At 68.0% G+C, this 105,494-nt stretch carries 65 protein-coding genes, 1 tRNA gene, 1 other RNA gene and 2 pseudogenes (1 of these 69 cut by a window edge); 28 read left to right on the forward strand and 41 right to left on the reverse strand.

All coding sequences use genetic code 11. The features are described 5' to 3' along the window. From H289_RS0111870 to H289_RS0111885, 4 genes are all read right to left on the reverse strand, one after another. On the reverse strand, window positions 1–129 hold the 5' portion of the coding sequence (locus H289_RS0111870) for a DUF4185 domain-containing protein (RefSeq protein ID WP_051128476.1). Its footprint begins 942 nt before the window's first position; the window shows 129 of its 1,071 coding nt (coding positions 1–129); its start codon is at window positions 127–129; its stop codon lies beyond the left edge, outside the window. A gap of 50 nt (window positions 130–179) precedes the next feature. Continuing rightward, window positions 180–1,217 carry an aspartate-semialdehyde dehydrogenase gene (locus H289_RS0111875; RefSeq protein ID WP_020101017.1) on the reverse strand — a complete coding sequence of 346 codons (1,038 nt, stop codon included), beginning with the start codon at window positions 1,215–1,217 and terminating at the stop codon, window positions 180–182. A gap of 2 nt (window positions 1,218–1,219) precedes the next feature. Beyond that, on the reverse strand, window positions 1,220–2,485 hold the full coding sequence (locus tag H289_RS0111880) for an aspartate kinase (protein ID WP_020101018.1): 1,266 nt from the start codon (window positions 2,483–2,485) through the stop codon (window positions 1,220–1,222). Window positions 2,486–2,626: 141 nt separating this feature from the next. Then, window positions 2,627–3,127, reverse strand: coding sequence for a hypothetical protein (locus H289_RS0111885; RefSeq protein WP_196810020.1), 501 nt, complete (start codon window positions 3,125–3,127; stop codon window positions 2,627–2,629). Between the two features lie 252 nt (window positions 3,128–3,379). Here H289_RS0111885 and leuA point away from each other — a divergent pair, with 252 nt between their 5' ends. Beyond that, window positions 3,380–5,203: a 2-isopropylmalate synthase gene (gene leuA, locus H289_RS0111890; RefSeq protein WP_020101020.1), complete on the forward strand. Its 1,824-nt coding sequence runs from the start codon at window positions 3,380–3,382 to the stop codon at window positions 5,201–5,203. A 10-nt stretch (window positions 5,204–5,213) separates the two neighbouring features. Here the strand turns inward: leuA and H289_RS31810 are convergent, their stop codons facing one another. Beyond that, on the reverse strand, window positions 5,214–5,867 hold the full coding sequence (locus tag H289_RS31810; RefSeq protein ID WP_081633381.1) for a TetR/AcrR family transcriptional regulator: 654 nt from the start codon (window positions 5,865–5,867) through the stop codon (window positions 5,214–5,216). 138 nt (window positions 5,868–6,005) lie between these two features. On the opposite strand from H289_RS31810, the gene H289_RS0111900 reads away from it, so the two are divergent. The 5 genes from H289_RS0111900 to H289_RS0111920 all read left to right on the forward strand — a co-directional run bounded on the left by H289_RS0111900 (window position 6,006) and on the right by H289_RS0111920 (window position 11,220). After that, entirely contained in the window at window positions 6,006–7,841 is a 1,836-nt protein-coding gene (locus H289_RS0111900; protein WP_029105120.1) for a hypothetical protein, read from the forward strand. Continuing rightward, on the forward strand, window positions 7,838–8,011 hold the full coding sequence (locus H289_RS33395) for a hypothetical protein (protein WP_020101023.1): 174 nt from the start codon (window positions 7,838–7,840) through the stop codon (window positions 8,009–8,011). The genes H289_RS0111900 and H289_RS33395 overlap by 4 nt, the downstream gene beginning before the upstream one ends. Then, the gene (locus tag H289_RS0111910) at window positions 8,008–8,421 is read left to right on the forward strand and encodes a hypothetical protein (protein WP_020101024.1); all 414 of its coding nucleotides are present in this window, start codon (window positions 8,008–8,010) and stop codon (window positions 8,419–8,421) included. Before H289_RS33395 ends, H289_RS0111910 begins: the two co-directional genes overlap by 4 nt. Continuing rightward, window positions 8,418–9,698 (forward strand): hypothetical protein, encoded by a 1,281-nt coding sequence (locus tag H289_RS0111915; RefSeq protein WP_029105121.1) that lies wholly within the window; start codon window positions 8,418–8,420, stop codon window positions 9,696–9,698. Before H289_RS0111910 ends, H289_RS0111915 begins: the two co-directional genes overlap by 4 nt. 70 nt (window positions 9,699–9,768) lie before the next feature. Then, on the forward strand, window positions 9,769–11,220 hold the full coding sequence (locus H289_RS0111920; protein ID WP_029105122.1) for a carotenoid oxygenase family protein: 1,452 nt from the start codon (window positions 9,769–9,771) through the stop codon (window positions 11,218–11,220). Window positions 11,221–11,329: 109 nt separating this feature from the next. On the opposite strand, the gene H289_RS0111925 is transcribed toward H289_RS0111920, so the two are convergent. After that, window positions 11,330–12,730, reverse strand: coding sequence for an HNH endonuclease signature motif containing protein (locus H289_RS0111925; protein ID WP_020101027.1), 1,401 nt, complete (start codon window positions 12,728–12,730; stop codon window positions 11,330–11,332). Between the two features lie 129 nt (window positions 12,731–12,859). After that, window positions 12,860–13,858, reverse strand: coding sequence for a DEDDh family exonuclease (locus H289_RS0111930; RefSeq protein WP_020101028.1), 999 nt, complete (start codon window positions 13,856–13,858; stop codon window positions 12,860–12,862). A 113-nt stretch (window positions 13,859–13,971) separates the two neighbouring features. Here H289_RS0111930 and H289_RS0111935 point away from each other — a divergent pair, with 113 nt between their 5' ends. The 5 genes from H289_RS0111935 (at window position 13,972) to H289_RS32370 (ending at window position 27,286) form a co-directional block, all read left to right on the forward strand. Continuing rightward, window positions 13,972–15,051 carry an SDR family oxidoreductase gene (locus H289_RS0111935; RefSeq protein WP_231387994.1) on the forward strand — a complete coding sequence of 360 codons (1,080 nt, stop codon included), beginning with the start codon at window positions 13,972–13,974 and terminating at the stop codon, window positions 15,049–15,051. A gap of 55 nt (window positions 15,052–15,106) precedes the next feature. After that, window positions 15,107–16,333, forward strand: coding sequence for a Mur ligase family protein (locus tag H289_RS0111940; RefSeq protein ID WP_020101030.1), 1,227 nt, complete (start codon window positions 15,107–15,109; stop codon window positions 16,331–16,333). Continuing rightward, window positions 16,330–17,040 carry a type 1 glutamine amidotransferase gene (locus H289_RS0111945; protein WP_020101031.1) on the forward strand — a complete coding sequence of 237 codons (711 nt, stop codon included), beginning with the start codon at window positions 16,330–16,332 and terminating at the stop codon, window positions 17,038–17,040. The genes H289_RS0111940 and H289_RS0111945 overlap by 4 nt, the downstream gene beginning before the upstream one ends. Before the next feature lie 455 nt (window positions 17,041–17,495). After that, entirely contained in the window at window positions 17,496–18,026 is a 531-nt protein-coding gene (locus H289_RS30365) for a chorismate--pyruvate lyase family protein (RefSeq protein ID WP_020101033.1), read from the forward strand. Then, window positions 18,023–27,286, forward strand: a complete 9,264-nt coding sequence (locus H289_RS32370; RefSeq protein WP_081633382.1) for a type I polyketide synthase — start codon at window positions 18,023–18,025, stop codon at window positions 27,284–27,286. The genes H289_RS30365 and H289_RS32370 overlap by 4 nt, the downstream gene beginning before the upstream one ends. On the opposite strand, the gene H289_RS0111965 is transcribed toward H289_RS32370, so the two are convergent. From H289_RS0111965 to H289_RS0111985, 5 genes are read right to left on the reverse strand one after another with little or no spacing between them, the layout of a single operon-like run. Beyond that, on the reverse strand, window positions 27,280–28,191 hold the full coding sequence (locus H289_RS0111965; RefSeq protein WP_029105125.1) for a metal-dependent hydrolase: 912 nt from the start codon (window positions 28,189–28,191) through the stop codon (window positions 27,280–27,282). The genes H289_RS32370 and H289_RS0111965 overlap by 7 nt on opposite strands. 34 nt (window positions 28,192–28,225) lie before the next feature. Then, the gene (locus H289_RS0111970; RefSeq protein ID WP_029105126.1) at window positions 28,226–28,966 is read right to left on the reverse strand and encodes a GAP family protein; all 741 of its coding nucleotides are present in this window, start codon (window positions 28,964–28,966) and stop codon (window positions 28,226–28,228) included. Window positions 28,967–28,996: 30 nt separating this feature from the next. Then, on the reverse strand, window positions 28,997–30,880 hold the full coding sequence (locus H289_RS0111975; RefSeq protein ID WP_020101037.1) for a propionyl-CoA synthetase: 1,884 nt from the start codon (window positions 30,878–30,880) through the stop codon (window positions 28,997–28,999). Beyond that, window positions 30,877–32,202, reverse strand: a complete 1,326-nt coding sequence (locus H289_RS0111980; RefSeq protein WP_020101038.1) for an aspartate aminotransferase family protein — start codon at window positions 32,200–32,202, stop codon at window positions 30,877–30,879. Before H289_RS0111980 ends, H289_RS0111975 begins: the two co-directional genes overlap by 4 nt. 51 nt (window positions 32,203–32,253) lie before the next feature. Continuing rightward, complete coding sequence (locus H289_RS0111985) at window positions 32,254–33,717, reverse strand: APC family permease (RefSeq protein WP_231387999.1); 1,464 nt, start codon at window positions 33,715–33,717, stop codon at window positions 32,254–32,256. 459 nt (window positions 33,718–34,176) lie between these two features. On the opposite strand from H289_RS0111985, the gene H289_RS0111990 reads away from it, so the two are divergent. From H289_RS0111990 to H289_RS0112000, 3 genes are read left to right on the forward strand one after another with little or no spacing between them, the layout of a single operon-like run. Next, a complete protein-coding gene (locus H289_RS0111990) occupies window positions 34,177–35,193 on the forward strand; it encodes a phosphotransferase enzyme family protein (RefSeq protein ID WP_020101040.1) in 1,017 nt (338 codons plus the stop codon). Between the two features lie 15 nt (window positions 35,194–35,208). After that, window positions 35,209–35,985, forward strand: a complete 777-nt coding sequence (gene fabG, locus H289_RS0111995; RefSeq protein WP_020101041.1) for a 3-oxoacyl-ACP reductase FabG — start codon at window positions 35,209–35,211, stop codon at window positions 35,983–35,985. A 24-nt stretch (window positions 35,986–36,009) separates the two neighbouring features. After that, a complete protein-coding gene (locus H289_RS0112000; RefSeq protein WP_036420472.1) occupies window positions 36,010–36,795 on the forward strand; it encodes a GntR family transcriptional regulator in 786 nt (261 codons plus the stop codon). A 51-nt stretch (window positions 36,796–36,846) separates the two neighbouring features. On the opposite strand, the gene H289_RS0112005 is transcribed toward H289_RS0112000, so the two are convergent. From H289_RS0112005 to H289_RS0112045, 9 genes are all read right to left on the reverse strand, one after another. Next, window positions 36,847–38,172 (reverse strand): 9-bladed beta-propeller domain-containing protein, encoded by a 1,326-nt coding sequence (locus H289_RS0112005; RefSeq protein ID WP_155944108.1) that lies wholly within the window; start codon window positions 38,170–38,172, stop codon window positions 36,847–36,849. 32 nt (window positions 38,173–38,204) lie between these two features. Then, a complete protein-coding gene (locus tag H289_RS32970) occupies window positions 38,205–38,960 on the reverse strand; it encodes a hypothetical protein (RefSeq protein WP_141772188.1) in 756 nt (251 codons plus the stop codon). 468 nt (window positions 38,961–39,428) lie between these two features. Then, window positions 39,429–40,139, reverse strand: a complete 711-nt coding sequence (locus H289_RS0112015; RefSeq protein WP_020101045.1) for an MBL fold metallo-hydrolase — start codon at window positions 40,137–40,139, stop codon at window positions 39,429–39,431. A gap of 9 nt (window positions 40,140–40,148) precedes the next feature. After that, window positions 40,149–43,118, reverse strand: a complete 2,970-nt coding sequence (locus H289_RS30380) for an MMPL/RND family transporter (RefSeq protein ID WP_231387995.1) — start codon at window positions 43,116–43,118, stop codon at window positions 40,149–40,151. Next, complete coding sequence (locus H289_RS0112025) at window positions 43,115–74,053, reverse strand: non-ribosomal peptide synthase/polyketide synthase (protein WP_020101047.1); 30,939 nt, start codon at window positions 74,051–74,053, stop codon at window positions 43,115–43,117. Before H289_RS0112025 ends, H289_RS30380 begins: the two co-directional genes overlap by 4 nt. Before the next feature lie 43 nt (window positions 74,054–74,096). Further along, window positions 74,097–74,321, reverse strand: coding sequence for an MbtH family protein (locus H289_RS0112030; protein WP_020101048.1), 225 nt, complete (start codon window positions 74,319–74,321; stop codon window positions 74,097–74,099). 377 nt (window positions 74,322–74,698) lie between these two features. Further along, window positions 74,699–75,310 carry a recombination mediator RecR gene (gene recR, locus H289_RS0112035; RefSeq protein ID WP_029105128.1) on the reverse strand — a complete coding sequence of 204 codons (612 nt, stop codon included), beginning with the start codon at window positions 75,308–75,310 and terminating at the stop codon, window positions 74,699–74,701. 1 nt (window position 75,311) lies between these two features. Beyond that, complete coding sequence (locus H289_RS0112040; protein WP_029105129.1) at window positions 75,312–75,644, reverse strand: YbaB/EbfC family nucleoid-associated protein; 333 nt, start codon at window positions 75,642–75,644, stop codon at window positions 75,312–75,314. A gap of 131 nt (window positions 75,645–75,775) precedes the next feature. Next, window positions 75,776–76,213: an SRPBCC family protein gene (locus tag H289_RS0112045; protein WP_020101051.1), complete on the reverse strand. Its 438-nt coding sequence runs from the start codon at window positions 76,211–76,213 to the stop codon at window positions 75,776–75,778. 71 nt (window positions 76,214–76,284) lie between these two features. Between H289_RS0112045 and H289_RS0112050 the strand changes: the two genes are divergently transcribed. Beyond that, the gene (locus H289_RS0112050; protein WP_020101052.1) at window positions 76,285–77,676 is read left to right on the forward strand and encodes an FAD-binding oxidoreductase; all 1,392 of its coding nucleotides are present in this window, start codon (window positions 76,285–76,287) and stop codon (window positions 77,674–77,676) included. Then, the gene (locus H289_RS0112055) at window positions 77,673–78,977 is read left to right on the forward strand and encodes a class I SAM-dependent methyltransferase (protein WP_020101053.1); all 1,305 of its coding nucleotides are present in this window, start codon (window positions 77,673–77,675) and stop codon (window positions 78,975–78,977) included. Before H289_RS0112050 ends, H289_RS0112055 begins: the two co-directional genes overlap by 4 nt. Here the strand turns inward: H289_RS0112055 and H289_RS0112060 are convergent, their stop codons facing one another. Continuing rightward, the gene (locus tag H289_RS0112060) at window positions 78,978–80,981 is read right to left on the reverse strand and encodes a DNA polymerase III subunits gamma/tau (protein WP_020101054.1); all 2,004 of its coding nucleotides are present in this window, start codon (window positions 80,979–80,981) and stop codon (window positions 78,978–78,980) included. 138 nt (window positions 80,982–81,119) lie between these two features. Here H289_RS0112060 and H289_RS34000 point away from each other — a divergent pair, with 138 nt between their 5' ends. Then, on the forward strand, window positions 81,120–81,398 hold the full coding sequence (locus H289_RS34000; protein WP_020101055.1) for a ribosomal protein L7/L12: 279 nt from the start codon (window positions 81,120–81,122) through the stop codon (window positions 81,396–81,398). Between the two features lie 258 nt (window positions 81,399–81,656). Here H289_RS34000 and H289_RS0112070 read toward each other — a convergent pair whose 3' ends face one another. After that, window positions 81,657–82,940, reverse strand: a complete 1,284-nt coding sequence (locus H289_RS0112070; RefSeq protein ID WP_020101056.1) for an aspartate aminotransferase type Ic — start codon at window positions 82,938–82,940, stop codon at window positions 81,657–81,659. A gap of 28 nt (window positions 82,941–82,968) precedes the next feature. Continuing rightward, an RNA gene (ffs, locus tag H289_RS32375) (signal recognition particle sRNA small type) lies at window positions 82,969–83,065 on the reverse strand. A 68-nt stretch (window positions 83,066–83,133) separates the two neighbouring features. Between ffs and H289_RS0112075 the strand changes: the two genes are divergently transcribed. The 4 genes from H289_RS0112075 (at window position 83,134) to H289_RS0112090 (ending at window position 85,662) form a co-directional block, all read left to right on the forward strand. Next, a tRNA-Ser gene (locus H289_RS0112075) sits at window positions 83,134–83,219 on the forward strand. Window positions 83,220–83,299: 80 nt separating this feature from the next. Continuing rightward, a complete protein-coding gene (gene lucA / locus H289_RS0112080) occupies window positions 83,300–84,094 on the forward strand; it encodes a lipid uptake coordinator LucA (protein ID WP_020101057.1) in 795 nt (264 codons plus the stop codon). Between the two features lie 45 nt (window positions 84,095–84,139). Further along, window positions 84,140–85,153, forward strand: coding sequence for a S1C family serine protease (locus H289_RS0112085; protein WP_020101058.1), 1,014 nt, complete (start codon window positions 84,140–84,142; stop codon window positions 85,151–85,153). A gap of 245 nt (window positions 85,154–85,398) precedes the next feature. Further along, window positions 85,399–85,662, forward strand: a complete 264-nt coding sequence (locus tag H289_RS0112090; protein ID WP_020101059.1) for a hypothetical protein — start codon at window positions 85,399–85,401, stop codon at window positions 85,660–85,662. A 10-nt stretch (window positions 85,663–85,672) separates the two neighbouring features. Here H289_RS0112090 and H289_RS0112095 read toward each other — a convergent pair whose 3' ends face one another. Next, complete coding sequence (locus H289_RS0112095; RefSeq protein WP_029105130.1) at window positions 85,673–86,893, reverse strand: oxygenase MpaB family protein; 1,221 nt, start codon at window positions 86,891–86,893, stop codon at window positions 85,673–85,675. 146 nt (window positions 86,894–87,039) lie between these two features. Between H289_RS0112095 and H289_RS0112100 the strand changes: the two genes are divergently transcribed. Next, window positions 87,040–87,429: a DUF3887 domain-containing protein gene (locus tag H289_RS0112100; protein ID WP_020101061.1), complete on the forward strand. Its 390-nt coding sequence runs from the start codon at window positions 87,040–87,042 to the stop codon at window positions 87,427–87,429. A gap of 3 nt (window positions 87,430–87,432) precedes the next feature. On the opposite strand, the gene H289_RS0112105 is transcribed toward H289_RS0112100, so the two are convergent. The 5 genes from H289_RS0112105 to H289_RS0112125 are packed head-to-tail and all read right to left on the reverse strand — an operon-like array spanning window position 87,433 to window position 93,359. Continuing rightward, window positions 87,433–88,476, reverse strand: coding sequence for a zinc-binding dehydrogenase (locus H289_RS0112105; RefSeq protein ID WP_020101062.1), 1,044 nt, complete (start codon window positions 88,474–88,476; stop codon window positions 87,433–87,435). Continuing rightward, window positions 88,476–90,062 (reverse strand): dipeptide ABC transporter ATP-binding protein, encoded by a 1,587-nt coding sequence (locus H289_RS0112110; RefSeq protein WP_020101063.1) that lies wholly within the window; start codon window positions 90,060–90,062, stop codon window positions 88,476–88,478. The genes H289_RS0112105 and H289_RS0112110 overlap by 1 nt, the downstream gene beginning before the upstream one ends. Continuing rightward, window positions 90,059–90,898, reverse strand: coding sequence for an ABC transporter permease (locus tag H289_RS0112115; protein WP_020101064.1), 840 nt, complete (start codon window positions 90,896–90,898; stop codon window positions 90,059–90,061). Before H289_RS0112115 ends, H289_RS0112110 begins: the two co-directional genes overlap by 4 nt. Next, complete coding sequence (locus H289_RS0112120; RefSeq protein ID WP_020101065.1) at window positions 90,895–91,845, reverse strand: ABC transporter permease; 951 nt, start codon at window positions 91,843–91,845, stop codon at window positions 90,895–90,897. The genes H289_RS0112115 and H289_RS0112120 overlap by 4 nt, the downstream gene beginning before the upstream one ends. Then, the gene (locus H289_RS0112125; protein WP_029105131.1) at window positions 91,842–93,359 is read right to left on the reverse strand and encodes an ABC transporter substrate-binding protein; all 1,518 of its coding nucleotides are present in this window, start codon (window positions 93,357–93,359) and stop codon (window positions 91,842–91,844) included. The genes H289_RS0112120 and H289_RS0112125 overlap by 4 nt, the downstream gene beginning before the upstream one ends. Before the next feature lie 195 nt (window positions 93,360–93,554). Between H289_RS0112125 and cspE the strand changes: the two genes are divergently transcribed. Then, window positions 93,555–93,758 (forward strand): transcription antiterminator/RNA stability regulator CspE, encoded by a 204-nt coding sequence (cspE, locus tag H289_RS0112130; RefSeq protein ID WP_020101067.1) that lies wholly within the window; start codon window positions 93,555–93,557, stop codon window positions 93,756–93,758. Window positions 93,759–93,917: 159 nt separating this feature from the next. On the opposite strand, the gene H289_RS0112135 is transcribed toward cspE, so the two are convergent. Further along, window positions 93,918–94,598: a GAP family protein gene (locus H289_RS0112135; RefSeq protein ID WP_020101068.1), complete on the reverse strand. Its 681-nt coding sequence runs from the start codon at window positions 94,596–94,598 to the stop codon at window positions 93,918–93,920. 216 nt (window positions 94,599–94,814) lie between these two features. On the opposite strand from H289_RS0112135, the gene H289_RS32975 reads away from it, so the two are divergent. Continuing rightward, a complete protein-coding gene (locus H289_RS32975; RefSeq protein WP_155944109.1) occupies window positions 94,815–94,961 on the forward strand; it encodes a hypothetical protein in 147 nt (48 codons plus the stop codon). Window positions 94,962–94,971: 10 nt separating this feature from the next. Here the strand turns inward: H289_RS32975 and H289_RS33655 are convergent. Then, window positions 94,972–95,061, reverse strand: a pseudogene (locus H289_RS33655) (hypothetical protein); the annotation flags it as partial. 264 nt (window positions 95,062–95,325) lie between these two features. Here H289_RS33655 and H289_RS0112140 point away from each other — a divergent pair. Continuing rightward, the gene (locus tag H289_RS0112140) at window positions 95,326–96,414 is read left to right on the forward strand and encodes a DNA polymerase domain-containing protein (RefSeq protein ID WP_020101069.1); all 1,089 of its coding nucleotides are present in this window, start codon (window positions 95,326–95,328) and stop codon (window positions 96,412–96,414) included. Between the two features lie 762 nt (window positions 96,415–97,176). On the opposite strand, the gene H289_RS33865 is transcribed toward H289_RS0112140, so the two are convergent. Beyond that, the gene (locus H289_RS33865) at window positions 97,177–97,308 is read right to left on the reverse strand and encodes a hypothetical protein (protein ID WP_286133650.1); all 132 of its coding nucleotides are present in this window, start codon (window positions 97,306–97,308) and stop codon (window positions 97,177–97,179) included. 548 nt (window positions 97,309–97,856) lie between these two features. On the opposite strand from H289_RS33865, the gene H289_RS31820 reads away from it, so the two are divergent. Beyond that, window positions 97,857–98,417: a hypothetical protein gene (locus H289_RS31820; RefSeq protein WP_020101070.1), complete on the forward strand. Its 561-nt coding sequence runs from the start codon at window positions 97,857–97,859 to the stop codon at window positions 98,415–98,417. A gap of 8 nt (window positions 98,418–98,425) precedes the next feature. Further along, the gene (locus H289_RS30390) at window positions 98,426–98,737 is read left to right on the forward strand and encodes a hypothetical protein (RefSeq protein ID WP_020101071.1); all 312 of its coding nucleotides are present in this window, start codon (window positions 98,426–98,428) and stop codon (window positions 98,735–98,737) included. A gap of 338 nt (window positions 98,738–99,075) precedes the next feature. On the opposite strand, the gene H289_RS0112160 is transcribed toward H289_RS30390, so the two are convergent. After that, complete coding sequence (locus H289_RS0112160) at window positions 99,076–100,020, reverse strand: alpha/beta hydrolase family protein (protein WP_020101073.1); 945 nt, start codon at window positions 100,018–100,020, stop codon at window positions 99,076–99,078. A 118-nt stretch (window positions 100,021–100,138) separates the two neighbouring features. On the opposite strand from H289_RS0112160, the gene H289_RS0112165 reads away from it, so the two are divergent. Further along, window positions 100,139–100,708, forward strand: a complete 570-nt coding sequence (locus tag H289_RS0112165; protein ID WP_029105133.1) for a TetR/AcrR family transcriptional regulator — start codon at window positions 100,139–100,141, stop codon at window positions 100,706–100,708. A 485-nt stretch (window positions 100,709–101,193) separates the two neighbouring features. On the opposite strand, the gene H289_RS32980 is transcribed toward H289_RS0112165, so the two are convergent. From H289_RS32980 to H289_RS33400, 7 genes and pseudogenes are all read right to left on the reverse strand, one after another. Beyond that, window positions 101,194–101,334 carry a hypothetical protein gene (locus tag H289_RS32980; protein WP_155944111.1) on the reverse strand — a complete coding sequence of 47 codons (141 nt, stop codon included), beginning with the start codon at window positions 101,332–101,334 and terminating at the stop codon, window positions 101,194–101,196. An 82-nt stretch (window positions 101,335–101,416) separates the two neighbouring features. Continuing rightward, the gene (locus tag H289_RS0112180; RefSeq protein ID WP_051128460.1) at window positions 101,417–102,079 is read right to left on the reverse strand and encodes a CAP domain-containing protein; all 663 of its coding nucleotides are present in this window, start codon (window positions 102,077–102,079) and stop codon (window positions 101,417–101,419) included. Between the two features lie 16 nt (window positions 102,080–102,095). Continuing rightward, the gene (locus tag H289_RS0112185; protein ID WP_036420480.1) at window positions 102,096–102,461 is read right to left on the reverse strand and encodes a DUF732 domain-containing protein; all 366 of its coding nucleotides are present in this window, start codon (window positions 102,459–102,461) and stop codon (window positions 102,096–102,098) included. Window positions 102,462–102,466: 5 nt separating this feature from the next. After that, on the reverse strand, window positions 102,467–103,108 hold the full coding sequence (locus tag H289_RS0112190) for a hypothetical protein (RefSeq protein ID WP_020101079.1): 642 nt from the start codon (window positions 103,106–103,108) through the stop codon (window positions 102,467–102,469). Continuing rightward, on the reverse strand, window positions 103,105–103,743 hold the full coding sequence (locus tag H289_RS0112195) for an Rv1363c family protein (RefSeq protein ID WP_020101080.1): 639 nt from the start codon (window positions 103,741–103,743) through the stop codon (window positions 103,105–103,107). The genes H289_RS0112190 and H289_RS0112195 overlap by 4 nt, the downstream gene beginning before the upstream one ends. Next, on the reverse strand, window positions 103,707–105,155 hold the full coding sequence (locus H289_RS0112200) for an MCE family protein (RefSeq protein WP_020101081.1): 1,449 nt from the start codon (window positions 105,153–105,155) through the stop codon (window positions 103,707–103,709). Before H289_RS0112200 ends, H289_RS0112195 begins: the two co-directional genes overlap by 37 nt. Continuing rightward, a pseudogene (locus tag H289_RS33400) lies at window positions 105,156–105,494 on the reverse strand (mammalian cell entry protein); the annotation flags it as partial. It lies immediately after the preceding gene.

A 105,494-nucleotide genomic window follows, 5' to 3' on the forward strand; every position in this document is an offset into this window, starting at 1 on the left:
GTAATCGGCTGTCGGCGTGCCGGTTCCGGCGACCGGACCGATGCGGGTCACCTCACCGACGACGAGCGGTTTGAGCACCGGGGTCGGTACCGGCGCAGGCGGATCGGCCTGCGCCGTCGGCACCCCCATGCCGAACCCGAGCACCAGCGCCGCGACCGACGCTGCCCCCGCCCGCAAGATCAGCGCGCGGCGAGCAGTTCGGCGATCTGAACAGTGTTGAGCGCCGCGCCCTTTCGCAGGTTGTCGCCCGAGACGAACAGTGCGAGGCCACGGCCGTCGGGCACACCCGGGTCCTGGCGGATGCGGCCCACCAGCGAGTCGTCGGCACCGGCGGCGGCCAGCGGCGTCGGCACGTCGACCAGCGAGACGCCGGCGGCAGCGGCCAGCAGCTCACGGGCCCGCTCGACCGAAAGCGGCTGCGCGAACTCGGCATTGATCGACAGCGAGTGCCCGGTGAAGACCGGCACGCGCACGCAGGTGCCGCTCACGGCCAGCTCCGGGATGCCCAGGATCTTGCGGCTCTCGTTGCGAAGCTTCTGGTCCTCGTCGGTCTCACCCGAGCCGTCGTCGACGAGCGAGCCGGCCAGCGGGATGACGTTGAAGGCAATGGGCGCAACGTATTTCACGGGTGCCGGGAACTCCAGCGCCGATCCGTCGTGCACCAGCTGCTCGGCACCGCCGATGACGGCGCGGGCCTGCGAGGCCAGTTCGTCGACGCCGGCGAGTCCGGAACCGGACACGGCCTGGTAGCTCGACACGATGAGGCGGGTCAGTCCGGCCTCTTCGTGCAGCGGCTTGAGGACCGGCATGGCGGCCATGGTGGTGCAGTTCGGGTTGGCGATGATGCCCTTGGCGAGCTGCTTGCCGCGGACGTCGCGGTCGAAGTTGACCTCCGAAACCACCAGCGGCACATCGGGATCCTTGCGCCACGCCGACGAGTTGTCGATCACCGTCACGCCGGCGGCGGCGAAGCGCGGGGCCTGCACGCGCGACATGGTCGCGCCGGCGGAGAACAGGGCGATGTCGAGACCCGACGGGTCGGCGGTCTCGCTGTTCTCGACCTCGATCTCCTGACCGCGGAACGTCAGCTTCTTGCCCTCGGACCGCGCCGACGCGAAGAACCGCACCGAGGTCGCCGGGAAGTCGCGCTCCTCGAGAAGCTTGCGCATGACCTGGCCGACCTGGCCGGTCGCACCCACCACACCGATGTTCACCATGACTAGCGCCCCGTTCCGCCGTAGACCACGGCGGCCTCTTCACTGGCGAAGCCGAAGGCCTCGTGCAGCGCCGCGACAGCCTTGTCCAGCTCGGTGTCCTTGACCAGCACCGAGATTCGAATCTCGGAGGTCGAGATCAGGTCGATGTTGACGCCGACCTCGGCCAGCGTCTCGCAGAACTTGGCGGTGACGCCGGGGTGGCTGCGCATACCGGCGCCGACCAGCGACACCTTGCCGATGTGATCGTCGTAGAGAACCTGCGAGAAACCGATCTCGTCCTTGAGGGACGTCAGCTTCTCGACGGCGCCCGGGCCGTTCTCGCGTGAACAGGTGAAGGTGATGTCGGTCTTGCCGTCCTCCACCTTCGAGATGTTCTGCAGCACCATGTCGATGTTGACGTCGGCGTCGGCGACCGCGCGGAACACCTTGGCGGCGTAGCCTGGAACGTCGGGCACGCCGACGACGGTGACCTTCGCCTCGCTGCGGTCGTGGGCAACTCCGGTGAGGATGGCGTCTTCCATGGGGATGTCCTCGATCGATCCTTTGACAATGGTGCCGGCCTTGTTGGAGTACGAGGACCGGACGTGAATCGGAACGTTGTAGCGGCGGGCGTATTCCACGCAGCGCAGCATCAACACTTTGGCTCCGCAGGCCGCCATCTCCAGCATCTCCTCGAAGGAGACGGTGTCCAGGTGACGGGCATTGGGGACGATGCGCGGATCGGCGGTGAAGATGCCGTCCACGTCGGTGTAAATCTCGCAGACGTCGGCGTTCAGCGCGGCGGCCAGCGCCACGGCGGTGGTGTCCGACCCGCCACGGCCCAGCGTGGTGACGTCCTTGCTGTCCTGGCTGACGCCCTGGAAGCCGGCGACCAGCACGATCAGGCCCTCGTCGAGGGCGTCGCGCAGGCGGCCCGGGGTGACGTCGATGATCTTGGCGTTGCCGTGCGTGCCGGTGGTGATCACGCCGGCCTGCGAGCCGGTGAACGACCGGGCCTGCGCGCCGAGGGACTCGATGGCCATCGCGACGAGGGCGTTCGAGATGCGCTCACCCGCGGTGAGCAGCATGTCCATCTCACGGGCCGGTGGCGCCGGGGATACCTGGCGGGCCAGATCCAGCAGGTCATCGGTGGTGTCGCCCATGGCCGAGACCACGACGACGACGTCGTTGCCGGCCTTCTTGGTTTCGACGATTCGCTCGGCGACTCGACGGATTCGCTCGGCGTCAGACACCGAGGATCCGCCGTACTTCTGGACGACGAGCGCCACTGTTCGCGTTTCCTTCTCTGAATTGGCAGCAAGCATCTGCATCAATGCTGTTCCAAGGATAAGGGAGGGGTGAACCCGTTTTTGTTGCCCGGTCACCTGCCGGACCTGCAAGGCGGGAGACGTTCGTCACTCCCGCCCGGATCAGAAGATGTCGGTGAGCTTCCGCTGTGCCGGGCAGGCGTCGGTCAGCGCCTTCATCTGTTCGGTGATCTGCGCGTTGATCGCCGACAGCTGGTAGGCCTCGGTCGGTGCGGGGGCGCCGGGCGCCCGGCCCTGGGCCGCGATCCGGTAGGCGTCCAGCGCCGAGGTGAACTGCGAGGCCAGCGTCGCCAACTGCACGGCGTTGGCGGCGACCTTGTCGCCGGTCACCTTCTGGGCCCGCTCGGCCATGCCGTCGGCCCAGGCCCGGTAGGCCGTCTCCTCAGCGATGGTCGGGACGCCATTGTTGTTCTTGTCGATCTTCGACTCGATCTGCACGGCCTGTGCCTTGTTGTAGTCGAGCATGTCGCGTACCGGTTTGCACTCCGGCGTCGGCCCGCGGAACTCGGTCTGCCACACCACCAGGCCGATGACGACGGCGAGCGCGACCGCGATGCCGATCTTCCAGCTGCGGTCCAGGCTCAACAACCATCTCGTCAACACGGTCGAACTGTATCGGCACAGCCAGGGCCACGCCCATTACACCTGGCCAGGACGTTGTCACCCGACGGCCCGACCTCGTTTTGGCGATCAACCGGACGGGAGTAAACTCGTTACCGATGTATAGCGCGCGGGTGCTCCTCCTCGGACGCCGCGACGGGGTCTGATCCGACCGGCCTCCCGTCGCGGGGGTTTGAGATGCGCCGGTCCTGACCTTCTTCTAGGTCCCATCAAGACAGACCGGAGCAAAAAACCGTGACCACCTACTCTCCCGATTCTTCTGCCGACTCCTTCTCGTCGGTACGCACCATCACCACCCCGTCCGGCCCGCGCCGCGAGGGCCAGCCGTCCTGGAACACCCAGCGCAATTCCGCGATGCCAGTCAGCCGCTACCGCAGCTTCGCCTTGGAAGTTCCGGGGGGAGAGCCGTCTGCGTCTTTCGACCGCACCTGGCCCGACAAGGTCGCCACCGTCGCACCCGGCTGGTGTGCGGTCGACCTGCGCGACGGCAACCAGGCCCTGATCGACCCGATGAGCCCCGAGCGCAAGCGCCGGATGTTCGACCTGCTGGTCCGCATGGGCTACAAGGAGATCGAGGTCGGCTTCCCGTCGGCCAGCCAGACCGACTTCGACTTCGTCCGCGAGATCATCGAGCAGGGCGCGATCCCCGACGACGTCACCATCCAGGTGCTGACGCAGTGCCGGCCCGAGCTGATCGAGCGCACCTTCGAGGCCTGCAACGGCGCGCCGCGCGTGATCGTGCACTTCTACAACTCGACGTCGATCCTGCAGCGCCGCGTGGTGTTCCGCGCCGACCGCGAGGCCGTCAAGAAGATCGCCACCGACGGCGCCAAGCTGTGCGTCGAAGAGGCCAAGAAGTACCCCGGCACGCTGTGGCGCTTCGAGTACTCGCCCGAGTCCTACACCGGCACCGAGCTGGAGTACGCCGTCGAGGTGTGCAACGCGGTCGCCGAGGTCGTCCAGCCCACGCCGGACTGGCCGCTGATCGTGAACCTGCCGGCGACCGTCGAGATGGCGACGCCGAACGTCTACGCCGACTCGATCGAGTGGATGAACCGGCACCTGGCGCCGCGCGACTCGATCATCCTGAGCCTGCACCCGCACAACGACCGTGGCGAGGGCGTCGCGGCCGCCGAGCTGGGCTACCTGGCCGGCGCCGACCGCATCGAGGGCTGCCTGTTCGGCAACGGTGAGCGCACCGGCAACGTCTGCCTGGTGACACTGGGCCTGAACCTGTTCAGCCGTGGTGTCGATCCGCAGATCGACTTCTCCAACATCGACGAGATCCGTCGCACGGTCGAGTACTGCAACCAGCTGCCCGTCGCCGAGCGCCACCCCTACGGCGGTGACCTGGTCTACACGGCGTTCTCCGGCAGCCACCAGGACGCCATCAACAAGGGCCTGGACCAGATGAAGGTGGACGCAGATGCTGCCGACGCCGACGTCGACGACATCCTGTGGCAGGTGCCGTACCTGCCCATCGACCCTAAGGACGTCGGCCGCACGTACGAGGCCGTCATCCGTGTGAACTCGCAGTCCGGCAAGGGCGGCGTCGCCTACATCATGAAGGCCGATCACGGCCTGGTGCTGCCGCGCCGGCTGCAGATGGAGTTCAGCCAGGCCATCCAGAAGATCACCGACGGCGAAGGCGGCGAGGTCTCCCCGAAGGAGATGTGGGACGTCTTCAACGAGGAGTACCTGTCGCCCATCACCCCGCTGGAGCGCATGCGGCAGCGTGTCGACGCGTCCGAAGAGGACGGCGGCACCGACACCATCACCGCCATCGTCAAGATCGACGGTGAGGAGCGCGAGATCGTCGGCGCCGGTAACGGCCCGCTGGCGGCCTTCACCGACGCACTGGGCGCCGTCGGCTTCCACGTCAACGTCCTGGACTACTCCGAGCACGCCATGTCGGCCGGTGAGGAAGCGCAGGCCGCGGCCTACGTCGAGGCGTCGATCGGCGGCAAGACGGTGTGGGGCGTCGGCATCGCGCCGTCGATCACCACGGCGTCGCTGCGCGCCGTCGTGTCGGCGGTGAACCGGGCCGCGCGCGGCTAGTCGCAGACCGTCAGCTCGGCGCGCCGGGTTCGCCGGACACCCGGAGAACCCGGGCGCACCAGCCGACGGCCTGCTTCGCAAAGTCTTGTGCGCTAACGGTTTTCGACTCGTCGAGCAGCCGCTCGTTGATCAGGGTGGCCACGCCGCCGACGCAGAACAGGGCGGCGTCGAAGCTCTCCTGATCGGCATCGCGGTCGGGCTGCAGCAACGCCAGAATCGCGGCAGCCACCCGGTGTTGTGCGATGCGGATGTGCTCGGAGACCGATTCGATGTGCCGGGCGTCGGTCAGGAAAATCCGGACGGCCAGCGGGTCACTCTCGGCGTGCTCGATGAACCCGGCCAGACCGAGCGTCAGCCGGGTTTGGACGGTGGCCTCTTCGGGCGCACTCCCCCCGGCCAGCATCGCGGCGAAGGGCCCCTCCAGCACGTCGTCGATGACGGCGCCGATCAGCGCACCGAGGCCGGCAAACTGCTCATAGAAGTAGCGGTCGGTGAGTTTGGCGCGGGCCGAGACCGCCCGGACGCTCAGTGCCGACAGCCCGCCTTCACGCCACAACGATTCGGCCGCATCCAGTAGCAACCGCCGTCGATCGGCCCGTCGCTCCTCCGCTGACCTGCCGGAGTACCTGCGCTGCGGCGCGCCGCTCGATCCGTCGTCAGCCATCTGGCGCAACCCCTCCCTCCGACTGCCACATGATGTCAAAATCCGAAGAAGGAAGACGGACACCGGTTTCAAACTCGGTCTTCTGGCAATATTACCGACGAGTAAGGTTCAGGGTTCATCTACATAGTGGGGTGGAACATGGCAGCACAGCTCGCCGAGCAGGTCACGTTGGTGGCCGCCGCCGGAACCGAAGGCGGGGGCGCTGCCCTCGACCAGGTGATCGGGATGTCCGTGGCCACGGGCATCATCACGGCCGGCCTGTTGTGGATCGGTTATCTGCACCGGCAACGCCGCATCACCTGGCTGAAAGACCTGGCCGACAAAGCCGGCCGCAAGATGAACCGACCCAGCTGGGTGGCGCTGCCCTCGCTGCTGTTCATCTCGACGATCATCTGCGCGATGTTCGGCTTCATCTGGGATGTCAGCCTGCACATCGGCAAGGGCCGCGACGCCGGCCCGCTGGCCAACCCGGCCCACTACTTCATCCTCGTCGGCCTGTTCCTGCTGTTCATCGCCGGCTCGCTGTCGATCATCCTGCCGTACGACAAACCCGGTCCGGCCGCCATCAAGATCACCAAAACCTGGTACGCGCCCGTCGGCGGCGTGCTGATGGCCGGTTGCGGCCTGTACGCGCTCATCGGCTTTCCGCTCGACGACATCTGGCACCGGATCTTCGGTCAGGACGTCACGCTCTGGGGCCCAACACATTTGATGCTCATCGGCGGCGCCGGGCTGTCGCTGGTCGCCACGCTGCTCCTCGAGCGCGAGGGTGATATCGCGATGGGCTCCGACGCCCCGGCCGCCCGCAACAAGGTGCTGCCGTACCTGGCCTTCGGCGGTCTGGTGATCGGTCTGTCGGTGTTCCCGGTCGAATACGACTTCGGCGTCGAACAGTTCCGGCTGGTGCTGCATCCCATGCTGATCGCCGCCGCCGCGGCCATGTCGCTGGTGGCAACCCGGCTCACGCTCGGACGGTTCTCCACCTTCGGCGCCATCGCCTTCTCTTGGTTCATCCGGGGCCTGGTCATCCTGGCGGTCGGGCCGATTCTCGGTTCTCCGTACAGCTGGTTCGCGCTCTACCTGGGTTCGGCCGTCGTCGTGGAACTGATCGGGCTGACACCCCTCGTCAACCGTCCGATCCTGTTCGGCGCGGTGGCCGGTCTGGGCGTGGGGACCGTCGGCATGTGGCTGGAATCGTTCTGGGTCGACTCCATGTTCCGCACGCCGTGGCCCAGCAGCATGTGGGGTGAGGCGCTGACGATGTCGACGCCCGTCGCCATCGGTATGGGTATGTGCGGCGCGCTCCTCGCCATCGTGCTGTCCGGTCAGCGCCTGCCCGCGCGGCCGATCGGTATCGGCATCGTGGTCGCCACTGTCGTGGTGATCGGCGCCGCCGTCACCAATGGCCTGAACGTCACGGTCCCGGAGCACGCCCGCGCGCAGATCACCCTCAGCGACGCACCGAGCCCGGCCGGCGAGCGCCTGGTGAACGCCGACATCCAGATCACGCCGGCCAGCCTGGTCAGTGACGACCCGGAGTGGGTGACGCTGATGGCGTGGCAGGGCAAGCTCGCCAATGAGCGCGGCCTGGTCGTCGACCACCTGCAGCAGGTGGGTCCGGGCCACTACCGGTCCACCCGGCCGATCCCCGTCTGGGGCACGTGGAAGACCGTGCTGCGCGTGCAGGACGGCCGGACGATGGCCGCGGTCCCGGTGTATCTGCCGGCCGACCCCGGTATCGGTGCCGAGGAGACGCCCGCGATCTCGACGACCCGCGACTTCATGGAGGAGATCAAGGTCCTGCAGCGCGAACGCAACCTCGACGTGCCGTCGTGGCTGTACCCCGCGGCGTCGCTGATCGTGCTGGTCTGCTCGCTGATCCTGATCGCGTTGCTGAGTTGGGGTGCGGGACGGATCAATTCGCGTGAACAGTTCAGCGCCACCGAGACCAGGGAACCCGTCGGACAGCCGTGACCTATCTCGCCGACCACTCGCTATTGTTGGCACTGCCGGCGTTCGCTCCTGCTTTCGTCGTGGCCGGGGTCGTGGCCTGGGTTGCCATGAAAGACCGGCGCGCCGGCTCCGACGGTGACGAAACCGACTCGGAGACACCAGGTTCAACCGATGAGGACGGTTCCGCGTGACCTTTGTGAAGACCTTCGCCGTGGCCGGCGCTGTCGCCCTGGCGCTTGCCGGCTGCAGTAGCGGCAACGACAAGTCGACCGGCAGCTCACCGAGTGCCACCGCAAGTGCCACACCGCAGTTCACCAACCAGCAGGCCCCGCCGGCACGCGTCTACGTCGACGTGACCATCGCCGGCGGCACCGCCACGCCACTCAACCAGCAGGTGCAGGCCAAGCTCGGCGAGCCGATCATCCTGCGGGTCAACAGTGACGCCGCCGACCAGCTGCACGTGCACTCGAGCCCCGAGCACACCTTCGACATCAAACCGGCGAAGGATCAGCAGTTCCAGTTCACGGTGAGCGTGCCGGGCAAGGTCGATGTCGAGCTGCACCACCTGGACAAGACGGTCGCCACGATCACAGTGCAGTGACCTCTTCGGTCCTCGCGCACGGGCTGGGCGGATCGACTGATCTGCCCATCCCCGTGACGTACGCCCTGATCGGCGCGGCGTGGGCGCTGACCTTCACCTTCGCGGTGGTGGCACTGGCATGGCGCAAGCCGCGGTTCGATCCGGAGGCGCCGGGACGCCCGTTGCCGCGCTGGTTGACGACGGCCGTCGACGCGCCCGCCACGCGCTGGGCGGTCGGGCTGCTCGCCCTGGCGTTCGCGGGATGGGTCGCGGTGGCGTCCGTCGTCGGGCCCACCGGGTCCGGCAACGCGCTGCCGGGTGTGTTCTACGTACTGCTGTGGGTCGGAATCGTCGCGCTCTCAGTGCTTTTCGGCCCGGTGTGGCGGGTGCTGTCGCCGGTGCGGACCATTGCCCGATTGCTGCGGCTGAGCCGGGACGCGTATCCCGTGCGGCTCGGCTACTGGCCGGCGGCGGCCGGGCTGTTCGCGTTCGTCTGGCTCGAGCTGGCCAGCCCTGACCCGGGTTCGGTTGGCGCCGTGCGCATCTGGCTGCTGGTCTACCTCTGCGTGACGCTGGCCGGGGCCGCGATGTGCGGCACCCGCTGGTGCTCGCATGCCGATCCGTTCGAGGTGTACAGCGTCGTGGCATCGCGGTGTGCGCCGTTGCGGCGCAACGCAGATGGGCAGATCGCCGTCGGCAATCCGTTCAATCACCTACCCGCACTGCCGGTCCGGCCGGCCACGGTGACGGTGCTCGCAGTGCTGCTGGGGTCGACGGCCTTCGACAGTTTCTCCGCGACGCCGGCGTGGCGCGGGTTCGTGGAGGCGCACAGCAACGGCACCTGGCAGGCCACAGGACTGAAAACCGTTGGGCTGGCGGTGTTTGTCACGACCGTCGCGCTGTCGTTCAGCCTCGCCGCCCGCGCCACCGGCGGCGTGGACCGTGCGCGGCGCCGGGAGCTGCCCGGTTTGATGGCGCACTCCCTCATCCCGATCGTCATCGGCTATGTGTTCGCGCACTACCTGACCTATCTCGTGGAGAAGGGTCAGCAGACCGTCTTCCAGCTCCTGGGCCTGCACGATGCGCACGTGTACTACGTGCTGTCCATGCATCCGTCGGTGCTGGCCACGACCAAGGTGCTGTTCGTGGTGGCGGGGCACATCGCCGGCGTCGTCGCCGCACACGACTGCGCGCTGCGCATCCTGCCCAAGCGCCATCAGCTCACCGGGCAGCTGGCGATGATGCTGGTGATGGTCGGCTACACGTTCACCGGGTTGTACCTGCTCTTCGGCGGATAACCTCCGAATCCTTGACAGCCGCCGGGGCGCGGCGCAAAACTGAGGACACACGTCCTCAGATGGAGGTTGCATGACAGCCACAGTGCCCGCGGAACCCACGCTCAAGCAGCTGCACGGCCGCGCCTTCGCGTCCCTGTACGACGAGATGGACTATCAGGTCGCCCGCATCGACGGCACTCTGCCGCCCGAGCTGACCGGCACACTGTTCCGCATCGGCCCCGGCAAGTTCGAGGTCGGCGACACCGTGCTCAAGACCATGTTCGACGCCGACGGCATGGTGTCCCGTTTCGTCCTCGACGGACAGTCCGTACGTTTCACCAACCGCTACGTGCGCACCAAGCAGTACCGCGGCGGAGACGTGATGAGCCAGCGCGGCATCACCACCAACGCGCCCACGCTGCGCGGCAATCTGCTGCCGCCGGCCAACACCGGCAACACCAACATGGCCACGATCTGCGGCGAACTCCTGGCCATGTGGGAGGGCGGCCCGCCGTACAAGATCGATCCAGACTCATTGGACACGTTGGGCTACAAGCGCTTTGACGGTGACCGCCTCGGCTATCTCGGTTCCTTCTCCGCCCACCCCAAGTGGGATCCGCACACCGGCGACGTCTACAACTTCGGTCTCGACCTGCTGCCCACACCGCGGCTGCGCTGCTTCAAGGTGGACCGCGCTGGGCGCAGCCACCAGATCAGCTCGCTGAAGTTGTGGGACATGGTGTGGAACCACGACTTCGCACTCACCGAGAACCACATGGTGTTCGTACTGGATCCGTTGCGCCCCAACATCCCAACGCTGTTACGTACCCGATCGCTCGCGAAGGCACTGGAATACCAGACCCGCAACGGGTCGACGCGGTTCGCCCTGGTGCCGCGCGACGGGTCCAAGCCCCGCATCATCGAGCATGAGGCACTGACGCACATCCACGTCACCAACGCCTTCGAGGACGGCTCCGACACCGTGGTGGAGTTCTTCCGCTTCGAGGATTCGGACGTCTTCGGCAAGCTCGGCAAGGCGTGGCAGGACCCGGCCGATCCCACCGATCCCCGTGCGCACCTGACCATCGATGAGTGGCCCCGCGGACACCTGTCGCGGTTCCGGATCAGCAAGTCCGGCCGGATCACCGAGACGGTGCTATCAGCAACGGCACCAATGGAATTCCCGCAGTACGACTGGCGCCGTTCGACGCTGGAACACAACGTCACCTACGCCTGCAAGGCCACCGAGGATGTGGGCCACTACAACGCCGTGACGCGCATCGACCACCGCACCGGCGTGCAGACCACGTTCGATTTCGGTCTGGCTCAGACGGGTGAACCGTTGTTCGTACCCCGCTCCCGCACCGCCGCCGAGGACGACGGCTGGCTACTGGTGCTCAATCACGATCTGCGGAGCCATCGTTCGCAGCTGGTGATCTTCGACGCCCGCACCATCGAGGACGGGCCGCTGGCCACCGCGCATCTCGAACACCATCTGCCGATCGGGTTCCACGGCACGTTCAGTCGGCGTATCGCGGGCTGACCGCCCGCTTTCGGCCCCGGCCCAAGCCCCGGCCCCGGCCCCGGCCCCGGCCCCGGCCCCGGCCAGCCTCGCGCAACGCCGCACCCCGATCGGTGGTAGCGACGGTGGATCAGGCTGTGGGACTGTCTGTTTCACCGTCGGCGTCCTCACCCTCGGTCGGATACAGCGTGGGGTGGTGGTAGTGGTTGGTTCGGGGTTGGCCGACGTCCAGTAGGGGTGGTGGGGTCCAGTGGGTGCGGCCGTTCTTCATGGTGGTGGTCCAGCCGCCGGTGTCGGCGAGGCGGTTGTCGGGTCCGCAGGCCAGGGTGAGGTTGGTGATGTCGGTGGGGCCGTCATCGCGCCAGTTGGTGTTGACGTGATGGGCCTGGGAGCGGGATGCGGGGGCGGTGCAGTTGGGTTTGGTGCAGCCCAGGTCGCGGGCGAACAACGCCAACCGCTGCGCAGTGTTGGCGGTGCGGGCCGCCCGGCCCAGATACAGGGGTTGGCCGGTGTGCTCGTCGAACACCGCCAGGTAGTTGTCCGAGCCCTGGGCGGCCATCCGGATCAGGTCTTTGACCGGGAGCTTGGTACCGGTGTGCGTGAGCGCCATCCCGGCACGTTTTTCCAGGTCGGTGACAGTGCAGGTGCCGACCACCGCGACGGGGAATCCGTTGTGCACCCCGGAGGTCCCGGTGGCCAGCATCATCCGGCCCACGAATTTGAAGGCGTCGTACTGCCGCTGGGCCACAGTTCTTGTGTCGTTGTCGATCTGCTCTTGCGTCGGTGTCCCGGCGAAGCAGGGGTGCGGGTCGGCGGGGTTGCACATGCCCGGGGCGGCGTACTTGTCGAACAACACGTCCCAGTAGGCCCGCCCTTCCGGATCGAGTTGGGCGGTGACGTCGGTACGGCCGTCAGGTCGCTGCTTGCCCATGACGAACGACCGCTTCGGGTCGGGCTCAGTGTCGTCGGGTTCGGGCCCGTCCTGATCGAGCCGGTACAACAAATCCGCCGCGGCTTTGCGCAGGTCTTCGGGGGTCTTGACCCTCGCGTCGGCCACCAGGTCTGTTTCGCACTGGGCCAGGGTGACCGGGTCGGCCGCCCACAACGGGACCTTGCCGAAAAACCAGGTGATCACCGCGACGTGCTCGGCATTGATCGCGCCCTCGGCCAGCGCCGCGGCGACCAGCTCCCACACCGGGCCCAACGCCTCCCCGGTGATGGCCGAGCGCGGGCCCAGGTGATCGCAGTCCCGTACCCGGCGGCGGGCCTCTTCCCGGCTGATGCGGTGCCGGACATGGAGCACCTCGGGCCAGTCTTTGGCCCCGATCTCCTGGGCCGTGGCCTGGGTTTGGGCGGCGGCCAGGATCTGGTGATCGACCGCTTCGGCGGCGCACTTCAACGTTTCGCGGCGGGACTGCAGCTCCAACAGGACTTTGATGGGCAACCCGCTGTAGTCCAGGCCGTTGACCGTGGCGATCGCATCCTCAAGCGCCGCGTAGGCGTTGAGGACGGTAGCGGAGTCGATGGCCATACTCGAACATTAGTTCGAACCCCCGACAAGAAACCGCCGTAGACGTGACGCTAGTTATCTACCGTGACCAGCGCGAACAAAGTGGCCAAAGTTTTTGGCGAGCGCTCTACAGCAATCGGCGAGTGGCCGCTAGAACAACATGAACTGATCGCCGGCCGGGGTCCGGTCGACGAATTCCTCGACATCCGAGCCGCCGACCACATGGCCCAGCAGCGTCATGAATTCGGCATCGGAGACCAGCGGCACGCCGAGCTCTCGAGCCTGGTAGCCCTTGCCCTGGGCCGGCGCCGGTTCGTTGCAGATGACCAGCGAGGTCTGGGCGTCGACGCTGTCGGAGTAGGACAGCCCGACGTGCACGATGCGCTCGATGACTTCTTCGTGCGTACGGACCATCTCGCCCGACAGCGCCACCCGCATGCCCTGCACCAACGGCTGCCCCGGCACGAACCGGCCCGGGTTGGCATAAGTACATGGCAGCCGGGACGCCAGCACCTTCAGCGGCCGGAGTTCGTCGTGCGTGATGGCGCCGCTCGGCCAACGCTTGCGACCCACGTTGCGGATGGGCAGCCAGCGCCGGTGCTCGCGCGCAGCGGCCAGCGCCGGTTTGAGGATCTGGGCCAGCACCATGGCGTCGTCGAGGGCGTCGTGCGGGCGAATCTGCGTCGCGCCGTAGTGCGTCGCCAACGTCTCCAGGCGCAGGTTCTCGGTGCCCAGGTTGAGCCGGCGGGTCAGCTCGACGGTGCACATGACGCTATCGACGGGCAGCACCGCGCCGACGCGCTCGCACTCGGCGGCCAGGAAGGCGTAGTCGAAACCGGCGTTGTGGGCGACCAGGGTGCGGCCGGACAGGACAGCGGCCAGATCGCCGACGACCTCACCGAACGTCGGCTGGCCCGCCAGCATCTCGGAGGTCAGGCCGTGCACGTGCGTGGGGCCGGGATCGACGCCCGGATTGAGCAGGCTGCTGAATGAATGCTCGACGTTGCCGTCGTCTCCGAGGGCTAGCGCCGCAACGCTGATGACGCGGGCATGGCCGGGATCGAAGCCTGACGTCTCGACGTCCACGACAGCCCAACCCGCACCGGCATCGGTGGCCGGTCGGCCCCAGCCGAGGTTGGTTTCGCCCACGTGGCAAGGATGGCACGGACCCCTGACAAGATTCGGCGGACACCACAGCGTGTCGCCGCCCGAATCAAGCGATGACCGCCCTCGGCGGGTTGCTCGACGCTATCGTCTCGGGCATGACCACGATCGACCCCGACGCCCCCGTCCTCGTCACGGGCGCCAGCGGGTATATCGGCAGCTGGATCGTCCGCTACCTGCTCGAAGCGGGGCACACCGTGCACGGCACTGTGCGCAATCCCCAGAAGCCGAAGGGCTTGGAACACCTGCACAAGCTGTCGGCCGATCACCCCGGCAAGCTCAAACTCTTCAAGGCGGACCTGCTCGACACCGGCAGCTTCGACGAGGCGATGGCCGGCTGTGAGCTCGTCATGCACACCGCGTCGCCGTTCCTGCTGCAGGGCGTCACGGACGCGCAGGAGTCGCTCGTGCGCCCCGCGCTGGAAGGCACCCGCAACGTGCTCGATTCGGTGAACCGCACCGAAAGCGTCAAGCGGGTGGTGCTGACCAGCAGCGTGGTGGCGATCTACGGCGACGCCCGCGAATCGCGCGACGTCCCCGGCGGCGTGTTCACCGAGGACCAGTGGAACACCACCAGCAGCGTCGACCACCAGCCGTACTCGTACTCCAAGACCGTGGCCGAGCAGGAGGCCTGGCGGTACCAGAAGGCGCAGGACCGCTGGGACCTGGTCACCATCCATCCGGGCCTGGTGCTCGGGCCGTCCCTGACCAGCGCCAGCGACTCGGCCAGCCTCGCCACCATGAAGCAGTTCGCCGACGGCACCATGCTGACCGGTGCGCCGGAGCTGACCTCGGGCATCGTGGATGTGCGCGACGTCGCCGACGCCCACGTACGCGCCGGCTATACACCCGAGGCGCACGACCGCTACCTCGTCAACGCCGCCTCCCTGAGCCTGCTGGAGATCGGCCAGATCCTCCGTGGCAAGTTCGGCGTGCTGTATCCGTTCCCTTGGCTGAACGTGCCCAAGGTGGCGGTCAAGGCCGTCGCGCCGGTCATCGGGCTGACGCGCGAGTTCGTCGACACCAACGTGGGCTACCCGCTGGTCTTCGACGCGAGCCGCAGCCAGAGCGAACTCGGATTGGTGTATCGGCCCATCGAGCAAACCGTCACCGACCACTTCCAGCAGATGCTCGACGACGGCATCGTGCGCAAGCGGCCGAGCATCCGGCTGCCGTAGTGGGCACCCTCACACGTGTCGTCACATTCGGGACGCCCCTCCTAGACTTCCGGGGATGATCACCGCACGAGGACGCGTCGCGCTGGGCGCGGGCGCCGCCGCCCGCTGGGCGTCGCGTGTGACGGGCCGCGGTGCCGGCGCCATGATCGGCGGGCTCGTCGCCATGAAGCTGGACCCGTCGATCCTGGGACAGCTGGGTTCGGGACGGCGCTCCGTCGTCGTCACCGGGACCAACGGAAAGTCGACGACGACGCGGATGACGGCGGCGGCGCTGGCGACCCTCGGGCCGGTGGCATCCAACAGCGAGGGCGCCAACATGGACGCCGGGCTGATCGCCGCGCTGGCCGGATCGCGCAAGGCGACGCTGGCCGCGCTCGAGGTCGACGAGATGCACGTGCCGCACGTCTCCGACGCGGTGGACCCGTCGGTGATCGTGTTGCTCAACCTGTCCCGCGACCAGCTGGACCGGGTCGGCGAGATCAACCACATCGAGCGGACGCTGCGCACCGGCCTGGCCCGCCACCCCAAGGCCGTCGTCGTGGCCAACTGTGACGACGTTCTGGTGACCTCGGCCGCGTACGACAGCCCCAACGTGGTCTGGGTCGCCGCCGGCGGCGGCTGGTCCAACGACTCGGTGAGCTGTCCGCGCAGCGGCGAGGTGATCGTCCGCGAGAACGGCCACTGGCATTCCACCGGTACCGACTTTTCCCGTCCGACCCCGCAGTGGTGGTACGACGAGACGAATATCTATGGGCCGGACGGCTTTACCGCCCCCATGACGCTGGCCCTGCCCGGCACAGTGAACCGCGGCAACGCGACGCAGGCCGTGGCTGCGGCGGTCGCGCTGGGTGCGTCGCCGGCCGCCGCGGTGGCCGCGGTGTCGACTGTCGACGAGGTCGCCGGCCGCTACCGGACCCTGCACGTCGGCGAGCACACCGTCCGCATGCTGCTGGCCAAGAACCCCGCGGGCTGGCAGGAGGCGCTGTCGATGGTCTCCAGTGATGTTGCGGGAGCAGTCATTTCAGTGAACGGCCAGGTGCCCGACGGCGAGGACCTGTCGTGGCTGTGGGACGTGAACTTCGAACATTTCGTGGACTTCCCGGCGCCCATCGTGTCGGCGGGCGAGCGCGGCACCGATCTCGCGGTGCGTCTCGGCTACGCGGGCGTCGACCACACGCTGGTGCACGACACGTTGGCCGCCATCAAGTCCTGCCCGCCCGGACACGTCGAGGTCATCGCGAACTACACGGCGTTCCTGCAGCTGAACCGGGAGCTGGCATGAGTACGGTGCAGATCGGCCTCGTCCTGCCCGACGTGATGGGCACCTACGGCGACGGCGGCAATGCCGTCGTCCTGCGACAGCGCTTGCAGCTCAGGGGAATTGATGCCGAGATCGTCGAGATCACGCTCAACGACCCGGTGCCGGATTCGATGGACCTCTACACCCTCGGCGGCGCCGAGGACTACGCGCAGCGCCTGGCGACCCGCCACCTGCTGCAGTACCCGGGCCTGCAGCGCGCCGCCGAGCGCGGCGCTCCGGTACTGGCGATCTGCGCCGCCATCCAGGTGCTCGGACACTGGTACGAGACATCGTCGGGTGAGCGCGTCGACGGCGTCGGTCTGCTGGACGTGACGACCTCACCGCAGCCTGAGCGCACCATCGGCGAAGTGGCGTCGGTACCGGTGATCGACGGCCTCACCCAGAAGCTGACCGGCTTCGAAAACCACCGCGGCGGAACCGATCTCGGCCCCCTGGCCAAGCCGTTGGCGCGCGTGGAGAAGGGCGCCGGCAACCGCGCGGGATCCGGCTACGACGGTGTCGTGCAGGGCAGCGTAGTCGCCACCTATCTGCACGGCCCATGCTTGGCCCGCAATCCGGAGCTGGCCGACTACCTGCTGACCCAAGTGGTCGGCGAGCTGCCGCCGCTGGAACTGCCCGAGGTCGACCTGCTCCGCCGCGAGCGTCTCGCTTCGCCCCGCCGGGTTTGACCCCGCCGAATGCGCTTGAGCCCGTTGCTGTGAACTGACTGTCAACGCACACCGACGCGGTTTCACCGTTCGACAACCGGGTAGATACGAGCCACCACTGCCAGCTCGAGAGGTGTGCTCATGTTCGACTTCTTCTGCCCCCGGTGCGGCGACTTCACCTTCGAAACGGTCATCTGCCTACACTGCGACAACTCGACGGCGCAGGAGCACGCCGAAGTAGCGTGAAAGAACTTGCGGTAGTGCAAATTTCACGCAGTGCGCCGCGCCGGCACGGCGGGTCGCTTGATTGGTTAGGCAAACCTTTCTGTATTGCGCAAAGCCATACACCCAGTTCAATTCTCGTGAGTTCGCCATGCACCGCACGCAGTCGTGGTGGATCATGAACCCCACGGTTCGGAGCCTCTCGCGAGCCGGCAGCACGTTGAGTATTGGCGTCTTCGATTAGGAACGGCGATATGTCCGAGTGCTTTCTGGCTGGCGAAGAAATCCACCAGCTCAATCGGGACCTGCGGATACTCATCGCGACAAACGGCACCCTTACGCGGATTCTCGGTGTCGTCACCGGCGAGGAAATCGTAGTGCAGGTCGTCGAGCAGCAGCTGCATCCGCACGGCGGCGTCCAGTCGGAGCAGCTGTCGGGCAGCAGGATTCTGCAACGTCGGGTCCTCCTCAACGGCCAGACCTCGGGCCGCCGATTCGTCGGGGCCGAGTCACTCATCGCCGTCGACCTGCTGCCCCCGACGATCGCGGCCGACCTGACGAGCACGAGTGCACCCATCGGCGAGATCATGGCTGCCAGCCGCCTCGAAACATTCAAGGAGCCGGCCGACATCTGGGTGGCGGAATCGCCTGACTGGCTCGCGGCCGCAACGGATCAGGCCGCGCAAGAGAGGACCGTCAGCCGCCGGTACCGCATCATCCTCGACGGCCAGCCCGTCATCGTCATCACCGAGTACTTCCTCGATTTCGAGACGACGGCCTCATGACGCTGCCCAATGGGAATGTGGCAGCGCTGCTGGCCGAACGCGCATCGGAAGCCGGGTGGCGGGACAGACCCGCCTACCATGCGCCGCACGTTGTCACCCATGGTCAAATCCACGATGGCGCAGCACGTTTGGGTACCGTTCTGCAACGCCGCGGCCTATCCACCGGGGATCGGGTCCTGTTATGCCTGCCCGATTCTCCCGAACTCGTCCAGCTGCTGCTGGCTTGCCTCGGTCGCGGCATCGTCGCGTTCCTGGCCAACCCTGAGCTCAATCGCCGCGACCACAGCTTCGCCGAAACCGACACGGACCCGGCGCTCGTCATCACGTCCAGCGCACTCCTCGACCGGTTTCGGGAGTCAACCGTTGCTGACGCCGCCGAGTTGGTTTCCGAAGCGGCCGATGCCGATCCGGCCGGCTACGAGCCGCTGACCGGCGACCGTCATGCCTACGCCACCTACACCTCCGGTACGACGGGTGCGCCGAAAGCCGCCATCCATCGGCACTCCGACGTATGGGCCTACGTCGAAGCGATGTGCGACCGGGCGTTGCAGCTCACCGCGAACGACGTCGGACTGTGCAGTGCGCCAATGTACTTCGCGTACGGGCTGGGAAACGCGGTCTGGTTCCCCCTCGCGACAGGCAGTTCCGCGGTCATCGTCAAACGACCGGTGACCCCGGAAGCGACGGCCGAGCTGAGCACCACATTCGGCGCATCGGTGCTCTACGGCGTGCCAACGTTTTTCGCGCGCATCGTCGATGCCTGCTCTCCCGAGTCGTTCCGCTCGCTGCGCTGCCTGGTATCAGCCGGCGAAGCTCTGGACGTCCGGCTCGCCGAGCGAATGACGAAGTTCTTCGGCGAAATCCCGATACTGGACGGAATCGGCTCGACCGAGGTGGGGCAGACGTTCGTCTCGAACACCATCGCGGACTGGCGGCCCGGAACCATCGGAAAAGTTCTCCCGCCCTACGAGATTCGTGTCCTTACGGCGGAGGGCACGTCGGCGCTTCCCGGCGCGGTGGGCAACCTCTGGGTCCGGGGTCCGTCGATATCGCCGGGCTACTGGAATCGCCCGGCCGGAACTCTCGTGCGGGATGGCGACTGGCACGACACCCGCGACCGGGTGTCCGTCGACGCCGACGGCTGGGTGACGTACTGCTACCGCGCGGATGACACCGAGATCATCGGTGGCGTCAACGTCAATCCACGGGACATCGAGCGCCTCATCACCCAGGACGACAGGGTCGCCCACGCGGCGGTTGTCGGGGTGCGAGAGTCGCCCGGCGTCTCGGCGCTGCAGGCGTTCCTCGTCCCGGCCGAAAATGCCGTCGTCGACGAATCCGTCTTCCGAGACCTCCACCAGCGCTTGATTTCTCAGCTTTCTGCCGTCCAGGTGCCGCACAGATTCGCCGTCGTCGAGCAGCTCCCCCGCACGTCGACCGGCAAGCTGGTCCGCCCCGCACTTCGCGCCGAAAGCCCCGCGCCGCCGGTCTGGGACTACCCCGCCGCCGAAACACCCTCGGATACACCGTCGCCCGCTCCCGAACGCACACCGAACCATGTGACGCTCAGTGACCGGCTCGCTGCCTTGCAGCAGGAACAGCACCGGCTCGTCGCCGATACGGTGTGCGCCGAGGTCGCGAAGATGCTGGGCCTGACGGACCCGCAATCGCTGAACCGAGAGCTCGCCTTCTCTGAGCTCGGCTTCGATTCGAAGATGACGGTCGAACTCCGCAACCGGCTGACAGCCGTTACAGGACTTCAGCTTTCGGACACCGTGGGCTGGGATTACGGCTCGATCGGACAACTGGCCCGGCATGTGGAAGCCCAACTGTCGTCCGGAAGTGGTCCGACTGCAGCGGCCCCGACAACGGCGGCCGACGAGCCGATCGCCATCGTGGGCATGGGCTGCCGCTTCCCCGGCGGCGTGGATACGCCGCAGGGGCTGTGGGAACTGGTGGCGAACGCGCGGGATGTGGTGTCGGAGTTCCCCACCGATCGGGGGTGGGATGCGAACGGCTTGTTCGACCCCGATCCCGATGCGGCGGGCAAGACCTACACGCGCTGGGGTGGTTTTCTCACCGACGTGGCCGGCTTCGACGCCGGCTTCTTCGGAATCGGCCCCAGTGAGGCACGGGCGATGGATCCGCAACAGCGGTTGCTGCTCGAATGTTCATGGGAAGCCTTGGAGCAGGCCGGAATTGATCCGGCTTCGTTGCACGGCTCCGCCACCGGGGTGTTCACCGGGGTCTTTGCGCAGCGCTACGGCGCCGCGGGAACCGACAGGCTCGAAGGTTACGGGCTCACCGGTTCGGCACTGAGTGTGGCCTCGGGCCGGGTGTCGTACGTGTTGGGGCTGCAGGGGCCCGCGGTGTCGGTGGACACAGCGTGCTCCTCGTCGTTGGTGTCGCTGCACTGGGCTGCGCAGTCGCTGCGGTCGGGCGAATGCGACCTGGCCTTGGCCGGTGGCGTGACGGTGATGACGTCGCCGGAGACCTTCATCGGGTTCAGCAGGCAGCGCGGACTGGCCCCCGATGGCCGGTGCAAGGCGTTCGCGGGGGCCGCGGATGGAACGGCGTGGGGTGAGGGCGCCGGAGTGCTGGCGCTGGAGCGGTTGTCGGATGCCCAGCGGTTGGGACATCCGGTGCTGGCCGTGGTGCGCGGCAGTGCCGTCAACCAGGACGGCGCCTCCAACGGGCTGACCGCACCCAACGGGCCGTCGCAGCAGCGGGTGATCCGGGCCGCCCTGGCCAGCGCGGGGTTGACCGCTGCCGACGTGGATGTCGTGGAGGGTCACGGAACCGGCACCACGTTGGGGGATCCCATTGAGGCGCAGGCACTTCTGGCTGCCTATGGGCAGGACCGGCCGGCGGAGCGGCCGTTGTGGGTGGGCTCGATCAAATCGAACATGGGTCATACCCAGGCCGCCGCCGGCGTGGCCGGGGTGATCAAGATGGTGCAGGCCATGCGCCACGGCGTGATGCCGGCGACGCTGCACGTCGACGTCCCCTCGCCTCGCGTCAACTGGGACGGCGGCGCCGTATCGGTGCTGACCGAGGCCCGGCCTTGGCCACTCGACGGGCGCCCCCGCCGGGCCGGCGTCTCGTCGTTCGGCATCAGCGGCACCAACGCGCACGTGATCTTGGAGCAGGGTCCGACCGCGGAGCCGGAAAGCCCTGAGCCGACGAACCCGAGCGGCCCACTCCCCTGGGTCATTTCGGCCAAATCGGCCGAGGCGCTCAGCGCGCAGGCCGACCGCTTGTCGGCACATCTGCGCGCCCATCCTGAGCTCCAGCCTGTCGACGTGGGGTTCTCGCTGGCCCGACGTTCGACGTTCGAGCATCGCGCGGTGGTACTGGGTGCCGATCGCGCGGCGCTCACGGCGGGGTTGGCCGCGATGGCCGCCGGGGAACCGGATGCGGCAGTCGTGGCGGGCCGCGCCGGCGCGGTGGGTAAGTCGGTGGTCGTGTTTCCGGGGCAGGGCTCGCAGTGCCTCGGCATGGGCCGGCAGCTATATGACCAAATACCGCTGTACGCCAAGACTTTTGACGCCGTGGCCGACGAGCTGGACCGGCATCTGCGGCTGCCGCTACGCGAGGTGCTCTGGGGCTCCGACAGCGGCCTGCTCGACAGCACCGAATTCGCGCAGCCCGCGCTGTTCGCGGTGGAGGTGTCGGTGTTCGCGGTGCTACGGAGCTGGGGCGTCACTCCCGACTTCGTGCTGGGCCATTCGGTCGGCGAGTTCTCGGCGGCGTACGTCGCGGGGGTACTCACGCTGCCCGACGCCGCATTGTTGGTCGCCGCGAGGGGACGCCTGATGCAGGCGCTCCCACCGGGCGGTGCGATGACGGCGGTGAATGCCGGAGAACACACGGTCGCGCCGCTGCTGGCCGACGGCGCGGTCATCGCGGCGATCAATGCGCCTGAATCGGTGGTGATCTCGGGTCCGCAAGGCGCCGTCAACGCGACCGCAGACCGACTGGCCGGGCAAGGCCACCGGGTGCATCCGCTCACGGTTTCGCATGCCTTCCACTCGCCGTTGATGGAACCGATGCTCGACGAGTTCGCGCGCATCGCCGCGCGAGTCGAACCGCGCCGGCCGCAGATTCCGCTGATCTCGAATGTGACGGCCCAATCAGTCGGTGCAGACGGCGATTTCGGCTCGGCTGGGTACTGGGTGGAGCACATTCGGCAGCCGGTGCGTTTCGCCGAGGGCATCCGGAACCTGCAGACCCACGGCGCGACGCACTTCATCGAGGTCGGTCCAGGCAGCGGGCTGACGGCCGCCGTCGAACAGTCGGTGTCACCGGCCGAATCCGTCACGGTGTCGCTGCTCGGCAAGGGCCGGCCAGAGACGACGGCACTGCTGCACGGCGCCGCCCGGTTGTTCACCACCGGCATGCCCATCGCGTGGCCGGCACTGTTCGACGGCTCGGGTGGACGCCGGATCGAGTTGCCCACGTACGCATTTCAGCGGCGTCGCTTCTGGACGATGCCGACCGCAGCCGGGCCCGCCGGCACAGCTGCGCTGGGCCTCGACGCGGCACACCACCCGTTGTTGAGCGCGGTGCTCGAGCGGCCCGATTCTGGCGGGGTGGTCTTGACCGGGCGCTTGTCCTTGGCGAAGCAACCATGGTTGGCCGATCACCTGATCGGCGGCGTGGTGCTGTTCCCTGGCACGGGATTTGTGGAACTGGCCCTCCGGGCCGGCGACGAGGTGGGCTGCGGAACCATCGAAGAGTTGGTGCTGGCTGCGCCCCTCGTCCTGGACGAGGACGCCGCGACGCAACTTCAGGTGGTGGTGAGTGCTGCCACGGAGTCGGGCAGCCGGGCGGTCTCGGTGTACGCACGTCGCGACGAATCCGATGCGGAGTGGTCACTGCACGCCGAGGGCACCCTGACCGCGCGTCCTGTGGAACATTCGGCAGACCTGACAGCGTGGCCGCCGCCCGGTGCTGTCCCCGTGGATGTTTCGGACGGCTACGCGCGGCTCGCCGAGCGCGGCTACGAATATGGGCCGGCGTTCCAGGGCCTCGTCGCGCTCTGGCGGCGCGGCCAGGAGCTCTTCGCCGAGGTCGCCGCACCCGATGAGGCGGGCGTGGTCGACACGATGGGCATCCATCCGGCAGTGCTGGATGCCGTGCTGCATGCCGCGGGACTTGCCATCGACACCGCCCAGAGGATGTTGCCGTTCTGCTGGCGCGGCGTGACGCTGCATTCCGGCGGCGCCGGGCGGGTGCGAGCCCGCATCACCGTACTGGGCGACGACGAACTGTCCGTGGAGGTTGCCGACGATGCCGGTTCGCCGGTGCTGACGGCGCGCTCACTGACCACCCGCCCGATCACCGCCGACCAACTCCCCGCCGCCGCTGACGGACCACTGGAAGTGATCTGGACGCCAATATCGTTGAGCCCCAAGGTCGAACCCACGGATCGTGACCGGGTGGTCGTGTGGGAGTGCCCAGCCGCCGACGACGATGTGGTGGGCTCGGTGCATGCCGCCACCCGTGCCGCACTCGAGGTGCTGCAGGATTGGTTGGCCGACGAGCGGGCAGGCACGTTGGTGGTGTCGACCCGTGGTGCGGTGGGGCCGGCCGGCGAGGATGTCAGCGATCTGGCGGCCGCGGCCGTGTGGGGTCTGGTGCGCTCGGCACAGGCCGAAAACCCCGGCCGGATCATGCTTCTCGACACCGACGGCACGGTGGACCCGACGGAACTGGTCGCCGCCGGCGAACCCCAACTCGTGGTGCGGTCCGGCAAGGTGCACGCCGCCCGATTGGCCGCGGCCCCAGCACTTTTGGCGCCACTGGACGGTGCGTGGCGGTTGACCGTCGGCGGTGACGGCACGTTAGAGAATCTCGCCATCCGGGCCTGCCCCGAGGTGGAAGCCCCGCTGCAACCCGGCCAGGTGCGGGTGGCGGTGGCGGCGGTCGGGATCAACTTCCGCGACGTGATGGCGGCATTGGGCATGTATCCCGGCCAGTCCCCCGTGCTGGGCGCCGAGGGCGCCGGCGTGGTGGTGGAGACCGGTCCGGGCGTCTCGGGCGTCGCGGTTGGCGATGCCGTGATGGGACTGATGGCCGGCACCGGCCCGGTGGCCGTGGTCGATCACCAGCTGCTCACCACGGTGCCGGCGGGCTGGTCACTCGAGGAGGCTGCCGGGGTCTCGGTGGCATTCCTGACGGCGCTGTACGGGTTGGTGGATTTGGCCGGCATCTCTGCCGGGGAATCGGTGCTCGTGCACGCGGGTACCGGCGGGGTTGGCATGGCGGCGGTGCAGCTGGCTCGGCACTTCGGGGCGGACGTCTTCGTCACCGCCAGCCCCGGCAAGTGGAGCACGTTGCGCGCCATGGGTTTTGACGACGATCACATCGGCGATTCCCGGACCCTCGATTTCGAGGAGAAGTTCCTGGCGGTGACCGGGGGCCGCGGCGTCGACATCGTGCTCGACTCGCTGGCCGGTGAATTCGTGGATGCGTCGCTCCGATTGCTGGTCCGCGGTGGACGATTCATCGAGATGGGCAAGACCGACATCCGCGATGCCGAGGCGGTCGCCGCGCAGTATGCCGGTGTCCGGTACCAGGCGTTCGACCTCTCCGAGGTCGAACCGCAACGGATGCAGGCGATGCTGTGCGAACTGACCAAGCTCTTCGAAACGGAGCGGCTGCGACCCCTTCCCGTCACCACCTGGGACGTGCGCTGCGCACCGGAGGCCTACCGGTTCATCAGTCAGGCGCGCCATATCGGCAAGGCGGTGCTGACGATGCCGACGGCGCTGGCCGGCCGGCTCGCCGATGGCACGGTGCTGATCACCGGCGCGACCGGAATGGTCGGCGCGCATCTGGCCCGGCATCTGGTCGGCGCCTACGGCGTCCGGCACCTGGTGCTGGCCAGCCGGCGTGGGGATCGCGCCGAGGGCGCCGCCGCGCTGGCCGCCGAATTGGAAAGTGCCGGCGCGCAGGTGGATTTGGTGGCCTGCGACGTGGCCGATCCAGATGCGGTCGCCGCGATGGTGACGCAGTGCGGCCCAACATTGCGCGGAGTGGTTCACGCCGCGGGCGTCCTCGACGATGCGGTGATCGCCTCGCTGACCCCCGACCGGCTGGATGCGGTGTTGCGAGCCAAGGTGGACGCGGTCTGGAATCTGCACGAGGCCACCCGTCATCTGAATCTGGCGATGTTCGTGTTGTGTTCGTCGATCGCTGCCACGGTGGGCGCACCGGGGCAGGGCAATTACGCCGCCGCGAACGCATTCCTGGACGGCTTTGCCGCCCATCGGAGAGCCCCGGGATTGGCCGGCACGTCGCTCGTGTGGGGAATGTGGGAACAGTCCGGTGGGATGACGGCCCACCTGAGCGACCGCGATCTGGCCCGGATCAGCAATAGCGGGCTGGCGCCGATGACACCCGCACAGGCGCTGCAGCTGTTCGACGACGCGCTGACACACCAGCAACCCGTGATGGTGGCGGCACGCCTGGACCGGGCAGCGCTGAACACCAAGGCCCGCAACGGAACTCTGCCGGCGTTGTTCAGCGGGCTGGTCCGCAGTCCCCGGCGGCGTCTCGCCAACGACGCCGGCGATGCCACCGGGTCGAAGTCAGCGCTGACGCAGCGTCTCAACGGCTTACCGCGCGACGAACAGCGCGCGCTCCTGACCGACATGGTGTGCGCGCAAGCGGCAGCGGTTCTCGGCCACCCCACGCCCGACGACCTCGACCGCGAGGCCACGTTCGAGGACCTGGGCTTCGACTCACTCACCGCCGTCGAACTACGCAACCGCCTCAAGACCGTGACGGGCCTGGCCCTCCCGCCGACCCTGATCTTCGACCATCCCAGCCCCAGCGCCCTCGCCACGCACCTGGCCGGATCGCTCACCGACACCGCTAATCCCGCGGCAGTGACGCACGTCGACGAGCCTGCCGGTCAGCCGGTGGACGACCGGCTCGCCTACCTGGACCAGGCCGCGTTCCTCGCGCTGCGCGCGAGCCACGGCACGGTGCTGCAGATGACCTGGATCTACGACCGGGCCGTCGACGTCGCCGCGTTGCGGCGGTTTCACCACAACCTCGACCATGGGTTGCTGGGGCGCCGGATCGAGCGGGCGGCAGTGCCGTTCGCGCGTGATCGCTGGGTCCGGTCTCCCGCGGCGCCCGACATCGACTTCGCCGCCACGCCACGGCCGCGCGCCGAGGTGAGCGCATGGTCCGACGAACGCGCTAGGCTGCCGCTCGATCCCGAGCGGGGGCCCGGCTGGCACCTCGGGGTCCTCCCGCTCGACGGCGGCGCGACGGCGGTCAGCCTCGTGGCGTCGCATCTGATCGTCGATGCCATCGCCTTCGGGCAGGCGGTCGCCGACGCCGTCGAGGGCAGGGCGCACGATCTCGGTTATCTGCCTCCGGCAGCACGGCCCCGCGGTCGCGCGCTGCGCGACGACCTGCGGCAGACGGTCAAGGACCTGCCCGACATGGCGCACGCCGTGGCCGCCGTGGCGCGGTTGGCCCGGCGCGAAAGCACAGAGCTCCGGCCGCCGACGACGACAACGTCACCAAACAAGGCCGGCAGCGACCAGAAGGTCGACGTGCCCGGCCTCACCGCGCAGATCGACCTGGACGCCTGGGATGCCCGCGCGAAAAGCCTTGGCGGCGGCAGCAACTCGCTCATCGCCGGCATCGCGTGCCGGCTGGCGGTGGCGACCGGGCGCGTTCAGGAGGACGGGACGGTCACCCTGCGCTTCGTGCTGTCGCGGCGGACCGAGGGCGATACCCGCGCCAATGCGCTGACGAGTGCCGACGTCGTGGTCGACCCCACGCACGTGGCGAAGGACCTTGCGGACATCCGCGCCAGGATCACGCGAGCCACCCTCGAGACCATCGAGAACCCTGACGACGAGGCCCTGGCGCCGACGGCCCTGGCGGCGATCACGCCGAAGTGGGCGGTCCGGAAGTTCGGCGCGATGGCAGCAGGCGGCGCCGTCCTGCCCGTCACGTGCTCCAACGTCGGTGACGTGCCGGCGGCGGTGAACCGGCCCGACGGCACCGAGGCCGCCTACCTGTCCATGCGATCGGTCGAGCCCGACATCACGAGGGGCTTGCTCGAGGCCATGGGCGGGCAGATGTTCCTGTCGTCAGGGCGCGCCGGCGGGAAGATGTCGATCAGGATTTCCGCTTATATCCCGGGCCGGCTCAATACCCGGGAAGCGTTGCGCGACAATGTGTCACGAGTCCTCGCCGAATTCGATCTGGATGCGCAGATCGACTACTGACCGCCTGCCGCGGCCTGTTCCCGGGCAGCACGGGCCACCGGCGAGTACTCCAGGTAGTCCAGTGCCATCTGTGTCGACGCTTCCGCGTTCGGGTGATAGCCGGGCCGGATGTAGCGGAACGGCACCGTCACCATGAGCAGCCAGGGACCCGGCACCCGGTACTCCCGTGAGGCGCGCAACCAATCGCGGAACCGCGGCTTGGCGGAAATGGTCGGGTCCGCGTTCATGAGGTACCGCATGCCTCGGTACCACGTGAGCAGGAAGCCGGGCGCGGTGAGCAGCATGGTGACTGCCCGCATGACGTAGTTGCCGCACAGATGCTGGTAGATGTCGAACACCAGCGCGCGGTGTTCGATCTCCTCGGCCCCGTGCCAGCGCAGCAGGTCCAGCATGGTCGGATCGGCGCCGGCGTAGTCGAGGCCGCGGTTCTGGATCGTCCACTGCCCCAGCGCCGCGTTGAACGGTTCCAGGGCGGCGGCCACCGCCAGGCGCTGGTACAGCGCCCACCGCTGCACCACCCGCGGCAATCGCGACTGTTTGGCAGCCGCCTTGTCGCCCACCGCGGGCAGTTCGGTGGACATCGTGCCGGTGAAGGGCGCGGTGTCGATGCCCTGTTCCACCAGATGCTGCAGCACCATCTGGTGCGCCTGGGCGTGCCAGGCCTCCTGCTGCACGAACGGCTTGATGGCGGCTTTCATCTCCGGGTCGTCGACGAGCGGTTCCGCCTCGTTGACGACCTGGATGAACCAGCGCTCACCGGCCGGCAGCATCAGATGCAGCACGTTCAGCATGTGGGTGGAAAACGGATCGCCGGGAACCCAGTGCAGCGGCGTGTCCGACCAGTCGAACCGGACCTTTCGGCGGTGGGTCGGATATCCGTCGTGGTGGACCTCGTGATCAGCCATGCCCACTCTTTTCCCAGTTGGAGGCGGTTCAACCCTACGCCAACAACCCCGCACCCTGCGCGATGAACGCCAGGCCGACGAGCGTCACGATCGCCACCACGATCTGCTGCCGGTAGCCGCCGACCCAGTCGTGCACTTTCCGCAGTGCCGCTTGGGTTTTCGCCGGTGCGACGACATTGCAGAGCAGCACCACCTCGACGACCGCGAGGCTCACCACGATGAACACGAGCGCGACGCCGATCTGCGTACCAATGGCGGCGCCCGACGCCAGGATCGTGGTCAGGGCGAACAGCACCAGCGACGGGTTCGGGCCGGCCCAGAAGCCGATCACCGCCGCGACCCACAGCGCCCCGCCCTCCCAGGCCCGCTGCGCACGCCCCAGCAATCCGCCCCGCGGCGGCGCGTCCGGGTCCCGGTGCAACAACTTCGAGATGGGTGAGACGTCGTCGCCCGGCGTGCGCCGGCGCGTCACCATCCGCACCGCCGTCACCGCCGCGATGACCAGAAGCAGCACGCCAACGGCCACCTGGAGGTGCCGCATCGTCGCGCTCGCGGTGGTCCGCGGATTGGCCAGGTCGTGCACCCACGCCAGGTCGGTGAAGTGCAACGCCAGCAGCGGAAGCATCAGCAGCATGACGCTCGCGGTCACGCAGCCGACCCAGTACACCAGCAGGTTCTGCGCCGGGCGCGGCCGGGAGATCAGCAACAGGTTGACGCCGAGGCGCACCGGATCGAACGCGATCGGCAGTGCCAGCACCGCCACAGAACCCCACATTGCCGCCAACTTACCGGGCGCGGCGCAGTGTCAGCTGGGCCGCAGCACCGGGATGAGCGCGTCGATCACCGAGCTGTCCTCGATGGTGGACGGGACGACGTAGTCGGTGCCTTCGGCGATCTGCCGCATGGTCTTTCGCAGGATCTTCCCCGAGCGGGTCTTGGGCAGCGCGCCCACGACCGTCACGTCACGGAAGGTGGCGACGGCGCCGATCTGGTCGCGCACCATCGCCGCGAGTTCCTGTTGCAGTACCCCGCCGTCGATGTCCGCCCCGGCCTTGAGCACGACATAGCCGCTCGGCCGCTGGCCCTTGAGATCGTCGTGGATGCCGATGACGGCGCACTCCGCGACAGCCCGGTGGCCGGCGATGACGGCTTCGATGCTTCCTGTCGAAAGCCGGTGCCCCGCAACGTTGATGACGTCGTCGGTGCGGCCCAGCACCGTCAGGTAGCCGTCGTCGTCGACGTAGCCGAAGTCACCGGTGAGGTAGTGGCCGGGGAACGCCGACAGGTACGACTGCACGAAGCCCTTGTCGTTCTGCCACAACCCGGCGAGGGTGCCGGGCGGCAGCGGCAGCTTGATGACGATGTTGCCCTCGACGCCGGGCGCGACCGGGTTGCCCGAGGCATCCACGATGCCGACGCGGTAGCCGGGTACCGGCACGGTCGGGGAGCCGGCCTTGATGGGCATGGGTTCGAGCCCGCGGAGGTTCGCGCAGATGGCCCAGCCGGTTTCGGTCTGCCACCAGTGATCGACGACGGGGCAGTGCAGCTTCGCCGAGGCCCACTCGTAGGTGTCGGGGTCCAGGCGCTCCCCGGCGACGAACAGCGTGCGCAGCGTCGAAATGTCATGGCCCGCAAGCATCGACGCTTCGGGATCAGCTTTGCGGATGGCACGCAGCGCGGTCGGCGCGGTGAACAGCGCTTCGACCCGATGCTGTTCGATGACCCGCCAGAAGGCGCCGGCGTCGGGGGTGCCGACGGGCTTGCCTTCGTAGAGCACCGTGGTGGCGCCGGCGATCAGCGGCCCGTACACGATGTACGAACTGCCGACGACCCACCCGATGTCCGAGGCCGTCCACATCACCTGGCCGGCGCTGATGTCGTAGACGTTCTTCATCGACCAGGCCAGCGCGACGGCGTGACCGCCGTTGTCGCGCACGACGCCCTTGGGCCGGCCGGTCGTGCCGGAGGTGTAGAGGATGTACAGCGGGTCGGTGGCAGCCACCGGCACGGGAGCGGCGGGCTCGGCCCCTGCGACCAATGCGTCCCAATCGAGGTAGCCCGGGTAGTCGGCGGCCTCTCCCGCGATCTCGCCGCGGTTCTTGACGATCACGGTGGCCGGCGCCGCGGTGGTCAGCGTCAGCGCCTTGGCGACGACGGGCAGGTACTCGACGGTGCGCCCCGGCTCCAGACCACCCGAGGCGGTCAGCAGCGCTACCGGCTGTGCGTCGTCGATCCGGGCCGCGAGTTCGTTGGCCGCGAACCCGCCGAACACCACCGAGTGGACGGCGCCGATGCGGGCGCAGGCCAGCATGGCGATGACCGCTTCGGGGATCATCGGCATGTAGATCACGACGCGGTCGCCCTTGGTGACGCCTTGTGCGGCAAGCACTCCGGCGAACCGCGCTACGCGGTCGAGTAGTTCGGCGTACGTGAAGGACTGTTGCACGCCGACCATCGCCGAGTCGTAGATCAGCGCGGTGCGGTCGCCGTTACCGGCCTCGACGTGGCGGTCGAGAGCGTTGTAGCAGGTGTTGAGCTGCCCGTCGGGGAACCAGCGGTAGTGCGGTGCCGCGGATTCGTCGAGCGCGCGGGTCGGCGCGACGGTCCAGTCGATGGCCTGCGCGGCCGTCAGCCAGAAGTCGTCGGGCCGCTCGGCGGCGGCCTCGAACGCCTCGCGATATGCGCTCACGCGATCTCCTTGACGACGGCGGAGAACACCGTCATGAACCAGTCGAGGTCCGACATCGAGAACACCAGAGGGGGTCGCACTTTGAGGATGTTGCCATGTCCGCCGCACACAGAGATCAGAACGCGGTTATCCCGCATCATGTCGACGATGCGCTGGGCGGTGCCCCTGTCGTGCTCCTTGGTGTCGGGGTCGGTGACGATCTCGATTCCGGTGTACAGCCCGGTGCCGCGGATGTCGCCGAGGAACGGGTACTCCTTGGCCAGGACGCGCAGTTCGGACCGCCATTGGTCGCCCACGGCCGCGGCGTGTTCGGCGAGCCCGTCGCCCTGGATGACGTCGAGGACGGCCTGCGCGGCGGCCATCGACACCGGGTTACCGCCGAAGGTGTTGAAGTACGGGGTTTCCCGCGCGAAGGCGTCGAGAATCTCCGGGCGGGCGGCCATCGCGGCGACGGGGATGCCGTTGCCCATGGGCTTGCCCATCGTCACCAGGTCGGGCACCACACCGTGCCGTTGGAATCCCCACATCGCCTCGCCGGTCCGCGAGAAGCCCGGCTGCACCTCGTCGGCGATGAACACGCCGCCGGCGCGGTGCACGACCTCGACAGCCGGCCCCAGGACCGACGGATCCACGTAGATGCCGTCGGAGGAGAAGATCGAATCCAGCAGCAGCGCACTGAACTTGTGGCCGTGCCGCTCGAGATCGGCGATCGCGGCGCTGATCTGGTCGGCGAACCAGCGGCCCAGCACCGCCGGATCGATGCGGTACGAGTCCGGTGCCGGCACCGTGCGCACGTTGGCGCCCAGTGGCACCCCGACACCCAGCGACGGTGACATCGCCGAGATCAGCGCACTGTTGCCGTGGTACGCCTCCGCGGTGACGATGACCCCGGTGCCGCCGCTGTACTGCTCGGCGACCCGGACCGCCAGGTCGTTGGCCTCGGATCCCGTGCAGGTGTACATGATCGACGAGATCTCCGCCGGGAACGTGGCCAGCAGTTGCTCGGAGTAATCGAGGATGCCGCCGTGCAGGTAGCGGGTGTGGGTGTTGAGTTCCGACATCTGTCGGGTGACGGCCTCGATGACCCGCGGGTTGCAGTGCCCGACGCTGGCCACGTTGTTGTAGGCGTCGAGGTACTTGTTGCCGTCGGCGTCATAGAGATGGGCGCCCGCGCCTTTGACCAGATGGACGGGCCGGTTGTAGAACAGCCGGTACGACGGACCCAGCGTCGATCGCCGCTTCTCGACCATGGCATCGGTGGTGGGGTCGAGCTCTTCCCCGCCGGTGTAGCTGTTGGAGTCCATGATTGTGGAGAAAGCCATGTTCGTTGTCCTTGCGGTAGAAAGCGATCGGCGCCGGGTCCGGGTTTGTTGTCAGCGTTCTTCGTCGAGCACGACGCGCCCCAATCGGTCGTAGCGCTGCGGGGACTGCGCCCGAAGTACCAGGGCGACAAGGATTCCGGCGATGGCGGTGCCGCCGACCACCCAGGGAATCGACGCGAACACGATGTCGTCCTTGGCCGTACCCGCTGCGAACGAGGCGTTCTTGATCAGCAGGTAGATGACGTACAGCATGCCGATGCCACCGAGCCCGGGAGCCACCAAGGTGCGGAACCAGTGCGCGGTCTCCGGATGCTGCTTGCGCACATGGAAGTACGAGACCACCGAGAACGCCGCCATCGCCTGCACGATCAGAATGGCGGAGGTACCCAGCAGCGCGGCAAGGCCGTAGAGCCCGCTGTAGGGATCGCGACCGGAGAACGCGAACCACAGCACGATCACCAGGGTGATGGCCGTCTGCACGAAGCCCGCGACGTGCGGGGAGCCGTGGATTTGGTGAGTACGGCCAATGGTTTTCGCGGTTCTGGGCAGGATGTCTTCGCGGCCGAGCGCGTAGATGTAGCGGGCAGCGCAGTTGTGGAAGGCCATGCCGCACGCGTAGGAGCCGGTGGTGAGCAGGATCTGGAACATGGTCACGGCCCAGCCGCCGAGGTGCTCGCGCACCGGGGTGAAGAAGATTTCACCGGCGGTGTTCGTATCCTGCGCCAGCGCAATGGATTTGCTGGGTCCCGTGCCCACGATGGCCAGCCACGACACCACGATGTAGAACGCCCCGATGCCGAGCACCGACGACATGATCGCGATCGGGATGATCTTCTTGGGGTTCTTCGACTCTTCGCCGTACATGGCACTGGACTCGAAACCGACCCAGGACCAGAAGGCGAAGAACAAGCCGATTCCGGCGGAGCCGACCACGGCCATGGTGCCCGCGCCGCTGACGTTCGGGACGACGGCGTCGAGCCCCTTGAGCCCGTTGATCGGGTTGAGTGATGACAGCGACCAGCCTTCCGGACCACCGCCGCTGACGACCACCGAACCCGCCATCAGCGTCAACATCACGATCTCGGTGATCAGCAGGCCGCCAAGCACTTTCGCGGCCAGGTTGACATCGAAGTAGGTGAGCACCGCGTTGGCGACGATCATCACGATGGCGAACAGCAACCACGGCAGGTGGACGTTGAACAGTGATGCGAACAAGTCCCGCGAGAAGAACGAGAAGATGCCGACCAGGGATGCCTCGAAAACGACGTATGCCAGGACCGTCAGGAAGCCGGCCGACAGACCGAGCACCCGCCCGAGTCCGTGCGAGATGTAGCCGTAGAACGCCCCGGTGGCGGTGATGTGCTTCGACATCGCCGCATAGCCGACAGCGAAGAGACCGAGCACGATCGTCGCAATCAGGTACCCGGCGGGGGCTGCCGCACCGTTACCGGACCCGACGGCGATCGGGACGTTGCCGACCATCGCGGTGATCGGGGCGGCGGTGGCCACCGCCATGAACAGCACGCCGATCAAGCCGACGGCGTTGGGTTTGAGGCGCTGCACGCCAGGGCCGCCGTCGGGCGGCGCCGATGCCAGCGGGGCGGTTCGTGGGTGGTCGTCGATTTCACTCATGGGTGCTAACCGATCCGATCTGATGGGAGATGAGTCCGGGCCACGCTGGCCGGTTTTGGGTTTATTTGGTCTGCTCCGTCGAGCGGCACTTCAGCTATCCGATGGACCAATGGACCCCCACGCCATCGGCACAGGGCTATTCGTACCAGACCGTCTCATAGCGGTCAATACCCGAACTACCTGCACACTTGCTGTGGAGCCCGCCGAAACGGCGCCATATTTCCGGCCCGTAAAGCCGTCGTTACCAATTTTCGGTTTTGGTTCACTTTCGAGCCAAAGTGCGCTACAACTGACCAGACCAAATAGTGACCGTGCCCACACCGCCAGTTCAGGAGAGCCACAATGAGCGACATGGCCGCCACCGACTACGAACGCTTCGCGCACGCCGCGCTCCCGCACTATGGGCTCGATTCGGCAACCGTGACGCTGCTGAGCTACTCGGAGAACGGCACCTTCCTGGTGGAATCGGGGACCGAACGCCAGGTCCTGCGCGTGCACCGGCCGGGCTACCACTCGCTGGCCGCCATCGAATCCGAACTCGACTGGATGGAGAGTCTGCGTCGCGACTCCGCCATCACGACGCCGCAGGTGATTCCCGCCCCCGACGGGCGGCGTGTGGTGGAGGCCCGCATCGGCGACGAGAGCTGTCTCGTCGACCTGTTCACCTTCGTGGAAGGCACCATCGCCGAGGACGACGCCTCCGACATCAGCTTCAGCGAGTTGGGCGCGATCACCGCGACGCTGCACGAGCACGTCCAGCGCTGGCAGCGTCCGGAGGCCTTCACGCGCTTCCGGTGGGACCTCGACACCATGCTCGGCGCCGCGGGCCGGTGGGGTGACTGGCGTGACGCGCCGGCCCTGTCCGCCGGCGATGCCGCCGTCATCGAAGAGGCCGAGCGCAAGGTCATCGAACGCCTCACCGACTACGGCATGGGCCCCGACCGTTTCGGACTGGTCCACGCCGACCTGCGGATGTCCAACCTGATGGTGCACAAAGGCAAGATCACCGTCATCGACTTCGACGACTGCGGCTGGTCGTGGTACCTCGCCGACCTCGGGGCGGTGGTGTCGTTCGTCGAGGACACCCCGGACGCCGCCCGCATCATCGACGAATGGCTCGCGGGCTACCGCAGCGTCCGCGACATCGCCGCCGCCGATCTCGCCGAAATCCCGACGTTCGTCATGTTGCGCCGCCTGATGCTCACGGCCTGGATCGGCAGCCATCCCGAATCGGAACCGGCACAGCGGCTCGGCCACCGATACGCCTCCGGCACAGCCCAATTGGCGCAGGCCTACCTCACCGATCCATCGTGGTTCCGGGTCGATGTGCCCGCGACCGCTCCCACTCTCTCCCACTGACAGGACACGCGCACCATGTTCGATCTCACCAACAAGAACGTCATCGTCACCGGCGCCACCAAGGGCATCGGCTACGGCATCGCCGCGGTGTTCGCCACCGCAGGCGCCAATGTCGCCGTGGCGGCCCGCTCACTGCACGACCTCGACACCGCCGTCGCCGGCCTCGACGGGCTCGGGTCCGGCAAGGTCATCGGGGTCTCCGTCGACGTCGCCGATCCCCGGTCCTGCCAGGCGATGGCCGAGGCTGCCGTCGACGCCTTCGGCGGTATCGACGTGCTGTGCGCAAACGCCGGCATCTTCCCCGAGGCACCGCTGGCCACCATGACGCCCGACGATCTCGCCACCGTGCTCGACGTCAACGTCAAGGGCACCGTCTACAGCGTGCAAGCCTGTCTCGAGGCGCTCACCCGCAGCGGCGCCGGGCGCGTCATCATCACCTCGTCGATCACCGGTCCGGTGACGGGCTTCCCCGGCTGGTCGCACTACGGCGCGTCCAAGGCCGCACAGCTGGGCTTCATGCGCACCGCCGCAATCGAACTCGCGCCGAAGCACATCACCGTCAACGCCATCCTGCCCGGCAACATCCTCACCGAGGGGCTGCAGGAGATGGGCGAGGACTACATCGCCGGCATGGCCCGCTCCATCCCTGCAGGGACGCTGGGCACTCCGGAAGACATCGGTCACCTCGCCGCGTTCTTGGCCAGCGACGAGGCCCGCTACCTCACGGGCCAGTCGATCGTCGTCGACGGCGGGCAAATCCTGCCGGAATCGCTGGACGCCGTCGCCGGGTGACAACAGGTCGGTACGGTGAACGACATGGACGAGTCCGAAGGTGGCCCGGTAGCCGAGGATGTGCGGCGCCGCATCGTCAGCATGCTCGACGCCGGAACGCTCCGTCCCGGTGACCGTCTCGGTTCCGAACGCGAGATGGCCGAGCAGTTCTCCGTCTCGCGGGCGACGCTGCGCAGCGCCCTGGTGCCGCTGAGCCGTGCCGGCATCCTGGAACGGCGCAGCGGCCGCGCGGGCGGCACGTTCATCAAGACCGTGCTCGTGGAGCGCAACGTCGCCGAGCTGTCGGGCCTGCCGAATCGGCTCAAGCAGGGCGGTCATTCCACGACCCGCAGCCGGGTGTTGTCGACGGCCCTGCGCGGCGCCACGGCCATCGAGGCGCAACGCCTGGGGGTCGAGCCCGGCACCGAACTCGTTGTCGTACAGCGCCTGCGCTACGCCGACGGTTTCCCGCTGTCGGTCGACTGCGCGCATTTCCCCGCCGACCTCGTGCCGGACCTGCTGGAGCAACCGCTCGGCGGGTCGCTCTACGACATCCTGGCGGTCCGCTACGACCTGCGGCCGGTGACGTCGGTCGAGAGCATCGAAGTCGTCAGCGCCAATCCCCGCGAAGCGTCCTGGCTCGAAATCCCCACGCGCACTCCCCTGCTGGCGATGACGCGCGTCGCCTCGGATGCGGGCGGGCGGCCGTTCGAATACTCCGAAGACCTGTTCCGCGCCGACCGGGTCCGGCTCGTCGCCAAGACGTCCGCGCTGGCCGAACGCGAGACCCTCGGCACCGACGGGCGCGTCGAGCTGACCGTCACCGCCTAGCTGTTCCACCGAGCGCGCCGAGAATGCCCAGGGATTTCCACTAGCTCCAGCTCATTTAGGCTGCGGCACAAGTGAAAACAAGTCGTTCGCGCCGCGACCCAGCAGCGTGGTGTTGACCCTCCACACTTCCCGCACAGTCACGTCTGGGGAGCTGGTGCCTGGCATGGCCCACGCGGTTTCACATGTCGCCATATCCATGCCATAGGCGACCGGTGACGGTTCGCCCGTCAGGATGGCGATCGCGCCATCAGAGCCGATGTAGCTGGTGGACAGGCCTTCGGCATCACAGGCCTTTCCCTTGGCGCCCGTTCGCAGGTCGAATTGCTGCCAACTTCGAAGCCGCCTGTCGGAGGCGACGTACAGGGTCGTACCGATGAGCCGTGCGTAGAGCCGTAACGTCGGCTTGGGGATTTCGAGCAGTTGCCGCCCACTCATCGTGACGATTCGAAGCTGCGACTCGTCCTCGACGATCGGCACGTCGGGCGAGGTATTCACAAGGCCTCCGGCCATCTGCGCCGATAACCGGCCGGATTCATCAAGCAGCGCAACGCGTTCCGTGCCGTCTTGATCGTGATAGCTGAACCCGAACCCACCGGCGTAGACGATGGCACCTCCGACTGATGCGTCACGCCCCGCTGAAGGCTTCACCGAGGCGCCGTCGGCAACCGAGAAAACGATGTCCGGCGCCCTGAATACACCTTGCGATGCAAAGTTCATCGGCTGAAGGTCCGAATTGGGTCCCGCAGAATCCCCGAGCAGACCATCGCCAGGGACAAACCATGTGAGCTCGGCATGCGGGCCGACCCCATGAACACCACTGTCCGGCACCGCGGCAACCACGTAGTCACCTACCTGGCTCAAGCGTGGTTCGGGACCTGATCCGTATGCTCGTAATTCTGTCGGGCCGTCGAACATCACGGCCCCAGTCTCGGTGTTGACGACCCACGCCCGCCGCGGCTGTCCCGAAGCCTCCCATACGCACAACACCATCGCCGGCCCATTCACGAAACAGCGAGTACTGGCCGCGCGTGCGTTGGGGCCCAGCCGAACCGGAGCGAACAGCCGGTGACCATCCGCCACGTTGACCCCGACAACTCGCCACCCGTCGCTCGAGGCACCGAGAAAGAATCCACGGTCCCCCACATTGCCGGCCGGATGGATCATCGAATCTGCCGGCAGCCCCAGCTCGGCTGCCGTCACGTGCCAGCCGAACACCGGTTGCTTCCGCATCGACTGAGACAGCAACAACTGTTTGGGCAACCCCAACTGCTCTGCGGTAGCCAACGGTGGCGCAGACTGTGGCCTGCCGTCGACCGGACGCTGGACGACGATCACGGCAGCCACCACCGCAGCAACCAAAGCCAGCGCACCAGCCACCAGCCACCACTTGCGAAGCCCGCCTCGACGGATCATTCGACCGCGAAGTCCTGCGCCCGCAACCGTTCGATCGCCCGGCCATTGGCGAGCTCACCGCGGTTCTCCGGATACAGCCAGTAATGCCGGATAGCCCAGTAGAGCGCAGCTCCATTCGCCTGGTAGGTAGGCAAGCTGTTGATGGTCTGCGTTTCACCATCTCTCATCACCATCACCGCCGGACAGCTCACGGCCTTGCCCTTGGGCGCCTGGTCAATGACATCCACCACGTCATCCCACGCTCCACTGGCGGTCGTGGTTACGGAGTTTGAGACCTCAAACCCTTCCGGCGACAGTTTCAGATATCCCCAACCGTTCGACCTGCCTCGCAGGAGAAGGTAGGCAAACCAACACACCAGTCCGGCAACAATAATGGGGTAATAGATTTGCCTGGCCCCACCGATTCCGATTGCGAGCCGCCCGCTAGGAACGTAGCAAACAAAAGAAATTCCACTAACTATCGCACTGGCAATCGATAGCTCCAGGAACCGGGTCTTTGCGTGTGGCGGACGGAAATATGTGCCGTCGGCTTCACTGGTTGCCTGAGGAGCAACGCGACCCAGCCGAACCTGTAGTGCCAAAACAAGCAGAAACAGGAAACACAGTAGTAGTCCGACAGCGAATACAGAAGTTAGATAATCACGACGGCCAAGTAGATAGAGAACCCAGATGAGGCAAAGTGCAACGAGAACCGCAAAAACCGAGATAGAAAAATTCGCGGCCACTCTTGGATTTTTCCAGTGCTCGGGCATCTTTAATTCTATTTCGGGCAAAATGCACCACCAACCTGATTTCCTATCCACTCCATTCCCTTGCCCCCGCCGAACGCACCCCCGACCGCAAACACTGGCACTGTAAACGCCGCCACCTCGGGCCCAAACGGCGCACCGACTACGGCACCAAGCTTTGCACCGCCCCAGCCTCCGGCGTAATCGCCGCCAACCCCGAAAACCCCAGAGATGCCTGCGACACAGGCCTCATGCGGAGTCGGCGCAGCGGCAAACTTGTACATTGTTGTCAATAGTCCCAGAGCTGGCCCGCCGTATCTGGCAGCCTTACCGATGTCCTTGACGGAGTCCGGGGTCAGCCCCGGCAGGCTGCCGCCTCGGCCCACGTGTGCATCGAGGCCGGTGAGTGCCCCGCCGACCACCGTCGGCGCGTCGCTGGTGAAGAATGGATTGTCGGGCGGCAACGCTGTAGATGGCCTGCTGGCCGCAGATTCACGCGAACAGGTCGACGGCCGCGGCGATGCGTCCGGCGGCATCGCCGATGATCGCCTCGCCGTGGCCGAACCCGGCGATGCGGGCGCCGGTCGCGGCGATGGTGCCCGCGGCCCGGACCGCGGCGGGCCGGTCGGTGTTGAAGACGCCCACCGCCACTTGACCGTTCACCTCGGCGACGGCGTCGCCGGTGAGCACGGCATCGTCGTCCGGCAGGTACAGCGCGATACTGCCCGGGGTGTGCCCCGGTACGGCGATGACGCGGGCGCCGCCACCGAAGTCGAGGACGTCGCCATCGGCCACCGTGCGGTCGACACGGCAGACCGGGCCGTGCGGTGCGGCGTCGAAGTCCGGCCGCAGTGTCCGTTCGGCATCGGTGAGCACCGGTATCGGCCCGTCGGCGGCACCCGTGATGTATGACGAATCACGCTCTCCGGCAATGACTTCGGCACCTGACCAGCCGGCGATCTCGGCGGCGGCGCCGCAGTGGTCCTCGTGAAAGTGCGTCAGCACAATGCGTTTCACGTCGGCGGCCCCGCGGCCCAGCGCGGCGAGGGCGTCGGCGATCAGCGCGGCGCTGTCGGGCCAGCCGGTATCGACGAGCGTCACGCCGTCGGGGTCGAGTCGCAGGTAGCAATTGAGCAGATGTGCACTCTCACCGGGGATCCGCAGTCGGTACAACGAGGGGGTCAGCGCGAGCAGATCGGCCATGTCCCCACGCTAGCTCAGGGCGGGCGCCGGGTTCCGCTTGGTCCGCGACGGCCACCAGTTGTACTTGCCGACCAGCACGGCGAGCGCCGGCACCGTGACGGTGCGGACGATGAGGGTGTCGATCAGCAGGCCCACGCCGATGATGAAGCCGCCCTGCACCATCGAGCCGATGCTGCTGAACAGCATGGCGAACATGGGTGCGGCGAAAATCATTCCGGCAGAGGTGATCACGCTGCCGGTGCTGCGCACGGTGCGGATGACGCCCGAGCGGATGCCGTTCGGGGACTCGTCTCGGATCCGGGAGATCAGCAGCATGTTGTAGTCGGCGCCGACGGCCACCAGCACGATGAAGGCCATGCCCGGGGTGCTCGCCGCCATGGGCTGACCGCCGAGGATCTGCAGCACGATGACGCCGATGCCGAGCGACGACAGGCACGAGAGGATCACGGTGCCAACGAGATACAGCGGCGCGACGACGGCCCGCAGCAGCAGCACCAGAATCAGGAAGACCACGATGACGGTCATCAGCACGATGTACCGCAGGTCCTTGTTGAAGTAGTCGCGCAGTTCCGCGTAGTACGGCGTCATGCCCGACATCGCGATCTTGGCGTCCGCCAGCGACGTATTCGCCTGGGCGCCTTGCGCGGCGGCGAGAATCGCCTTGACCTGATCCATGGCCTTGGTGTCGTACGGGTTGAGCTTGGACTCGACCAGGTACCGCGCCGAATGCCCGTCCGGCGACATGAAAACCCGGGCCAGATCCTTGAATTTGTCGTTGCCCAGGATTTCCGGGGAGATGTAGAAGCCGGCGGCTCCCGGCTCGGACGCGTGCAGTTTCATCGCCAGCAGGAATGCCGACGCGTGCGAAAGACCTTCGCCGAGCTGCTTGGTCTGATCGTCGAGGACGCGCAGCCCTTCGGCGATCTTGCGGCTGCCCTCGGCCAGGGCGTTGGCGCCCTCCTGCAGGGCGGCCATGTTCTGCTTCATGCCGCCCGGGCTGCTGGCGCCGCCACTGCCGCCGGCACCGCCAAGGGAGCGAAGGGCTTTGGCCGCGGAATCCAACGACGGCTGCATCTTGTGCAACCCGTCCGAGAGCCGCTGCAGTTGGTCGCGCTGCCCCGCACAATCCGGATCGGCATCGCAGCCGGGGTTGTCCTTGCGCTGCTGCAGCAGCGCATCGGCCATGGCGACCATGTCCTGGAAGTTCTGGCTGCCCGACCGCGGCGGGATGTTCGGCACGTCACCGGAATTGCGCACGCTGTCCAGCTGCCGCTGCGCGTCCTGGAATTCCTGCGAGCTCTCCAGCTGGTCCTTGATGCTCGCCATGCTCTTGTTCAGGTTGTCGAGCACGCCCATGGTCTTGGTCAGCTGTGTGCGCACGGTGGCCAGGCTGTCGGCGAGCTTGCCCGCGCCGCCGACCAGAGCCTGTCGTTGGTCGACACTGCCGTTGATCTTGTTGGTGGCTTCCGCGAGTTTGTCGCCGATCTCGCCGGCCTGGTAACTCAGCGTCGCCTGTTCCAACGGGGCGCCGGTGGGCCGGGTGACGCCGCGGACGGCGGCGATATCGGGCAGCTGCGCGACGCGCTGCGCCATCTGTTCGAGGTCGGCGAGGCCCTTGGTCGTCCGCAGGTCGTGCGGCGACTGGACGAAAAGGTACTGCGGCGCCGTCACACTCGCCGGGAAGTGCCGCTCGATGGCGGCCATGCCGATATTGCTCTCCGCCGACGCGGGCAGCGCCGTGCGGGCGTCGTAGCTGGTGTGCAGCCAGCCGACGCCGGCGGCGAGCGCGATCAGCACGACGAGGCTGCCGACCAGATGCACCACGGGGCGCCGCACGATGTTGATGCCGGACCGGTGCCAGAAGCGGCTGGTCAATTCCTTGCGAGGCCTGGCCCAGCCGCGCCGCCCGACGAGCGTCAGGATCGCCGGCAACAGCGTGATCGACGACAGGAACGCCACCGCGATCGTGACCGCCAGCGCCGGGCCGGTGGTCGAGAAAACCTTCAGGCTGGTGAAACTCATGCCCAGGAACGTCACCGCGACGGTGGCCGCCGACGCCGCGATCACCTTGCCGATGGCGGTCAGCGCCCGCGCCACGGCCTCATCGGAATCGAGTCCCTGCCTGAGGTATTCGTGGTAGCGGCTGATCAGGAAGACGGCGTAGTCCACGCCGGCGCCGATCATCATGGCGCTCATGAACACGACGGTCTGCTGCGAGATGGGCAGACCCCACGTCGCCAGGGCTGCCACGCCCTGTGTCGCGGCGGCCTGCGACACCGTGATGGTCGCCAGCGGCACCAGGATGGTGACGATATTGCGGTACACCACAAAGAGAATCAGCAGCACCATGACGACCGTGGCGGTCTCGATGACTCGCAGATCACGCAACCCGAGCTGTTCGCGTTCGGCGACGGTGGCCGTCAGGCCCGTCATGTGGTAGTTGAGCGACGAGCCGGCAGTCCCTTGATTCAAGGTGTGGTCAACGATGCCGACGACGCGCTTGTACGCCTCGCTGGACTCTGGCGAGCCCAGCTCACCCCGGATACCGACGGGGATGAACCACGCCTTGTTGTCCTTGCTGGCCAACACTTCTCGCATGGGCGGCTGCGAGATGAAGTCCTGCACCATCACCACGTCGGCGGTGTCGCGGTGCAGGCTGTCGACCAGGGTGCGGTAGACGTCTTCGTCGGCCTTGGTCAGGCCGTTCTCGTCGGTGAGGACCACCAGCGCGATGTTCTGGATCCCGGGTTCATGGAACGCGGACGTCATGTCCCGGGTCGCCGCCATGACCGCGGAGTTGCTCGGCAGCAGCTCCTGGTTCCGGTCGCTCGCCAGCTTCATCAGCGGCGGCACGGCCGCCGACAGCGCCACGACGAGCAGCAGCCAGGCGCCGATCACGGCCCAGGGCCGGCGTAGCACCAATCGCGCCAGCAGCTCGAAAGCCCCGGCGAACACACCTTTGCCCGACCGAGCTATCACGTTGCCTCACCGCTCAGATACCTGCCGTACTCGGCAAGCGCTTCGACGGTCAGCATCTCATGGTGCCCGCGTCGCACCTCGTGCACCGTGACGGTGCCGGCCACATGCGGGCGCCAGCTCTGTGCGAGGAAGGCGCCGCGAGCGTCGTCGCCCCCGGCGGCCGCGATCACCACGACATCTCCGTCGAACCGCCCGGCCTCGTGCTCCCGGTACAGCGCGACGTTGGTGTCGAAGTTGCGCACCAACAGGTCCATCAGGCCGTCGTCTACGATGCCGGCCAGCTGGTCCCGGTCGACCGCCTGGTTCGCGACGCGCAGGCTCGGCTCGGCGTCGAGCAGTACCAACCGAGCGACAGTGGCGCCGCGCCGCTGCAGCTCGACTGCGACAGCATGCGCGACGACACCACCGAACGACCAGCCCAGCAGGTGGTACGGGCCCGACGGCTGTGCGGCCTGAATCCGGTCGGCGTACGTCGCCGCCATGTCGCTCAGCGATCCCGGGGTGTCCGTGGCCGGCTGCTGAATGCCGACGATCGGACCGTCGACGTAGCCGCCGAGCACCTGGTACGGCCAGCTGATGCCGCTGACCGCGTGCAGGCAGAACAGTGGGACGCCCGTACCGGTCCCCAGCACCTGCACCGGTGCGATCTCCGGCCCGGCCGCGCCGTCCTTCGTCAGCCGCTCGGTGAGCGCCTGCACCGTGGGTGCCTCGAACACCGTCGTCACCGACAGCTCGATGCCGAGGTCGGCGCGGACGGCCGCGACGAGGCGCATCGCCGAGATGCTGTCGCCGCCGAGGTCGAAGAACGACTCGTCCACGCCGACCCGCTCGACGCCGAGGACCCGGCCGTAGACGGCGGCCAGCGCGACCTCGGTGGCGGTGCGCGGAGCCAGGTGGGCGCCCGCGCGGTATTCGGGTGCGGGCAGCGCGCGGACATCGAGCTTGCCGTTGGTCGTGACCGGCAGCGCCGGCAGCGCGACGATGGCGGCCGGGACCGCATGGGCCGGCAGCAGGTCGGCGAGCTGAGCGCGCAATGCTGCGGGATCGGCGGTGCCGGTGATGTATCCGACGAGGCGTTTGTCGCCGGCGCGGTCCTCGCGCACGATCACCGCCACCTGGTCCACGCCGTCGAGCGACGCCAAAACCGTTTGCACTTCGCCGAGTTCGATGCGGAAGCCACGAATCTTGACCTGCTCGTCGGCCCGGCCGACGTAATGCAGCCGGCCGTCGTCGTCCCAGCGCACGAGGTCGCCGGTGCGGTACATCCGCTCCCCCACACCGGGGAACGGGCAGGCGACGAACCGGCCGGCGGTCAGCTCCGACCGGCCGGCGTAGCCGACGCTCACGCCGGCACCCGCGACGTACAGCTCACCGACGACGCCCGCCGGAACCGGGCGCAACCAGCCGTCCAGCACGAACAACGCCGTGCCGGGTACCGGCGTGCCGATCGGTACCGAAGCTGCGCCGGCTGTCAGCGGTTCGGTCACCGCCGCGTACACCGTGGTCTCGGTGGGGCCGTAGGCGTTGATCACGGTGTGCCCGCGCGCCGTCCAGCGGTCGACCAGATCGGCCGGGCACGCCTCACCGCCGAGCAGCAAGGCCAGTGGCGCCAGCGTGTCGGGCACCAACGCGCCTGCTGCGGAGGGGGTTTGGGTGAGCACGTTGACCTGTTCGGCCGCGAGCAGACGCTGGAACTCGTCCGGGCTCGTGGTCACCGCCTCCGGCACGATCACCAGTCGACCGCCGTGCAGCAGCGCGGCCCAGATCTCCCATACCGAGAAGTCGAACGCGTACGAATGGCACTGCGTCCACACCGGGTCCGCGGGCAGGCCCGCGAGTCGTACCCCGAACTGCCGCGCCGCGTTGCGGTGCGCCACCGCAACTCCCTTGGGCACGCCGGTGGTACCGGAGGTGTAGATCAGGTAGGCGACGCTGTCGGCATCCGGGTCCGGAAGCCTTGTGGCGGGCCCGTTTTCACTGGCAGAGCCGATGACGACCGGGCCGTCGAACGCGCCGAGGCGGCCGGCCAGGTCCGCGGTGGTGACGGCGACGCTCGGTGCCGCGTCGGACAGCAGGAACGCGAGCCGCTCCGCCGGCAGTGCCGGATCGATCGGCAGATACGCCGCCCCGGTCTTGAGGACCGCGAGGATCGCCACGACCGCGTCGATCGACCGGGGGAACAGCAGTGCCACGGTCTGCCCCGGACCGGCGCCGGCGTCGATCAGCCGGTGCGCCAACCGGTTCGAGGCCGCGTCGAGGTCGCGGTAGGTCAGCGCGCGGTCCGGTCCGGTGAGCGCGACAGCATCCGGGGTGCGGTCGACCTGGGCGGCGAAAAGTGCCGGAATCGATGCGGGTACGTCGGCTGTGGCGGTGCGGTTGCCGATGCGGTCCAGCCGCGAGCGCTCTTCGGCGGCAAGCAGATTCACCGACGCGAGCCGCCCGCTGGGCGCGGTGGTCATCGCGACCAGCACGCGTTCGAACCGCTCGACGAGCCTGTCGATGGCGGCTGCATCGAATACCGCGGTGTCGTACTCGAGGCGCAGGCCGAGTTCTTCGCCCGGCATGGCCTGCACCGTCAACGGATAGTGGTTCTGCTCATGGCTGCTGAACTCGGTGATGGTCAGGTCCCCGGCGCCGCCTGACGCGGCGGCACCCAGCGGGTAGTTCTCATACGCGAACAGCGTGTCGAAAAGCCGGTCCTGACCGGTGATCCGGTGCATCTCGGCGAGTGACAGATGCTGGTGGTCGAGCGTGCGGTTGTGCGCATCCTGCATCTGGTCGAGCAGTTCGGCCACGGTGGTGACCGCGGTCGCGGTGGCGCGTACCGGCACGGTGTTGATCATCAGGCCGACCATCTCGTCCGCCCCGGCCACATCGGTCGGGCGGCCCGACACCGCGGTTCCGAACACCACATCGTGGCGGCCGGTCAGCTGCATGAGCAACTGTGCGTAAGCGGCCTGCAGGACGACGTTGACGGTGGTGTGGCGCGCCCGCGCCAGTTCTGCGACGGCGTGTGTGGTTTCGGCCGACAGCGCCGCGGATTTCACGCCACGGCCACCCGATGCGGACCGTGCTGCGACCAGTGTCGGGGTGTCGACACCGGCCAGCACCTCGGCCCACGCGGTGCGTGCGGCATCGAGGTCCCGATCGGCGAGCCACGTGACGAAGCGGCGGTACGGAACCGGCGCAGGCAGCCGGTAACCGTGATAGCCCGCGAAGATCTCGCGCAGCAGGACCGGCAGTGACCAGCCGTCCATCACGACGTGGTGGTTGGTGAGCACCAACCGGTGCCGGTGTTCGCCGGTGCGGATCAATGCAACCCGGAACAGCGGCTGGTCGCTGAGGTCGCACACCGCGGCACGCTCGGCGGCGCAGATGTGCGTGACCTCGTCGTCGGCTGCGTCCAGCACCCGCCAGGCAACGTCGGGCGCCGCCGGGATGACCTGCACATCGAGTCCGGCGTAGAAACGGGCCGCGATGTTCGGGTGCCGCTGCACCACCGTCTGCACGGCGTCGCGCAGCCGCTCCGCGTCGAGCGGGCCGGCCAGCGTCAGGTCCAGTTGCACCGCATACAGATCGGCGTCGGCGCCCAGCTGTGCGGCGTGGAAGAGCAGACCCTGCTGCAGCGGCGTCACCGGCAGGATGTCAGCGACGGCGTGCGCACGCTCCAGCTCGTCGATCTGCTGCTGGCTCAGCCGGGCCGGTGCGATATCCGACGGCGTCAGACCGCCGCCGCCCGCACGCACCAGGGCGCAGATGCCGGTCAGCGCGTCGAACCACAGGCGGCTGAGCAGCTCGACCTGGTCGCCGTCGAGCGCCGACGGCGCCCAGGTCCAATTGGCATGCAGCTGCGGGCCGGCGTCGGTGTCGACTGTGCCGGCGTTGAGCTCGAGGGTGTGCATCAACGGCATCGGTACCGCGGTCGCCAGACCGGTGACCTCAGCTGCTGCCGCACCGTCCCGACCGACCTGCCACAGTTCGTCGGACAGCTCGGACCCGCCACCGAGGCGGCCCAGGTAGTTGAATCCGATTGCCGGGTCGTCGGTTTCGAGATCGACGTCGTCGTTGAGGTAGCGCAGCAGGCCGTAGGTCAGGCCGTCCGGCAGTGCGCGCAGCTGCTCCTTGGCGTCCTTGAGCACCGCGCCCAGGGCGGCATCACCGGAGGCCACCTGGGTCCAGGAGAGGTCCCCGACCGTGACGGCCACCGGGTACTTGGTGGTGAACCAGCCGACGGTGCGCGACAGATCGACGTTCTCGGTGATCTCGTCTTGCCGGCCGTGGCCTTCCACGTCGATGCCGATGGTGCGGCCACTACCGGTGAATTCGGCTATCGCCAAGGCGAATCCGATCAGCAGGACGTCGTTGATGCCGGCGTGGAACACCGCCGGCGCCTCACGCAGCAGCGTTTGCACGGTGTCGACGTCGTCCAGCGTCACCGAGAGCTGCCCGGCCGTGGCCAAGGTGTCCCGCTCCGGCTGCACGGCGGGCAACAGTGCCGGCGTCGCAGCCGCCTCCCGCCACGCCTCGGCCTGCGCAACCACCTCGGGCGCCGCCGCGTGTTCGACGAGGACCTGCGCCCAGCGCTGGAACGACGTGCCGCTCGCCGGCAGTTCGACGGGCTGCCCCGCGCGGGACTGCAGCCACGCGACGTTCAAGTCCTCCAACAGGATTCGCCACGACACGCCGTCCACCGCGAGGTGGTGGATGATCAGCACGAGCTGACGCGCCGGTGCCACCCACAGTGCGCTGAGCATCACGCCGGCCGCCGGATTCAGCCGCGACCGCGCCGCGATGACCGCGTCTTCGGTCAGCTCGTCAACCGTCTGCAGGCACTCCCTGGCATCGACAGCGCCCGCGTCGGGCACCTGCAGCGACCAGTCGGCGTCGGCCCGCAGCCGTAGCATGGCATGCCGGTCCACCAAGGCCTGCAACAGGATTGCGACGTCGGCCTCGGTGACGCCCGCCGGGGCCTGCACCACCATGGTCTGGTTGAACTGGCCCGTCGGCCCGTCCACGCCCGCCAGCCACCGCATGATCGGTGTGGCGGTCACCGGGCCGACCCCGGCGTCGGCGACATCGGCAGTGTCGCCGACGGTTTCGACCACCAGGGCCAGGCGCGCCACTGTCTGCTCGACGAAGACGTCGCGCGGACGGCAGCTCAGACCGGCCGCCCGTGCCCGGGCCACCACCTGCATCGACATGATGCTGTCGCCGCCCAGTTCGAAGAACGAGTCGTCCACGCCGACCCGGTCGACGCCGAGAACGTCGGCGTAGACCGCGGCCAGCGTCTCCTCGACCGGGGTTCGCGGCGCCCGGTACTGATCGGCGTTGCCGTACGTCGGGGCCGGGAGCGCGCGGCGGTCCAGCTTGCCGTTCGGCGTCAGCGGCAGCGTCGCCATCGCGACCACGGCGGCCGGAACCATGTACGCCGGAAGATGTTTGGCCACCGCGGTCCGCGCCTCGGCCGGGTCGGCGGTGCCGGTGATGTAGCCGACGAGTCGCTTGTCGCCGGGGCGATCCTCGCGCACGATCACCGCGGCCTGGCGGACGCCGTCGAGACCCGCCAACGCCGTTTGCACGTCGCCCAATTCGATGCGGTAGCCGCGAATCTTGACCTGTTCGTCGGCGCGACCCAGGTACTGCAGCTGGCCATCGGCGCCCCACCGGACGAGGTCGCCGGTGCGGTACATGCGTTGCCCCGGGGCGCCGAACGGGCACGCCACGAAGCGCGATGCGGTCAGCCCGCCGCGCCGCACGTATCCGGCCGCGACGCCCGAGCCGGCGACGTACAACTCGCCGACCACGCCGACCGGTACGGGGCGCAGCCGCTCGTCCAGGACGAAGGACGCCGCGCCCGAAACCGGCGTGCCGATCGGTACGACGGGCGAACCCGCGGTGAGCGGTGCGCTGACCGCGGCGTAGATGGTGGCCTCGGTGGGGCCGTAGGCGTTGAGCATGACGCGGCCCGCTCGGGTGCCGTCGGTCGCCCAGCGGTCGACGAGCTCGGGCGGGCAGGCCTCGCCCGCGACCACCAGCGACGTCGACTCCAGCCCCGCCGGCGACAACATCATTGCGGCGGAGGGGGTTTGCGTCAGCATCGTGACGCCTTCGGCGACCAACAGTTCGTGCAGTTCTTCCGGCGATCGGGCCACCGTCTCGGAGACCACGACGAGGCGTCCGCCGTGCAGCAGGGCCCCGAAGATCTCCCACACCGACACGTCGAAGGCCAGCGAGTGCCATTGGCTCCAGACGCGTGCCGTGGGCAGTTGGTCTTTCAGCTCGCCGAGCAGCCCCACCACGTTGCGGTGTGTGATGGCAACACCCTTGGGTACACCGGTGGTGCCCGAGGTGTAGATCAGGTACGCGACGTCGCCCGTGTCCGGCGCCGGAGGCGTTGTGGCGGGCTGGTTTTCGATGTCGGTGTCGGCGACGTCGAGGACCGGCTGGTCGAATCCGGCCAAGCGCTTGACCAGATCGCCGGTGGTGACGGCGGCGACCGGCGCGGCGTCGCCGAGCATGAACTCGATGCGCGCCGACGGCAGTGCGGGGTCGATCGGCAGGTACGCCGCCCCGGCCTTGAGGACCGCGAGGATCGAGACGATCGCGTCGGCCGAGCGGTGGAACAGCAACGCCACCGTCTGTCCCGGACCGGCGCCGAGATCGATCAGCCGGTGCGCCAACCGATTTGCCGCCGAGTCCAGTTCCGCGTAGGTCAGGGTCCGGCCCTGCCAGGTGAGCGCTCCCGCGTCGGGTGTGCGGGCCACCTGGGCGGCGAAAAGCTCGGGGAGGGAGACGGCTGCCCCGGCCGGCGCGGTGAGCACCGCACGGTGCCCGAGCTCGTCGAGGCGGTCCTGTTCGGCGGCGTCGACGAGACTCACCGACGACAGCGCCTGCCGCGGTTCAGCCGTCATCGCCGCCAGCAGCAGTTCCATCCGGTTGACCAGTGCGGCAACAGTTTCCGCGTCGAACACGTCGGTCCGGAATTCCACCTCACCGCCGATGCCGGCGGGTGCACCTGTCGCGGTCCAGCGTTCGGACAGCGAGAAGGTCAGGTCCATGCGGGCGGACTGGGTGCCGAGCGGGATCGACGTGACGTCAACACCCTTCAACCCGGAGCCGGCGGCGGGGTCGGTAAGGCCGGTGAAGTTCTGCCACGACAGCATCACCTGCACCACCGGATGGTGGGTGAGGCTGCGGGCGGGGTTCAGCCGCTCCACCAACAGCTCGAACGGCACGTCCTGGTGCTCGAAGGCCTCCAGGCTGCGGCTGCGGACCTGGTTCAGCAGGTCGGTGAATGTCGGGTCGCCGGTCAGGTCGGCACGCAGCACGAGGGTGTTGACGAAGAAGCCGACGAGATCGTCGAGTGCGGGATCGCGCCGTCCGGCGATCGGGAAGCCCACGGCGACATCGGCATTCGCGCTGACCTTGGCGAGCAGTGCAAGGAGTGCCGCCTGCACGACCATGAAGGTCGTCGCGTTGTGCTCCCGGGCCAGCCGGGCCGCCTGCTCCTGCAACTCGGCGGGCCACTCCACGGCGACCGTGGCGCCGGCCATGTCGGCCACCAGCGGGTACGGCCGGTCGGTGGGCAACTGCACGCGCTCGGGCAGTCCGGCCAGCGCGTCCTCCCAGTACGCCAGCTGCGCCGCCACCCGGCTGCCGCTGTCGTCGAGACGGCCGAATTGTGCGCGCTGCCAGAGCGTGTAGTCGATGTACTGCACCGGCAGCGGTGCCCAGTCGGGCGCCTGTCCGGCGCAGCGGCCGGCGTAGGCCAGTCCCAGGTCGGCGACCAGCGGCCGCAGCGACCAGCCGTCGGCGGCGATGTGATGCACCACGGCGACCAGGACGTGTTCGTCGTCCCCGACACGGAAGAGGCGCGCCCGCAACGGGATATCGATGGCCAGGTCGAAGGTGCTCCGCGCGGTCGCCTCGAGGGCGTCGTGCAGGCGGGTCTCCGACCACTGCGTGGCATCGACGACGTCCCAACCGAAATCGGCACGCGCCGCGGGGACCACGACCTGCTGGGGCGTGCCGTCGGGCGCGGTGAGCAGCGTGCGCAGGCTCTCGTGGCGGCCGACGACGTCGGACAGCGCGGCGCCGAGGGCTTCGACGTCGAGTGGTCCATCGATCCGCAGGGCCGTCGCCATGTTGTAGACCGGCGAGGGTCCCTGCACCTGGTCGACGAGCCACAATCGGTTCTGCGCGAACGACAGCGGCACCACGTCGGGGCGCTCGGCCACAGTCAGCGGTTGCAGACCACGCTCACCCGTGACGATTCGCGGCGCCAGCTGGGCAATGGTGGGCGCCTCGAAGACCGCGCGGACCGGCAGGTCGACGTCCAGTGCGGAGTTGATCGCCGCGACCAGCCGCATCGTCGACAGTGAGTCGCCGCCGAGATCGAAGAACGAGTCGTCGACGCCCACCCGCTCGATGCCGAGCACCTGTGCGTAGACGCCGGCCAGGATCTCCTCGGTGAGGCTGCCCGGCGCCCGGTACACGCCCGCAACGTATTCCGGTTCCGGCAGCGCGCGGGTGTCGAGCTTGCCGTTGACCGTGACGGGAAGTTCCGGCAGGCCGATGACGGCCGCCGGGACCATGTAGCCCGGCAGGCGCTGCGCCAGCGCGGCGCGCACCCCCGCCGGATTCACCGACCCGACGACGTAACCGACCAGGCGCTTGCCGCCGGCCTCGTCCTCGCGGGTGACCACCACCGCCTGCTCGACACCGGCCACCGCCGCCAGGGCAGACCGCACTTCACCCAGTTCGATGCGATGGCCGCGGATCTTGACCTGTTCGTCGGCGCGGCCGAGGTAGCGCAGCTGCCCGTCGGGACCCCAGCTTGCCAGGTCGCCCGTCCGGTACATGCGCGTTCCGGGCGCGCCGAACGGGCACGCCATGAAACGTGTTGCGGTCAAGGCGGATCGGCCCCAGTAGCCGACCCCGACGCCGCGGCCCGCCACATAGAGTTCGCCGATCGCGCCCGGCCGCACCGGCCGCAGCCACTCGTCGAGCACGAACAGCGCGGCACCCGGGACCGGCGAACCGATCGGCGGCGCACCGGATCCCGGCGCCAGCGGCGTGCTCTTGGACACCCACATGGTCGTCTCGGTCGGCCCGTAGACGTTGAGCATGACGCGTCCCGGCGCCCACCGGTCCACCAGTTCCGGCGGGCACGCCTCGGCACCGATCAGCAGGGCCATCGACCCCAGGCCCTGCGGCGACAGCAGACTGACCGCGGACGGGGTCTGTGCGAGCACCGTGACGCCCTCGCGAACGAGCAAGGCGTGGAACTCATCCGGCGAGCGGACCACCGTGTCGGGCACCACCACCAGGCGCCCGCCGTGCAGCAGGGCCGCCCAGATCTCCCACACCGAGAAGTCGAACGAGTACGAGTGGAACTGCGCCCACACCTGCCCGGGTGCCAATTCGACCCCGATGTCCAGCCCCGCGAAGAGCTGCGTGACGTTGCGGTGCGTGACGGCGACGCCCTTGGGCTGCCCGGTGGTTCCGGAGGTGTAGATGATGTGCGCGATGTCGTCAGGGCGCGGTCCCGAAATCACTGTGGCAGTCCCGTTTTCCCGACCGGATACGGCCGCCGCATCCAGCACCGGCGTACCGAGACCTGACATGTCGGCGACCAGTTCGGTGGTCGTGAGCAGCAGCACCGGCGACGCGTCGGCGACCATGAACTCGACGCGTTCCGCGGGCAGTGCGGGGTCGATCGGCAGGTACGCCGCGCCGGTCTTGAGCACCGCGAGGATCGCGATGACCGCGTCGGCCGAGCGGGGGAACATCAGCGCCACGCTCTGTCCCGGGCCCGCGCCGCGGGCCGCCAACGCGCGCGCCAACCGGTCCGCGGTGTCGTTCAGCTCCCGGTACGTCCAGGCCGAGTCCTGGTAGGTCAGGGCCACCGCATCGGGGGTGCGAGCCACCTGCGCGGCGAACAGTTCCGGAACCGTTTGCCCGGCAACGGGTTCGGTCAGGACGGCGCGCCCGCTCCAGCGGTCCACCGTGGCCCGCTCGTCCGGCCCGAGGGCGTCGATCGCCGACAGCGGCCGGCCCGGATCGGCGGCCATGGCCGCCAGCGCGGTCTGCAGCCGCTCGACCATCGCCGCGATGTCGGCCGTATCGAACACCGTCGTGTCGTATTCGACGCGGATGGTCAGCTCGCGGCCCGGCTGCGCCTGCACGGTCAGCGGGTAATGCGTGGATTCGTGGGTGGCGACATCGGTGACGGCCAGCTCGGCATCGCTCGACAGGGCCGCGGTGTCGACGGGGTAGTTCTCGAACGCGAACAGCGTGTCGAACAGCTGGTCCTGACCGGTGATGCGGTGAATGTCATTGAGCGCCAGGTACTGGTGGTCCAGCGTCTCGTTGTATCCGTCCTGCAGCTGATCGAGCAGCTCGGCCGCCGTGGTGGTCGCGGTGAGGTTGGCGCGGACCGGGACGGTGTTGATGAACAGGCCCACCATCGATTCGACGCCGGAGACCTCCGCGGGTCGGCCGGAGACCGTCGTGCCGAACACCACGTCGTGGCTGCCGGTGAGCCAGCACAGGAGCTGGGCGTACGCGGCCTGCAGCACGGTGTTGACGGTGGTGTGCCGGGCCCGCGCCAAATCGGCCACCGCCGTGGCGATTTCCGCCGGGAGCGTGACGGTCTCGACGCCGCGCGGCCCCGATTCCGTGCGGCCGGCGGGGGCGACCAAGGTGGGCGTATCGAGGCCGCGGAGCAGCTCACCCCATGCCGCGGTGGCCGCGCCGTGGTCCCGGTCGGCCAGCCAGCCCACGTAGTTGCGGTACGGCGTGGCCGGCGGGAGCCGGTGACCGTGATAGCCGGCGAAGATCTCCGCCAGCAGGATCGGCATCGACCAGCCGTCGAGCACGATGTGGTGGTTCGTGAGCACGAACCGGTACCGGTCAGGTGCCACCCGGATCAACGCGGCCCGGAAGACCGGCCCTGCACCGAGGTCACATACCGCCGCACGCTCGGTCGCGCGGATGTGTGCCACCTGCGCGTCGCTGTCGAGTTCCAGGTATTGCCAGCCGATTTCGGGCTGGGCCGGGATGACCTGGACCGGCTGGCCGAACCTGGAATGGAAGCCCGCCACCAGATGCGGATGGCGGGCGACCGCGGCACACACGGCGGTGTGCAGCCGGACGGCGTCGAGCCGGCCGGTGACGCCGATGTCGAGCTGTCCGGCGTACAGGTCACCGCCACTCTGGGCGGTGGTTGCGTGGAAGAGCAGGCCCTCCTGCACCGGGGTCAGGGGCAGTACGTCGGCGACGCCGCCGCACCGTTCCAGGTCATCGAGCTGCTGCTGGTTGAGTCGGGCCGGCGCGATGTCGGACGGTGTCAGGCCACCGCCGCCGTCCGAGACGTGGGCGCAGATTCCGGACAGCGCCTCGAACCACAACCGGCTCAGGCGCGTCACCTGTTCCGCGTCGAGTGCCGACGGCGCCCAGGTCCAATTGGCATGCAGCCGTGGACCGTCCGGCGTCTCGGCGGCGCCGGCCCCCAGTTCCAGGGTGTGCATGAGCGGCATGGGGATCGCCATGGCCGCGGTGGACGTGCGGTCCCCGATGCGCCAGAGGTCCTCGGACAGTTCGGCGGTGCCACCCTGGCGCCCGAGGTAGTTGAAGCCGATGGCCGGATCATTGCCGTCCACAACGGGATTCAGGTACCGCAGCAATCCGTAGCTGAGCGGGTCCGGCAGTGCCCGGAGCTGCTCCTTGGCGTCCTTGATGACGGCGCCCAGCGCCGCGTCACCGGCGATCACCTGTGCCCAGCTGATGTCCCCGAGGGTGATCGAAACCGGGGACTTGGTGGTGAACCAGCCGACTGTGCGGGTCAGGTCGATGTCGGAGCCCAGGTCTTCATGACGCCCGTGCCCCTCGACATCGATGCCGATCGTCCCGCCGTGCTCTCCCGCGAATTCCGCCAGCGCCAAGGCGAATCCGATGACCAGGATGTCATTGATCCCGGCGTGGAACGCCGCGGGCACTGCGCTCAGCAGCGTCGTGGTGGTCTCGGCGTCGAGTTCGGCGGCCAGGTGTCCCGCGGCGGCAAAGGTATCGACAGCGGGCTGCACGGCGGGCAACACAGCCGGTGCCTGCGTGATCCGCTGCCAGGCCGCGGCGTGACCGGCGACGTCATCCGTGTGGGCGTGCTCGGCGAGCACCTCCGCCCACCGCCGGAACGAGGTGCCAACCGCCGGCAATGCCACGGGCTGTCCGGCCCGGTGTTGCACCCACGCGATGTTCAGGTCTTCCAACAGGATTCGCCACGACACGGCGTCGACCGCCAGGTGGTGGATGACGATCGCGAGTTGCCGGCTGTCAGCCACCCACAGCGCGCTGAGCATCGCCCCGGCAGCGGGATTGAGCTGCGCGCGCGCCGCGGCCAACGCGTCGTCGGACCAGGTGTCGGCGGTGTGCAGGCAAGCGCGTGCAGCCACGGCGCCGGCCTCGGCGGTGCTCAACCCGCCGTCCTCATCGACACGCATCCGCAGCGTGGCGTGGTGATCGAGCAGGGCCTGCAACAGGATTACCGCGTCCGCCTCGGTGGCGTGCGCCGGGGCCTGCACCACGACGGTCTGATTGAACTGGTCGGTGGGGCCGTCGACGGTGCGCAGCCATTCGATGATCGGGGTGGCCGGTAGCGGCCCGACACCCGAATCGGCTTCCGCGCCGGAGTTTTCGCTCACCTCGACCACCCGGGCCAGCCGGGCGACGGTCTGCTCGACGAACAGGTCCTTGGTCCGGCAGGTCAGGCCTGCCGCCCGCGCGCGGGTCACGACCTGCATCGACGAAATGCTGTCGCCGCCGAGGTCGAAGAACGAGTCGTCCACGCCGACACGCTCGACACCGAGCACCGCGGCGTAGATGCCGGCGAGTATTTCCTCGATCGCGTTGGCGGGCGCACGGTAATCACCCGTGGCGTATTCGGGCGCCGGCAGCGCCCGGACATCGAGTTTGCCGTTGGCGGTCAACGGCAGCTCCGGCACCACGACCACCGCGGCCGGAATCATGTACGCCGGCAACCGGTCTGCCAGCGCGGCGCGAACCGTCTCGGGCTCGGCCGAGCCGGTGAGATAGCCGACGAGTCGCTTGTCCCCCGGGCGGTCTTCGCGGGCGATCACCGCGGCCTGGTCCACACCGTCGACGTCCGCCAGTGCGGCCTGGATATCGCCCAGTTCGATGCGGTAGCCACGGATCTTGACCTGATCGTCGGCCCGGCCCAGGTAATCCAGTTGGCCGTCGGCACGCCACCGCACCAGGTCGCCGGTGCGGTACATGCGGGCCCCGGGCCCACCGAACGGACAGGCGACAAAGCGTCCGGCGGTCAGTCCGCCGCGGCGCAGATAGCCTGCCGCCACGCCGCCGCCGGCGAGGTACAGCTCACCGACGACACCGATCGGAACCGGCCGTAAATGGCTGTCCAGCACGAACGTTGCGCCGTTCGGCACCGGCGAGCCGATCGGCACCGTCGGCTCACCGGGCGTGAGCGGTGCGCTGATCGCGGCATAGATGGTCGCCTCGGTGGGTCCGTAGGCGTTGATCATCACGCGGCCGGCCCAGCGGTCGACCAGATCAGTGGGGCACGCCTCGCCCGCGACCACGAGGGTGACGCCGTCGAGGCCGTCGGCCGAAAGTGCGCCTGCCGCAGACGGAGTCAGGCTCAGTACGCTGACCCGCTCGGCCACCACGAGCGCGTGGAGGTCCTCCGGTGCCCGCGCCACCGACTCCGGCACGACGACCAGCCGGCCGCCGTTCAGCAGCGCACCGAAGATCTCCCACACCGAGACGTCGAAAGCCAGCGAGTGCCACTGGCTCCATACACCGGCGGTCGGCAGGCCCGAGCCTGGTGCGGCGATCAGCTGGGTGACGTTACGGTGCGCGACGGCAACACCTTTGGGGACACCGGTGGTGCCGGAGGTGTAGATCAGGTAGGCGATGTCGTCTGCGGCGGGCCCGGCCAGGGCGGTGTCGGGCTGGGCGGCCCCGGACGGATCGTCCACATCGAGCACCGCGATGTCGAGACCTGAGACCCGGTCCGCCAGGTCGCCTGTGGTGATCACCGCGACCGGCGTCGCGTCCGCGAGCACGAATTCGACGCGCGACGCCGGCAGTGCCGGATCCAGCGGCAGGTACGCCGCGCCGGTCTTGAGTACCGCCAGGATCGCCACGATGGCTTCCGCGGACCGCGGCAGCAGCAGTGAAACCGTCTGTCCCGGACCGGCGCCATGGGTGGCGAGCAGGTGCGCGAACTGGTTGGCCCGTTGATCGAGTTCGCGGTAGGTCAGGGTGTGGCCCGCGCAGCTGAGTGCCTGCGCGTCCGGCGTGCGCGCGACGACCGCGGCGAACAGTTCCGGGATCGACACGTCATGGGCGGGCCGTTCCAGTGCCGCGCGGTTGGCGAGTTCGTCGATGCGCGCGTGCTCGGCGTCGTCGAGCAACCCGACCCTGGACACCGGCGCGGTGGGATCGGCACTGACGGAGGCCAATACGCGCTGTAGCCGCTCGATCAGCGTCTCGATGCTCGCCGCGTCGAAAACGTCGGTGCGATATTCGACGGTCCCCGCGATGCCGGCCGGTGCGCCGTCGTCGGCCCAGCGCTCGCCGAGCGAGAACGTCAGATCCATGCGGGCGGTTTGGGTGTCGACCGGGACCGGCGTCACCTCCAGGTCACCGAGCGTCAGCCCGGCGCCGTGCGCCTGTTGGCCCGGGAGGTTCTGCCACGCCAGCAGCACCTGCACCAGCGGGTGATGCGTCAGGCTCCGCGCCGGGTTGAGCCGCTCGACCAACACCTCGAACGGCACGTCCTGGTTCTCGTAGGCCGCGAGGCTGCGCTGCTGCACCTGCGCCAAGAGGTCGGCGAACGTCGGGTCACCGGACAGGTCGACGCGCAACACCAGGGTGTTGACGAAGAAGCCGACGAGGTCGTCGAGCGCCGGGTCGGTGCGGCCGGCGATCGGGAAGCCCACGGCGACATCGGGGCTCGCGCTGACGGCGGACAGCAGCACGGCCAGGGCCGCCTGCACCACCATGAATCCGGTGGCGTTGTGGTCACGCGCCACCTGCGCGATCTGCTGCTGCAGCTCGGCCGGCCAGTCGATGGCGACGGTCGCGCCGTGCTGATCCGCCACGAGCGGGTACGGCCGGTCGGTCGGCAGTTGCAGCCGCTCGGGCAGCCCCGCCAACGCGTCCTGCCAGTAGTCGAGCTGCGCCGCAATCGGGCTGTCACCGTCGTGCAGATCCCCGAATTGCGCACGTTGCCACAGCGTGTAGTCGACGTACTGCACCGGCAGCTCCGACCACTGCGGTGCCAGTCCGGCGCACCGGCTCGCGTAGGCGACGCCCAGGTCGCGCGCCAGCGGCGTGATGGACCAGCCGTCGGCCGCGATGTGATGCACGGCGGCGACCAGGATGTGCTCGCCGTCGGCAACCCGGAACAGGCTGGCCCGCAAGGGAATCTCGGTGGCGATGTCGAAGGCGTACCGCGCCGCATCGGCTACCGCGGCGTCCAGCCGGCCCGTGGTCCAGCCGGTCGCATCGGTGCTCTCCCAACCGATGTCGGCCTGCGAGGCCGGCAGCACGACCTGCTGCGGTACACCGTCCGGGGCGACGAACACGGTCCGCAGCGCCTCGTGCCGGGCGACGACATCGACCAGCGCGGCGTGCAACGCGTCGGCGTCCAGGTCTCCGGTGAGACGCAGCACCGTGGCGAGGTTGTAGGTCGCGGACGGGCCCTGCAGTTGTTCCAGGAACCACAGGCGATTCTGCGCGAAGGACAACGGGATGACCGCGGGCCGCTCCCCTGCCACCAGCGGGTCCCGCCGCGGGGCGGACGCCCCGACCCGCGGCGCCAGCCCGGCGATCGTGGGCGCCTCGAACACGGTACGCACTGCCAGGTCCGTGTCCAGTGCCGCGTTGATCGCGGCGATCAGGCGCATCGCGGCGATGCTGTCGCCGCCGAGATCGAAGAACGAATCGTCCACGCCGACGCGGCTGTGTCCCAACAGATTCGCGAAGATGCCGGCCAGGATTTCCTCGACGGCGGTTGCCGGCGCCCGGTAGTCGCCCGCCACGTAGTCGGGCGCGGGCAGGGCGCGCGTATCCAGTTTGCCGTTGGCAGTCAACGGCAAACGGTCCAGCGTCATGATCGCCGTCGGCACCATGTAGCCCGGAAGCCGGTGCGCCAGTTCGGCCCGCGCCGCGGCCGGGTCGACCGTGCCGGTCACGTAGCCGACGAGCCGTTTGTCACCCGGCCGGTCCTCACGGGCGATCACGACGGCCTGCTGCACCCCGTCCAGGGCGGCCAAAGCTGTTTGCACGTCGCCGAGTTCGATGCGGTAGCCGCGGATCTTGACCTGTTCGTCAGCGCGGCCCAGATAGGTCAGCTGTCCGTCGGCACCCCAGCGCACCAGGTCGCCGGTGCGGTACATCCGCTGTCCGGGAGCTCCGAACGGGCAGGCCACGAAACGCGATGCACTCAGCCCGGCGCGACCCAGATAGCCGACACCCAGACCGGCACCGGCGACATACAGCTCGCCGATGACCCCGGGCGGCACCGGCCGCAGCGAATCGTCGAGCACGAACAGCGCCGCACCGCCCACCGGCGAACCGATGGGGACGACAGTGGCTTCCGACACCGACTCGGCCGTCAGCGGCGCACTGATCGCGACGCACATCGTCGTCTCGGTCGGCCCGTAGGCGTTGACCATGACGCGACCGCCGGTCGCCCAGTACTGCACCACCTCGGGTGGGCAGGCCTCACCCACCGCGACGAGCGCGGCGTGTTCCAGTCCGGCCGGCGACAATACCGCTGCCGCCGTTGGGGTCTGGGTCAGGACCGTGACGCCTTCGGTCACCAGAGTCTGGTGCAACTCCGCCGACGACCGGGCCACGTCGTCACCGATCACCACGACGCGGCCGCCGCGCAGCAGCGCGCCGAAGATCTCCCACACCGACACGTCGAACGCCAGCGAGTGCGCATGGCTCCACACCCCGGCGGCCGGCAGGCCCGCGTCGAGCGTGCCGAGCAGCTGCGTGACATTGGCGTGCGTCAGCCCGACACCCTTGGGCACGCCGGTGGTGCCGGAGGTGTAGATCAGGTACGCCAGCGCATCCGCATTCGGCGTCGGCAGCGCTGAATCAGCTTGTCCGGCAGCGTCCGCGACCGAGACGACGGCTCCGCTGAAGCCGGACAACAGATCCGGCTCGTGACTGATCGCCGCCACCGGTGCCGCGTCATCGAGGACGAACGCGATGCGCGCCGACGGCCACGTGATGTCGATCGGCAGGTAGGCCGCGCCGGCCTTGAGCACACCCAGCATCGCGACGATGGCATCGGTCGAGCGGGAAAGCAGCAGCGCGACAACCGAACCCGGACCGACGCCGTGGTCGGCCAACAGGTGGGCGACGCGGTTCGACGCCACGTCCAGTTCCGCGTACGTCAGCACTGCGCCCGCGTCGGTGACCGCGACCGCATCGGGCACGGCACGGACGTGGGTGGCGAACAGCTCGGGGATCGAGGGCGGACTCGATGGCCGCGTCAAGACGTCCCGGTGGCCGATGGCCTCGATCCGGTCGCGCTCCTGCGGCGTCAGCAGGTCCACGGTCGACAGCGTTCGGCCGGGATCGGCGGTCATGGCCGCCAAGACGGCCTGCATCCGACGCACCAGTGCTTCGACGCTCGCCGCGTCGAACACGTCGGTGCGGAATTCGACGATGCCGCCGATGCCCGCGGGTTCGCCTGTGGCAGTCCAGCGTTCGGACAGCGAGAACGCCAGGTCCATGCGCGCGGCCTGGGTTTCCACCGGCAACGGCGTGACCGTGAGGTCGCCCAGCGCCAGGCCACCCGCAGTCTCGATGTGCTGCCACGGCAGGTTCTGCCAGCCGAGCATCACCTGCACCAGCGGGTGGTGTGACAGGGAGCGTGCCGGGTTCAGGCGTTCGACCAGTACCTCGAAGGGCACGTCCTGATGTTCGTAGGCCGCCAGGCTGCGGGCCCGTACCTGCGCCAAGAGCTCTGCAACGGTGGGGTTTCCGGCGAGGTCGACGCGCAGCACCAGGGTGTTGACGAAGAAGCCCACGAGGTCGTCGAGGGCAGGGTCGCGCCGCCCGGCGATCGGAAAGCCGATGGCGACATCGGAACTCGCGCTGAGCTTGGCCAGCATGACGGCGAGCGCGGCCTGAACCACCATGAAGCTGGTCGCGTTGTGCTCGCGTGCCACGCGCGCGATCTGCTGCTGCAACTCGGCGGGCCAGTCCACGTCGATCGTCGCGCCCTGGAGATCGGCGACCGCGGGGTACGGCCGGTCGGTCGGCAGGTCGATGCGGTCGGGGATGCCGGCCAGGGCCTCGGTCCAGTAGGTCAGCTGGGCCGAGACCTCGCTGTCGGGTGCGTCGAGTTCGCCGAGTTGCGCACGCTGCCACAAGGTGTAGTCGACGTACTGCACGGCCAGCGGCGTCCAGCCCGGCGCTTGCCCGGCACTGCGGCTGACGTACGCCGTGCCGAGATCGGTGACGAGCGGCTGCAGCGACCAGCCGTCCGCGGCGATGTGATGCACGACTGCCACCAGCAGGTGCTCATCGTCGGCGAGGCGGAACAGACTGGCGCGCACCGGGATTTCGGTGGACAGGTCGAACACGTACTGTGCGGCCGCACGCACCGCGTCGGTGCGCTGCTCGTCGGACCAGGCGCCGGCGTCGACGACGTCCCAGCCGAGTTTCATCTGGTCGGCGGGAACGATCACCTGCCGGGGCGTGCCACCGGTCGCCGTGAACACCGTGCGCAGGCTCTCGTGCCGGCCGACCACGTCGGCCAGCGCCGCTCGCAGCGCCGCGGCATCGAGCCGGCCCTGCAGCCGCAGCATCACCGGCATGTTGTAAAGCGCTGACGCACCCTGCAATTGGTCGACGAACCACAACCGGTTCTGGGCGAACGACAGCGGGATCGTTTCGGGTCGCTCGACCGCGACCAAGGGCGCGCGCCGCGTCGCTCCGTCCCCGATCCGCGCCGCGAGCTGAGCCACCGTGGGCGCCTCGAAGACCACGCGCACCGGCAGCTCGACGTCGAGCGCCGCGTTGATGCCGGCGATCAACCGCATGGTGGACAACGAATCTCCGCCGAGGTCGAAGAACGAATCGTCCACACCGACCCGCTCGACACCGAGAAGTTCCGCGTAGATGGCCGTCAGGGTTTCCTCGACCGGTCCGGAGGGGGCCCGGTACCGCGCGGCGTCCTGGTAGTCCGGTACCGGCAGCGCTCGCGTGTCCAGCTTGCCGTTGACGGTGACCGGAAGTGCCGGCACCGTGATGACGGCGGCCGGCACCATGTAGCCCGGCAGCCGGTGTGCCAGCGCGGTGCGCGCCTCGGCCGGGTCCGCCGGGCCGACGATGTAGCCGACCAGGCGCTTGTCACCGGGCCGGTCCTCGCGCGCGATCACGGCCGCGTGTTCCACGCCCGGCAGCTCGGCCAATGCCGAACGGACGTCACCCAATTCGATGCGGTAGCCGCGCACCTTGACCTGCTCGTCGGCACGCCCGAAGTAGTCCAGCTGCCCGTCGGGGCGCCACGACACCAGGTCGCCGGTGCGGTACATGCGCGTGCCTGGTTCCCCGAACGGGCAGGCCATGAAACGCGTTGCCGTCAAGCCGGACCGGCGCCAGTAGCCGATGCCGACGCCGCGGCCCGCGAGGTACAACTCACCGACGACGCCCGGCGGCACGGGACGCAGCGACTCGTCGAGGACGAAGAACGCCGCGCCCGCCGTGGGCGAGCCGATCGGCGGCGCCCCGGAGCCCGCGGTGAGCGGCAGGCTCTTGCACAGCCACATGGTCGTCTCGGTCGGGCCGTAGACGTTGACCATCGTCCGGCCGGGTGCCCAGCGGTCGACCATCTCGGGCGGGCAGGCCTCGGCACCGATGACCAGGTCGGCCGCGTCCAGCCCGTCGGTGGACAACACCGCTGCCGCCGAGGGGGTTTGGGTGAGGACGGTGACGCGCTCGCGCACCAGCAGGTCGTGGAAGTCGTCGGCAGAGCGCGCCACCGCGTCGGGCACCACCACGAGCCGTCCGCCGTGCAGCAGCGCGCCCCAGATCTCCCACACCGAGAAGTCGAACGCGTAGGAGTGGAACTGCGTCCACACCTGCTCCGGCGAGAGATCGATCCCGATCTCCAGTCCCTGGAACAACTGGACGACGTTGTATTGCGTGACCGCAACGCCTTTGGGTGTCCCGGTGGTGCCCGAGGTGTAGATCAGGTGCGCCACGTCGTCTGGCGCGGGGCCCCGCGGCGGAGTGCTGCGCACGTGAGGAGCAAGAAGGCCGTCAGGCTGCGTCGACGCTGCTGAATCCGCCACGTCGATGACCGTGACGCCGAATCCGTCGAACCGGTCGGCGAACTCGCCGGTCGTCACAACGGCGATCGGCGCGGCGTCACCGAGCATGAACTCGATGCGCGATGCCGGCAGCGCCGAGTCGAACGGGAGGTACGCCGCGCCGGACTTCTGCACCGCGAGAATCGACACGATCGCCTCGGCCGAGCGCGAGAACAACAGGGCGACAATCCGTCCCGGCCCGGCGCCCTGCTCGGTCAGCAGGTTGGCCAGCCGGTTCGACGCCTCGTCGAGTTCCCGGTAGGTCAGCGACCGGTCGCCGCAGACCACGGCGACCGCGTCGGGGGTGCGGGCGACCTGGGCGGCGAACACCTGCGGCACCGTCGTCACCACTGCCGGCCGACCCAGCACGGCGCGGTTGCCCCAGCGGTCCAACCGGGCCTGCTCGACGTCGTCGAGCAGATTCACCGACGACAGCCGCTGCTCCGGATCGGCGCTGAACGCCAACACCATTCGCTCGAATCGGCCGACCAGTGCCTGGATGCTCTCCGTGTCGAAGATGTCGGTGCGGAACTCCACCATCACGTCGAGTCCGTCGGGCTCGCCATCGCCGTCCCAGCGCTCGCCCAGCGAGAACGCCAGATCCATGCGGGCGGTCTGGGTATCGACCGTCAGCGGCGTCACCTGCAGGTCGCCGAGGGCCAGCCCGGCCGCATCGCCGGCCTGCCAGGAGAAGTTCTGCCAGCCCAGCAGCACCTGGACCAGCGGATGGTGGGTGAGGCTGCGGGCGGGATTCAGCCGCTCGACGAGCATCTCGAACGGCACGTCCTGGTGCTCGTACGCCGCCAGGCTCCGCCGGCGGACCTGTGCGAGGAGGTCGACGAACGTGGGGTCGCCGCCCGAGAACTCGCCCAGATCGACGCGCAGCACCAGGGTGTTGACGAAGAAGCCCACCAGATCGTCGAGTGCGGCGTCGCGCCGGCCCGCGATCGGAAAGCCCACCGCCACATCGGAAGTCGAGCTGATCCGCGCCAGCAGTGCGGCGAACGCCGCCTGGATCACCATGAAGCTGGTCGCGTTGTGCTCACGGGCGACGCGACGGATCTGCTGCTGCAGAGCGACCGGCCACTGCACGGTCACACGGGCGCCGTGGTGATCGGCCGTCGGCGGATAGGGCCGGTCGGTGGGCAGGTCGAGGCGCTCCGGCAGTCCGGCCAGGGTGTCCTGCCAGAAGTCGAGCTGTGCGGCGATGGGTCCGTCGGCATCGTCGAGTTCGCCGAATTGCGCACGCTGCCACAACGTGTAGTCGACGTACTGCACCGGCAACGGCGACCAGTCGGGTGCCCGGCCCGCGCACCGGCTGGCATAGGCCAGGCCGAGATCGCGCACGAGCGGGGTGACCGACGAGCCGTCGGCCGCGATGTGGTGCACCACGACGACCAGGATGTGGTTGTCGTCGGTGACGCGGAAGAGCTTGGCGTGGAACGGAATCTGTGCCGACAGGTCGAAGGTGTGCCGAGCTGCCCCACCCACGGCGTCGTCAACTCGATGCGCGGGCCAGCCTGCGGCGTCGATGGTCTCCCACCCGATGTCGGCCCGGTCCGCGGGGACGATCACCTGCTGGGGCGCGCCCTCCGGCGCCACGAACAAGGTCCGCAGGCTTTCGTGGCGGGCTACCACGTCGGCCAGCGCCCGGCCGAGTGCGTCGGTGTCGAGGCGGCCGCGCAGCCGCAGCGCCACGGCCAGGTTGTAGATGGCCGACGGACCCTGCAACTGGTCGAAGAACCACAACCGGTTCTGCGCGAATGACAGCGGGAGTACCTCGGGCCGGTCGCCGGCCTCCAGGGGAGCCAGGCGCGTCGCGTCGCCACCGACGCGCGGTGCCAGCTGCGCCACGGTGGGCGCCTCGAACAGGGCGCGCACCGAAAGGTCCACGGCCAGGCTCGAATTGACCGCACCGATCAGCCGCATCGCGGACAGCGAGTCGCCGCCCAGGTCGAAGAACGAATCGTCCACACCCACGCGCTGTACACCCAGCACCTGGGCGTAGATGTCCGCGAGGATTTCCTCCACCACACCGGCCGGGGCCCGGTAGCCGTCGGTGTCGGTGTACTCGGGCGCCGGCAGCGCCTTGCGGTCGAGCTTGCCCGACGTGGTCAGCGGCATTTCGTCGAGCACCACGATGTGCTGCGGCACCATGTAGTCGGGCAGCCACGCGCTCAGCCGGTTCCGGACAGCGCTGATCTTGGTGCTGCTGTGCGGTTCGTTGGCGTGGACGCCGGTGTGCGCGAGCGGCCGGTAGAGGTCGGTCAGCGGAGTGTCACCCGGGCTGACGAGGATGGCGTCGACGCTGCCGGGAGCCGCACCCCACGTGACGGCGACCTGGTATCCCGCCTGCTCGCCGACGCGGTGCAGTTCTTCCGTTGTCGCCTCGGGGATTTCGGTGTCCGCGGGGTTTCCGGCGAGTTCCTGTTCCAGCCGGACGTCGATCCGCACTCCCGCGCGGGGAATGTCGGTGATGCGGATGGCCTCGGGCCGCAGGTCGGCCAGCCGGTGCTGCAGCCCGGCCAGGTCGGCACAGTCGTTCCACGTCCAGGTCGGGATGTCGGCCACTGACCGGCCGGCCGCGGGCGCCTTGTGGATGGTGACGTCGTACCGGTAGCGGTTGAGTTCGTTGTCCGCGGTACCGCGCTTGATCCGGATGGCCAGTCCGACAGCCGATTCCCGGCGCGCGGCCCAGGTCGTGAAGTACTCGGGTGCCAGGAGCAGCTCGGCTTCACCGAGTACGGCATGCTCGACGCGCTGCCGGAGAACCGCGGCATCGGTGCCGGCGTTCTCGCTGCGGGCCAGCACGATGGCCGTTTGGAAAGTGTGCTGCAGGCTGTGATTACGGATGTCACCGAGGAACAGGGTGCCGCCGGGCGCCAGCAGTTCGACGGCCTTGTCGATGACTTCGGTCAGATACGCCGCATTGGGGAAGTACTGCACCACCGAGTTCACGATGATGGTGTCGAAATGACCGCGAGGCAGGCCGTCTGTGACGTGCGCCGCCCGGGCCATGAACTCGACCCGGTCGCGCCACGGAATCTCCAACTCCCGCAACGACTGTGCCAGCTTGTTCACCGCCGCCGACGACACGTCGGTCGCGACGTACTGCTCGCAGTGCGGCGCGATCTGGGACAGGATCAGGCCGGAGCCGGCGCCGATTTCCAGGACGCGCCGCGGACGCAGTTCCATGATCCGGTCGATCGTGGCGGCCCGCCACTGTTCCATCTCGGCCAGCGGAATCGGCTCGCCGGTGTAGCTGCTGTTCCAGCCCCGGAAGTCCGAACCGAACTCGGGCGCTTCACCTTCCGCGTCGGCGGCGGCGTACAGCTCGTCGTAGATGTCCTGCCACTCCCCGACGATCTCCGCGTCATGCTCGGTGTCGCGGGTGCCGTCGGTGGCGTGTTCGAACGTGATGTAGCCGACCAGTTGGGCACCGCCGGTGCCGTGGTGCACGGTGGCGGCCGCCTGGCTGACCTGGGGGCAGGCCAGCAGCGCGCTCTCGATCTCACCCAGTTCGATGCGCTGGCCGCGCAGCTTGATCTGGGTGTCGGCCCGGCCCAGATAGTCCAGCGTGCCGTCGGCGTTCCAGCGCGCCAGGTCGCCGGTCCGGTACATGCGGCTGCCGGAATCATCGTGTCCACCATGCGGATTGGCGACGAATCGCTCAGCGCTCAGCGTCGGCCGGCCCACATAGCCGAGCGCGATGGCGGGACCGGCCAGGTACAGCTCGCCCGTCACGCCGGGCGGGACGGGGTTGAGCTGCGCGTCGAGCACCAGGGTGCGGGTGCCCACAATGGGCGTGCCGATGTTCACCGGACGGCCCGGCGTCAGCGGGGTGCCGGTGGCCCAGATGGTGGATTCGCTGGGCCCGTATGCGTTGAACATGCGACGGCCGGGCGCCCAGGCCTGCACCAGTTCCTCGGGGCAGGCCTCACCACCGGTGATCAGTGTGGTCAGTCCGTCGAGCCGCGCCCGGTCCAGTGACGCCACCACCGTCGGGGTCAGCAGCGTCGCGCTGACCCGGTGGTGTTGCATCAGGTCGACGAGCGCCTCGCCGGCGTACACGTCCCGCGGCGCCACCACCAACGCGGCCGCCGCGCCGGTCGCCATGAGCATCTCGAACAGCGACGCGTCGAAGGTCGGGGCGGCGACCATCAGCACGCGCGCGTCGGCAGCCAGTCCGTACGAGTCGTGTTGTGCCGCAGCCGCACCCAGCAGTCCGGCGTGGCTGACGGCCACGCCCTTGGGCTCGCCCGTCGAGCCCGAGGTGAAGATGACGTAAGCGGTGTTGTCGACCGTCAGCGGCGCCGAGCGCTCGGCGTCGGTGATCGGTTCGGCGCCGTAACCCGACAGGTCGGCATCCGCCCGGAGTACCGGACGGGAGCCCGCGCCACCGATCTGGTCGGTGTCCCGGGTGAGCACGCACGTGGCGGCAACCGAATCCAGCACCGTGGCAATGCGTTCGACGGGGTGCGTGCGGTCCACCGGTACGTACACGCCACCGGCCTTGAGCACGGCCCACCACGCCACCACCAGTTCGGCGCATCGGTCCATCGCGACACCCACGGCGCGTTCGGGACCGACACCGCCGGCGATCAGCAGGCGCGCCAATCGATTCGAGGTTTCGTCGAGCTCGCGATACGTCAGGCTGCGGGCGCCGTCGATGACGGCGACGGCATCCGGATCGACCGCGACGGCCGCCGCCAACAGTTCGGGGCCGAGCCCGATCGGCGCCCGTACGCCGGCACCTGACCAGCGCCGCAACTCGGCCTGCTCGGCCGCGTCGAGCAGGTTGAGGGACAACAGCTTTCGCGCCGGGTCCGCGGTCATCGCCACCAACAGCCGGCGGAACCTGCCGATCAGCGAGTCGATACCGGCCGCGGTGAACACCTCGGTGTCGTATTCGATGTGCAGTCCGAGCTCATCGCCCGGGAACGCCTCGACGGTCAGCGGGTAGTGGTTGAACTCGCGGTTCGCGAACTCGGCGATGGCGAGGTCGTCGACCCCGACAGACATGCCGGCTTCGACCGGGTAGTTCTCGTACACGAAGAGCGTGTCGAACAGCTGGTCGTGGCCGGCGACGCGGTGAATCTCGCCCAGCGCCAGGTGCTGGTGGTCGAGGGTGTCGTTGTGCGCGGTCTGCAGCTGGTCGAGCAGGCCGGTGACCGTGGTGCCCGCCGTCAGGTTGGCGCGGACCGGCACGGTGTTGATCAGCAGGCCCACCATCGATTCGGTGTCGCCCGCATCGAGCTGGCCGAGCCGGGACCGGGCGGTACCGAACGCCACGTCGTGCCTGCCGGTCAAGGACGTCAGCAGCACGGCCCACGCGCCCTGCAGCACAGTGCTGACGGTGGTCTGGCAGGAGCGCGCAAGCTCACCGAGGGCGCGCGTGGTTTCCGCCGAAACCTGGAATGACGCAAAGCCGCGTTGTCCGCGCCCCAGCCGGTCCTGGAGCCGGTCCTGCGGACCCACCAGGGTCGGCGTCTCGAAACCGGCGAGCACCTCACCCCATGCCGCGCGCGCCGCATCGAGATCGCGGTCGGCGAGCCAGGTGATGAACTTCCGATACGACGCCGCGGGCGGCAACCGGTGCCCGGCATAGCCGGCGAAGATTTCCCGCAACAAGATCGGCAGCGACCAGCCGTCGAGCACGATGTGGTGATTGGTCAGCACGAACCGGTGGCGGTCCGCGGCGATGCGGATCAGCAGGGCCCGGAACGGCGGTTCACCCGCGAGGTCACCGACCGCGATGCGCTCGGCAGCACACAGCCGCTGAATCTCGTCTTCGTCGAGTACGCCCGTCGCAGCGAAATCGACGAATCGCCAGGCGATTTCCGGTTCGGCCAGGATCACCTGCACCGGCTCGTCGAACTGCTGGCAGAACGTGGCCGCCAGGTGGGGGTGCCGGTTGACGGTGCGTTGCACGGCATCGCGGAGCCGCTGCGGGTCCAGGGATCCGGTCAGCGTGAAATCCAGCTGCACCGAGTACATCTCGGCGGCGACGTCGGCGCGCTCATGCGCGGTGCTGCTGTGGAACAGCAACCCCTGCTGCAACGGCGTCAGCGGCAGGATGTCGGCGACCCGGTATTGCTGCTGCAACTGGTCGATCTGCTGCTGCCCCAGTTGCGCCGGCGCGATATCCGACGGCGTCAGGCCGCCGCCACCCGCCCGGACATGTGCGCAGATGCCTGCCAGCGCCTCGAACCACAACCGGCTCAACCGGTTCAGCTGGGCGTCGTCGAGAACCGAAGTCGCCCAGGTCCAGTCGGCTTGCAGTTGCGGTCCGGCGTCGGTGTCGACGGTGCCGGCGTTGAGTTCCACGGTGTGGAACAGCGGCAGCGGGGCTGCGGCGCCGGCCAGGGACAGCTCTTCGCGGCCGAGCCGCCACAGTTCTTCGACGCCGGCGATCTGCGGGAAGCCCAGACGGCCGAGGTAGTTGAACCCGAGGCTCGGCTCCGCGCCGTCCAGATCGATGTTGTCGTTCAGGTACCGCAGCAGCCCGTAGGTCAGGCCCGTCGGCTGTGCGCGCAGCTGTTCCTTGGCCGCCTTGATGACGGCGCCGAGTGCCGCATCGCCCGAGGCGATCTGCGACCAGGTCAGCTCCCCCGTCGCCAGCGAAACCGGGTATTTGGCGGTGAACCAGCCGACGGTCCGCGACAGGTCGACGTCGTCGGCGATGTCCTCGTCGCGCCCGTGGCTTTCGACGTCGATGCCGACGGGAGCGCCGCCGGTGCCCAGGAACTCCGTCACCGCAAGAGCGAACCCGATCAGCAGGATGTCCTGCACGCCGGCGTGGAACGCCGCCGGTACCTCGCCGAGGAGTGCCCTGGTGTGCTCGGCGTCGAGCGTCACCGACAGCCGGCCCGCGGTGACATAGGTGTCGAGGGCAGGGTCCGCGGCCGGCAGCGCCGCGGGTACCGAGGCCGGCTGTTGCCAGGCCGCCGCCTGCGCCCGCACGTCCGGATGGTGTGCGTACTCGGTGAGCAGCGTGGCCCACCGCTGGAACGAGGTGCCCGTCGTCGTCAGCTCGACGGGCTGGCCGGCGCGATGCTGCGCCCACGCGATGTTCAGGTCTTCCAACAGGATTCGCCATGACACGCCGTCAACCGCGAGGTGATGGACGATCAGGACCAGCTGCCGGCTGGGGGCGACCCAGAGGGCGCTGACCACCACTCCGGAGCTCGGGTCGAGCCGGCGCCGCGCCGCGGCCACCGCGGCCTCTGACAGCTCGCCGACCTCGACGACGTAGTCGCGGGCATCGACGGAATCGGCCTCGGGTACCGACAGGGCCCCATCGGCGCCGACCCGCAGCCGCAGCATGGCATGCCGATTCATCAAGGCCTGCAACAACATCACCGCGTCGGCGCCGGTGGCGCCGCGCGGCGCCTGCAACACCAGGGTCTGGTTGAACTCGGCCGCAGCACCGGCCGGCGCATCCAGACTCGAGAACCACCGGATGATCGGAGTGGCCGGCACCGCTCCGATGCCCTCGTCGACGACGTCATCCGCGTCGTCGGTCACGGTCACCGTCTGCGCCAGGCGCGCCACCGTCTGTTCGACGAAGACGTCACGCGGGCGGCAGGCCAGGCCGGCGGCGCGGGCGCGTGCCGCCACCTGCATCGCGAGAATGCTGTCGCCGCCGAGTTCGAAGAACGAGTCGTCGACACTGACGGCCACCGGCTCCAGGCCGAGGATCTCGGCATAGATGGCGGCCAGGATCTCCTCGACGGGGCTGTCCGGCGCGCGGTAGTCGTCGCCCGTGTACTCCGGGGCGGGCAGGCTGCGGGTGTCGAGCTTGCCGCTGGTGGTGAGCGGCAGTTCGGCCAGCGCCACCACCGCGGCGGGAACCAGGTACGCCGGCAGGCGATCCGCGAGCGCGGCCCGCACCTCGACCGGATCGACGGGGCCGGTGACGTAGCCGACGAGGCGCTTGTCGCCGGGGCGATCCTCGCGGACGATCACAGCTGCCTGCACGACGCCGTCGAGTGCGGCCAAAGCTGTTTGGACTTCACCCAATTCGATGCGGTAGCCGCGGATCTTGACCTGGGCGTCGGCGCGTCCCACGTACCGCAGTTGGCCGTCGTCACCCCAGTACACCAGGTCTCCGGTGCGGTACATCCGCTCGCCCGGCTTGCCGAACGGACATGGCACAAAACGTGATCCGGTCAATGCGGTGCGGTGCAGATACCCGACACCCACACCGGCACCGGCGACATACAGTTCACCGACCACGCCGGGCTGCACCGGCCGCATCCAGCCGTCCAGCACGAACAACGCCGTGCCGCTCGGCGGCGCTCCGATGGGTGCCGCGCCGCCACCGGCCGCCAGCGGCGCACTGATCGCCGCATAGATCGTGGTCTCGGTCGGGCCGTAGCCGTTGACCATCGTGCGACCCGGCGCCCACTGCTCGACCACCTCGGCCGGGCACGCCTCGCCGCCCATCACCAGCGCGCACGACTCCAGGCCCGCCATGTCCAACATCCCGATGGCAGAAGGGGTTTGGGTGAGGACGGTGACCTTTTCGGCGATCAGGAAGTCATGGAACTCGGCCGGATCAGCAGACACCGACTCGGGTACCACCACCAGTCGGCCACCGCGCAGCAGCGCGGAGAAGATCTCCCACACCGAGAAATCGAAGGCGTACGAATGCCAATGCGACCAGGCCTGCTCGGACGGCAGGCCGGCATCCTGCGCGGCGATCAGCTGCGTCAGGTTCTGATGGGCAATCGCAACGCCTTTCGGTGTCCCGGTCGTGCCCGAGGTGTAGATGACGTAGGCGACGTCGTCGGGCTCCGGCCCGGCCGTCGCCGGCCAGTCGTCGGGCCCGTCGAACGGCTCCCGCACATCGATGACGACACCGTCGAAACCGTCGAACCGGTCGGCCAAGGCCGTGGTGGTGACGGCCGCGAACGGAGCGGAATCGCTCAGCATGAAGGCGATTCGGGATGCCGGTAGTGCCGGGTCGATCGGCAGGTAGGCCGCACCGGACTTGAGCACACCCAGGATCGTTACGATGGCCTCGGCGGACCGCGGCAGCATCACCGCGACGCGCCGCCCCGGACCCGCACCGCGATCGGCGAGCAGTTGCGCCACCCGGTTCGACGCGCCGTCCAGCTCCCGGTAGGTCAGCGGCCGGCCGTCGCCACTGAGCGCCACCGCCTCCGGCACGCGGGCCACCTGCTCGGCGAAGAGCGCCGGAATCGACAGCGGCCGGGCCGCTTCGGCGGCGAGCGCCGCCCAGTTGCCGAGCTCCGCCAGCCGGTCCTCAGTCGGTGTACCGAGCACCGGCAACGCCGACAACCGTTGGGCCGGGTCCGCCGTCATCGCGGTCAGTACTCGGTCCAGCTGGTCCGCCAGTTCCACGACGTCGAGTTGCCGGGTACCGAACGTCGTGACGGACAGCTCGTCGCCCGTACCCGAGAACGCCAGTCCGGAGCCACGTCCGAGACCCGAGATCAGTTGCGCTGCCGCGGTGGCCTCGCCCAGCGGCACGGTGAATCCCGACGGCAGAAAGTCCACCACGATCCGGTCCGACCCCGGCCCGTGGATCTTGCGTTCCAGGGCCTGGACGGGAAATCGCTGATGACGCACCGCTTCTCGGGTGCGGGTGTGCACGTGTGCACAGAATTCGGCGACCGTGGCGTCGGGGGATACCTGCAGCACCAGGGGCACCACCCCAGCGACCATGCCGGGCAGCGTCTTCGAGACCTGCAGCACGCGCCGGGTCACCGGCAGGTCGAGCACCACCTCGTGCCCCTCGGCGGCCCGGCCACGCAGCACCAGTGCGCACGCGGCGATGAGCACCGTGGACCGGCGCACGTCCCAGGCCGCACACAGTCGTTCGACCTGCGCCAGCAGCGCGGGAGCGAGCTGGATCGGGTCCGACGAGCCGTCCTCGGCGCCGGCGCCGTCATCAGGCGGTAGTTCGCGCGTCGCCGCTGCCGGCAGGTTGGCCGTCCAGTACGCCTCGTCCTCGGCGTAGTCCGCGGAGGCTTCGTACGCCTCCTCGGACTCCAGCAGATCCCGCAGCGAACTGAAGTAGGACGGCTGAATCGATGCGCCCGCAACGGATTCCGAGTAGACGGCGGCGATGCGCTGCAGGACCAGCGCCAGCCCGATGCCGTCGGCGACGATGTGGTGGCAGCAGGCGAAGAAGTAGGACTCGTCGGCGCCGGCTTGGAAGTAGGCGAAGCGCAGCAGTGGACCGTCGAGCGGCATGGGGGTGCGCTGCAGCGCCGAGGCCGTCGCGCGCGCTTCTGCCATCGGCTGGTCGGCCTGAGTCAGATCGTGAAAGGCCACCTCGATGTCGGCGACGTCGAGCAACCGCTGGCGCACCTGGCCATCGGACTCCGCGAACGTCGCCCGCACCGGATCGGCTTCGCCGACGACGTGGCGGATCGACCGCTCGAAGACCTCGAAGTCAACCGGTCCGTCAATCTTCACGAAGATGCCGAGCTGCCACTCCGCAGCCGACTGACCCGTTTCCTGCGCGAGCCAGATGTCCAACTGCCCACGCGTGACAGGCAACGACGAATCGCCGAGATCCATCCCAAACACTGAAATGTCGAACTACCCCTGAACTAACGAACGCTCAGAGTCGCTGGCCAACCGACAGTCGGTCACGCAAGCTCTTGGGCCGGATGTCGGTCCATTCCCGTTCGATGTACTCCAGGCACGAGGCACGGTCGGCTTCGCCGTGCACCACTCGCCAACCCTCGGGAACGTCCGCGAACGTGGGCCACAGGCTGTGCTGCTCCTCGTCGTTGACCAACACAAAAAAGGTGCCATTGTCGTCATCGAACGGGTTGGTGCTCATGGTGCTCCCCAAAAGAATTGACGCTCAAGATAATTGGGTCTTCCGATCCCACGGTTGGCCCGTGGGCGAATGCTACATGCCCACACTGTGTTCCCACACACGTGTTTGCCAACGGAACGCCGCGCGCCACATTCGCGCGATCGGCGCGAAATCCCCAAGGAAACAACAACTTTGGCGAAGTTATTTGCCCGAAGCCGATAGCGGTACGGACTTCCCAGTACACACCCCGCGCGGACCGCGCCGGCTCGTTAGCCAAATCTGACGAAACGGTAATTTTGCAGGAAAAATGGGTGGAGAGGCCAGACCGAATGCGGTTTCGGCGAGGCGAGAGTTAAACCCGCACAGCCGTCTCGCGGATGAGGCCGCCGTGCCGCGCGTCAGACCATGGCGCGACGGCCGGCCAGGGCACGGCCCAGCGTCAGCTCGTCGGCGAACTCGAGGTCGCCACCCATCGGCAGACCGGACGCGATGCGCGTCACCGTCAGCCCCGGGATGTCCCGCAGCATGCGCACCAGGTACGTGGCCGTGGCCTCGCCCTCCGTGTTGGGGTCGGTCGCGATGATCACCTCGACGATGTCCACGCCGTCGACCCGCTGCCCAATCCTGTTGAGCAGCTCGCGAATTCGCAATTGTTCCGGCCCGACGCCGGACAGCGGATCCAGCGCGCCGCCCAGCACGTGGTAGCGCCCGCGGAATTCACGGGTGCGCTCCACCGCCTGGACGTCCTTGGGCTCCTCGACGACACACACCAGGGAGCCGTCGCGGCGCGGGTCGCTGCAGATGCGGCACCGGTCATCATCGGACACGTTGCCGCACACCGCACAGAACTTGACGCCGTCGCGCACCCGGTTCAGCACCGCGGTCAGCCGGTCGATGTCCGGCGGCTCCACCGACAGCAGGTGGAACGCGATGCGCTGGGCACTCTTCGGCCCGATCCCCGGCAGCTTGCCGAGTTCGTCGATCAAATCCTGTACGGGTCCTTCAAACACATCAGAACCCGGGCAGGCCCATGCCCTGCATGCCGCCGGCCAGCGGGCCGAGGCGCTGCTGCGCCATCAGCGTCACCTGCTCGGAGGCGTCGCCCAGGGCACCCACGATGAGGTCCTGCAGCGTCTCGATGTCGTCGGGGTCGACGACCTTCGGGTCGATGGTGAGCGCGGTGATCTCACCGCTGCCCATCATGGTGACCTTGACCAGACCGCCACCGGCCTGACCCGTCACCGACGAGGTGGCCAGGGACTCCTGCGCCGCCATGAGCTGCTGCTGCATCTGCTGCGCCTGAGCGAGCAGCGCGGACATATCGGGCTGGCCACCGGGTTGCATGACGATCCCCTTGGTTTGATTCGCGGCTCAGCCGCGGTGTTTCGATGATCGGGTGTGCGCGCCAGCCTAGTCGCCCGACGAACCACCGGGCGACCGACTGGCCGCGAAAAGAATCTCCGTGCGCCGAAGGACTAGCCTTCGACAACCTTCTTCAGGTTGCCCAGGACCTCGTCCTGGATCTTGCGCAGACCCAGCGGGGCGAAGGTCTTCTCGAAGAAGCCACCGATACCGCCGGCGCCCTGCCACGCGGTCTTGACGGTGACGGTCGAGCCGGTGCCCGCCGGGGCGACGGTCCACGTGGTCACCATCGACGAGTTGGCGTCCTTCTCGATGACGCTCTTGCCGGCGACGTCGACCGTGGCCTTGACCTCACGCGAGCGCTTCTTGGTGGCCTGCAGCTTCCAGGTGGCCACGGTGCCGGCACCCTGTCCACCTTCGAGCACCTGGTAGCCGCTGTAGTTCGACGAGAGGATCTTCGGGCGCACCGTCTGGTAGTCGGCGACTGCCGCCAGCACCTTCTCCGGCTCGGCGAGAATCAACACGGTGCTGGACGCACTGACCTGTCCCATCAGGTAAAACTCCTGTTCATACGGCTTCCCTTGCGGTCGCGAGGACCGCGGTCTCGGTCTAGCGTATATGTGTGACTGCTGTCGCGATCGACGCGACGGCCGCCCACGAGGCGGCCGTGCAGCGTCTCCTGGACAGCTACCGCGCGATCCCACGGGGCACGACGGTGCGGCTGGCGAAGCCGACATCGAACCTTTTCCGGGCGCGTGCGCGCACCAAGACCAAGGGGCTCGACGTCTCGGGGCTGACCGGCGTACTGGCCGTCGACACCGAGACCCGCACCGCGGACGTGCAGGGCATGTGCACCTACGAGACGCTGGTCGCCGCCACGCTGCCGTTCGGCCTGGCACCGCTGGTCGTGCCGCAGCTCAAGACCATCACCCTCGGTGGCGCGGTCACCGGGCTGGGCATCGAGTCGACGTCGTTCCGCAACGGCCTGCCGCACGAGTCCGTACAGGAGCTCGACATTCTCACCGGCGCCGGCGAACTCATCCGGGCATCCCCGCACACCCACTCCGACCTGTTCTACGCATTCCCGAATTCCTATGGGACACTGGGCTATTCGGTACGGCTGCGCATCGAGCTGGAGCCCGTGCGCCCGTTCGTCAAGCTGCGGCACCTGCGGTTTCACCGGGTGGCCGATCTCGTCGACGAGCTGCAGCGCATCCTCGACACCGGCGGCTACGACGGCGTGCCGGTGGACTACCTCGACGGCGTCGTGTTCGGGCCCGACGAGAGCTATCTGTGCCTGGGCATGAAGACCGGGACCGACGGCCCGGTCAGCGATTACACCGGCCGGCAGATCTTCTACCGCTCCATCCAGCACGACTCCGGCGAGCGGCACGACCGGCTCACCACGCAGGACTATCTCTGGCGCTGGGACACCGACTGGTTCTGGTGTTCGGCGGCCTTCGGCGCGCAACGCCCGCTCATCCGGCGGTTGTGGCCCCGCCGGTACCGGCGCAGCAGCGTCTATTGGAAGCTGGTGGGCCTCGACCAGCGCTTCCGCATCGCCGACCGGATCGAGCGCCGCAGCCTCCTGGCCCCGAAACAACCGTTGCGCGAGCGGGTGGTGCAGGACGTCGAGGTGCCGGTCGAGCGCGTCGTCGACTTTCTCGAGTGGTTCCTGGCGCGCGTGCCCATCACCCCGATCTGGTTGTGCCCGTTGCGGTTACGCGGCGACACCCACTGGCCGCTGTATCCGATCCAGCCCCACCGCAACTACGTCAACGTCGGGTTCTGGTCGTCGGTCCCGGCCGGACGGGTGGCCGGCGAGACGAACCGCTTGATCGAGGACAAGGTCGACGAGTGCGGCGGCCACAAATCCCTGTACTCCGAGTCGTTCTACTCGCGCGAGGATTTCGACCGGCGCTACGGCGGCGCCGAATACCAGAAGGTCAAAGACGTTTACGACCCCGAATCGCGGCTACTAGGTCTCTATGCGAAGGCGGTACAACGGCAATGACGACAACTGACGACCGAGGGACGACCGACGGCAAGCTCACCCTGGCCGAGGTCCTGGAGAGCTTCTCGAGCGGTCGGCTGCCCCTCAAATTCGAGGCGTACGACGGCAGTTCGGCCGGCCCCGAAGACGCCGAACTGGGACTGAGCCTGCTCACCCCGCGCGGCACCACCTACCTGGCGACCGCGCCCGGCGACCTGGGTCTGGCGCGCGCCTATGTCGCAGGCGATCTGGCGCCTCTGGGCGTGCATCCGGGCGACCCGTACGAGCTGCTCAAGGCGCTGGCCGACAAAGTCGAGTTCAAGCGTCCGCCGATCCGGGTGCTGGCGAACATCGTGCGGTCCATCGGATTGGAGCACCTGCTGCCGATCGCCCCGCCGCCGCAGGAGGCGTTGCCCAAATGGCGCCGGATGGCGGAAGGGCTGCGGCACAGCCGAATCCGGGACGCCGAGGCCATCCACCACCACTACGACGTGTCGAATGCGTTCTACGAGCGGGTGCTCGGCCCCTCGATGACGTACACCTGCGCCTGCTACCCGAGCCCGGACGCCACGCTCGAGGAAGCCCAGGAGAACAAGTACCGGCTGGTGTTCGACAAGCTGCGGCTGCAGCCCGGAGACCGGCTGCTCGACGTCGGCTGCGGCTGGGGCAGCATGGTCCGCTACGCCGCCCGGCGGGGTGTCCGGGCCACCGGTGTGACGCTGTCTGCGGAGCAGGCCGCCTGGGCGCAGCGCGCCATCGCCGACGAGGGCCTGGCCGACCTCGCGCAGGTCCGGCACGGCGACTATCGCGATGTGCGGGAAGGGAACTTCGACGCGGTGTCCTCGATCGGCCTGACCGAGCACATCGGCGTCGCCAACTACCCGGCGTACTTCCGGTTCCTGCACGACCGGCTGCGCCCCGGCGGGCTCCTGCTCAACCACTGCATCACGCGGCCGCACAACCGTCCCGGGAACATCGGCGGGTTCATCGACCGCTACGTCTTCCCCGACGGCGAGCTGACCGGCTCGGGGCGGATCATCGCCACCGCCCAGGATGTGGGGCTCGAGGTGCTGCACGAGGAGAACCTGCGCCCGCACTACGCCCTGACGCTGCGCGACTGGTGCGCCAACCTGGTGCAGAACTGGGACGACGCGGTCGCCGAGGTCGGCCTGGCCACAGCCAAGGTCTGGGGCATGTACATGGCCGGTTCCCGCGTGGGATTCGAGACCAATGTCGTTCAGCTGCACCAGGTTCTGGCCGTCAAACTCGACGAGCACGGGGCCAACGGCGGGCTGCCGCTGCGTCCGTGGTGGACGCCCTGACTACTCCCCGATGGGCCGGGCGCCCAGCTCGCTCTTGAGCAGTTCCAGCGCCACCTCTTCAGGATCGCGCCGGGGCACGTCCGTACCCCGGTCGTTGGCGGCGTCGGCCAGCATGTCCTCTTCTTCGGCCCGCTCCACAGCGGCTTGCTGCTCGGGCGTCGGAGCCGCGGGGCGCGAAGCTGCCGCCGGAGCGGCACCGGCCGACGCAGCCCCGACCGCCCCCGCAGGTGCGGCACCGGCGTCGCACCGCACCCGCCAGTTCACGCCGAGCGCGTCCTTGAGCGCCTCGCGGATGACGTCGGCGTTGTGCTGCTCGCTGAGGCGTCTCGCCAGCGGCGGGGCCGGGTGCGCCAACACCAGGGTGTCGGCCTCGATACCGCGGACCGTCGCCTCCATGAGCATGGCTTCCAGCGAGCGGCTGCGCATGCGGACCTTCTCGCGCACCGTCGTCCACATGGCCCGCACCGCGGCGGCATCGGGCTCACCGGGTGTCGCGGCGGCCGGCTGCACCGGCGCTGCGGGTGCCGGTGCGGGTGCCGGCGGGGCGACGGGTTCAGGTGATGTTTCACGTTGAACCGGCGCAGGTTCGGGGGCCGGGCGCGGCTCGGGCCGCGATACCGGGGGTGCGGGCGGCGCCGGGGGCGCGGGCTCCGGTTCAGGTGCCGAAACTGATTGCGGTGCTTGGCTTCTCCGCATGAACTGCCGGCCGCCCGCCGCCGAAGACGGGGCAGCCGGAGCCGGCGGTGCCTCCGCGTACGACTCGGCGGCCGGTGCCGTGGCGGGGGCCGGAGCCGCCACCGCGGCGGGACGCGGGGCAGCCACGGTCCCAGCCTCCGAGGCCGGGATCGAGACGTTCATCCGGGTCTCGATGCGCTCGATGCGTTGCAGCAGAGCGGCTTCGGTGTCACTGGCCGACGGCAGCAGCAGCCGGGCGCACACCACTTCGAGCAGCAGCCGCGGTGCCGTCGCGCCGCGCATCTCCCCGAGCCCGGCGTGCATGACCTCGGCATAGCGGGTCAGCGTCGCGGTGCCGATCTGCGCGGCCTGGTCCCGCATGCGCTCCAGGACGTCGTCCGGCGCGTCGACCACACCGCGGGCCGCGGCGTCCGGAACCACTTGCAGGACAATCAGATCCCGGAACCGCTCCAGCAGGTCGGTGCCGAAGCGGCGCGGGTCGTGCCCGGCGTCGATCACCGACTCCACGGCCCCGAACAGCGCCGCGCCGTCGCCGGCGGCCAGCGCGTCGACCGCACGGTCGATCAGCGCGAGGTCGGTCGCGCCCAGCAGCGACAGCGCCCGCTGGTACACGACGCGGTTCTGCTCGGCCCCGGCCAGCAGCTGGTCGAGCACCGACAACGTGTCACGCGGCGAGCCGCCGCCGGCGCGGATGACCAAGGGGTACACCGCGTCGTCGACCTGAACGTCTTCTTGCGCACAGATCTTCTCGAGCAGGCCGCGCATGGTCTTCGGCGGCAGCAGCCGGAACGGGTAGTGATGGGTGCGCGACCGGATGGTCGGCAGCACCTTCTCGGGCTCGGTGGTGGCGAACACGAAGATCAGGTGCTCCGGCGGCTCCTCGACGATCTTGAGCAGCGCGTTGAAACCGGCATTGGTCACCATGTGCGCTTCGTCGATGATGAAGATGCGGTACCGCGACTGCGCCGGCGCGTAGAACGCCCGGTCCCGGAGTTCACGGGTGTCGTCGACACCACCGTGGCTGGCGGCGTCGAGCTCGACGACGTCGATGTTGCCCGGACCGTTCGGCGCCAGCGCCACGCACGAATGGCACTCGCCGCACGGATTGGCCGTCGGCCCCTGCTCGCAGTTCAGTGAGCGGGCCAGGATGCGCGCCGACGACGTCTTGCCACAGCCGCGCGGCCCGGAGAACAGGTAGGCGTGGTTGATGCGGCCCGATTCCAGCGCGTTGCACAGCGGCTCGGTGACATGCTCCTGCCCGACTACCTCAGCGAAACTTGCCGGTCGGTACTTGCGGTAGAGAGCCACGGGAGAAGGCTACCGAGCGGGTCCGACTCGTGCTCTGGTGCCCGTTGACTGCGAATCCACGCAGACCGCTACTCGCACAAATGCGGCGTCAGTTCGTAGTCAACGCAAGAGCCGAGTCAATTCACCACACTGGCACGCATGGGACTGTTCGGACGCTCAGGCGACCTCTCGTACGACGACCTGCTGAACCGGCTCACCGAACTGGAACGCCGGGTGGCCGTTCTGGAACAGGCGGCCTACAGCGGCAACGCCGCGCCGGCGCCCCAGCCGCACCGGCAGTCGTACGGCGGCACCGGCGTCAGCCCTGAAGTCAGGCGACTGGCGGCGGCCGGCCAGAAGATCCAGGCCATCAAGCGTCTGCGCGAGGAAACGGGCCTTGGCCTGAAAGAAGCGAAGGACGTCGTCGACCGGCTGTAGGCCGGCTGCCATTCCGCGAAGCTGACGTGGTGGCGGAAGATCAGGCCGCAGATCGCCGTGCAGTCAGGCTTGGCGTACGCGACCACCACATCTCGATTGACCCTGCTCCTGCGCACCCCGCTACTCGCACAACTGCGCCCTCAGTACAGAGTCAGCGTGGGGACGGCAGTGACACCCGTTGATCCTGACGCCACGGCGCACCGCACTCGCACGAATGCGCCCTGGGTACAGGGTCAACGCAGAGCGCAGGCGGGGACCTCAGTCCTTGAGCAGCACCTCGGTCGCGGCCAGCAGCGCGCACGTCGCCAGGCCGTCGATGGCGAGGCGCAGATCGGGCAGCGGCGGGAAGGAAGGCGCGATCCGGATGTTCTTGTCCTCCGGGTCCTTCTTGTACGGGAACGACGCGCCGGCGGCGGTCACCGCGATGCCGGCGTCCTTTGCCAGCGCCACGGTCCGCTTCGCGGTGCCGGGCCACACGTCCAGGCTGACGAAGTAGCCGCCCTTGGGGTCGGTCCACGACGCGATCTTCGACTCGCTGAGCCGGTCGTCGAGAATCTCGGCGACCGCCGCGAACTTCGGCGCCATCAGCGCCTGGTGCCGCTGCATGTGCAGCCGCACGCCGTCGGCGTCACCGAAGAACCGGAGGTGCCGCAGCTGGTTGACCTTGTCCGGGCCGATGGTCTTCTTCTCGGCGTGCTGCAGGTACCAAGCGATGTTGCCGAGCGAGCCGCCGAAGAAGCTGACGCCGGCCCCGGCGAAGGTGATCTTGGATGTCGAGGCGAACACGTACGGCCGGTTCGGGTTGCCCGCGGTGGCGGCCAGGCCGACGACGTCGACGTTCTGCACCGACTCGTGCGTCAGCGTGTGCACGGCGTAGGCGTTGTCCCAGAACAGCCGGAAATCCGGTGCCGCCGTTTGCATCTGCACGAGGCGCCGGGTGGCCTCCCAGGAGTAGGTGACGCCGGTCGGGTTACCGAAGACCGGCACGCACCACATGCCCTTGATCGCCGGGTCGGCGGCGACGAGTTCCTCGATGAGGTCGACGTCGGGGCCGTCCTCGAGCATCGGGACCGGGATCATCTCGATGCCGAAGCTCTCGGTGATCGCGAAGTGCCGGTCGTACCCGGGCGCCGGGCACAGGAACTTCAGGACGGGTTCTTGCACCCAGGGGCGCGGCGAATCGACACCGCCGTGCAGCAGCGAGAAGACGATGACGTCGTGCATCAGCTCGAGGCTGGCGTTGTTGCCGGCGATCAGGTTCTGCACGGGCAGGCCGAGCAGTTCACCGAAGATGGCCCGCAGCTCGGGCAGGCCGTGCAGACCGCCGTAGTTGCGGGTGTCGGTGCCGTTGCCGTCCAGGTACGAGGCCGGAGTGTCCCCCGGCAGGCTCAGCATGGCGTTCGACAGGTCGAGCTGCTCGGCCGACGGCTTGCCGCGGGTCAGGTCGAGCGTGAGGTTGCGGGCCTGCAGTTCGGCGTAATTGCGCTGTTGCAGATCGTGCTGGGCCTGCAATTCGTCACGGCCGAGGGACAGAAACGACACGGCGCGCCTTTCGCATCAGATCGCGAAAACATAGGGGACCCCGCGCACCCGCCAGAGCCCATTGACCCTTGCTGCCTTCCGGCCCTGGGGGAGTTCACAGGATGGACGCCGCGCGGGGTCCGGCCACGAGTGTAGTACCCACCCAGTGGCACACGAGTAGGGCGTCGGATCTGGGTCGGGTACCCTTGTCGACGGAGGATTCGCCTAGTGGCCTATGGCGCTCGCCTGGAACGCGGGTTGGGTTAACAGCCCTCAGGGGTTCAAATCCCCTATCCTCCGCACTCGGTCCGGGGTGCGACCAGCTGACAAGCAGGTCGCACCCCGGCCCACTATCAGAGCGAAAACCCTCAAGGAGCAGTATGCGGCGGCCGGTAGCGATCATTTGGCACGCGTCGTTCCTCATCCTTGCCGGGCTGCTGTACTTCTTCTTCGCGCTGCCGCGCTGGAATGAGCTGACCGGCGACTGGTCGCACACCCTCGGCACCGCGATGCGCATCGTCTGCGGCCTGATCGTCGCGTTGTCGGCGCTGCCGGTCCTGTTCACCCGCCAGCGCACCGCCCTGCCGGAGTACGGCACCCCGCAGCTGGCGCTGACCCTGCGCACCTGGTCGATCGTCCTGCACATCGCGGCCGGCGTCCTGATCGTCGGCGCCGCGATCAGCGAGATCTGGCTGACCCTGGACCAGGCCGGCACCTGGCTGTTCGGCATCTACGGCGGCGCGGCCGGCCTGGCTCTGCTCGCCGCCCTGGCGTTCTACCTGGCCTTCGTCGCCGAACTGCCGCCCCCGCCGCCGGCCCCCCTGAAGGTCAACGACAGCAAGCGCCGCGGCCGACGCAAGGACGACAAGGCCGCCGATGAGGCCCCGGCCGTCGCCGCTGAAGTCGCCGAAGCCGGCGATGAGAGCGAGACTGAGACCGAAGCCGAGGCCGAGGCCGAAGAAGAGAGCAAGGACAAGGCCGAGACCACCGAAGCCGACGACGCCGGTAACGCCGACGCCGCAGAATCCGATGAAGCGGCCAAGACGTCCGGCGAAGAGACCGCCGACACCAACGAGGACGAGGCGGAAGAAACGGCCACTGACGACGCCCCCGCCGGTAAGCTGCGCAACCGCCGCTCCGGCAAAGGTTCCGGCCTGTTCGGGCGCGGAGCCTAAGGGCCTACTTTCAGGGCCATCACCTCGCAGTCCGGAGGACAGCACATGGGCGGGTTCCGCTTCTGCCGTCGGCTCGGCACCGCGGTCACCGCGGCAGCCGTTGCCGCGGCCACCGTCAGCCTCGCCCCCCTCACCCATGCTGACCCGTCCCAGGCCGCAGCTGTCGTCGAACCCGCGACCGCGCGCGTCGACACCATCATCAACTACCAGCACGCCATCGGCGCCGGCACCGGCTTCGTCCTCGACGCGGGCGGCGCACTGCTGACCAACTTCCACGTCGTTCAGGGCGCCGACAAGGTGACCGCGACCGTAGGTGGGCGGCCGTACCGCGCCGACTTGGTCGGCTACGACCGGCACCACGACATCGCGGTGCTGCAGCTGCGCGGCGCAGCCGACCTGCCCGTCGCCCCGCTGGGCGATTCGGCGACGGTGGCCGTCGGCGACGAGGTCGTCGCACTGGGCAACGCCGACGGCAGCGGCAACTCACTGACCCACGAGGCCGGCCACGTCATCGGACTTAACCGCACCATCACCGCCAAGGACGAGTTGACGGGCAGTTCCGAGCAGGTGACGGGCCTGATCCAGTTCGCGGCCCCGGTCCGCGCCGGCGACTCGGGCGGCCCCTTGGTGTCGGCCGACGGCCGGGTGGTCGGGATGACGGTCGCGGCGACGCTGAACTTCCACATGGGTCCGGGCGGCGAGGGCTTCGCGATCCCGATCAACGAGGCGCTGGCGACGGCCGCGCAGATCCGCGCCGGTGCGGCGTCCAACAACATCCACATCGGGCAGCCGACGCTGCTCGGCGTCGGTGTCGGCGGCACCGACGAGCACTCGCAACTACCCGGCGTGCTGATCCGCGACGTCATCAGCGGCGGCCCCGCGCAAATCGCCGGGATGGTCCCGGGCGACGTGCTGGTGAGCATCGACGCCGTCACGGTGAGCTCGGCGGGTGCGCTCACCAGCGTGCTGGACCGGCACTACCCCGGCGACGTCGTCGAGCTGTTCTGGATCGACCGCGCGGGCCAGCAGCACACCGCCAAAGCCGTCCTCACGTCCTGACACGTAACTTTCTGGCAAAAAAATCTACTAATCCGTAAAAGTAGCTGGATACCGGCGGTAACCGGGTACCGAGCGTTATGGCTATTTGCCACAGCGCCCTGACGTGCCGAAATGCCGTTTTGCTGGCCGGCGAAGCCCTTGGCGAGGGCATTTTCGCGAGTTAGATTGGCGACACATTCAGTTGCAAATGAGCCTTCGGTCACAGCTGTTCACGCGGCGGTTACCCGGTCAAAGGGAGTAGCCCAGTGGTCCACCTCTACGTGGAGGCCTACACAGCGATCTGGGCTGTCGTGACCCTTGCGACGTATCTCCTCGGCCGCCGATTCAGCAACGACGAGCAGCCCGATCACCAGATCCTCACCAGCGTGCTGGCGGGAGCCATGTGGCCCGTCGTCGTGGTCGGCCTGCTGGAGGCATTCACCGTGACGTTGATGTCCGGCAGTCACGCCTGGCGCGACCCGGCGCCCGTGGAGCCGGCCTACGTCGCACCCGTCGCGCCGCTGCCGTAGTACTCAGCCCTCACGCCACCCCACGCAGGTGGGACGCCGACGCCCCGATGGTCGCCTCATTCCCGCCGATCATGGTGCGCAGCAGAGCCTTCTGCTCACGAAAACCGCGGTCGGCGGCACGGTCCGAACCGCCCGGCAGACCCAGGGCCGCGATGCTGCGGAGACCGTTGACGGGGATGCGGAGCATCGGATACCACGGCGGCATGTAGGCCGGCAGCCCCAGCGTGCGCATCACCCGCGGGCCCAGGAAGGCCGTCGTGACCGACAGGTGCTGCGCCCAGGCCAGGCGCCGACGAAGGCCCGCCGCACCGCGGTAATGCCAGCTCAGCGGGTCACGCGCCATCGGAACGGACAGCTGTTTGGTGGTCTCGTCGGAGACGGCCAGCGCGGTGGACGTGTGATAGAGGATGCGGACGCTGTCCCGGAAGGACCGCGGCAGCCATTCATCCTGCACACCCATCAGCCAGCCCACGTACCGCGTGAGATGGGCGATGGCGCTCAGCTCGGCGGGCGTGGCGACGATGCCCATGGCCAGGCCGCCGAGCACCGGCGCGATCAGGGCGCCGACCAGCGTGGCCGCCATGTCGGTCTGATTGACGGGCAGACCCCACTGCTCGGCGCGCCAGTCCGGCATCGCCTGCACGTGTTTGCGCACCATCGCGTGCACGAAGCGGACGCGGACGGTGGACCGGTATCCGGAACCGAACTTCTCCAGCCCGCCGTCCTCGATCACGTCGAGCGCCCACTGCATGGTCTCGGCGAACCGCTGGTTGGAGCCCTTTTCCAGGGCTCCGGTCCGCAAGAGGGTCTGATTGAAACCGGAGAACTGGTAGCCGCCCAGCAGCGCCACGTCCCGGGCGATGTACATGCCGTCGGCCCCACCGCGGCGCAGCGTCCGCTGGCCGATCCGCAGCGCTTCAGGGTCGACCCAGTCCGGCGTGGCCTCGACCTCGTCGAAGAACCGACGCAGTGGCTCGGGCGCCTCCGGCACGCTGGCGATGCCGTCGGTGAGCGCACGGTCGAACAACGGCCGCAGTTGCTTCGTCCCCGCCTCCGACATCCAGGCGACCAGAGAATCCATGGGTTCGTCGCCGGTGTTGAGGCGCTCGCCCAGCCGCCGCCACTGCGCCGCATCGGGTTTCCCGATGGCCAGCATGGTGGCGAACGAACTGATCGCCGCGGGTACCGGCTGCGGCCGGTCGGGATGACGTGCCGGGATCGGCAGGGACATCGTGCGCACTCCTTGTCACCGTTGACAACGTACGTAGTCAAAACTAGGCGGTACCCGGGGTCTCGTCAATGGCAAATGGGGCGCGAGCGCATAGGCTGGCCCTCATGTGGCGGGGAGAACAGTCCAGGCATCAGCGTCGGAGCACAGTGGCAGCCGCCATCACGGCACTCGGGATCGGCGTCGCACTCGGCGCGGCACCGGTGGCGACGGCGGCCGACGCCCCCGACCAGGTCGCGCTGACCACCATCGACGACATCGCGGCGGGCAACTACGCCGCCGTCACCGCCCGGTTCGATCCGGAGCTGCAGAAGCGGTTGTCCCCCAAGGCATTACAACAGGTGTGGGATGGCTACCAGCGCACGTTCGGGGCGTACCAGTCGCACGGCGGCCCCGAGGACACGCCGCGCGGTGACCTCACCGTGGTGAACGTCCCGCTGCAGATGGACCGCATGCCCGGCCAGTTCCGGGTGAAGATTCACCCCGATGGCACCATCGCGGGCGTCTACTTCCTGCGCGAAGGTGTGCCGGTCCCCTGACCGTCACGCCAGGCGGGGGTCGATCAGCGTGACTCCCACGGGGCTGGCGGCACCGAACTCCGGCAGCAGGCGCGCGCCTTCAGCCAGCCCCACCACCCGCTCGACCAACGCCTGCGGGCGCAGCTTGCCCGCCGCGACCTGGTCCAGCATCTCGGGGTAGTCCGCGCTGGCCATGCCATGCGAGCCCAAAACATCCAATTCCCAGGCGATTACGCGATCCATCGGCACCTGCGGATGCCCGTCGACGTTGGGCAGCAACCCCACCTGCACATGGCGCCCCTGCCTGCGCAGGCTGTGGATCGCATCGGCGCACGTCCCGGCGGTGCCCACCGCGTCGACCGCGACATGGCTGCCGCCGCCGGTGATCTCGTGCACTGCAGGCGCCACGTCGGCGCCGTTGGCGAGGACGGTCTCAGTGGCACCGAGACTGCGCGCGAGTTCCAGTGCGGCCGGGGTGCGGTCGACGGCGATGACGTTGGCGCCGGCGGCGGCCGCCACCTGGACGGCGCTGAGGCCCACGCCCCCGACGCCGATCACCGTGACCCACTCGCCGGGCTTGACATCGGCGCGGGCCCGCAGCGCGCGGTAGGCGGTCGCGAACCGGCAGCCCAGCGCGGCCGCCGCGGCATCATCGATATCTTCCGACACCGCAACAAGATTCGTGTCCGCCGCGTGCAGCGCCACGTATTCACCGAACGAGCCCCAGTGGGTGAAACCCGGCTGGGTCTGGTCGGGGCACACCTGCGCCTGGCCACCGGCACACCATTCGCAGGTGCCGCACCCGCACACGAACGGTGTGGTGACCCGGTCACCGACCTGCCAGCGCCGGACGTCGGCGCCGACGGCGACCACTTCTCCGACCAATTCATGCCCCGGCACGTGCGGGAGGGCGACGCCGTCGTCGTGCCCGGCCCAGGCGTGCCAGTCGCTGCGGCACAACCCGGTCGCGTGCACCTGCACCACGACGCCGCCGGGCGACGGCGTCGGGTCGGCAACCGACCGGACGTCCACCGGCCCACCGAATTGCTCGAAGATCACCGCGCGCATCAGGTCATCGTTGCACGCCCCGGACGCGCCGGAGGCACAGCGGCGAGCAACGCGCGCGTGTACTCATGCTCCGGGTGCGCGAACAACTCGGCGGCAGAGCGGTATTCCACCGTTTCGCCGCCGCGCAGCACCAGGACGTCGTGGCTCATCCGCTCGATCACGGCCAGGTCGTGGCCGATGAACAGGTAGGTCAGGTCACGTTCCTGCTGCAGTCGCGTCAGCAGGTCCAGCACCTTGGCCTGCACCGAGACATCGAGTGACGCCGTGGCCTCGTCGAGGATCAACAGCTCGGGCGCCACGGCCAGCGCCCGGGCGATGTTGACGCGCTGCCGCTCACCGCCCGACAGTTCGTGCGGATACCGTGCCGCATAGTCCGCCGGCAGCTCGACGGAGTCCAGCAACTCACGCACCCGCGCGCGACGCTCCCTGGCCGCGCCCGCCAAGGGCTCGGCGATCGAAAGACCCACCGGGATGCGGGGATTCAGCGACGAGAACGAATCCTGGAAGACCAGACCGATCCGGCGGCGTACCGCCTTGCGGTCCCGGCGCTTGACCGTCAGCACGTCGGTGCCGTCGAGGAGTGCGCGACCGCCATCGGGCGCGACCAGACCGGTCAGCGCGGCCGCCACGGTCGACTTCCCCGAACCCGACTCCCCCACCAGCCCGAGCGTCGTCCCCCGGCGGATGCGGAACGACACGTCCTTCACCGCGTGGACCACCATCCGGCCCGTCGGCGTGCTCACGGGAAACCTGACATCCAGATCGGAGACGTCCAGCAGTGTCGGGGTGTCCGGGACTTCGCGGGCAGGATGCCCCAAAACCGGCCTGGCATCGAGCAATTCGCGGGTATAGGCCTGCTGCGGCGCAGCGAAGATCGCGTCGACCGGTGCCTGCTCGACGGCCTCGCCGCCGCGCAGCACGGTAACGGTGTCGGCGACCTCGCCGATCACCCCCAGGTCGTGACTGATCCACACCACGGCGGTGCCGAAGCCGCGCTGCAGCTCCCGCACCAGCTCGATGATCTGGGCCTGCGTCGTGACGTCGAGGGCCGTCGTCGGCTCGTCGGCGATCAGCAGCTCAGGGTCGCAGGCCAGGGCGATCGCGATCATCACCCGCTGACGCTGGCCACCCGAGAGCTGATGCGGATAGCTGCGCAGCCGCCGTTGCGGGTCGGACAGGCCGACGGCCTCCAGGAGTTCCAGGGCGCGCACGCCGGCGTGCCGGCGGGTCAGATGCCGATGTGTCTCAAGTGATTCGGTGATCTGCCGTTCGAGAGTCAGCAGCGGGTTCAGTGAGGTCCCGGGATCCTGGAAGACGAAGCCGATCCGGCCGCCGTGCACGCGCCGCAACGTCCGCGCCGGGGCGCCGACGAGTTCCTGTTGTCCGGCAAGGACACTCGAGCCGGTCACGCGCGCACCGGGCGCGTCGAGCAGTCCGGTCGCGGCCAGCACCGTCGTCGACTTCCCCGAACCGGACTCGCCGACGATACCGAGCGTCTGCTCGGGCTCGACCGCCAGCGAGACACCGCGCACGATGTCGCGGCGCCCGATCCGGACGGACAGGTTGTCGACCGACAGCACGCTCATGATCGCCGCCGTGCCTCGATCATGGTGCGCTGCTTGGGATCCAGGACATCGCGCAGCCCGTCTCCGAGCAGGTTGCACGCCAGCACGATGACGACGATCGCCGCGCCGGGGAACACCGCCATCCACCAGGCCAGGGTGACGAAACCCTGCGAATCGAAGATCATCCGGCCCAGTGACGGCTGCGGCGGCTGGATGCCCAGCCCGAGGAAGGACAGCGCGGCCTCGGACAGGATGGCGAACGCCAGCGACAGCGAGGTCTGGACGATGAGCGGACCGGTGATGTTGGGCAGGACGTGCCGGGCCAGGATGTAGGCCGTCCCGGTGCCCATCGTGCGCGATACCGCCACGTAGGGCTCCTCACGCACCGCCAGGGTGCTGGCCCGCGCCACCCGCGCGAAGATCGGCACGTAGACAATGCCGATCGCGGCGATCGTCGTACCCAGGCCCGGACCCAGCACCGCGACGATCGCCATGGCCAACAGCAGCACCGGGAACGCGAACATCACATCGACGACCCGCATCACCACGGTGTCCAGCCAGCCACCGCGGTATCCGGCCAGGACGCCCAGCGCCGTGCCGACCAGGGCCGCGCACACCACGCTGACCACCGCGACCGTCATCGACGCCTGCAGGCCCGTCAGTACGCGGGACAACACATCGCGGCCCAGTTCGTCGGTGCCGAACCAGTGCGCGCCGCTCGGCGGTCGCAGCGCCTGCGGTACGTCGACGTCGTTGATGCCGTACGGCGCCAGCCAGGTGGCACCCAGTGCGACCACGACAGCGACGACCACGACAGCGGCGCTGATCACCGTGACGGGATTGGTGGGCAGCCTCATGACAGCCGAATCCGCGGATCGACAAGCGCGTACAGCACATCCACCACCAGGTTGACGGCCAGGAACAGGACCGCGATGAGCAGCACAGCGCCCTGGATGACGGGGTAATCGCGCGCGGCCACCGAGAGGTAGACCAGCCGGCCCAGGCCCGGCCAGGCGAACACCACCTCGACCACGATGACGCCACCGAGGATCGTCGCCAGCTGGATACCGGTGATGGTGAGGATGGGCACCAGGGCATTGCGCACGACGTGCCGCAGCGTGATCACCCGTGGCGACAGGCCTTTCGAGCGCGCGGTCCGGACGTACCCCATCGCCGACACCTCCAGGACGGCGGAGCGGACGTAGCGCGTCATGATCGCCGCGGCCACCAGACCCACGGTCAGGCCCGGCAGGATCACGTGTCGCAACCAGCCCGTCGGATCGTCGAACAGCGGCCGGTAGCCCGATGTCGGCAACCAGCCCAGCGTCGTGGAGAACAGCGAGATGAGCAGGATGCCCAGCCAGAAGTCCGGCACGGACACCCCGAATTGGCTTGTGATCCGGACGATCACGTCGCTGAGCCGGCCCTCGTGCGCGGCGGCATAGATGCCGGCGGGCAGCGCGATCGCCAGGGCCAGCACGATGCCGACCACGGCCAGGGAGACGGTGGCGGGCAACCGCTCGGCCAGCACCTGGGCCACCGGGTCGCCGCTGCGGAAGCTGACGCCGAGGTTGCCCGTCGCGGCATGGCCGAGGTAGCTGACGAATTGGGCGGGCAGTGGCCGATCCAGACCGCTCGCGTGACGCAGGGCGTTGTACGCCTCGGGCGTGTACCGCGTCCCCAGGGCGATGCGCACCGGGTCACCGGGAACCAGATGGGCCAGGGCGAACACCACAATGAGTACACCCACCAGGACCACCAGTGAGTAGACGAGCCGACGGGCCAGGAACCGCAGGATGGTCATGGCCGGTCACCGCCGAGCACCGCGTCCCGGAATCGAATCGCCTTGTCGCGCCTGGCCTCATAGCCCGTGAGCCGCGGCGACCACGCCTGGACCACCGCGGGGTTGTACAGGTAGAGGTAGCTCACCTGGTCCGCGATGAGCGTCGCCGCCTGCGTGTAATCCTGGTGCCGCGCTTGCTGATCGGTCTCGGTCCGGCCGGCATCCAGCAGCGCGTCGACGTGCGGGTCCGAGAATTTCTGGGCATTGCTCGCACCGCCGGTGTGGTGCTGCGCGTAGTAGAAATCGTCGGGGTCGATGTTGCCGAGCCAGCCCATCATCAGCATGTCGAAGTGGCCGCTGTGTTGTTCGTCGAGCCACGTCCCGAAATCGACGGTGCGGATCGTGACCCGGATGCCCAGCGGCGCAAGGTTGTCGGCGATCACCTGGGCGGCGGTCACCGTCTGCGGATACTCGCTGGTGACCAACAGGTCCATCGCGGTCGGCGCCGAGCCGGCCTTCCGCAGTAGTGCTTTGGCGTGCTCGATGTCGTAGCGATACTTGTCGTAGGGCGTGTACCACGGGTTGCCCTGCGGGATCGCGAGCTGATTGGCCTGCGCCGCACCGTAACTGGTGGCCTGCACGATCGACGCCCGGTCTACGGCGTACGCGATGGCCTGCCGCACCCGGACGTCCTGCCACGCCGGCCGGGCTTCATTGAGCGCCAGGTACCAGTAATCATTGCTCGGCGTCACCGCGAGGTGGATCGAATCGTCGCCCCGCAGCTGGGCGACCCGCTGCGGCGGCACCGTGTCGGTCCAGTCGATCTCACCGGCCTGCAGCGCCGACAGCGCCGTCGACGGCTCGCTGATGAAGCGGAACGTCACACCCGGAATCCGCGGGGCGCCGGCCCAGTAACGCGGATTTGCGCGCAGCGTGATCGCATCTCCACTGCGCTGGCTGACGAACGCGAACGGCCCGGTGCCGATCGGGTGGCTGGCGATCTGCCCGTCCTCGACATTGCGGCGCTGCACGATCGCCACACCCTTGAACCCGCCGAGATTGGTCAGCAGATTCGGTGTGGGGTGGGCCACGGTGATCCGGACCGTGTGGTCGTCGGCCGCCGCGACGTCGGTGACAGCGCTGAGCTTGTCGGCGTTGGCGAGCTTGCCGTCGATGATCCGCCGGTAGGAGTAGACGACGTCGGCCGCGGTGAGGGGGCTGCCGTCGTGGAACGTCACCCCGGGCCGCAGGTGGAACGTCCAGGTCCGCTGATCAGGCGTGACGTCCCACGACTGCGCGAGGGCAGGCCGCATGGTCAGATCGGCGTCCGGCTCCACCAGGGTGTCGAAAACGTTCTCGAGAACCTCGAAGGAGAAGTACGCGCTGGTCTTCTGCGGGTCGAGTTGGTCGGGTTCACCGGAGATCGCCGCGATGAGGTATCCCGCGTCCCGGCCCAGGTCAACGCGCTGTGCGGGCGCGCAGGCCCCCGCCATGACGACGGAAACGACGGCGAGCACGGCTGCCACCAGTCGCATGTCCGTCACTTCCGTACCGGGGCCGGCATGAAGCGGAGGCCGGCGCACTCCTAGGTGTCCCGTACCCAGCGCGATGCCGGTTCACACCTGGCATCGATATGTGCAGTTCAGGGTGCGGAGCGATATCGAACTGAGCTACGATGCCCGCGGACGTTTTCTTCCTAACGTCCTGCTCTACATGAGAGAAGTTGGTATATGCCACAGGGAACTGTGAAATGGTTCAACAGTGAGAAGGGCTTCGGCTTCATCACTCCCGACGACGGCTCCAAGGATCTGTTCGTCCACTACTCGGAAATCCGTAGCAACGGTTTCCGCACCCTCGACGAGGGCCAGCGGGTCGAGTTCGAGGTCGGTCAGGGCAGCAAGGGCCCGGCCGCAACCGGAGTCACCGCGGTCTAACTAAGCCCGTAAAGCTCAGTGGGCTGGTGCGGAACACTTCGCACCAGCCCACAAATCTTTCTTCACACTGTCGGCGGATGCTCAGCGATTTGACCTGAGCATTCGCTCGACAGCGCGCACGGGGTTTCTTCAGCCCATTGCGGTTGACCCGCGCGCTTCCTAGAGCCACCCGAGCGCACGCGCGCCGTTGTGGAGCACCATCGCCCCGATGACGACCATGATCACGGCCATCAACGCGGCGTTGTTCTTCTCCATCCAGTCTTTGAGTCGCCGCATCGTGTCATCGAGTCGGGCACCGGCGATGGCGTAGGCCAGTGTCGGGATCGCCACTGTCGACGCGGCGACGATCACGAAGAAGGCCGCAGCCAGCCAGTCACCCTCGATGCCGTGCCCCGCGGTGCCGATCGCCAATCCGGCTGGCACACAGATCAATACGACATCGGGGCGCACCACGACCAGCGCCACGCCCATCGCCGCCGCACGGGCCGGGGTGACGGTCGCGATCTTCTTCATCCAGCCCGGCGAATCAGTGCTGTTGTGCCGGGTGAACCAGCGATAGACGCCGAAGACGATGAGCGCGGCGCCCAGCACCACCCGCAGCCACGAAGCCCACTCCGGCGGCGACTTGTGCACTCCACTGAGCGAATGCGACAGCTGGACACACACCGCGACCACCGCTGCCAGGCCCACCGCCCAGCCGGCGAGGAACGCCAGACCGGTCGGCCGGGGTCGCGGCGCCTGCAGGACCAACACCGCCGGGATGACGGTGATCGGCGACAGCGCCACCACCAGTCCGAGCGGTACCAGCCCGGTCAACACGGTGCCCCAGCTTCCAGTCATGGGCAGCAATCTACCCAGTGGATGGCCTCGGGGCCCACACGAACGTCAATATGCGCAGACGCACGATCTCAGCGAACTTGTTCGGCGATTTTTGGCTACTAAAACGTGCCGACCGGTAGGGTGCCGGTTACCAGGTGATATTCATGCTTACGAGGTGGCATCGTGCGACAACAGCAAAATATTTCAGTTGGCGTCAGCGACTCGCCGGGACACCAGTTGAGTAGCCGTCTTGCGCCCGGGAAACCGCTTCGCTACCTCGCTGTGCTGGCACTGCTGATCTCGGGAGCGGTGCTCGGCTGCGGCACCGATGATCTCCAGGCCCTGCCCAGCCCGCAGGGCGCGGCGCACACGTGTTCCCCGTGATCACCTCGCCCTAGGACCCCTTGAGGTCCCGGTCCTTGCTCGGCTGCACCCGCTTCGGCTCCCCCGGCATCTTGGGATAGTTCGGTTCTCCGGGTAGTTCAGACCTGTGCGGTGGGTGCTCATTCGATGCCTTCCTGTGCCGCAACCGCACCAGCGGCAGCCTCCGCGTCCATTTGCCGATACCGCAACGTTCTTCGCGGAGCATGGCGAGAAGGTGCGACGCAGCCATTCAGGATGGTTCCGCCATATTCTCGTCGACTGGGTACGTAGAACCGCAGGATCGCTCGTTGAGCTGGAAGACTGGGCTCGGGGTCGGGCCGCACTCGCGCCCCAGCACCCGGTCGACGAGGCGAGGACTGCGAAGATGGCCAAACGGGACGACGTCGAGATCGAGATCGAGATCGAATCTCCAGGCGCGCCAACACGATCCTTGCGCGTGTCCAGCGCAAGTCGCGTTGTCTTTCCAGCCACGGACATCACTCCAGCGATAACCAAGCTCGATCTCGTGCAGTACACGGTAGCGGTTCACGAGCCACTTCTGTGCGTGTTGCTGCAGCGTCCCACGACGCTCGAGCGGTGGCCGAACGGCGTGCACCCGGGAATGAAGCTCGGTAGAGGCGCGGATGACGGAGGCTTCTACCAAAAGCGCATGATCCGCGGGGCGCCGGACTACGTCGAGGGCGTCGAGATCACGTTTCCGTCCGGGAGGCGAGCGACGGAAGTATGTCCGACCGAAGCTGCTGTCCTGGCCTGGTGTGTCCAGATGGGGACCGTCACTTTCCATCCGTGGCCGGTCCGACGTACGGATGATCCAACTTCTGTTGATCGACCAGATGAGTTGCGAATCGATTTGGATCCCCAACCGGGCAACATATTTCGCGACGTTGCCAGCGTGGCGCTCGCAGCTCGCGATCTGCTGAACGAGCTAGGGATCACCGGTTACTGCAAAACCTCCGGCGGCCGAGGAGTACATGTCTTCGTACGGATCAAGCCGGACTGGGACTTCATCGATGTACGCCACGCAGCTATTGCCTTCGGCCGAGAGCTGGAGCGACGCGATAAGCGCGTGACGACAGAGTGGTGGAAGGAACTACGCGGGGACCGAATCTTCGTTGACTACAACCAGAACTGCAGGGATAGAACGATCGCCGCGGCCTGGTCACCCCGGGCGCATCAAGGGGCTCCGGTCTCGACGCCCGTTGCCTGGTCTGACCTCGAAAGCCTCACGGAACCAAGGGAGTTCAACGTATCCACGGTTCCTGGATACCTTGCCGAGAATGGAGACCCTTGGGTCGACATGGATGACAAGGAACACTCGATCGATCAACTCCTCAATATGTGGGAAGCAAACCCGATCGAAATGCCTTTTCCCCCTGACTATCCGAAGATGCCTGGTGAGCCCCCGAGGGTACAGCCGAGCCGAAAAGTCGACGCCAATTGGAAGGACGATTGACTCAGTCGCAGTGATCGCTTCGAGCCGACTGTTAAAGAGCAACAGCCCGCCGCGTGACATCCCGGGCCACACGACGACTAGTGAGGAGCCGGCGCAAGCGGTTCCTCACTGGCCAGCAGCACCTAGCGGGGGCCGAACACGACCAGGTGCTTGCGGTAGACCATGCCGATGTTGTCCGTTTTAGGTATGGACGCCAAGTTGTGTCTACCGAGCAAAGCTCACGTACGGGTGTGTCACGAGCGCCGACCGGCCGACCAGGAGCACGCAAGTCCGTGAACTCGGCGGCTCCCGGGCCAATGAGGTCAGCCGACGTAGGGGTCGACCGGCTGGGGCAGCGTAGATCGGATATGCCGGCCTGCCGAAGCGCACAAATGAGTGATGGCCGTCACAAAATTAGCGTGATGTCCGACACTGTCACTATCAACTTGTAGTGCAACTCGCTGCCGAAAACACGCCAAAATGTCGGTGCCGTGCGGCATGCTGTGCGTACGCGGTTGTTTGGAACTGTCGTGGTGTGGTGCCTGACGGATACAGCAGCGGTGAAAGACCCTCACTCTCGGAGTGGGGGTCTTTCTTTATGTGCGCGACACGGAATGTGACACTCAGCGACTCCCCGGTGTTGTCGGTGGCCTGCTGTACGGTCCCTGATACCACGCCACATATCTGACAGCGTCCAGACAGGAGATCAGCATGACCGCCCGCCATCTGCTGCCCAGTATCCCTAAGGCCCTCTATGCGTCGAACTTCATGCGGTAGCCCCGCTCACAGCAGGGGCACCTGCTCTTCACACTCCAGGCAGACCGGAGTTCCGGCATATGCCGTGATCCGACCGCCTTGGGTCATCGCCACCGCGCCGTTGCGCGCGGCCTCCGGGTCGGTTTGTCGACCCTCCAAGCGGAACCACTGTGACCCACAGTTTGGGCACGATAGTGGTTCTTCGACACCGGCAGGCTGCGACCTCCGGCGTCGAGCATCAAGTGAGACAACGGAGGTCATGAAAGGAGGTGATGATAGTGAAAGGTAATGGACAACCCCTGGGGCCGGCCGGTACCTGGAAGACCGGGCAGCGATGCCCCACGACCGGAAGCTGGCGCGACCAGTACGGATCGATCATTTCGATCGACCGGCACGACACATTCCCCCCGTGCGTGGGTCGCAAGGGCGAATGCGCATACCGGACGTTCGTCGACGCAGCTAACACTGCTACCGCCTAAGGACCGCGTTTCAAGGCATTGATCACCAGGAAGGAGGTGGTAGCCGCGGAGGTTCCCGGGGCGTGTCTGCGAAACACGTCTCGGGACCTTGGCCCGCATGGTGCGTTGCATAATGTTGTGCACCATAGCCACATTTTGCACCAGATTGTGGTAGTTCGCCGAATCGGCAGGCCACATCATCCGATCGCAACACCAACGGCAAGCAATTAGGCCTTGAGAGGTTACCCAGTGGACCTACATACTCTGCGGGAGAAAATCATTGAGTCCAGCCCCGAAGAGTGGAACAAGATCACTTGCTGGGGTGACGCCGCCGGCCCCGTCTACCGCTACTCCCTCACGAGCGAACGTGGCGAATCTGACATCCAGACAGAAGCTAAGGGCCACAGCAACACCGCTGTCCTGATCGCCGACATCGATATCAGCATCGCCTGGGGCTGGGACCCAGACGAATCCCTCTGGGGTCCACGTGGTGGCCGCGACTTCGACTTCAGCGACTTCCTCCCAATCTTCCCCGACGATGACGTCTCCCGGATGTACACGGACGTCTTCTACCGCGGCGCGCTGGTCGATCGCGTGCTGTTTGTCGTCGCCGACGGTGGCCGCCACTACGTGCCCATCCCCCGGACTACCTATCCCGACAAACCCGGTTATACCGCAGCAGAGTACGGCGAACCCGAACACCACTACACCCGCTGGCAGATTGGCCTAGCCACAGTGGTGAACGGTTTCGAACAAGCCGCACCGCTCAAGGAAATCCTCGACCGCATGACCTACGTTCTGGACAACTGAGAACCGCCATGACATCGCAGCTTCCCGACGACGTCGAGCAAATCATCGAGCATCTGGCACGGTGGGCGAAGGGCTACCGGAATCGGCTCAAGTGGAATGAGGAGGCCAAGTTCAAGTCAGACCTTATGGAGGTCCGAGATCGATGGTCAGCGGATCGCGTACCGGCACCCGCGTTCCATGACCGCTGCATCGCACACGGTATGACGAAGGACGACGCCGACACACTGACCGGCCACCTGAAGAAAGCTCAAGCCGGACGCCGCCTCATACCGCAACATTCGTATCGAGGTTTTAGGTTCTCGCCTGATCCTGCCGACTGACCGGGGGTAGATCGAGCTTCGTTGCTCGACGTCACACCAATTTTTTCTCAAATCAGCGTCATTTTCGATGGCACGTAAGCCAGACTCGGCATTCCGATGGAAACTGGCGAGCCGACCGAACTGGACCACCAGCCTGATTCGTCACGTGGTGCGACCAATCGCTTCCGCCTGATGCCGCCGAGGCCGTTTTCGGTATCGCCAGAATCGCCGGCGGAGTCGCGCATGCGGCTAGCGGAACCGATGTTGCGCTTCCGAACCGAGGGCGTCTACGTGGACAAACGCCGCAGCTGAGCAACACGACTCGTACCGGACAACGCTGGTCACTTGCACGCCGCGACTCATCGGACGGCGAGTTGGCCGTCAGGTGAAGATTGGTGGGCTAGATCGCATTGTGCTGCGGGCCAACTGGTCTCGTCGACATGAAGAGCGGTGCGTAGGTACGCCGTCGTGATGCGCTGCACAAGAGCCACACTAGGTGGATTGTCCGATGCCGACTGCGGGACCGTCCCGTAGGCATGAATCCCGCCCAACGCGTGGTCGGCCCCGAAGAGGGTCAGGAGTTCCTTGCTGCCCGGACTTTGCCGGTAGGCGTCCAGCCACCAGTCTGGTCCACGCGTCGACAGCGGTGACTGGTCAGCGTCACCGGCCACGATGAGCGCAGGCGTGGCCATGTGCTCGAAGGCCGGATTCATGAAAGGAAACATCTGAGCGGCAATCGGGGTGAGATCGTCGGCTGCCAAACCGGCAAGGCACAACAGCACCCCGGCGCTGATGCGGGCGTCGGAGAAATCTTCGTCCGCGTCGCCGGAAGGGGGTAGCACGCGTGCTCCGAGTAGTGCGCTGGCCGTGGTCGCGCCGTAGGAATGCCCGGCTACGGCGATCCGGTTGGCGTCCACGCGATCGGTGAGGCCCGGGACGGCAGCGACGACTGCGTCGAGGTTATCGACGGTGTGCACCAGGTCCTGGATCCGATGACGCCAGATATGCGGGGCGCGCGGATCGGTGGGCGCCAGGCCGAGTGACACCGAGTCGAGGTGCGTGGGCTGGATAACGACGAAGCCGTGCGTTGCCCAGAAGTCGGTGAGAGGCCCGTATGCGTCCATCGAAAAGCCGAAACCGTGGGAAAACAGGACGACCGGCAAGTCTGTGCCTTCCTGCGGTGCGGTGATGCGAAGCTCCAGGTCATCGCCGCGCTGGGGGGCGGGGAGGACGAAGGGTCGCACCGACACGGTTGCGGTCGCTCGGCCAATGGCAGCGTCGACGTCCAGCACACTGTGGGTCATCACAGGTCTCCTCGGGGGTTCGGATTAGGTAGTCTCAAGTGGGGAGGGCGCCCACTTCCACAATACGGACAGCCTCCCCGTTTTGTCGAGAATGGAATCGAAGTTCGAGGTGACCGGCATGACACCGCAGGAGCCCGCCCGCCGTAGGGTCGATGCACAACGCAACCGCGAGAAGATCCTGTTGGCCGGGCGGGCGGCCTTCGCAGATCCCGCGGCAGATGTGTCGATGGCCGAGATCGCGCGCCGAGCCAATGTCGGCTCGGCCACTCTCTACCGCAATTTCGCCGACCGGCGCACCTTGCTGGAGTCCCTCTACGGCGAGGAGATCGCCGCGATCTGCCGTGCGGCCGAAACCAGCCCGGGTGCGACGGCCGCAGCGAGATTGCGGGCATGGCTGTATCGCTTCTACGACTATTTCCTTCAAAAGCGCATCTTGGCGACCGAGTTGCTCGAACTTGCCGGTGACACCAGTCCGGCGTTCCAAGATGGTTTCGCCCGTGTTGTCGCCGCGGCCCAGTCGCTCGTTGAGCCGGCGCATCAGTCCGGCGAACTGCGCGACGACCTCACTACCGAGCAGATTCTGGCGTTCGTCGCCTCGATCGCAAACATCCCCGGCCACCCCGAGTTCAGAAGGCCAATCTTGATCGCCGCCGTGGACTCGCTGTGGGCCCGTGGCGAGTCCTGTTAATCAGTTGCATCGCAACGACTTGGGGGAAGCCCCATAGTCCATGAGGAATCCGAACACCAAGGTTTTCATCAACGTGGGACACCGTCTCGAGAACGCCCGTGGCACTGTGACCGCTGGGGCTGGCGACGTACTGCTGCGCCTTCGCTCACACGATCGGCAGGACCGGCAACTCGGCGACCCCAACGGCGAACCCTGGAACAAGAACCCCCACGACGCGAAACGTCATACCCGGGGGCTGCCGAAGGCAGCCTGCGCGCCGACGTGCGCCACGCAGATGTGATCTTCATCATGCGCGGGGGCCATTGTCGGCCGTGGAAGGTCGCCGGCTCCCCGCGGATGTAGTTGCTGAACGCGCCACCGACGGAGCCACCACCGAGATACCTTTGTCGGCCAGCTGACCCATCGCGTTGCGGCAGTCACTCAGTTCTGACGCCGGTCAGGCGTTGCGCGCATCGAGCAGAACCACCGTATGGAGTCCGCCGCCCTCAAACGGGACCGGAATGGTCGCGGCCCATCGCCGCGGTGGGCACCATCGGCGTATCGACACCGGCGGCGGCCTTACTGGTGGCGGAGTTCCACACCACCATCACAAGCACAACGAGCGCGAATACTGTGCGCAGCAACATGATCACCGATCGCCTAACATGTTGTTTCTCGTCGGCAGGTGTCCATGGTCGGGGTTTTGGTTCAACGCCGGGCATATTTCTTCTACGCGGGTGGGTGAGCGGGCGGTGGGTACACGCCCCGAAGGGCCCAGGGGAACCAGTTGAAGAAGTACTCGACCTCGTCGCTGCCGTCGTAGTCGGGGCTCGGGTCGAAGCCATTGTTGGCGCCGCCCTCCTTCTCGTCGCGGTGCGGCGGTTCGGGCAGCTGGCCGTAGACGGCGACCACGACGGTGCGGTCGAGGCTGTTCTCGGACCACACGCCCATCTGGTTGTTGGCGCAGTTGGCCATGATCGCCTTGATGGCGGGGTCGTAGTACCACTGGTTGATCAGCTCGACTCCGCTGATCGCGAGCGCCGGGTTGGTGGCCACCGTCTGCGCCACCGGCCCGCCCCGGTAGCCCGCCTGCTCGGCCCGCACCTGGGGCGTCGAGCCGTCAGAACCGATGTCCCCATCCAGGTCCCGGTTGGCCATCATGTCCTTGGCCTGCCGCGCGGCCGCCTGCTGCAGCTGCGGATTCACGGCGACGTCGTTGGTGCAGCCGGCCTGATGCTGCACGGTGTATACGTTCGACACGACAGAATCGTTGAGCCGCTTGTTGTTCGGAATCAGGGTGTTGCCATTGTCGGCGTGCGCGAGCGGCGTGCAGAGCACAGCGCCCAGCGGCACGAGAGCCAACACAGACCCCGCCAGTCGTCGACACCTCATGTTGGATTCCTTTGCATCAGGGATGGACCCCCGGCGGCGACTGGTAGTGCGCCGCAGAATTTCTCAGCTGCCAGATCTGCGCGGGGCACAGTTCGTTGACGGCCTGCGAAATGAGATACGACGCCTGGTAGTCGTCGTCGGTGCCGAAATCGCCTCGTACGTCGCCCATCACCTGGGCGAACGGCTGACCGGCGGCCACCTTGTCGCAGATGCCGTAGCCATAGCCCAGCGCCGCATCGGCGTTCGGAAAGTTGTAGCCCGGGCGCACAGTGACACCGATCAGATACGCCGTCGCATCGGCGTGGGCCGCCCCGGGCGCGCATAGCGCAGGGACACCCACCGCGGCAGTGGCGAGCAACCCATAAGTCCACCGTCGGATCATGCTGCTCACATCGGATCGAAATGCGAGATGAGCCAACGACCCTCGACCTTGTCGAGGGTCACCCGAACACTCGACGCGGTACTGGTCGGGGCACTGTCGCCGATGATCATCGTCTGGTCCACGAACAGCATGACCACCGCATGGCTCGGGGTGGCCTTGGTCCACGCGGCCGCGGGCACGGTGGCGACAGCCGAGATCTTCTTCTGTTTGGAGCCGGGGATGACGACGTCGCGGGTAAGCGACGTGTAGGAGTTCAGGAAGTTGCCGGTCATGTACTTCTTGGCGGCTTCCAGATCCTTGTCGACCGTCTCGGGCTTGTAGGACAGCAGGGCGATGGTGCCGTCGGTGGCAGCTTTGGTGGATTCCTTTTTGGCCGTGTCGTTTTGGCTCAAGGTCACGTCTTTCCACTGCAGGTAGCCGGCAGCGCCACCGAGCGCCAGTACGAGCGCCGGTAGCAGACAGTAGACCGCCACATTCGCCCACGCGGCGCGGCGCCGCCCGGCGACAGGGGCCGCGTCGGTGGTCTCTGCGGCGTCGGCCTCCACCGCGCCGTCGAGTTCTTCGGCTGTGCGCTCATCCTCTGAAGTTGCTGCGTCGATGGACTTTTCAGCGGCGACGTCAGCGCCGCGGGACTTGATCAGTTTCACGGCACAAACTCCACGTTCGACACCTTCATCACATCACCGACTTTCTGCACCGCGAGGCGCATCCGCCATTCGCGTGGTTCCTGTGCCGGCGCACCGACATTGGAGGTCTTGACGGCCACCGCGACCAGCACCTGCGCCGAGTCACCCGACTCCGATTCCAGCCCGGCCTCGGTTATCGAGCCGGTGGACGTCGACTTCGCCTCCTTGACGACTTTGATGAAAGGTGCTGAGCGCTTGGCGAAGTCGTCGTAGAACTCCCCCGTCGCGCTGTCGAGGATGCGCTGCACGTCGGCATCGGCGCGCTGCCAGTCGATGGTCGTCAGGTTCAGTGCGCCCTGGCGTGCCGCCTGGACGATCTGGCTCTGCCGCTCATCGACGTCACTCGCGCGGTGCGTCCGCACCGTCAACCAGCCGACCAGAGCGCTGAGCGCGACCACCAGGACCAGCCCGACCACCGCCGCCACCCTGCGCACCCGCTTCGGCTTCGCGCGGTCGTCCCCGCTTTCCTCGATGACGTCGGCGTCACCGGCGTCATCGGCATCCGTCTCGTCGATGTCATCGATGCCAGGCTCGAGGACCGCGACTCCACCGCCGTCGGTCAGCTCTCCGGTTGCGGCGTCATCATGCTCTGCCATGTCTTCTCCTTCGGAGCCGTGTGGGCCAAATCGGCTTGGGTGTAGGTCTTTCCGTCGGGGCCGAGGTACGTCCCGCTGGCCGGGTCGTATTCGGCGACGGCGACCGGTGGTGGTGGCGCACCAGGCGGCGGCGCCGGGCCCGGCCGCAGTTGCGGCACGTCCTGTCCGGTCCAGGTGGCGTTGGGATCGCCCTTCCAGTTGTAGCCGTCGCCCAGCGGCACGTAGGGCTCGTTGCTCTCGCACTGTTTGACGGTGGCGGCGCGCTTGCCGGGCACTGTCTCGCATGGCAGGTTCTTGGCGCCGCGCACGTTGAACATGCCGTCCTGCGGGGTCCGGCAGTACAGGTCGCCCGCCGGGAGTTCGGGGTAGTCCTCTAGCGCCGGGTTGCGCATCTGCTGGGCCGGCAGGTACCCGGTGGTGCATGGCGGCGGTAGGTTGAGGTTCAGGTTGAAGCTCAGGTACGCACCTTTGTAGGCCTGTTTGGTGTCGCGGTTCGCCAACGTAACGCCTTGTGCCGCTTCGGTTGTGCGGGGCAGCAGTACGAGGAGCTGTTCGAGGTTCGGCTGGTAGGTGATCGCCACCTTGTTGATGGACACCAGGTTCTGCAGCAGGATCGGCAGTGTCGGACGGAGCCGGTTGAACAGCTGGCCCATCTCGCCGAATGCCGGGCCGCCCTTGTCGAGGAGGGTGCCCACGGCCTTGTCCTGCGCCTGCAGTTCGCCGGTCACCGTGGCGAGGTTCGCCGCCCATGCCTGGATCGCGCCCGAGGTGTTGTTCTGTGAATCGAGCACGGGTTTGACCTGATCGATCAGGCTCAGCATCGGGTCGAGGTTCGCGCGCGCATCGATGGCGAGCTGGCTGCCGCCCTTGACGATGTGCGACAGCTCCGGCCCCAAACCGCCGACAGCCGTGGCGGATTCGTCGATGACTGTCTTGAGGTTGTCCTTGGGCACTGCCTTGAGGCCCTTGGTCAGTGAGTCGATGACGGTGTTGATGTCCGGCGGCACCGAGGTGTGCGCCAGCGGGATGACGTCGCCGTCCTTGAGTGGCCGGGAATTCGCGCTGCGCGGCGTCAGGGAAACGAACTGCTCGCCGATCGCCATCTGGCTGTGGACGTCGGCCTGTACGTCGGACGGGATGTCGGTGCCCGAGTTGAGCGACAGCTCCGCTTGCACGCCGGTCGGTGTCAGCCCGACGGACTGCACTCGGCCCACCACGGTGCCGCGGTAGGTGACGTTGCCGGTGGCGTAGAGGCCGCCGGTCTCGGGCAGCTCCATCTTGACCACGTAGCGCCCGATGCCGAAAAGCTTGGCGGGCAACTGCATATAGATCAGGCTCATCATCGTCACCGCGACGAGGGCGACGAGGGCGAAGATCGCGAGCTGAATTCTCACGCGTTTGTCGAGATGCATTTACGGCCCCTGATCCCAGCGGTACGGAATGGTCAGCGGATTACCCGGGTTGTTCGGCCCGCCGGCGGTGCACGGACTCGGGAACTGGCCGATGGTGCGGCCCCACTGCAGTTCCAGCTCGGTCAGGTCGCACTCCCAGCGGGTACCGGTGAAGAACGCCTGATCGATGCGGCTGAGGGTGAGGTCGACGATCGCGGTGAGGTTCGCGTAGTCGCCGCGCTGCCACTTCTCGATGGTGTCGCTCGGGAACGGCACCGTGGGAATGAAGCTCAACGCCCGCGTCATGGCCGGCCCGGCGTTGGCGAGCTGTTCGAGCGTCGGCCCCAGATCACGTAATTC

This window comes from Mycobacterium sp. 360MFTsu5.1 (genome assembly GCF_000383495.1).
Taxonomy (GTDB): domain Bacteria; phylum Actinomycetota; class Actinomycetes; order Mycobacteriales; family Mycobacteriaceae; genus Mycobacterium; species Mycobacterium mucogenicum_B.

Coding starts and splice junctions, on each gene's coding strand:
- H289_RS0111875 (WP_020101017.1), bottom strand. CDS start 1,217: ATGGTGAACATCGGTGTGGTGGGTGCGACCGGCCAGGTCGGCCAGGTC.
- H289_RS31810 (WP_081633381.1), bottom strand. CDS start 5,867: ATGGCTGACGACGGATCGAGCGGCGCGCCGCAGCGCAGGTACTCCGGC.
- H289_RS0111900 (WP_029105120.1), top strand. CDS start 6,006: ATGGCAGCACAGCTCGCCGAGCAGGTCACGTTGGTGGCCGCCGCCGGA.
- H289_RS0111920 (WP_029105122.1), top strand. CDS start 9,769: ATGACAGCCACAGTGCCCGCGGAACCCACGCTCAAGCAGCTGCACGGC.
- H289_RS0111925 (WP_020101027.1), bottom strand. CDS start 12,730: ATGGCCATCGACTCCGCTACCGTCCTCAACGCCTACGCGGCGCTTGAG.
- H289_RS0111935 (WP_231387994.1), top strand. CDS start 13,972: ATGACCACGATCGACCCCGACGCCCCCGTCCTCGTCACGGGCGCCAGC.
- H289_RS0111940 (WP_020101030.1), top strand. CDS start 15,107: ATGATCACCGCACGAGGACGCGTCGCGCTGGGCGCGGGCGCCGCCGCC.
- H289_RS0111945 (WP_020101031.1), top strand. CDS start 16,330: ATGAGTACGGTGCAGATCGGCCTCGTCCTGCCCGACGTGATGGGCACC.
- H289_RS30365 (WP_020101033.1), top strand. CDS start 17,496: ATGTCCGAGTGCTTTCTGGCTGGCGAAGAAATCCACCAGCTCAATCGG.
- H289_RS32370 (WP_081633382.1), top strand. CDS start 18,023: ATGACGCTGCCCAATGGGAATGTGGCAGCGCTGCTGGCCGAACGCGCA.
- H289_RS0111965 (WP_029105125.1), bottom strand. CDS start 28,191: ATGGCTGATCACGAGGTCCACCACGACGGATATCCGACCCACCGCCGA.
- H289_RS0111970 (WP_029105126.1), bottom strand. CDS start 28,966: ATGTGGGGTTCTGTGGCGGTGCTGGCACTGCCGATCGCGTTCGATCCG.
- H289_RS0111980 (WP_020101038.1), bottom strand. CDS start 32,202: ATGGCTTTCTCCACAATCATGGACTCCAACAGCTACACCGGCGGGGAA.
- H289_RS0111985 (WP_231387999.1), bottom strand. CDS start 33,717: ATGGCGGTGGCCACCGCCGCCCCGATCACCGCGATGGTCGGCAACGTC.
- H289_RS0111990 (WP_020101040.1), top strand. CDS start 34,177: ATGAGCGACATGGCCGCCACCGACTACGAACGCTTCGCGCACGCCGCG.
- fabG (WP_020101041.1), top strand. CDS start 35,209: ATGTTCGATCTCACCAACAAGAACGTCATCGTCACCGGCGCCACCAAG.
- H289_RS0112000 (WP_036420472.1), top strand. CDS start 36,010: ATGGACGAGTCCGAAGGTGGCCCGGTAGCCGAGGATGTGCGGCGCCGC.
- H289_RS32970 (WP_141772188.1), bottom strand. CDS start 38,960: ATGCCCGAGCACTGGAAAAATCCAAGAGTGGCCGCGAATTTTTCTATC.
- H289_RS0112015 (WP_020101045.1), bottom strand. CDS start 40,139: ATGGCCGATCTGCTCGCGCTGACCCCCTCGTTGTACCGACTGCGGATC.
- H289_RS0112025 (WP_020101047.1), bottom strand. CDS start 74,053: ATGGATCTCGGCGATTCGTCGTTGCCTGTCACGCGTGGGCAGTTGGAC.
- H289_RS0112030 (WP_020101048.1), bottom strand. CDS start 74,321: ATGAGCACCAACCCGTTCGATGACGACAATGGCACCTTTTTTGTGTTG.
- H289_RS0112040 (WP_029105129.1), bottom strand. CDS start 75,644: ATGCAACCCGGTGGCCAGCCCGATATGTCCGCGCTGCTCGCTCAGGCG.
- H289_RS0112045 (WP_020101051.1), bottom strand. CDS start 76,213: ATGGGACAGGTCAGTGCGTCCAGCACCGTGTTGATTCTCGCCGAGCCG.
- H289_RS0112055 (WP_020101053.1), top strand. CDS start 77,673: ATGACGACAACTGACGACCGAGGGACGACCGACGGCAAGCTCACCCTG.
- H289_RS34000 (WP_020101055.1), top strand. CDS start 81,120: ATGGGACTGTTCGGACGCTCAGGCGACCTCTCGTACGACGACCTGCTG.
- lucA (WP_020101057.1), top strand. CDS start 83,300: ATGCGGCGGCCGGTAGCGATCATTTGGCACGCGTCGTTCCTCATCCTT.
- H289_RS0112085 (WP_020101058.1), top strand. CDS start 84,140: ATGGGCGGGTTCCGCTTCTGCCGTCGGCTCGGCACCGCGGTCACCGCG.
- H289_RS0112095 (WP_029105130.1), bottom strand. CDS start 86,893: ATGTCCCTGCCGATCCCGGCACGTCATCCCGACCGGCCGCAGCCGGTA.
- H289_RS0112105 (WP_020101062.1), bottom strand. CDS start 88,476: ATGCGCGCGGTGATCTTCGAGCAATTCGGTGGGCCGGTGGACGTCCGG.
- H289_RS0112110 (WP_020101063.1), bottom strand. CDS start 90,062: ATGAGCGTGCTGTCGGTCGACAACCTGTCCGTCCGGATCGGGCGCCGC.
- H289_RS0112115 (WP_020101064.1), bottom strand. CDS start 90,898: ATGAGGCTGCCCACCAATCCCGTCACGGTGATCAGCGCCGCTGTCGTG.
- H289_RS0112120 (WP_020101065.1), bottom strand. CDS start 91,845: ATGACCATCCTGCGGTTCCTGGCCCGTCGGCTCGTCTACTCACTGGTG.
- H289_RS0112125 (WP_029105131.1), bottom strand. CDS start 93,359: ATGCGACTGGTGGCAGCCGTGCTCGCCGTCGTTTCCGTCGTCATGGCG.
- cspE (WP_020101067.1), top strand. CDS start 93,555: ATGCCACAGGGAACTGTGAAATGGTTCAACAGTGAGAAGGGCTTCGGC.
- H289_RS0112135 (WP_020101068.1), bottom strand. CDS start 94,598: ATGACTGGAAGCTGGGGCACCGTGTTGACCGGGCTGGTACCGCTCGGA.
- H289_RS0112140 (WP_020101069.1), top strand. CDS start 95,326: ATGGCCAAACGGGACGACGTCGAGATCGAGATCGAGATCGAATCTCCA.
- H289_RS30390 (WP_020101071.1), top strand. CDS start 98,426: ATGACATCGCAGCTTCCCGACGACGTCGAGCAAATCATCGAGCATCTG.
- H289_RS0112160 (WP_020101073.1), bottom strand. CDS start 100,020: ATGACCCACAGTGTGCTGGACGTCGACGCTGCCATTGGCCGAGCGACC.
- H289_RS0112165 (WP_029105133.1), top strand. CDS start 100,139: ATGACACCGCAGGAGCCCGCCCGCCGTAGGGTCGATGCACAACGCAAC.
- H289_RS32980 (WP_155944111.1), bottom strand. CDS start 101,334: ATGTTGCTGCGCACAGTATTCGCGCTCGTTGTGCTTGTGATGGTGGTG.
- H289_RS0112180 (WP_051128460.1), bottom strand. CDS start 102,079: ATGAGGTGTCGACGACTGGCGGGGTCTGTGTTGGCTCTCGTGCCGCTG.
- H289_RS0112185 (WP_036420480.1), bottom strand. CDS start 102,461: ATGATCCGACGGTGGACTTATGGGTTGCTCGCCACTGCCGCGGTGGGT.
- H289_RS0112195 (WP_020101080.1), bottom strand. CDS start 103,743: ATGGCAGAGCATGATGACGCCGCAACCGGAGAGCTGACCGACGGCGGT.
- H289_RS0112200 (WP_020101081.1), bottom strand. CDS start 105,155: ATGCATCTCGACAAACGCGTGAGAATTCAGCTCGCGATCTTCGCCCTC.